This window comes from Enterococcus sp. AZ077 (assembly GCF_051714965.1).
In the GTDB taxonomy this organism is placed as follows: Bacteria; Bacillota; Bacilli; order Lactobacillales; family Enterococcaceae; genus Enterococcus_B; species Enterococcus_B hirae.
Window position 1 is genome coordinate 1 of the sequence record NZ_JBIOSX010000002.1, and the last position, 115,343, is coordinate 115,343.

Annotated in this window: 106 protein-coding genes and 15 pseudogenes (1 of these 121 running past the window's edge); 109 read left to right on the top strand and 12 right to left on the bottom strand. The window is 34.3% G+C overall.

Annotated elements, in window-relative coordinates; all coding sequences use genetic code 11:
* From IGL28_RS13290 to IGL28_RS13320, 7 genes are all read left to right on the top strand, one after another.
* Nucleotides 1-670, top strand: a 670-nt coding sequence (locus IGL28_RS13290; protein WP_438843976.1) for an EpaQ family protein, incomplete at its 5' end; no start/stop codon positions are given.
* Nucleotides 671-751: 81 nt separating this feature from the next.
* Nucleotides 752-1,423, top strand: a complete 672-nt coding sequence (locus IGL28_RS13295) for a class A sortase (RefSeq protein ID WP_368026682.1) — start codon at nt 752-754, stop codon at nt 1,421-1,423.
* 52 nt (nt 1,424-1,475) lie between these two features.
* Nucleotides 1,476-3,452 carry a pilin N-terminal domain-containing protein gene (locus IGL28_RS13300; protein ID WP_128427484.1) on the top strand — a complete coding sequence of 659 codons (1,977 nt, stop codon included), beginning with the start codon at nt 1,476-1,478 and terminating at the stop codon, nt 3,450-3,452.
* 14 nt (nt 3,453-3,466) lie between these two features.
* The gene (locus IGL28_RS13305; RefSeq protein ID WP_081129548.1) at nt 3,467-4,219 is read left to right on the top strand and encodes a class C sortase; all 753 of its coding nucleotides are present in this window, start codon (nt 3,467-3,469) and stop codon (nt 4,217-4,219) included.
* Nucleotides 4,220-4,234: 15 nt separating this feature from the next.
* Nucleotides 4,235-4,996: a pilin N-terminal domain-containing protein gene (locus IGL28_RS13310; protein ID WP_128427483.1), complete on the top strand. Its 762-nt coding sequence runs from the start codon at nt 4,235-4,237 to the stop codon at nt 4,994-4,996.
* A gap of 12 nt (nt 4,997-5,008) precedes the next feature.
* Complete coding sequence (locus tag IGL28_RS13315; RefSeq protein WP_002293489.1) at nt 5,009-5,269, top strand: hypothetical protein; 261 nt, start codon at nt 5,009-5,011, stop codon at nt 5,267-5,269.
* The gene (locus IGL28_RS13320) at nt 5,266-7,356 is read left to right on the top strand and encodes an isopeptide-forming domain-containing fimbrial protein (RefSeq protein WP_128427482.1); all 2,091 of its coding nucleotides are present in this window, start codon (nt 5,266-5,268) and stop codon (nt 7,354-7,356) included. Before IGL28_RS13315 ends, IGL28_RS13320 begins: the two co-directional genes overlap by 4 nt.
* Before the next feature lie 34 nt (nt 7,357-7,390).
* Here IGL28_RS13320 and IGL28_RS13325 read toward each other — a convergent pair whose 3' ends face one another.
* Together IGL28_RS13325 and IGL28_RS13330 are read right to left on the bottom strand one after the other, a co-directional pair.
* A complete protein-coding gene (locus tag IGL28_RS13325) occupies nt 7,391-9,448 on the bottom strand; it encodes a CAP domain-containing protein (protein WP_128427481.1) in 2,058 nt (685 codons plus the stop codon).
* A 114-nt stretch (nt 9,449-9,562) separates the two neighbouring features.
* The gene (locus IGL28_RS13330) at nt 9,563-9,775 is read right to left on the bottom strand and encodes a hypothetical protein (RefSeq protein WP_128427480.1); all 213 of its coding nucleotides are present in this window, start codon (nt 9,773-9,775) and stop codon (nt 9,563-9,565) included.
* A 187-nt stretch (nt 9,776-9,962) separates the two neighbouring features.
* Here IGL28_RS13330 and IGL28_RS13335 point away from each other — a divergent pair, with 187 nt between their 5' ends.
* From IGL28_RS13335 to IGL28_RS13500, 34 genes and pseudogenes are all read left to right on the top strand, one after another.
* Complete coding sequence (locus tag IGL28_RS13335; RefSeq protein ID WP_128427479.1) at nt 9,963-10,430, top strand: hypothetical protein; 468 nt, start codon at nt 9,963-9,965, stop codon at nt 10,428-10,430.
* A complete protein-coding gene (locus IGL28_RS13340) occupies nt 10,427-10,669 on the top strand; it encodes a DUF5415 family protein (protein ID WP_094940051.1) in 243 nt (80 codons plus the stop codon). The genes IGL28_RS13335 and IGL28_RS13340 overlap by 4 nt, the downstream gene beginning before the upstream one ends.
* A 17-nt stretch (nt 10,670-10,686) precedes the next feature.
* Nucleotides 10,687-10,989 carry a hypothetical protein gene (locus IGL28_RS13345; protein WP_002302862.1) on the top strand — a complete coding sequence of 101 codons (303 nt, stop codon included), beginning with the start codon at nt 10,687-10,689 and terminating at the stop codon, nt 10,987-10,989.
* Nucleotides 10,990-11,056: 67 nt separating this feature from the next.
* Nucleotides 11,057-13,108 carry a hypothetical protein gene (locus IGL28_RS13350; protein ID WP_128427478.1) on the top strand — a complete coding sequence of 684 codons (2,052 nt, stop codon included), beginning with the start codon at nt 11,057-11,059 and terminating at the stop codon, nt 13,106-13,108.
* Nucleotides 13,108-15,720, top strand: coding sequence for a VirD4-like conjugal transfer protein, CD1115 family (locus tag IGL28_RS13355; protein ID WP_081129544.1), 2,613 nt, complete (start codon nt 13,108-13,110; stop codon nt 15,718-15,720). Before IGL28_RS13350 ends, IGL28_RS13355 begins: the two co-directional genes overlap by 1 nt.
* Nucleotides 15,717-18,080: a pLS20_p028 family conjugation system transmembrane protein gene (locus tag IGL28_RS13360; RefSeq protein ID WP_368022541.1), complete on the top strand. Its 2,364-nt coding sequence runs from the start codon at nt 15,717-15,719 to the stop codon at nt 18,078-18,080. Before IGL28_RS13355 ends, IGL28_RS13360 begins: the two co-directional genes overlap by 4 nt.
* A gap of 80 nt (nt 18,081-18,160) precedes the next feature.
* Complete coding sequence (locus IGL28_RS13365; protein WP_220380993.1) at nt 18,161-18,682, top strand: hypothetical protein; 522 nt, start codon at nt 18,161-18,163, stop codon at nt 18,680-18,682.
* Between the two features lie 83 nt (nt 18,683-18,765).
* Nucleotides 18,766-19,098: a hypothetical protein gene (locus IGL28_RS13370; RefSeq protein ID WP_047927452.1), complete on the top strand. Its 333-nt coding sequence runs from the start codon at nt 18,766-18,768 to the stop codon at nt 19,096-19,098.
* Nucleotides 19,099-19,692: a hypothetical protein gene (locus IGL28_RS13375; protein WP_002319881.1), complete on the top strand. Its 594-nt coding sequence runs from the start codon at nt 19,099-19,101 to the stop codon at nt 19,690-19,692.
* Between the two features lie 24 nt (nt 19,693-19,716).
* A complete protein-coding gene (locus IGL28_RS13380) occupies nt 19,717-20,295 on the top strand; it encodes a hypothetical protein (protein ID WP_081125710.1) in 579 nt (192 codons plus the stop codon).
* Between the two features lie 169 nt (nt 20,296-20,464).
* Entirely contained in the window at nt 20,465-22,489 is a 2,025-nt protein-coding gene (locus tag IGL28_RS13385; RefSeq protein ID WP_081125709.1) for a VirB4 family type IV secretion system protein, read from the top strand.
* Nucleotides 22,489-23,694: a glucosaminidase domain-containing protein gene (locus tag IGL28_RS13390; protein ID WP_081125708.1), complete on the top strand. Its 1,206-nt coding sequence runs from the start codon at nt 22,489-22,491 to the stop codon at nt 23,692-23,694. Before IGL28_RS13385 ends, IGL28_RS13390 begins: the two co-directional genes overlap by 1 nt.
* A gap of 15 nt (nt 23,695-23,709) precedes the next feature.
* Complete coding sequence (locus IGL28_RS13395; RefSeq protein ID WP_128427474.1) at nt 23,710-24,354, top strand: hypothetical protein; 645 nt, start codon at nt 23,710-23,712, stop codon at nt 24,352-24,354.
* A gap of 10 nt (nt 24,355-24,364) precedes the next feature.
* The gene (locus IGL28_RS13400) at nt 24,365-25,171 is read left to right on the top strand and encodes a hypothetical protein (protein ID WP_128427473.1); all 807 of its coding nucleotides are present in this window, start codon (nt 24,365-24,367) and stop codon (nt 25,169-25,171) included.
* Nucleotides 25,172-25,193: 22 nt separating this feature from the next.
* Nucleotides 25,194-25,424 (top strand): hypothetical protein, encoded by a 231-nt coding sequence (locus IGL28_RS13405; RefSeq protein ID WP_128427472.1) that lies wholly within the window; start codon nt 25,194-25,196, stop codon nt 25,422-25,424.
* 19 nt (nt 25,425-25,443) lie between these two features.
* Nucleotides 25,444-26,562 carry a hypothetical protein gene (locus tag IGL28_RS13410; protein ID WP_241653607.1) on the top strand — a complete coding sequence of 373 codons (1,119 nt, stop codon included), beginning with the start codon at nt 25,444-25,446 and terminating at the stop codon, nt 26,560-26,562.
* Nucleotides 26,559-27,989, top strand: coding sequence for a PcfJ domain-containing protein (locus tag IGL28_RS13415; RefSeq protein ID WP_241547382.1), 1,431 nt, complete (start codon nt 26,559-26,561; stop codon nt 27,987-27,989). Before IGL28_RS13410 ends, IGL28_RS13415 begins: the two co-directional genes overlap by 4 nt.
* Nucleotides 27,990-28,607: 618 nt before the next feature.
* Nucleotides 28,608-28,895, top strand: coding sequence for a hypothetical protein (locus IGL28_RS13420; RefSeq protein WP_033657575.1), 288 nt, complete (start codon nt 28,608-28,610; stop codon nt 28,893-28,895).
* Between the two features lie 17 nt (nt 28,896-28,912).
* A complete protein-coding gene (locus IGL28_RS13425) occupies nt 28,913-29,335 on the top strand; it encodes a hypothetical protein (RefSeq protein ID WP_081125703.1) in 423 nt (140 codons plus the stop codon).
* 19 nt (nt 29,336-29,354) lie between these two features.
* Nucleotides 29,355-30,947: a MobP2 family relaxase gene (mobP2, locus tag IGL28_RS13430; protein WP_181934756.1), complete on the top strand. Its 1,593-nt coding sequence runs from the start codon at nt 29,355-29,357 to the stop codon at nt 30,945-30,947.
* An 11-nt stretch (nt 30,948-30,958) separates the two neighbouring features.
* On the top strand, nt 30,959-31,294 hold the full coding sequence (locus IGL28_RS13435) for a hypothetical protein (protein WP_081125701.1): 336 nt from the start codon (nt 30,959-30,961) through the stop codon (nt 31,292-31,294).
* A gap of 137 nt (nt 31,295-31,431) precedes the next feature.
* Nucleotides 31,432-31,626: a hypothetical protein gene (locus IGL28_RS13440; protein WP_010727920.1), complete on the top strand. Its 195-nt coding sequence runs from the start codon at nt 31,432-31,434 to the stop codon at nt 31,624-31,626.
* 11 nt (nt 31,627-31,637) lie between these two features.
* The gene (locus tag IGL28_RS13445; protein WP_128427619.1) at nt 31,638-34,010 is read left to right on the top strand and encodes an ArdC-like ssDNA-binding domain-containing protein; all 2,373 of its coding nucleotides are present in this window, start codon (nt 31,638-31,640) and stop codon (nt 34,008-34,010) included.
* 60 nt (nt 34,011-34,070) lie between these two features.
* Nucleotides 34,071-35,531 (top strand): annotated as a pseudogene (locus tag IGL28_RS13450) (toprim domain-containing protein).
* Between the two features lie 10 nt (nt 35,532-35,541).
* Nucleotides 35,542-37,746 (top strand): annotated as a pseudogene (gene topB, locus IGL28_RS13455) (DNA topoisomerase III).
* A 15-nt stretch (nt 37,747-37,761) separates the two neighbouring features.
* Nucleotides 37,762-37,911: a hypothetical protein gene (locus IGL28_RS13460; RefSeq protein ID WP_164885436.1), complete on the top strand. Its 150-nt coding sequence runs from the start codon at nt 37,762-37,764 to the stop codon at nt 37,909-37,911.
* A gap of 80 nt (nt 37,912-37,991) precedes the next feature.
* Nucleotides 37,992-38,588, top strand: a complete 597-nt coding sequence (locus tag IGL28_RS13465; RefSeq protein ID WP_002293530.1) for a type IV toxin-antitoxin system AbiEi family antitoxin domain-containing protein — start codon at nt 37,992-37,994, stop codon at nt 38,586-38,588.
* Between the two features lie 12 nt (nt 38,589-38,600).
* On the top strand, nt 38,601-39,500 hold the full coding sequence (locus IGL28_RS13470) for a nucleotidyl transferase AbiEii/AbiGii toxin family protein (protein WP_368026683.1): 900 nt from the start codon (nt 38,601-38,603) through the stop codon (nt 39,498-39,500).
* A gap of 2 nt (nt 39,501-39,502) precedes the next feature.
* Nucleotides 39,503-39,988: a single-stranded DNA-binding protein gene (gene ssb / locus IGL28_RS13475; RefSeq protein WP_128427624.1), complete on the top strand. Its 486-nt coding sequence runs from the start codon at nt 39,503-39,505 to the stop codon at nt 39,986-39,988.
* Between the two features lie 365 nt (nt 39,989-40,353).
* Nucleotides 40,354-40,614, top strand: a complete 261-nt coding sequence (locus IGL28_RS13480) for a hypothetical protein (protein WP_002296240.1) — start codon at nt 40,354-40,356, stop codon at nt 40,612-40,614.
* Nucleotides 40,615-41,056: 442 nt separating this feature from the next.
* A complete protein-coding gene (locus tag IGL28_RS13485) occupies nt 41,057-41,263 on the top strand; it encodes a DNA helicase UvrA (RefSeq protein ID WP_128427625.1) in 207 nt (68 codons plus the stop codon).
* On the top strand, nt 41,263-41,514 hold the full coding sequence (locus IGL28_RS13490; protein WP_002320549.1) for a hypothetical protein: 252 nt from the start codon (nt 41,263-41,265) through the stop codon (nt 41,512-41,514). The genes IGL28_RS13485 and IGL28_RS13490 overlap by 1 nt, the downstream gene beginning before the upstream one ends.
* A 14-nt stretch (nt 41,515-41,528) precedes the next feature.
* The gene (locus tag IGL28_RS13495) at nt 41,529-41,966 is read left to right on the top strand and encodes a hypothetical protein (RefSeq protein ID WP_128427627.1); all 438 of its coding nucleotides are present in this window, start codon (nt 41,529-41,531) and stop codon (nt 41,964-41,966) included.
* Nucleotides 41,959-42,666 (top strand): hypothetical protein, encoded by a 708-nt coding sequence (locus IGL28_RS13500; protein WP_128427628.1) that lies wholly within the window; start codon nt 41,959-41,961, stop codon nt 42,664-42,666. The genes IGL28_RS13495 and IGL28_RS13500 overlap by 8 nt, the downstream gene beginning before the upstream one ends.
* A gap of 47 nt (nt 42,667-42,713) precedes the next feature.
* Here the strand turns inward: IGL28_RS13500 and IGL28_RS13505 are convergent, their stop codons facing one another.
* Nucleotides 42,714-42,950 carry a hypothetical protein gene (locus IGL28_RS13505; protein WP_325810418.1) on the bottom strand — a complete coding sequence of 79 codons (237 nt, stop codon included), beginning with the start codon at nt 42,948-42,950 and terminating at the stop codon, nt 42,714-42,716.
* Between the two features lie 97 nt (nt 42,951-43,047).
* Here IGL28_RS13505 and IGL28_RS13510 point away from each other — a divergent pair, with 97 nt between their 5' ends.
* From IGL28_RS13510 to IGL28_RS13520, 3 genes are all read left to right on the top strand, one after another.
* Nucleotides 43,048-43,227, top strand: coding sequence for a hypothetical protein (locus IGL28_RS13510; protein WP_002300804.1), 180 nt, complete (start codon nt 43,048-43,050; stop codon nt 43,225-43,227).
* A 339-nt stretch (nt 43,228-43,566) separates the two neighbouring features.
* A complete protein-coding gene (locus IGL28_RS13515) occupies nt 43,567-43,830 on the top strand; it encodes an AbrB/MazE/SpoVT family DNA-binding domain-containing protein (RefSeq protein WP_002287514.1) in 264 nt (87 codons plus the stop codon).
* The gene (locus IGL28_RS13520; protein WP_002321032.1) at nt 43,824-44,174 is read left to right on the top strand and encodes a type II toxin-antitoxin system PemK/MazF family toxin; all 351 of its coding nucleotides are present in this window, start codon (nt 43,824-43,826) and stop codon (nt 44,172-44,174) included. The genes IGL28_RS13515 and IGL28_RS13520 overlap by 7 nt, the downstream gene beginning before the upstream one ends.
* Before the next feature lie 23 nt (nt 44,175-44,197).
* On the opposite strand, the gene IGL28_RS13525 is transcribed toward IGL28_RS13520, so the two are convergent.
* A complete protein-coding gene (locus tag IGL28_RS13525; protein WP_128427632.1) occupies nt 44,198-44,812 on the bottom strand; it encodes a recombinase family protein in 615 nt (204 codons plus the stop codon).
* A 241-nt stretch (nt 44,813-45,053) separates the two neighbouring features.
* Here IGL28_RS13525 and IGL28_RS13530 point away from each other — a divergent pair, with 241 nt between their 5' ends.
* The 9 genes from IGL28_RS13530 to IGL28_RS13570 all read left to right on the top strand — a co-directional run bounded on the left by IGL28_RS13530 (nt 45,054) and on the right by IGL28_RS13570 (nt 59,892).
* Nucleotides 45,054-46,130, top strand: coding sequence for a hypothetical protein (locus tag IGL28_RS13530; protein WP_368026684.1), 1,077 nt, complete (start codon nt 45,054-45,056; stop codon nt 46,128-46,130).
* Nucleotides 46,131-46,863: 733 nt separating this feature from the next.
* Nucleotides 46,864-47,625 (top strand): WxL domain-containing protein, encoded by a 762-nt coding sequence (locus IGL28_RS13535; protein WP_325810414.1) that lies wholly within the window; start codon nt 46,864-46,866, stop codon nt 47,623-47,625.
* Between the two features lie 211 nt (nt 47,626-47,836).
* On the top strand, nt 47,837-48,850 hold the full coding sequence (locus IGL28_RS13540) for a DUF916 and DUF3324 domain-containing protein (RefSeq protein ID WP_128427733.1): 1,014 nt from the start codon (nt 47,837-47,839) through the stop codon (nt 48,848-48,850).
* 1 nt (nt 48,851) lies between these two features.
* Nucleotides 48,852-49,187: an LPXTG cell wall anchor domain-containing protein gene (locus tag IGL28_RS13545; RefSeq protein ID WP_128427734.1), complete on the top strand. Its 336-nt coding sequence runs from the start codon at nt 48,852-48,854 to the stop codon at nt 49,185-49,187.
* A complete protein-coding gene (locus IGL28_RS13550) occupies nt 49,188-49,394 on the top strand; it encodes a hypothetical protein (RefSeq protein ID WP_081123767.1) in 207 nt (68 codons plus the stop codon).
* A gap of 19 nt (nt 49,395-49,413) precedes the next feature.
* Nucleotides 49,414-51,633: a BspA family leucine-rich repeat surface protein gene (locus tag IGL28_RS13555; RefSeq protein ID WP_438843977.1), complete on the top strand. Its 2,220-nt coding sequence runs from the start codon at nt 49,414-49,416 to the stop codon at nt 51,631-51,633.
* A gap of 117 nt (nt 51,634-51,750) precedes the next feature.
* Entirely contained in the window at nt 51,751-59,349 is a 7,599-nt protein-coding gene (locus tag IGL28_RS13560; RefSeq protein WP_438843978.1) for a G5 domain-containing protein, read from the top strand.
* A gap of 64 nt (nt 59,350-59,413) precedes the next feature.
* On the top strand, nt 59,414-59,599 hold the full coding sequence (locus tag IGL28_RS13565; RefSeq protein ID WP_081129220.1) for a TetR/AcrR family transcriptional regulator: 186 nt from the start codon (nt 59,414-59,416) through the stop codon (nt 59,597-59,599).
* Complete coding sequence (locus IGL28_RS13570) at nt 59,596-59,892, top strand: hypothetical protein (protein ID WP_081125806.1); 297 nt, start codon at nt 59,596-59,598, stop codon at nt 59,890-59,892. The genes IGL28_RS13565 and IGL28_RS13570 overlap by 4 nt, the downstream gene beginning before the upstream one ends.
* Here IGL28_RS13570 and IGL28_RS13575 read toward each other — a convergent pair.
* Nucleotides 59,882-60,376: pseudogene (locus IGL28_RS13575) on the bottom strand (transposase); the annotation flags it as partial. The gene IGL28_RS13570 and the pseudogene IGL28_RS13575 overlap by 11 nt on opposite strands.
* A 141-nt stretch (nt 60,377-60,517) precedes the next feature.
* Nucleotides 60,518-61,876 carry a hypothetical protein gene (locus IGL28_RS13580; RefSeq protein ID WP_181934729.1) on the bottom strand — a complete coding sequence of 453 codons (1,359 nt, stop codon included), beginning with the start codon at nt 61,874-61,876 and terminating at the stop codon, nt 60,518-60,520.
* Nucleotides 61,877-62,188: 312 nt separating this feature from the next.
* Here IGL28_RS13580 and IGL28_RS13585 point away from each other — a divergent pair, with 312 nt between their 5' ends.
* The 22 genes and pseudogenes from IGL28_RS13585 to IGL28_RS13690 all read left to right on the top strand — a co-directional run bounded on the left by IGL28_RS13585 (nt 62,189) and on the right by IGL28_RS13690 (nt 79,737).
* Complete coding sequence (locus IGL28_RS13585) at nt 62,189-62,563, top strand: DUF7006 family protein (RefSeq protein ID WP_081129217.1); 375 nt, start codon at nt 62,189-62,191, stop codon at nt 62,561-62,563.
* Between the two features lie 170 nt (nt 62,564-62,733).
* Nucleotides 62,734-63,019, top strand: a pseudogene (locus IGL28_RS13590) (IS3 family transposase); the annotation flags it as partial.
* A gap of 260 nt (nt 63,020-63,279) precedes the next feature.
* Nucleotides 63,280-63,474 (top strand): acyl-CoA dehydrogenase family protein, encoded by a 195-nt coding sequence (locus tag IGL28_RS13595; RefSeq protein WP_081129216.1) that lies wholly within the window; start codon nt 63,280-63,282, stop codon nt 63,472-63,474.
* A gap of 508 nt (nt 63,475-63,982) precedes the next feature.
* Nucleotides 63,983-64,341, top strand: a pseudogene (locus IGL28_RS13600) (RNA-guided endonuclease TnpB family protein); the annotation flags it as partial.
* Between the two features lie 469 nt (nt 64,342-64,810).
* A pseudogene (locus tag IGL28_RS13605) lies at nt 64,811-65,452 on the top strand (IS256-like element ISEfm2 family transposase); the annotation flags it as partial.
* A gap of 220 nt (nt 65,453-65,672) precedes the next feature.
* On the top strand, nt 65,673-67,085 hold the full coding sequence (locus IGL28_RS13610; protein ID WP_128427771.1) for an amino acid permease: 1,413 nt from the start codon (nt 65,673-65,675) through the stop codon (nt 67,083-67,085).
* Between the two features lie 30 nt (nt 67,086-67,115).
* Nucleotides 67,116-68,510 (top strand): glutamate decarboxylase, encoded by a 1,395-nt coding sequence (locus tag IGL28_RS13615; protein WP_438843979.1) that lies wholly within the window; start codon nt 67,116-67,118, stop codon nt 68,508-68,510.
* Between the two features lie 127 nt (nt 68,511-68,637).
* A pseudogene (locus IGL28_RS13620) lies at nt 68,638-69,218 on the top strand (transposase); the annotation flags it as partial.
* Nucleotides 69,219-69,531: 313 nt separating this feature from the next.
* Nucleotides 69,532-70,134: a DUF3862 domain-containing protein gene (locus tag IGL28_RS13625; protein WP_226062823.1), complete on the top strand. Its 603-nt coding sequence runs from the start codon at nt 69,532-69,534 to the stop codon at nt 70,132-70,134.
* 359 nt (nt 70,135-70,493) lie between these two features.
* On the top strand, nt 70,494-70,958 hold the full coding sequence (locus IGL28_RS13630; RefSeq protein WP_368026675.1) for a hypothetical protein: 465 nt from the start codon (nt 70,494-70,496) through the stop codon (nt 70,956-70,958).
* 296 nt (nt 70,959-71,254) lie between these two features.
* Nucleotides 71,255-71,620, top strand: a complete 366-nt coding sequence (locus tag IGL28_RS13635; protein ID WP_164885448.1) for a transposase — start codon at nt 71,255-71,257, stop codon at nt 71,618-71,620.
* 248 nt (nt 71,621-71,868) lie between these two features.
* Nucleotides 71,869-72,060 (top strand): transposase, encoded by a 192-nt coding sequence (locus tag IGL28_RS13640; protein WP_081129207.1) that lies wholly within the window; start codon nt 71,869-71,871, stop codon nt 72,058-72,060.
* Between the two features lie 732 nt (nt 72,061-72,792).
* Complete coding sequence (gene fic, locus IGL28_RS13645) at nt 72,793-73,398, top strand: protein adenylyltransferase Fic (RefSeq protein ID WP_128427684.1); 606 nt, start codon at nt 72,793-72,795, stop codon at nt 73,396-73,398.
* Between the two features lie 15 nt (nt 73,399-73,413).
* Nucleotides 73,414-73,989, top strand: coding sequence for a recombinase family protein (locus IGL28_RS13650; RefSeq protein ID WP_128427682.1), 576 nt, complete (start codon nt 73,414-73,416; stop codon nt 73,987-73,989).
* A gap of 159 nt (nt 73,990-74,148) precedes the next feature.
* A complete protein-coding gene (locus IGL28_RS13655; RefSeq protein ID WP_128427680.1) occupies nt 74,149-74,352 on the top strand; it encodes a DNA helicase UvrA in 204 nt (67 codons plus the stop codon).
* A gap of 872 nt (nt 74,353-75,224) precedes the next feature.
* Nucleotides 75,225-76,829, top strand: coding sequence for a group II intron reverse transcriptase/maturase (gene ltrA / locus IGL28_RS13660; RefSeq protein ID WP_241653632.1), 1,605 nt, complete (start codon nt 75,225-75,227; stop codon nt 76,827-76,829).
* A 213-nt stretch (nt 76,830-77,042) separates the two neighbouring features.
* Nucleotides 77,043-78,283, top strand: a pseudogene (locus tag IGL28_RS13665) (Y-family DNA polymerase); the annotation flags it as partial.
* Entirely contained in the window at nt 78,284-78,634 is a 351-nt protein-coding gene (locus tag IGL28_RS13670; RefSeq protein WP_081129245.1) for a hypothetical protein, read from the top strand.
* Nucleotides 78,631-78,831 (top strand): annotated as a pseudogene (locus IGL28_RS13675) (hypothetical protein). Before IGL28_RS13670 ends, IGL28_RS13675 begins: the two are co-directional and overlap by 4 nt.
* Before the next feature lie 68 nt (nt 78,832-78,899).
* Nucleotides 78,900-79,103, top strand: a complete 204-nt coding sequence (locus IGL28_RS13680) for a hypothetical protein (protein WP_272471493.1) — start codon at nt 78,900-78,902, stop codon at nt 79,101-79,103.
* A gap of 19 nt (nt 79,104-79,122) precedes the next feature.
* Entirely contained in the window at nt 79,123-79,371 is a 249-nt protein-coding gene (locus tag IGL28_RS13685) for a hypothetical protein (protein ID WP_081129200.1), read from the top strand.
* A 138-nt stretch (nt 79,372-79,509) separates the two neighbouring features.
* On the top strand, nt 79,510-79,737 hold the full coding sequence (locus IGL28_RS13690; RefSeq protein ID WP_226062820.1) for a hypothetical protein: 228 nt from the start codon (nt 79,510-79,512) through the stop codon (nt 79,735-79,737).
* A 24-nt stretch (nt 79,738-79,761) separates the two neighbouring features.
* Here IGL28_RS13690 and IGL28_RS13695 read toward each other — a convergent pair.
* Nucleotides 79,762-80,918, bottom strand: a protein-coding gene (locus IGL28_RS13695) for an IS3 family transposase (RefSeq protein ID WP_376116533.1) whose coding sequence is annotated in 2 segments (ribosomal slippage) — nt 79,762-80,660 and nt 80,660-80,918 — 1,158 coding nt in all. Because the reading frame shifts where the segments join, the coding sequence is not laid out codon by codon here.
* Between the two features lie 55 nt (nt 80,919-80,973).
* On the opposite strand from IGL28_RS13695, the gene IGL28_RS13700 reads away from it, so the two are divergent.
* Nucleotides 80,974-81,177, top strand: a complete 204-nt coding sequence (locus tag IGL28_RS13700; RefSeq protein ID WP_232088657.1) for a hypothetical protein — start codon at nt 80,974-80,976, stop codon at nt 81,175-81,177.
* A 186-nt stretch (nt 81,178-81,363) separates the two neighbouring features.
* On the opposite strand, the gene IGL28_RS13705 is transcribed toward IGL28_RS13700, so the two are convergent.
* The 3 genes from IGL28_RS13705 to IGL28_RS13715 all read right to left on the bottom strand — a co-directional run bounded on the left by IGL28_RS13705 (nt 81,364) and on the right by IGL28_RS13715 (nt 83,508).
* Nucleotides 81,364-81,969 carry a recombinase family protein gene (locus IGL28_RS13705; protein WP_081129199.1) on the bottom strand — a complete coding sequence of 202 codons (606 nt, stop codon included), beginning with the start codon at nt 81,967-81,969 and terminating at the stop codon, nt 81,364-81,366.
* Nucleotides 81,970-82,102: 133 nt separating this feature from the next.
* Nucleotides 82,103-82,672: an SLATT domain-containing protein gene (locus tag IGL28_RS13710; protein ID WP_368026676.1), complete on the bottom strand. Its 570-nt coding sequence runs from the start codon at nt 82,670-82,672 to the stop codon at nt 82,103-82,105.
* 26 nt (nt 82,673-82,698) lie between these two features.
* Nucleotides 82,699-83,508: an SMODS domain-containing nucleotidyltransferase gene (locus IGL28_RS13715; RefSeq protein WP_197725939.1), complete on the bottom strand. Its 810-nt coding sequence runs from the start codon at nt 83,506-83,508 to the stop codon at nt 82,699-82,701.
* Nucleotides 83,509-83,747: 239 nt separating this feature from the next.
* Between IGL28_RS13715 and IGL28_RS13720 the strand changes: the two genes are divergently transcribed.
* From IGL28_RS13720 to IGL28_RS13755, 8 genes and pseudogenes are all read left to right on the top strand, one after another.
* Nucleotides 83,748-84,311, top strand: a complete 564-nt coding sequence (locus IGL28_RS13720) for a recombinase family protein (RefSeq protein WP_128427803.1) — start codon at nt 83,748-83,750, stop codon at nt 84,309-84,311.
* 3 nt (nt 84,312-84,314) lie between these two features.
* Complete coding sequence (locus tag IGL28_RS13725; RefSeq protein ID WP_264082654.1) at nt 84,315-84,446, top strand: hypothetical protein; 132 nt, start codon at nt 84,315-84,317, stop codon at nt 84,444-84,446.
* A 231-nt stretch (nt 84,447-84,677) separates the two neighbouring features.
* Nucleotides 84,678-84,854 (top strand): leucocin A/sakacin P family class II bacteriocin, encoded by a 177-nt coding sequence (locus tag IGL28_RS13730; protein ID WP_081125813.1) that lies wholly within the window; start codon nt 84,678-84,680, stop codon nt 84,852-84,854.
* Nucleotides 84,855-85,196, top strand: coding sequence for a bacteriocin immunity protein (locus IGL28_RS13735; protein ID WP_181934730.1), 342 nt, complete (start codon nt 84,855-84,857; stop codon nt 85,194-85,196).
* A gap of 72 nt (nt 85,197-85,268) precedes the next feature.
* Nucleotides 85,269-85,468: pseudogene (locus tag IGL28_RS13740) on the top strand (type II toxin-antitoxin system RelE/ParE family toxin); the annotation flags it as partial.
* 384 nt (nt 85,469-85,852) lie between these two features.
* Nucleotides 85,853-86,026 (top strand): hypothetical protein, encoded by a 174-nt coding sequence (locus IGL28_RS13745; protein WP_241547006.1) that lies wholly within the window; start codon nt 85,853-85,855, stop codon nt 86,024-86,026.
* Complete coding sequence (locus IGL28_RS13750) at nt 86,027-87,544, top strand: peptidoglycan DD-metalloendopeptidase family protein (RefSeq protein ID WP_128427798.1); 1,518 nt, start codon at nt 86,027-86,029, stop codon at nt 87,542-87,544.
* A gap of 381 nt (nt 87,545-87,925) precedes the next feature.
* Nucleotides 87,926-88,165: a hypothetical protein gene (locus IGL28_RS13755; protein ID WP_081125810.1), complete on the top strand. Its 240-nt coding sequence runs from the start codon at nt 87,926-87,928 to the stop codon at nt 88,163-88,165.
* A gap of 577 nt (nt 88,166-88,742) precedes the next feature.
* On the opposite strand, the pseudogene tnpB reads toward IGL28_RS13755, so the two are convergent.
* A pseudogene (tnpB, locus tag IGL28_RS13760) lies at nt 88,743-89,890 on the bottom strand (IS200/IS605 family element RNA-guided endonuclease TnpB).
* 16 nt (nt 89,891-89,906) lie between these two features.
* Nucleotides 89,907-90,311 (bottom strand): IS200/IS605 family transposase, encoded by a 405-nt coding sequence (tnpA, locus tag IGL28_RS13765; RefSeq protein WP_128427768.1) that lies wholly within the window; start codon nt 90,309-90,311, stop codon nt 89,907-89,909.
* A 535-nt stretch (nt 90,312-90,846) separates the two neighbouring features.
* Between tnpA and IGL28_RS13770 the strand changes: the two genes are divergently transcribed.
* The 25 genes and pseudogenes from IGL28_RS13770 to IGL28_RS13890 form a co-directional block, all read left to right on the top strand.
* The gene (locus IGL28_RS13770) at nt 90,847-91,044 is read left to right on the top strand and encodes a hypothetical protein (protein WP_081125757.1); all 198 of its coding nucleotides are present in this window, start codon (nt 90,847-90,849) and stop codon (nt 91,042-91,044) included.
* A gap of 36 nt (nt 91,045-91,080) precedes the next feature.
* Nucleotides 91,081-91,617, top strand: a pseudogene (locus IGL28_RS13775) (WxL domain-containing protein); the annotation flags it as partial.
* Nucleotides 91,618-92,017: 400 nt separating this feature from the next.
* Entirely contained in the window at nt 92,018-92,746 is a 729-nt protein-coding gene (locus IGL28_RS13780) for a WxL domain-containing protein (RefSeq protein ID WP_128427720.1), read from the top strand.
* A gap of 187 nt (nt 92,747-92,933) precedes the next feature.
* Nucleotides 92,934-93,947: a DUF916 and DUF3324 domain-containing protein gene (locus IGL28_RS13785; protein WP_081123664.1), complete on the top strand. Its 1,014-nt coding sequence runs from the start codon at nt 92,934-92,936 to the stop codon at nt 93,945-93,947.
* A 1-nt stretch (nt 93,948) separates the two neighbouring features.
* Nucleotides 93,949-94,272, top strand: coding sequence for an LPXTG cell wall anchor domain-containing protein (locus IGL28_RS13790; RefSeq protein WP_081123665.1), 324 nt, complete (start codon nt 93,949-93,951; stop codon nt 94,270-94,272).
* On the top strand, nt 94,273-94,479 hold the full coding sequence (locus IGL28_RS13795; RefSeq protein WP_081123666.1) for a hypothetical protein: 207 nt from the start codon (nt 94,273-94,275) through the stop codon (nt 94,477-94,479).
* 28 nt (nt 94,480-94,507) lie between these two features.
* On the top strand, nt 94,508-96,433 hold the full coding sequence (locus IGL28_RS13800) for a BspA family leucine-rich repeat surface protein (protein ID WP_081125760.1): 1,926 nt from the start codon (nt 94,508-94,510) through the stop codon (nt 96,431-96,433).
* Nucleotides 96,434-96,528: 95 nt separating this feature from the next.
* Nucleotides 96,529-96,666 (top strand): annotated as a pseudogene (locus IGL28_RS13805) (transposase); the annotation flags it as partial.
* A 258-nt stretch (nt 96,667-96,924) separates the two neighbouring features.
* Complete coding sequence (locus IGL28_RS13810) at nt 96,925-98,226, top strand: ISL3 family transposase (RefSeq protein WP_128427723.1); 1,302 nt, start codon at nt 96,925-96,927, stop codon at nt 98,224-98,226.
* A gap of 395 nt (nt 98,227-98,621) precedes the next feature.
* Nucleotides 98,622-98,987: pseudogene (locus IGL28_RS13815) on the top strand (ZmpA/ZmpB/ZmpC family metallo-endopeptidase); the annotation flags it as partial.
* Between the two features lie 220 nt (nt 98,988-99,207).
* On the top strand, nt 99,208-101,238 hold the full coding sequence (locus tag IGL28_RS13820) for a YSIRK-type signal peptide-containing protein (protein WP_368026677.1): 2,031 nt from the start codon (nt 99,208-99,210) through the stop codon (nt 101,236-101,238).
* A gap of 240 nt (nt 101,239-101,478) precedes the next feature.
* The gene (locus IGL28_RS13825; protein WP_081123670.1) at nt 101,479-101,928 is read left to right on the top strand and encodes a hypothetical protein; all 450 of its coding nucleotides are present in this window, start codon (nt 101,479-101,481) and stop codon (nt 101,926-101,928) included.
* Between the two features lie 360 nt (nt 101,929-102,288).
* Nucleotides 102,289-103,196: pseudogene (locus IGL28_RS13830) on the top strand (IS982-like element ISEfm1 family transposase).
* Between the two features lie 171 nt (nt 103,197-103,367).
* Nucleotides 103,368-104,663, top strand: a complete 1,296-nt coding sequence (locus IGL28_RS13835) for an ISL3 family transposase (protein WP_081129186.1) — start codon at nt 103,368-103,370, stop codon at nt 104,661-104,663.
* Nucleotides 104,664-105,060: 397 nt separating this feature from the next.
* A complete protein-coding gene (locus IGL28_RS13840; RefSeq protein ID WP_128427678.1) occupies nt 105,061-105,840 on the top strand; it encodes a hypothetical protein in 780 nt (259 codons plus the stop codon).
* 45 nt (nt 105,841-105,885) lie between these two features.
* Nucleotides 105,886-106,830 (top strand): LCP family glycopolymer transferase, encoded by a 945-nt coding sequence (locus tag IGL28_RS13845; protein WP_128427676.1) that lies wholly within the window; start codon nt 105,886-105,888, stop codon nt 106,828-106,830.
* Nucleotides 106,831-106,845: 15 nt separating this feature from the next.
* Nucleotides 106,846-107,625 (top strand): YveK family protein, encoded by a 780-nt coding sequence (locus tag IGL28_RS13850; RefSeq protein ID WP_081123674.1) that lies wholly within the window; start codon nt 106,846-106,848, stop codon nt 107,623-107,625.
* Between the two features lie 11 nt (nt 107,626-107,636).
* Complete coding sequence (locus tag IGL28_RS13855; protein ID WP_081125790.1) at nt 107,637-108,335, top strand: CpsD/CapB family tyrosine-protein kinase; 699 nt, start codon at nt 107,637-107,639, stop codon at nt 108,333-108,335.
* A gap of 27 nt (nt 108,336-108,362) precedes the next feature.
* Nucleotides 108,363-109,127: a tyrosine-protein phosphatase gene (locus IGL28_RS13860; protein ID WP_128427674.1), complete on the top strand. Its 765-nt coding sequence runs from the start codon at nt 108,363-108,365 to the stop codon at nt 109,125-109,127.
* Nucleotides 109,128-109,139: 12 nt separating this feature from the next.
* Nucleotides 109,140-110,957 (top strand): polysaccharide biosynthesis protein, encoded by a 1,818-nt coding sequence (locus IGL28_RS13865; protein WP_438843980.1) that lies wholly within the window; start codon nt 109,140-109,142, stop codon nt 110,955-110,957.
* A 10-nt stretch (nt 110,958-110,967) separates the two neighbouring features.
* Complete coding sequence (locus tag IGL28_RS13870) at nt 110,968-111,600, top strand: acetyltransferase (RefSeq protein WP_128427671.1); 633 nt, start codon at nt 110,968-110,970, stop codon at nt 111,598-111,600.
* A 1-nt stretch (nt 111,601) separates the two neighbouring features.
* Nucleotides 111,602-112,720, top strand: coding sequence for a DegT/DnrJ/EryC1/StrS family aminotransferase (locus IGL28_RS13875; protein WP_128427670.1), 1,119 nt, complete (start codon nt 111,602-111,604; stop codon nt 112,718-112,720).
* Complete coding sequence (locus tag IGL28_RS13880) at nt 112,710-113,330, top strand: sugar transferase (protein ID WP_002334149.1); 621 nt, start codon at nt 112,710-112,712, stop codon at nt 113,328-113,330. The genes IGL28_RS13875 and IGL28_RS13880 overlap by 11 nt, the downstream gene beginning before the upstream one ends.
* Nucleotides 113,331-113,337: 7 nt before the next feature.
* Nucleotides 113,338-114,552: a glycosyltransferase family 4 protein gene (locus IGL28_RS13885; protein ID WP_104325265.1), complete on the top strand. Its 1,215-nt coding sequence runs from the start codon at nt 113,338-113,340 to the stop codon at nt 114,550-114,552.
* Between the two features lie 15 nt (nt 114,553-114,567).
* Nucleotides 114,568-115,343, top strand: the 5' portion of a protein-coding gene (locus IGL28_RS13890) for a polysaccharide biosynthesis protein (protein ID WP_002340155.1). 247 nt of this gene lie beyond the right edge of the window; 776 of the gene's 1,023 nt are visible here — the first part of the coding sequence; its start codon is at nt 114,568-114,570; its stop codon lies off the right edge, out of view.

The following is a 115,343-nucleotide window of genomic DNA, read 5'->3' on the forward strand; positions in this document are numbered from 1 at the left end:
TACGATAGGTAGTTCTTTAATGACATTAGCCCTTCTTATCACAGGATTTGCTAGTTCATTTGGAAAATGGTACATGCGATTGCTATCATTACCAGCGTTGATCCTTGCTGGGGCAACGATTTGGGTTTGCCAATCGAAAGCAGCATTATACGCGCTGGTTATCTTCATTATCTTAGAAATTTTACCTAAGAAGATTTTTCGAAACACACACTTGTCCTTTTGGATGTATGCAGCAGTTTCAGTTTTAGCTTTACCGATTTCCTATTTTGCTGCAATGTCAGACAAAGTTCACTTATTTACAGGACGAGAAGAAATTTGGCGCAAATTCTATGAAATATTAGGCGAAAAAACAGGACAAATATTTGTAGGGATGAAACCTTTCTTTTTCCATAGAGGAAATCAGATTCTAGGTAATCATAATACGTATCACGCACTCGTCAATCACTATGGATTGATTGGTTTTGTTCTATCGATTATTCTTTTGCTTAGTTTCTTATGGTTGCTCGTAAGAAAATGTGAGCTGACAAATGGACAACTAACATTCTTGTGGGCTTTTTTAGCGATCATGTGTCAATCATTCATGGAAGAAACATTAACTACAATCAGTTGGGTACCAATTGTGTTCTTAATGTTAGCAATGGCTACACACCAATATAAAACCACCAGATAAATGAAATAGAATAGTAATAAGAGAAAACACTTTTTCGTTGTGAAAAAGTGTTTTTTGTTTTGTCTGAAAGGAGGCAGATGGATGAAAAAATGGTTATTTGGTTTTTTAGGAGTCGATTTAATCGTCTTTTGCAGTGTGTTTGGCTATGTTAGCTACCAAAAACATGAAGGAGAGGTGTTTAAGCAAAATATAGAAAAAAAGATGCACGTAGATCAAATCAATGCACATGCAAAGAGTTATAAGGAGGATGCAACGAACGTCAATAATGATATGTCTTTGGGGCAAATGTTGTCCATACAAAAAGAAGCAATCGAAATGGGCGTCAATAAACAAGTATTTGCACAAATTCAGATTCCTGAACTTGGTTTAGCATTGCTGATTTTTAAAGGGGCAAATCAATACACTTTGAGTCTTGGAGCGGCTACTTATTTTTATGAAGATGCCGAAATGGGCAAAGGAAACTATGTCCTAGCAGGTCATAACATGGAAATGCCAGGTGTTTTATTTTCTGATATTCAAAAGTTGTCATTAGGGGAGGTGATGGACTTAGTTAGTAACGATGGCGTCTATCGTTACAAGGTAACGCGTAAATTTATCGTACCTGAGTACTTTAAATTAATCGATGGCGTTCCTGAAGAGAACTCTTTCTTGTCTTTGCCAAAGAAAGGAGAGAAACCCTTATTAACGTTGTTTACTTGTGTTTATACGTCACAAGGAAAAGAAAGATACGTGGTACAGGGAGAGCTACAATAACAAGGTTTTAATCAACGCAAGTCGTTGAAATATGAAATGAGGAGATAAAAAAATGGCAATAAATCGGTATGTAAAAAAAGCTGGAATGCTTGTTGGAATGTTAGGAATCATTGCAAGCTGCTTTCAGGGGTATCAAGCACATGCAGAAGATGTCACGCAAAAAACGCCACCAGAGAAGGTCAATATCACGGTTCATAAATTAATGTACGATCAAGGAACGCAATTGAATGTTGATATTGACGGGATCAAAAACGATGGTTATACGCACGATCAATATCCTACAGGTGTAACGAAATACAACAAGGCAGATTATGGTGATGTTGAGTTTACGTTAGGAAATATTACGGATCAAGTATTACCGACTGAAGATTCTGATCTAACCAACGCGAAAGTGGATGAAATCGTTAAAGATGTAGAAGACAAGGGATCTAACAGTGAATACGTCAAGAATGCAACCAACAAAATTACTTCAGCTGTAGATGAAAATGGTGAGATCACTTTTGCTGATCAACCAGCCTATGTTAATTCCAAAGGGAATGTATATGTGGTTTATGAAAGTAAATCCGCTGCTGGATTAGTCACACAAAAAGCAAAACCAATGGTTGTGATTGCGCCAATGACTGATAATACAGGTTCAGGTTTTTTAAAAGACATTCACTTATATCCTAAAAATATTGTTTCTAAGTTGAGTTTTGAATTAACGAAATTTGGTGACGATGGCACAGCTCAAAGCAAACAAACACCTTTAAAAGGGGCAAAATTTGAGTTATACAAGGGCGAACCTGGAAAAGGAACAAAATTAGGAGATCTTGTATCGGATGATCAAGGAAAGCTGACTACTACTGATTTGACGTTAGGAAAATACTATTTTGTGGAAGTTCCTTCAGAAGTTGTAGTGGGATCAGATAAAGAACCAACAGCAGATCAATATTTATTAGGCGCAGACGCTCGCAACGATGCGCACAATAAATTAACCTTTGAAATTACGAATGATGGCGTGACAAGTGACTTAAAAGCTTCATACGTAAACTATAAAGCACCAGTGATCGATAAAACAGTAACAAATGGAACAGGACAAGAACATTCTTTCCAAATTGGTGACGCAGTAAATTATCAAGGAACGATTCATATCCCAACAGACATTGCAGGCGGAGCAGACGGTATCACAGTAAACGGCGTGAAAAGCGAAACTTCTCCTTACAGTGTATTTAAATGGGGGGATGTAGCAGGACAAGGACTTTCTTATGTCGCTGCTAAAGCAAATATCAAAGTAACAAATAAAGATGGATCTGTGGTATTAAAAGAAAATACAGATTATAAAATCCAAAATTCAGAAAATGGCTTTGTGATCGATTTTATCGTGAATAATGGCCAAGTAAGTGATACTGTCGCAAGTTTACACGGACAAGATCTTCAAATGACTTATAACATGTATGTAAATGACAGCGCAGCTGTTGCCAATCCATTAACAAATAGCGTGGATTTCGTTTATAACAACAATCCATTTAATCAGGAAGAACACCACGAAAAAACGAAAGCTGACGTTGTGACTTATGGCGCAAAATTCTTAAAAGTCGATAGCGGACTATTTGGAACAGGAATCAAAGCAACACCGCTTGAAGGCGCAGAATTTGCTGCTAAAAACGCAGAAGGAAAATATTATGGTGGATTAGTTGATACGGATAAAGACGGTGTCAAAGAAGCAGTATGGGTGGACGATGTAGCAAATGCAGCGATCCTAAAATCAGATAAAGAAGGTCACTTTGAAATCACTGGTTTAACTGAAGGTGAATATTCACTGGAAGAAACAAAAGCGCCTGAAAACTATCAAAAATTAACGAAAGAGATCTCTTTCAAAGTAGACAAAGATTCATACAAAGAAGAAAACCGAATCACGATCAAAAACAATCAAAAAGCTTCCGTACCAATGACCGGTAGCAACGGTTTTCAAACGTATGTATTAATCTCTTGCTTGTTGCTAGGAGCAGGGGCACTTTCTGCAGTTGTTTACTTTAAGAAGAAAGCCTAGAAGGATCAAAACCAATGATTATCAGGAAGCCTAAGAAAAAGCGAATCATGGGTAAATGGATCATTGCTTTCTGGTTACTTTCAGCTGTAGGTGTCTTACTTTTGATGCCTGCTGAAGCGAGCGTGGCGAAATACCAACAAAATCAGCAGATTGCCGCAATCGATCGAACAGGAACGGCAGCAGAAACGGATTCTTCTTTGGATGTTGCTAAGATTGAGTTAGGCGATCCCGTTGGTATTCTTAAAATTCCAAGTATTTCTTTAAAACTACCAATTTATGACGGAACGTCCGACAAAATTTTAGAAAATGGTGTAGGTATTACGGAAGGAACTGGTGATATTACAGGAGGAAACGGTAAAAATCCTTTAATCGCAGGTCATAGTGGACTTTACAAAGATAATCTTTTTGATGATTTACCTTCAGTAAAAAAAGGAGAAAAGTTTTATATCAAAGTTGATGGTGAGCAGCACGCTTATCAAATCGATCGGATTGAGGAAGTGCAAAAAGACAAACTACAAAGAAACTTTGTCACTTACTTAGAACCAAATCCCAATGAAGATCGAGTAACGCTAATGACATGTACGCCTAAGGGAATCAACACACACCGTTTTCTAGTGTATGGGAAACGAGTAACCTTTACAAAATCAGAATTAAAAGATGAAGAAAATAAGAAACAAAAATTATCTTGGAAATGGCTTTTAGGAAGTACTGTTTTTCTTTCAGTCATGATTATTGGTTCGCTATTTGTTTATAAAAAGAAAAAATAAAGGAGGGTAACCAACATGAGAAATAGAAAATGGCTATTTGTTTGTGCAGCCGCTCTTTTTTCTTTCACTGCCTACACACAGTTGACGGTTGCAGACAGTCAAGAAAGCACGGATAGCACAGAACAAACGATGCAAACGTCAGATAGCAGCACGATTCAAAGCAGCGATGAAACCGTCGATTCGTCAACAGTTGATTCTTCAGAAGAACCTAAAATTGCTGAGGACGATCAAATAGTCAAACAGACCATTCACGTTCAAAAGATTATTTCTTCCGAACAATTAGACAACCAGGGGCAAAAGCTTGAAAAACAAGAAGGAGTAAATGGCGCGAAGTTTTCTGTTTATGATGTATCGGACATTTTACAAAAGATGGATGTTAAGGATCTCTCAACTGATCAAATTGAATCCCAATTAAAAGATCGAGTGAAAAAACTGTCCAGTGATCAATTGAAGCTAGTTTCTAATGGAGAAACAAAGACAATTGATCAACAAACAGGTGTCTTTGAATTCTCGGTAGAAGTACAGGCAAATCAGAAACAAGCTTATTATATTGTCAATGAATCAAGTCCTGAAAACATTTCTAATAGCGAGGATATTTTGCTATTAACACCTGTTTCTGATAAAAACGGTGAATTCTTAAAGGATGTGTGGATTTATCCTAAATCAGAAGCTTCGCAACCTAAAGAAGAAGTTAAAAAAATCGTTTCTACTGGCGTAAAGAAAAACTTCTTTGAGAATTGTTGGGATTTTGTTACTCACTTGTTTTCTAGAGATTAAGGAAGAAATAAGATGAAACTGATCAAATTATTATTATTCAATCTTTCTTGTTTAACCGCAGTCTTTTTGTACTGCGGTTTATTATTTTCTCAACTATCTATTTTGCCAAGCTACCAACTATACCTAATGAGGATTTTAAACATACCAGCTGCTTCCATGCCGCTAGATATTATGGAAAAGCTCATTAGGAATCCATTATTTACTACGATCAATTTGATCGTTATTGTCGGAATTTCACTAGTCATTTATAAAAAAGAGGGGATGAAGGGATGAATTTTAAACACTCGTGGACAAGACGGTTAAAATATGTTTTTCCCATAATGATGATGTTAGGTACATTGTTTGGGTTAAAAACAGCCAATGTCTTTGCTGAAAAAGTTATTGTCGATCCGTCAAATCCAATCCAGAACGTAAAGAATAATTTTATTATTCCAAAAGATGTACCTAATACAAAAACAAATATTACTGTAAGCGGAGCGTCCAAAGTTTACAAATATCATGTTGATGCCAACAAAGGTGGTTTTACAGACGACTACGTAGGATTAGTGGAGGGAAACAAAAATATACGCTATCCTTCTTTCCAAAAAGAATACGGTGAAACAAACCTTGTTTTAGAAGGCGTAACAACCAACACCAAAGTCAATATTGACTATGGAAAAATCGGTACGTATAACGGGAAAAAAGTCAATATCAAGCTAGTTTTATCTAATATTCACTTATACTCGGATACGTTGCCGTGGAATCTACTAGATAATAACTATACAAAAACTCATTTTCGAGACGATAGCTATAAAAATACGAATGGTGCAATGAGTAAATCTAAAAAAAGAACAGTACTTTGGATCTCAGACAATCTTTTCTCAGGAATTGTTTACCATTCAACACAAATGAATGTGCAGTTAGTAGCCACATATGAGGACGGTAACCCCGTTCAATTTTCAGGAGACACGTTTATCAGTTTTAACTCTTTGAACCCTGCAGGAGGAAAAAGCACGGATCTTAAAGGAGAATATGCCCACTATGACAAAATGAATACGACAGATTGGTATGTCAGAAAAGATACGGTTCTTTCAGAATTTAAATCTTTCTACAACAATCTGAACGTGGTAGGTGGCCACCCAGGAGGAAGCTCTAAGCTGACACAAGCGGATAATGATTTCAATAATTTGCATGATAAATTAGGAGATCCGAAGTTTGGTCAAGGTACTGTGTCCTTTAAAATATCTGAAGCAAATCCGATGTTTGTGATTGGTTCTTCTAATGTTCAAACCTGGTTTACTTTATCTTCTGCGACAATCTTTAGTGTTGTTCCTGATCAACCTGAAAAAACAGGGGTTGATAAAAATGGAAATAACGTGAACGATAAAATGTTGCAAGTAGGAGACACGATTCAATATCGAATCAAACAGAAGGTGAATCGATTAGGAGTGGATTTACTAGCGGTTTACGATCGATTTGAGTTAATCGATAATTTACCAAAAGAAGTAGATTACGTCGATGCACACGTTGAAAGTGGTACAAATAAAAAGTTCGATATCTCTGGTGAAGTAATCTATGACAAAACAAAACACCAGGTAAAATATGCAGCGAAAGCTGATACATTAAAAAACCGAATGAAGTATAACGGCGAAACTTACGAATTAGTGATCAACGTAAAAGTTAATGAATTGGCCAATCAAAATAGTGTAGCCAAAAATCAGGGAACGTCGATCATTAATAAAGTAGAAAAGGATACAAATATCATTACCGTTTATTTCCCTAAAATTCCAGTGAAAGAAGTACAACAAAATGGAAAAGATGTAAACGGACGAAATGACGGTAAGAAGGGTACGCCGACAGCTCCTTTAAACGCAGGATCTGAAGTACAATATCTAGTCACACAAAAATGGCACACAAAAGGCGTAGACGCTGTGTCAGATCACTACAAGCAATTTAGTATTCAAGATCCAATTGAAGCTCGTTTGACATACAAAGAAGGTTCTGCGCAAGTGATCGATAAGAGTACAGAAAAAGATATTACTTCTGAAGGCACACTAACCTATGATAGCAATTCAAGAACGCTGAAGTGGGAAGCTTCCGCTGACTTCTTAAGTAACAATCTTTTAGACGGACGAGAAATTCAACTGATATTTACAGCTAGAACCCCACTACAATCAGAAAAAAATATTGATAACCAAGCCGTAGTAGCAGTAGATAATGTTTCTAATAAAACAAACGTTGTGACAATTGGTGTTGATCCTAACTTGCCACAAGTTATTGTTCCTAAAACAGGTTCTACACATTTAGTAACAACTTTAGTGGTCAGCTTACTATTACTTGTGTTAGCTACTTTTAGTTATGTGGTTCTTAAGTTTAATTAATAAAAAAACAAGGCTGAAAATCAGCCTTGTTTTTTTATTTGAAAATTGGATTGGCACTAATAAATACGTTGTCTGAAGAAAGTGATCCGTCTGCAGAAACTTCATAAGCATGGGATAAACCAACGATGCTTTGATTGTTGTAAAGCAAGTTTGCGTTATGAGCAGGGCTGTCTTTCCACATAATCATGGCATTCACTGCTCCCGTATCTGAAAGAATATCGTCAACGTAAAGGTAGAAACTATTGATATTTTCTCCTTTACCGCCATAGCAACCTAAACTTTCTAAGAGATCTTGGAAAGTACCGCCACCAGGTCGATAATGACTGAAGCTTACTTGTAATTCTTTTGCACGAATATCTGCAGCTTTTTGTACGACGTCGTTAAATTGCATTGGAGCAACACCGTTTTGTTGACGGTAGCTATTTAACCAAGCAAGTTCTTTTTGACGCACATAATTGTTTAAATCACTTAATGAGATATTTTTGTATTTGAAAGTGATTGTTCGATTTTGGTCAACATTATTAATTATACGTTGTCCATTTTTATCAACGGCAACAGATGAATCGTCATTTCTACACAAGAAGTAGTTTTGATCGGTCATATTTTTCCAAGGAGTTGAGAAATTGTCTCCCTCGTAAACCGTTTGTGTTTCAGTAGATAAAACAGCGTTGGTGTCAACGTTTATATGGTTCACAGTGACGTTATATTGATGAGTATAGGCAAAATTGATTCCTTGGTTGCTTGTAACGTTGTTTAAAGTCACAGTGTTGCTAGAGCTTTCTCTAGGGTCAAGAACAAAATTAGTGAACGTAGGTGCTTCAATTGTGATGCTTTGTCCATAAACGACGGGATAACTCTTACTGTAATTATAGAGTTCTTGGATATTTGGATCAGTATCAGTGACTTTATTTGGACGAGCTTTCACTTCAACTAGAAAGACTTCGTCATAGTAAAAAGTAAATGTGGTATTTGTGTTAATCGTTTGTGTTTGTGTTTCATTCCCATTTACTTTGTACTGTGGTGCTTCAAAGTTAGTCAAGTCGGTTCTAGCTTTTGCAGTGTAACTTGTACCAGCTTTTACTGAGACATGTTCTTCTTTTAGCAGTGTTCCAGTTTGTCGATTCATATGACGGACGGTTACCGCATATTCTGAAGGTTTAGGTTTGTGTTGCAACCCTTTAAACGCTGAATCAAGGCTATTTTTAGCGTTGTTAACTTGTGTTTGAGAAGATTTAGAATCGTCTAGTACTTTTTTAGCATTATTCAAGGCATTTTGGAAGTTATTCCAAGAAGCATCTGTAAAGTCATCTTTAGCTGTAGTCTTTACTTTATTGTATAAGGATTGAAGTTCTGATTTATTAACTGTTGGGGTCGGTTTTTTCTTCAATCCTTTAAATGCTACGTCTAAACTATTTTTTGCATTATCAACTTGTTTTTGTGTAGCATTTGAATCATTTAGAACTTTTTTAGCATTGTTTAGAGCACTTTGAAAAGTGTTCCAGGTACTATCTGTGTAATTGTCTTTCTTTGTACCTTTAACTGAAGTATATAGGGCTTCTAAAGTAGATTTGTTTACTGTAGGTTTTGAATCATCAGCACCGTACCAACCAACACCTTCATACTTCCAACCATAGTTCTTAGTTAGCCATTGGACTTCTTTCCAACTGGCAGTGTAATGGTGTGAACCGCTTGTAACACCTTTAAGGAATAAACGATAAATCGGGTGATTGTTTTTGGGAGCTGATCGCCAGGCAGGCCCTTCATAAGTCCAGCCGTAGTTCTTAGTTAGCCACTTTACTTCATCCCAGCTAGCAGTGTAGTGGTGATCATGTAACCCTTTGTTATAAAGGCGGTAAACTAGGTAACCACCACTTGTTGGAGCTTCCCATGCAGGCCCTTCATAATTACCCCACTTAATCTTTACCAGGTGATCGCGTTCTTTTTTGCTAGAGGTGTAGAAATGTTCATGATTATTAGGATTGTAAAGGCGATACATGACGTTAGTTGATGCAGCGTCAACAGATCCAGCAAGAGCAAGTGTGGCAGCAAATGTTCCAATAGCTATAATAGTTTTTGGGTTTAATAATTTCATGTTTTCAACTCCTAAATTTAATTAAAATTGTTTACATGATCATTGTATATCGGTAAACCGATATAGTCAACAAAAAAATAAGAAAAGCCTCGTTAAAATGTGGCTTTTCTTATTTTATTCCTTACTAGATCTAGTAGTATCAATGGTTTTTTCAGCTAATTTATTTAATTTCGCAGCATTTAAGAATCTCATATTATCTATACTAGAGCGCTTATTGGCGAGGTCACTGACGGTAGTTAAAGGTACGCCAGATTCTATGGATATAGAACGAACTGATTTACCACTATCAAACAGCAACCATTCGATTTTCTTTTTATCAGCGTACATTGCAATGCTCCCTCTTGATTTTTTCTCTATTATATCTCTTTTTTGTAATAAATCACAATATCAAGAGAAAAAGTTTCTATAGAAAGGTGGGAAATTATGAGTATCCGTTCCCCGTGTACCAGAATGTGGTTTGTTGCTACTTTCGTTATTTGATATACTAAAAATAAACGACGAAAGAAGGAATAAAATGAAGAAAAAGCAACTAGGGTTTGTTTCTATGTTTGCAATATTTTTTATTATTTTAAGTGGATGTTCAAGTAACAAGAAATCTGAAGCTAAAGAAGATAATAGTTTATTGCAGCCAGGGACTGTTTGGAAAGAAGAAGTAGGAGGTCTTGTTCATAATTTAAAAATTATAGACGATACTACTTGGGAATACTCTGAAAGTGTATGGCATCCAGATCCTGTACAAATAACAGTTAAGAGACAAAAAGACTATGAAGGTTTAGAAAGATATAAAATAGTAGATTCTGCAGGCGTAAAACAATTTATAAATAAACCTGATTCTTTATTTATTGTCGTTCCTTACGAGAAGGATGGCGTAAAAAAAATGGTTTTTCTTGGATCTAGTAAGGACGAAAAGCGAACGAAAGAGAAATTGATTCATGATGGATCACAATCAAATAAATACAAATTACAAAAGACTAGCGAATGATTGCTAGTCTTTTTATTTATCCTGAAGGAGGAATCACAGTGGCAAAAGCCAAAACGCCATTTGAAAAAGCCGCGTCTAAAATATTAGAACGTCGTGGTGTTTCTGAAGCACAGTGGAAACAAGAAGTCCTTGAAAAAGCACAATTTGACCTATTAAGAGGAAAAGATAAGGACTTGGAAGGATATATCTATCAACGTGAACGCGAAAAACTTGTTTTCGATGAAATTATTAAACATTAAAAGGAGCGAACAATCTTATGTTTGAATCAATCACAATGAATTTTTTAACACAACCGAAAGTAGTAGCTGCGGTTGATATTTTTAGAGCATTACAAGGTGCAGCTACAAGCTTAAAAAACAATCTGATGATTTTTGCGGCTGTTGCGGCCGTTGCCTCTATTGTTCTTGGAGGTATTTTCTTCTTCTTTGGGCGAAGAGGAGCTGAAAACGGGAAGATGCACGTCGGTTATGTATTGATGGGGGTAGGAGTTATATTGGCTGCCGCCTCTATTGTGGTTTCGTTATTCGGAATGTTTGGACAAACCCCACAGGGACTATAAAAACAAAATGAAGGAGTAAAAAGTACGTGGCTACTTTTTACTCCTTTTTTATGAAAGGAGAATACTCATGTACTTTATGATTGCAGGCAATATCAAAAAAGATAAAGAGTTAATAAAAAAAGCAACGAAAGAAGTAGGAAAGCGGACTTCTTTTTTACCAAAAACAATTAAATATTCGGTCATTGAGACAGAAGAACAACTACATGCACTAGGAAAAGTATTGGAACAAGAAAAGCAATCTTCTGTTAAGTTGACTCTCACGTTACATGACACAGAAGGAAAAATAGAGAAAGCTGGTACAGAATATGTTTTTGGCCCGCTGGATTATCAAATTTCAGAAGGGTTCTATCCTACATTGATGGATCTAATTCGTCTTGATATATTTAAAGAAACAGATGAAAACATGAGTGTGGAAGAATCTTATCGAAACGAAAAATTGCTTCAAGTTTTAGAAGAAGAATTAGAAAATGACCAACTGAAAGTTAGTCAAGTGAGTGAAGGAGAAGCAAACGAAGAAGTACCATGGGAACGACCAATCTTTCCAAAGAAGGAATCAAAAGAAAAAGAGCCAGTGAATGTTGACGAACAAGCTGATATTCCGACTCAGAAATCGATATTTGAGGAAGAGAACGAGGTAATGGATCAATTGGATGGAGATCCCTTTGAAGAAACAATGGAAGAGACGACCAAAGTAGAGATTGATCCAGTCGAAGCGAATGAAGAGCCAACATGGACTGAAGGGGATTCTCAGGAATATATTGAACCACTTATCAGTGAAGAAGTAGAGAAAAACGAAACAGAGATACAAAAGGCAACTGTATTTGATTATATTTTGGATCAATATCCGCCAGAGTATGAATGGATGAAAGAAAAAAATAAATTATTTTTAAATGAGCTTTATTCGAAATATCAATTACCCCAAACCTATCAAGCATTTTTAGAGAGTAAAGAAGAATTAATCTCACAAGGGAAAGGTACACTTTTAGAACAGTTAGAGTCTGTTCAATCAACCAATTGGCATGAGCTTGCACAAGAAGATTTATTAGCTACTTTTGAAGAACGCCAACAGGAAACAGACCAAGAAATAAATGAGTATGCGACGGAACAGTCGTCGAATTGGGAGAGAGCAAAAGAGGAACTAAATAAAGAAGAACAGCGAGTGATTGAAGAAGAAGTACAAAGAATCAAAGAGCGGTACGAAAAGAAACGCGACAATGCGTATTCCTTATGTGTAGAAAAGATCAACAATTTTACTCAGACGAATCAAGAAGCGCTATCAAAAGAAAAAGAAAACTTGTTAAAAGAACGCATAAGAGAACGAAAAGAAGAATTTTATCGAGGTTTGCGTACAGACAAGCTAAAGATTAGTAAAGAATTAAATGAGCAACTGAATAAGCTCTATCAAACAACGACTGAAGTTCTTACGGAAAAACATGAGCAGATCCAGCAAGAATTGCAAGTACAAATTCCAAAATGGAAAAAAGAGTATGAAATTCAACAACAAGAATTGAAAGAACAAGAAGAAAAACAACGGCAAAAAGAAAAAGAGCGCGAACAATTAGAATTAAAAAAACGGGAACAGGATCTTGCGGAACAACAAATGGCGATAGAAAAACAACGGTTAAAGCAAGAAAAGGAAAAAGAAGTAGCTGCTCGTAAGGAACGTCAAGAACAAATGGATACATTGCGACAAGCCCAATTAAATTATCTAGCACACCCTCAACCAGTATCTACTGTTCAAACGCCAGTGGACAACAACCAAGCAAATTTAACTCCTTCACCACAGCGTTCCTTTAACGGATGGATGGTGGGATGTATTGCAAGTTTAAGCTTGCTTCTAGGTGGAGGAACAGTATTTGCTTTTAATCATATCAATCAATCTTCACAGGCTGATTCTGTAGCCACAACAGCATCAATCAAGGAAGAAGCCCAGGAACAAGCAAGAAAAGAGTATGAACAACAATTAGAAGAATTATTGAATCGTACCAATCAGTCAACAACAGATTCAAGTGTGGAAAACAGCAAAGAGAGTGATTCTAGTAAGACCAAAGATGGATCAAGCGATTCAACTGTACACTCAAACTCTTCCGAAAATTCAGAATCAAATGAGGTGAAATAATGCGTGTTAGAGAAACAACGAGACGAAAAGACAAACGATTCAATTTAGAAAAGAATAGGTATCTTTCTCATTTCTATCGCTATACTCCTTCAGGAGAAGAGCTACCAGAAAAACATGACAAACGTCTTTCTCAAAAGATTTTTTATAGTGGCTTAGCTTATCTTCCTTTAAACTATGTTGTTACAAGAATACCAGAAGCATTTCATCGATTTGAGATTATTCCAGGAAGTTTACAAGGAGTGAATCTTTTTCAGTTACAAGAAATGCCGCAGTTATTCCATTTTGATTCAGATGGTTTCTGGAATCCTTTGACTCCAGCCACAAGCTTGGGTACACGCTTAGTTGTTTCTACCGTTTGTTTGGTACCAGCTGTACTCATGGGCTTAAAAATAGACATGTGGTTTCGTCCTCTAGCAGATGGGCAAAAAGGAGATAACCGATTAAAAACGTTAAAGGAAATCCAACAAATTTATCCGCAAATACCAGAATCAAAGCGAGGTTTTCCTGGTTATGGCGGAATACCAATTACTCATTATAAAAAGTACTGGTATATTCAGACGGATACCGTCAATACCTGTATTGTCGGTACTTCTCGATCAGGGAAGGGGCAGATCGAAGTATTGGCGACGATTGACAACCTTTCTCGTGCAGAAAGACAAAGTTCAATGGTTGTTAATGATCCAAAAACTGAATTGTATGTGGCTAGCAAAGATGAGTTGGAAGCCAGAGGTTATGATGTGTATGCTTTTAATATCACTGACCCGTTACAGTCAATGAGTGATAATCCATTGGCGCTCATTGTAAAATACTGGAAACGAGGAGACATAGATACTGCAACACAGTTAACCAATACTTTCACGAATACGATTTATTATGATGCCAACGCTTCAGACAATAAATATTTTAACGAAAATGCGCAGAAAGCTGTCAATGCGCTTATTTTTGCGTTGTTAGAACAAGCGGATCAAACAGGGGATTATTCCAAATTAACCCCCAATAATCTCGTTGAGCTTCTTTCTGAGATTGGCGGTTTTAATTATTATCCAGATCCAGACAATGAATTCAAACAGCTCAATGCTTTAGATGAATTCATGAATCAGTTACCACCTGGAAATCTAGCGAAAAAGCAATACGGGGCAACAAAAATTGGTTCTGATAAGGCAAAAGGGAATATTTTATCGACGGCAATCACAGGATTGAATCCATTTACCCTAACGAAAATTGCGAAAATGACCTCTCAATCAACCATTGATTATAAATCGGTTGGATTTCCAAAATATTTAGATTTGAAATTACATGAAAGTCTTTTAAATCAACGAGTCGTAGTGGAATTTTATCATAAAGGAAGGAAATTTCATGAGGAACGTGTAAAAGTTGGTTATAGAGGTTTTTGTGAAATCAACTTTGATTGTCATTTAGAGCAAGGGGATCATGTTTGCTTAAAATATGACCATCAAGGAAAAGAATATGTGGCCTGGTATGAATTCTCTCAAAAAGTATTGAAAGACGAAGAGGGGAATATCGTTTATCGAAAAAAACGAGGAGAAACCCATTTGCCAGAATTAGAAAAAGAAGCCATTCTAACATTAGATGAGGATAAAAGTAACTTATTAGTAGAGTCTATTCGGATGCACTATACCGATAAACCAATGGCTATTTTTATGCTCACACCTGATTATGATCCATCTAACCATATCATTGTTAGTATTTTTCTTAGTCAGTTATACAAAGAATTATCTACGCAATGTGTTAAGACTAAAGGAGATAAATGTCACCGTAGGATTCATTTTATATTAGATGAATTTGGGAATATGCCACCAATGGATAACATGGAAGGAATCATGACAGTCACAGCTGGTCGAAACATGTTGTGGGATCTGTTTATTCAATCCTATCAGCAACTTTATGCGAAGTATGGGGAGCAAAACGCAGCGATTATCAAAGAAAATTGTCAGACACATATTTATATTATGTCGACAGATGATAATACCATCGAAGAATTTTCTAAAAAAGTGGGGAATAAAACTGTTGAACAGGAAAATAGTACGATCAATGCGTTAGGTATGAATACTCATATCAATCGTAATGTTGATTCAGATCGTATCTTAACTCCTGAAAGAATCTCTACTTTTTTAGAAGGAGAAACGATTGTACTTGCTCCTTTAAAACGGCAAGATTTGAAAGGGCATAAAATACGGCCGTATCCTATTTTTAATCATGGGGAAACGAATCTTCCTTATGCTTATCAATACATTGAAGATTTTAATCCATCGTGGGATATCAATGATATAGATATACATTGCACACATGCGGACCTCGATTTGAAGGCTTTGCAGATTGATTATGATTACTTCCTACCAGATGAAGATGCTAGAAATCTCTATCATGGACTGCATGATCAATTAGAAGAAAAAAACGAAGAAAATATGTTTTATAAAATCGTTCAATCTCTTGAGAATGAGACGGCTAAAAAATTATTAATTCAATTTTACGAAGAACAAGCAACGGATCGTCTTCAAGAATATGTTGAAAAGTTGATCAAAAATGAAGAAATTTCTGAAATGATTGGGAAACGGTTGTTATTGGAATCTGAAAAGGTGGTGAAAGAATGATCATTGGAGGAATTTTTTCTGGCATTACCGACTGGTGGTCTGGTTTATTTGGAGAAGGTGATGCAAATCCTAAAGTCGTGACGAAAGTATTACAAGAGTATAGTAATTATCTGCAATATCAAGATGTGTTCAGTTGGATTTGTAATACTTTTTTGTGGGGGCTGATTAAAGGATTATATAATCTCAACACATTGCTAGAAAAAACAATTTATCAAAGTTTTGATTTAAAAGACTTATTGAACGCTGCTGGTGTGAATGAACTGTTTCAAAGTTTGATTAGTAAGGTATTAGCTCTTTTTTGTGTCGTCACATTAATTTATTTAGGCTTGAAATTTTTTATGAGTAAACACCCACCAAAAATCAAAAATATCTTGGTGAATTTAGTCATGGCCATGATTTTGATTTTTGGTGGTAGTTCTTTAATCGATGAAGGGCTAAATATCAGTAAAAGTTTTTACGGAGACGTCACTGCAGCAAACAAATCAGATAAAACTGGTTCACCTGCTTTTCAAATTATTCAAAATAATGTGATCGATGTAAGTACATTACTAGCGACTGACCCGAATAAAGTAGAATCCCTACCAACAGACAAAAGAAATGCCTTGACTGCTAAAAATTTTAAAACAGCGAATATCAATGGAATTATTACTCCTGACCAAGCTAAAGACATGGCGAATAAAGATAAGAGTGGGCTATCAGACATACAAAAGAATCGATTAAGAGCGTTGCAATATCGATTGGAACTGGATGATAATGGGAAAGAAATTCCTGTGGAGATTAGTGATGAAGGGTTAGCAAAATATGTCTATACTTCAGGGTATCGTCGATACATTAGTAGTCCAGGGATTATTTTAGCTGGTGAATCTTCTTTGTCGGTTGCCTATTTATTTATCTTGTTTACGATTATTACTTGTATTATTGAGCTGGTATTTAAAAAATTCTATTTAGTAATTGCCGCGTCAACGGACTTTGAGACAGGCCAACGGATGAAAAGTGCGATAGAAGATATTTCTCAATCCTTCTTGTTATTGGCGTTTACGATTTTAGAATTACGAATCTATACATTAATGCTTTCAGGTATCGGTGATTTGCATGCGGCAGGAAAAATCAATGGATTTTTGTATGTCGTTGCTTTAATTGTATTGACCATTGCGCTATTCAAAGGCTCTCAATCAGTTACGAAAATTTTCGGTGTTGATACAAGTCTGAAAAACGGCAGCAATTCTCTTCTTAGCATGTTTGCCTTAGGAAATATTGCGAAAAATGTGGGTAGTGGTGCTAAAAACCTTGCAAGTGCTGGTAAGAGTGGTTTAAGCAATTTAAATGATATTCGTAAAAATGGATTTGGCAATCGAAAAGATGTTACCCCTGATAACGGGGAAGAACAATCAGACGATAAAGCTACAACTGTACCTAATAGTAAGAAAACAGTTTCCGAAATGTTCGGGAAAGCGAAAAATGGTGTTTCTAAAGCCGCAGAAGGTCTTGGTTACGTCAATGAACGTGGGTTAAAAGGAACAGCTGAAGATCTTACAGAAAAAGCCAAAGACACCTTAGAAGAGAAATTAGACGGCACGAGAGCTAAAGAATTGGCTGAAGCTGTGAAGAATCCATCCGAAGCACTAGAAAAACAAAAAGAAAAAGCTTCAGAAGTCAAAGAAGGACTAAAAGATGCGTATGGTGAAGGACAAGTCAATGCAGCAGTAAAAGCTAATACAACAACCGAAAAAGAAAATCAAGAAGGTGCAGCGATTCCTTCAGCCAAAGATCACCAAGATGAGTTACATTCTAACGAAAATTCAGAAGAACAAAATGGTCAATTACCAAAAACAGATCCAGAACAATATCGTTATAAATCTAACATTAATTCTGAAAATGAAAAGCGTATTTCAGATTTACCAAAACGAAATCAAGAAGTACAAACGGATGAGGATTCCATCGATCTGCCAAATGATAATGGAATCGAAGTTGGAACTGAAAAATCAACGAAAATTGGTTTGCCTAAGACACAAAATTTACCAATGAAAGATAGTCGTTTGAATCAATTCAAGGAGAATGACCAAAGCTTTGTTCACCAATCAACTGCAGGTACTGTTCAAATGAAACCAAGTCGTTTGCCTGAAAATGGAAATCTGACAACTGTTTCTTACAATTTATCTGATAGCACTGAGGCAGCAAATCTTTCCGTTCAAAATATCGTTTCAGGGGAAGCTGCACCACAGCCTATTCAAAAAGTTCACACGGGTTACAAGCCAGCAAATGTGGCATTTACTGCACCAACAAAAATAAATGTGACAAGAGAAACTAAAAACAGGAACAATGAATTGAAAGAACAACTATTGAAGAATATCAAGCAATAAAAGGCCTCTTTAAGGGCTTTTTTTCTTCATAAAACAAGTTATGTTAAAATGGAAAGGAGAAAATTGTGGAGGATATTTTTATGGCTACGTTTATAACTGCATTAGGAGCAATCCTAACGATTTTTGCGGCGACTATAAAAGGATTTAAAGATACGGGGAGTTTACAAAAAGATCATCAGTCTATTTTAAAAAAACAAGAAGAACATGCTCAAAGTATTATTGGACATCTTTCGGAAGGATTCACTTATTTGAAAGATGCTATGCCCACATTCACAGTAAAATTAACGGAGTTATTTCATTCTGTTGAGCAAATATCGTCAGAATTGAAAGAGCAAAGACAACAAAAAGATCGTCAACTTGGCTCACTTAATTTTAGGCAAGAAACGATACAAGAATCATTGGAGAATTTAAATCGATTAAACGATGAAATGCAACGAGTTCATTTGGAAAATGAAGAATTACGTGCACAAAATTATGATTTAATTCAAAAGAAAAGAAATCTGGAACAGAAAATTGTTGAATTAAAAGAAGAAAATCGTCAATTGAATTATCAATTACGACGAGGAAAAAATCGTTCTCGTGATTTAGGAAATGAATTATAGTTGTAATATTTAGAAAAACGCTGTGAGAAATCACAGTGTTTTTTGTTTCTAAAAATAAAGAATATAAGGGGTATGGTTATATTATGGATAAATATATTCATATGAAAAATCCACCAAGATTTAGTGGAGAATGGAAGTTTTTCGCATTTTTCTTTATCGATCTATTAACACTTGGTGGTTGCTTTTTTTGGGCAAAAATGGTCAATAATCTTGTCCATTTACCACTATTTTTTGCCCTTCTGAATTATGGATTATGGCTTGCGATAGGCTTAGTGATTGTTTGGCGTTCCTATAATAATCCAGGTCAAAGGCAGATTTTTGCGATTATCGAGTCTATTTTTTTTACGGATAAAAATCATTATCATGCCTTAGATCCCAACAGAAATTATCATGGTACGTATAAGGAGGATGAATAAATGCGAGTCAAAGGACAAAATTCAGTTGATAAGAAATCCATTTTGCAGTTTGGAAAACCAGAAGAACGATCGATCTTGGATTTATTTCCTTATAAATCCTGTACAGAAGAGGGAGTCTTAGTTACTAAAGAAGATCATTTTCAACGCTATTATCGTGTAGTTTCTACAGACGTGGAAGGATTAAACGAACAAGAGAAACTAGAACGAATGAATCAGTTGACCACCGTCATGCGTACGTATGTGCCAACAATTAAGTTAGTTAGTTTGACCACAGAGACGGATCTAACGGAACAAATCGTGCAAAAGCGGCAGTTATTAGATAAGAATCGTATGGAACAATCCTTAGGAAGAAATCTACAGCGATTAAGAAAATATGAAAAGAAATTAGTAGAGGAAATCCAGGAATTGAAACGAGCAGAACAAGAACGTCCTGACTTAAGCTTCTTTTTCGTCATTGAAGGAAAGACAATCAAGGATTTACAAACCAGAAACCGTCAGTTAATGCGATCTAGTGGCATTTTAGGGTTAAAACCACTCTACAAAAAAGAATTGATCAAGATTCTTTATCGAATGAATAACATGAATGACGAATAGAATATTTAAAGAGGGATTAAATCTATGATTCAAGATTATAAACGAATACAAAAAGTATTATCTGACATTGGTGTAAATGTTACAGTACAACAAGCTAAAGATATTTGCGAATACTATTCTAAATGTTATATGTCAACCGAACTCCCTACGGAAGATAGGACTCTTTATTTAAAAGTCGTTCACATTATTAAAAATCTGAAACCAATCGGTTACGTAGACAAACGTCCAGCTTATTTTAATAGGATTGCAGATCAAATAGATATTAACACCTCTAAAATAGCGCTGGAAAAAATGCTATTTTTGCAAAATCTAATCTACTATGAAATTCCTAATAATGAACCATCGTACAAAAGAAAGGTCTATTTTGAATACGCAAATACCTATATTTTAGGACTGAATATTCAACCAGAAGAGCGGAGAATTATTTTTTACCCTTGGTATAAAGGAAAAGAAATGTTGTCTGAGGGAATGATTGAAAATATCTTGATTTTACTAGAATGTCTTTGGTTAGGACTGAAGGCATATGTAGATATATATTATGGAGAATTCCAAGAATATAAAATTGAAAGATACTATCCTTTATCTAATGAACAATATGAATGATGAGTAGGAATGGAGAAGAGAGAATGAAATATCCGTTGATATGGTTAGAAAAAGATGTTCCGAAAGAAGAGACCACTAGAAAATTTCCTCACACGTTAAGCCTGGGTAAGTTGGGAAAAGGGCACTCTTTTAACCAAGTAGAGAATCAAAAAAGAAGAGGTGATTGTACATGTTAGAAGCGATTAAAACAGCTTTTTCACCACAAAATGATCAAAAAGTACTTGATCCATTAAAGCAACTAGGAAATCGGGAAATAGAAATTTTAAAATCCAAAGGGTATGATTTAGATTTTTTAAAACAAGTGATGCCACAAGGTGGATTAAATTTCGATGAAGAGTATGTGACCTATGGAAATGGTTATTCACGATGTGTGACAGTTTATCACTACACAAAAAATCCAACGCTTTTTTGGTTGGCCAATCTCATGAACAATCCTCATACAGTGGCCACACTAGATGTTAGCACAGATGAAAAGCAAAAAGTGATTGATCAAATCAATCGCGCATTAGATGAATTAAATGATCGATCAGATAACGAACGAAAAGCGACTGACCGAAATAAAAGCGCAGAAGAATACCTGGAACTAGCGGAATATGCCCGTAAATTGACTTCTAATGGGGAAATTTCTAAGCAAGTCAAAGTGAGAGTACATGTTTATGGAAACACGATTCAAGAAGTAGATGAAAGAGCGCAGGAACTGATTGAAAATTTAAAAGGGATGGATTATCGTGCAGTGACCTATCTGCATAAAACCAAACGAGATTGGCAATCGATGTTTACCATGTTCGATGAACAAGCTGAATGGTTCGGAAATATCAAAGGGCAATCATTACCATCGTTAAACATTGGCGGAGGTTTCCCGTTCCACCACCAAACGCTAAAAGATCCAGGAGGTACACAATATGGGGAAACCATGACAGGCGGCCCATTTGTCTGGAATGCGACGTATAAAAATAGTGTACGGTTGTCTACTAATACCTTGCTTCTAGGAATGATGGGAGCTGGTAAATCAACCGTTCTTAAAATGATCGCGGAAGCCCATTTAGCTGCAGGAGACTTTATTTGGGGCTTTGAAAAGGGAAAAGACTTTATTCCTTTCTTAAAGGAATATAACGGTATTATGGTGCGTTTAGACGGATCTGACGGAATGATCAATCCTTTAGAGATATTTGCCACACGAACGTATGATGAAGCATCCAGTTTATATGACGATGGATCAGTCAAAGATTTGAAGATCAATGAAGCAGCGTCCTATCAAACGCACTTAGACAAAGTGGTTTATCAGGTACAGCTAGTGAGTCCTCAGCTAAAAGGAACGATGAAAGCAGAATTTAAGACCTATTTAAATCGTTTTTATGAAGAGTATGGAACAGTACCACGCGGATTTACTTCCTCAAATTCGCGTTCAAATACTGAGACGCAAGTCACAGGGAAAGATCCAGAAGCTTATCCGACGTTCAAAGAATTTTTAGACTTTTTAGGACAACTGGAATTACCAGGTGCTTCCCAAGAGAAAAAGAATCGAAAAGAAGAAATGGAATCCATCGTAGAATCCTTATGTGAGACGTATGGCATGATTTTTGATGGTCATAGTACGATTCGACACCTTGACCAACAACAGTTGGTCTTTTTTGACATTGACTCTATTACAGGCTTAGATCGAGGGGTACAACAATGTCAAATGTACATGGCGATGACGTTGATTTGGAATCAGGCATTGATTCAAGGGCGAAGACAACGACGCTTAATTAAAGAAAAACAAATGGAAGAACAAGACTTCAAACGCTTCTTGGCGATGATTGATGAGTGTCATAATGCGATTAATCCAGATTTTATTGAAACGGTAAATTATGTCACAAACTTTCAACGAGAAATGCGTAAAGTAGAAGCAATGACTGTTTTAGCTACACAATCCCCACAAGAAATGGTGCCAGAAAATATGTCTTCTGATAACTTCTCGAAACTGAAGAAAGTCTTTGAATTTTCTTCTACGAAGATCTTTATGCGTATGGATGAATCTATTTTACGTCATATAGAAGGATTAGTTGGTAAATCAATGACGAACTCAGAATTAGAATCCATTCCTCAACAAAATCAAGGAGACGCTGTGATCAATTTTGGCTCAAAAGAAACCATTCGTGTTCATTTTAGTCCGAACAAACGTCAATTAAATTTGTTTGATGGAGGAAAATAATGGAAAACCAAAATGAAAGTTTAATCAAGCAGTATGTTAAGCGTCGTGCAAAGCGACGCTTATTTTTGTGGTTGTTTGGTACTTCTGCAGGTTTGATTACTATTTTGATTACTGTGTTCGTGACCCTTTTTCTAATACTTGCGGCGGGTTCGATTGATAATTCGGATTCAGATTCAAGCAGTGGCGGCGAAGCTTTTACAGGAGAATATTCGGAAGGCTTACCGATTTATAAAGAAATCAAAGGGAGAGGCCCATTTTCATATGAAATTGCGCAATATGCGGTAGGAGCAGCAGTGAAATATAAATTATTACCAAGTGTGATCCTTTCGCAATACGGTTACGAATCAGCATTTGGTACATCGGCGTCCGCAAGAAATGATCTCAATTATTTTGGGCTTACGTGGTTCGATGGTTGTCTATTTCCTAAAGGAACTCCAAGAGGAATTGGTGGCAGTGAAGGGGGCTGGTATATGAAGTTTCCTAATTCTAAAGCCACGTTCTCCTTTTATGGCTTTATGGTTGCCACACAGTCTAATTTCAATGCTTGTGTAGGAAATAAAAGCCCTGGCGCAAGCTTATTGATTTTAGGACGAGGTGGTTATGCCGCTGCAGGAATTACTGAAGATAGTGCGTATTATAAAAATTGTATGTCTATTATTAATAAAAATAAATTAACAGAATATGATGAATTTGCGATCAAACATTGGGGTGAAGGTTGTAATAATAACGGAATAATAACTGGTGAGTGGACGAACCCATTCCCTGGCAGCAGTTTAGATAAAAATTCCTTTAGCGGTGGGCAATTGTTTGGAACGAATCCAGGAGGAGAGTTCCGACCAAATGGTTTCCATGATGGATTAGATTTTGGTTCAGTCGATCATCCAGAAAGTGAAATTCACGCGGTGCATGGAGGAAAAGTCGTGTACGTTGGCAATCCTGGTATTTCAGGGTTAGGGGCATGTGTGATTGTGATTAATTACGACGGGTTGAATATGGTGTATCAAGAATTTGCGAATAGTACAGGAAATTCTCGTGTGAAGGTTGGTGATCAAGTGAAAGTTGGTCAAGTAATCGGGATACGAGATACCGCACACTTGCATTTAGGATTTACGCGAATGGATTGGCGTCAAGCACAAGGTCACGCATTCATTGATGATGGTACATGGATCGATCCATTACCATTTTTAAACAGCAGTAAAAAATAATTTAGGAGAAAAAATATGGAAAATAAAACGTTAAAAATCGTCTTAACAGCTGCAATTAGCATTAGTTTAATCGGCAATATCGCGTTGTTTTGGCAGCTGAAAGAGGAACAAGAGATAAATACCTATAAAATTGAAGAAGTGGCTAAAAACGCGTCTGAGAAGCTCAAAAAAAATTCCTCTGAGGCACAGGTGAAGATCGACAAGTTAAATCAAACCATCAATGAGAAAAACCAAGAAATCGATCAGCTGAAGCAACAAGATGGCACAAAAGCAAAAGAGGAAGTCACTGAAGCACAAAGAAAGACGGCAGAAGAGTTCGGTCAATTGGCCATTGATAAATCATTAAGCAGAAATGAATTAACGGAAAAACTAAAAAATGTCGCAACCCAAGAAGTGATCGACAAATTAAGTCCTGCAGCCGATGATCACCAACATGATGATTACGGAAGTTACCCCTTTACATTAGGTGACGTGCAAACTTACGCTCAAACAAGCAGTGTAAAAGAGGAACAAAACTTTGTGGTATTTGTTGATTATACAATCGGAAATCCCCAATTCAAAGATGTCAAGCCACAAAAAATAAAAGGTGGGCTGACTGTCACTGAAAAACAAGTCGATGGGCAATGGAAAGTCACAGACTTTAGTTATTTCACTCGATAGGAGGAGAAAAATGAGTAAGAAGAAAAAGCCAAGAGAACGTTTTAGAAGACGAAAAAGTTATCTTCAATGGCTGGGAATCTTTATGATTCTCGGCTTTTTAATCCTTGCTAGTCCGATTTATACGCATCAAAAGGTAGATATACCAGATGAAGTAAGCAAGAACGCATTTTTAAACACGAAGGAACTGACGATGGTTTCAAAAGAAAAAGGAGCGAACCAGCAATTAGTTTTTGAATTTGCGATCGACGATGAAGATCAGAGCTTATTAAAAGAACTCGCTAATCTTAATTATCGTGTAGAAGTAAAGACAGCTAAAGGGGATTATCAAGCAATAAAGGCCAAAGTGATCAAAGTTTCTGATGATTATTTTGCAGTGAAGCTATCGCATGTACCAGAAGAATATATCGCTATGCGTTTAACCATTATTCCTGAAAAAATTGATCCAAAGGTGGATATGCAAGAACCTCAAGATCTGATTTTTTATGTTCACGAAGATAAGATCAAAGATCACGTGAAAGATGAAGATTATGAACAACATGCGATCAATTACAAAGTGAAAGGATACAAGAAAGAACAAAAAGCGGCACAAAAACAAATTGAATCCTTCCAAGCAACCATTGATTTGAATGAAGAATTAGTGAAGAAACTAAAAGATCAATTGCCATATCAAGTCGCAGACGATCAGGAAAATACTGAAAATAAGATTAATGGTTACCAGCAAGAAATTGAAACATCGAAAACGCAAATGAAAGATCAAGAAGAGATCATTCAAAAACTTCAAGAAAAAATTGATCGTATGACAAAAGAAAATATTTAGAAGAATAGGTGGAGTAAAAGAAATGAAGCGAGCGAACTTGGTCGGCAAAGATACTTTCGCTGAGCAGAAAGTATTGATTAAAGCCTATCTCAAAGTTGTAAAAGCTAAAGAAATATGTCAAGAAGTGAATTTATCTAACACAACAATATCTGAGTTGAAGAATGGTAGAAAGAGTTTAGATACCTTAAAATTCAGATCATTTGAAGCTTTGTATTTAGCTGCAAAAAAATACTTTACAGCTGATAGCAAATAAAAACACAGGAGGATTTTATGTGAAAAAAGTATATGAAAAATGTTTATGGATCAGCTATATCACCTTAGGTATAGCTGCTTTTTTATTTGGTTTAGCTGTTATCGTCGGTACAATTTTTCTTTGGTTTACCAATGAAGATTTATCATTTAATTGGTTCATGAGTCTACTGTCGTTTATTATGTTGATCTTTTTATGTTTAGAAATCCGCGAATTCATGTCTTCTCATTGTCAAGATAAGAGGAAAGAGTTTAGGGAAGAAATCGAAATGAAATCGGACGACTGGGTTGAACACACCTGGCTTCCTCTGAAAAGAAATAGCAAGCGAAAAGAATTTTGGATTCTACAATTATGGCCATTAGGTAAACTTTGTAGCTATTTGGCTCGTTTTATACTTGATTTAATCATTTACTCGATTGTAGTATTTGGAACGGCTTATTACTTATTAAATGATCCCAATAGGATTGCAGCATCAGACATTTTTACAGTGCTAATGACGTTGATTTTTGTCATGCTATTTACTATTTTCACTCAAATAGCCATGCAATTTACCAGGCAAAAATTAACAGCAGGACGACTTTTCAAAAGTCTACTCGATTTGATTATTGTAAATGCAATTCTAGCGACTTTAATAAAACAAATTGAACAAGCTGGAAGAACAACAAAAGGAGTGAAGAATTTTTTAATGACATTTGTTCACTTTGTAAATGGACATATGTATTTGTTTGTAGTGGGTATTGTTCTCTTTTTGGTAGGGTATGTATCCACGAAACTTATTAAACGTTCAATTGAAAAAGAAATTGAGATTGACCTGATTCCGACACTTCTTGGTTATGAGTACTATGTTGATTTTGGAAGATATGACGAATTGATCAATACAGATATTGTTCACACGAGTATCCATGAAGCTACCGTTAAGGGCATCAGAACTACGTTAAAAGATAGCCAAGAGAGGAAAGTAATTGACCGAAGAAAAGAGGTCTTCAATTTTTATGAAGTCGAAGCAAGTCTAAGATATGGCTTTGGAAAATTGTCGTTAGATGGAAAAAATATTCCACAAAACAAACCATACATTGGCTGGAAAAGTGATGCTTTAGAAGTATCTAAAAAGCTTTCTATGGAAGAAGATGAGCTTCAATGAATCCGATCAATTTGAACCATTTATTTGAAGATATCAGTCATCATTTTCAACAATTTTCAATTGAAGATAATGATGAATTGATGGGATTATTCCAAATAGAACAAGAATACGACTATTTGACATTTATTTGTCGTGAAGGAAGAATCATTGATCCCAAAGAATCAAAAATCATTTCCCATTTAAGACGATTCAAAAATTATATCAGTAAAAATAAAGAAACTATTTCAGAAATAAAATTTGACGGAACAACAAATTTAGAATATTTAGTAAGAGTCACCTATCAAAGAAACCGCCGACTGATTGAAGATGATCAGGGAGTTTTAATATGTGCTGGTGAAGAATACGATAGTCTCAAATTTACTCAGTTAAAATTTGAAAGTATTGGTCGTTCTATTTATTTTGAGTTACGACCATTTTATATCCGATATAATGATTTTCAACATTTGTTTTTACAAGATGAACCAAATGGATTAACCATTCTAGAACGAAGAGGGAAGAAACAAATTACATTATCCTACGAGAGACCCCTCACATTCATGGATGGTTCATGTGAATCTATTTTTCAAAAAATCAATCCGTTTATTAAAGAAATGATGAAAGAAAAAGATTCCTTACCTTTCACTTGGGCCGAGATTATAGAAGCAAAAAATAAATATGAATTATTGTGTAAGAAGTATCCGTCAAAAAAATTTACTAAGAAGGTAAATAAATATCCTCTACGTCATACTTATGCGCTGATTAAGTTAAAACCAAGAGTAACCAGAAAACAGTTTAGAAGAATAGAAGCTGCAATCGAACAGGAAGACATTGATGTTTTTCCTTCAGAAAGATTTGATTTTATAAGGAAGAACAGCCGTGAATTCGTAAAATCTTTATTAATTAGTTATGTTCAAAACTGTATTTTACCAAGTTTTGCAACGATTATTCTATCTGATTTAATGGACATGAGTTTTTATTTAAATCAGAAATTAGAATTTAATTTTAAAACAGAACGAGGATTATTAAGACAGCATAATCAAATTGTTGAAGAATATAATTTGAAACAAGCTAAAAGATTAAAGACATTCAAATTGAAACAACATGGTAAATACAGATTGCTCGTCAAACATTTACAAAATCATCCTCACTTTAATTTGATTAAAACAAATAAAGAACTCTTTATGGAAGGATCAACTATGCACCATTGTGTATATAATTACTTAGAAAAAATACAAAGAGGTGGTTCAACTATTTGGAAATATGAACGGCAGAAGCATCGTTATACAGTTGAAATAGAGAAAAGAAAGTATGGCAATTATGAAGTGTACAGTGCTATGGAAAATACGATTCATTGCCAGATAAACAAGAACTTGATGAGATCAAAAAGGTTGTTAGGGCTATTCCGTACAAATAAAAGTTTATATAAGACATCAGTTTATTTTGATTGAAAAAAGAAAAAATGTAGAAAGTTGTCTGTGAAAAAAGTGTATGCTATACTGATGATGCAAACACATAAAACATTTAACACTCAAAAAGAGCCCTAGCAGTTGCAGCTGCGTAAGGCTCTTTTCTTTATTCACTATTAACCGAATAATGAACAGGCTAGCTGTCTTTATCATGTTTAGAATCTAACCATTTGTTAATGAGATGGGAGAAAACATTAACCACGATTCTAACACAAACATCAAGCACATAAAACATTTAACACTCCTCCTTTCTGGCTGAAGATTTCAACCAAACAGGAAGACAGCGTATCAATTATAGCATACACTTTTTCTTAAATTCATTTTTCATATGACAAAATATTTCCTTCTAATCGACAAAGTTAGAAGGATTTTTTATTGTCTAAATACACAAATAACCTTAATTTTTAAAGAGCATAAGGAAACGTGGGAACACTTTTTAAAAAAAGTGTTCCAATAGGCTGTGCCTATTACGTTTCTCTAAAACAAAAGTGGGTACAAAATATTCGATTTATGGATAGTGTATGGATAGTAAAACAGCTATACATGGATAGCATATGGATAGACTCCATAGACTATCCATACTTTTTTCGGAGGGTGAAAATGGAAATTAAAGAGATTAAAGTAAGAGGTATTAATAAAAAATATGTTCAAGAAATTGATCGTAGATGCGTAGAATTAACAGAACAAACTGGTCAAAAATGGAGTCGAAATGATTATCTAAAACTATTGATTGAAAACGACTTTGAACGTCCTTTAATGGACTACAAGAAAGATCAATTTGATCGTTTATTGGAAAAATTTACAGATGTTCAGCTGCATAATACAAAAGTTTTGGAAGCATACACGAACGAGGTCAAGAACTTAATTGAAATATTAATCGCACATTAGGAAGGAGATAATGTTCTATGGTTAAAGCGATAGAAAAGCATATTACATTTTATGAAGCGCACGATGAAGTTTTAAAAAATATTATGGAAACTCAGCCTACGGTAAAAAACTATTCTGAAGCCATTCGATTTTTATGTATGAATTACGATCCAGAAATTGAAAAAAATAATAATATGACGAACGCAAAGTTGAACGCAATGGGAAAGGAAATTTCTATTTTAACAGAAATGGTTTCAGAGTTTGCGGATCTTCATTTGAAAGATACAGGAATACTAATTGGTACAAATTCAACTGTCTATCAAGAAGCAAAAGAGCGTGTGGAAGGGAAAATAAAAGCGAATCAAACGAAGAAGTATTCTCCTAAAATCAAGAAATCAATAAATGAATCTGTTCATGCCAGAGTAGACCCGTTTGATCCAACAAAGTTTTTAAAAAGATAAAAAGTAGAAGGGGAACATGATGAATAAATCGCCTGCAGTCATTCTCACTTGTCAATTTACCTTGCCCAATAAAAAATCTTTTTCAACATACATTGATTATATGACAAGAGAAAAAGCGCTGGAAGAAAAGGAACGACGCACGCCCGACGAAGAACAGGAACTGCAACGAATCAAGAATGCTTTAGAGGATTTTTATATTCCTGAAGGAGAAACTTTTTCGGAGAATAAGACGGGTAAAGAATTCAGTGAAACGTCGAATGAAGCTCAATCTTTGATGGGAAATGGAATCAACTTTGACAAGTTAGAGGAACAAGATTTTACCAAATATCTTTCTTATATGACCCGTCACTATGCGTTAGAACAAAAGAAAGAACTGACGCAAAGTGAACAAAAAGAATACCAACGCTTGAACCAAGCAATAAAAAAATATCAAACAGAGCCACACAAAAAAGCTTCAGGAAACCTTCCTGGAGTTTTTTCTATGGCTTCAGACGAAGTGAAAGGAAGTGATCTGAAGGAGATTAAGCAAATCTTCCAAAGAGGACAACAAAAAGGCTCAATCATTTATCAAGATGTTGTCTCTCATGATAATTCGTACCTTGAAAAAATAGGATTGTACGATCCCAAAACAGATACTTTAGATGAAGAAGGATTAAAAGTAGCTGGAAGAAAAATGATGGAGACATTATTCGAGAAAGAGCAACTGAACGAAACAGGCTACTGGATGGCAACGATTCACCGCAATACCAAACATATCCATATTCATTTTGCAGTTGTTGAAAAAGAAAATACGCGTAAACCTTACACGGAGGTTGAAAATGGTGTGAGTTATATCGTACCGAAAGGTAAGAGAAGACAAGCAACATTAGACGCAATGAAGACCAATTATGTACATGAGTTAGAACGTTTTTCTTATGAAAAGGATCGAATGATTGGTATGGAGAAACGAAATTTATTGACGCGGAAAAGTGATTTGCGTAACACCTTAACAAAAGTGGTAAAAGAGCCAGCGCGTTACGATCGACACGCAATGAACTTATTAAATGAAGTATATAAAACCCTACCTGACAAACGTTCGGAATGGAATTACGGGGATGAAAAACGAACCAAACTTTCACCATACACAAGAGAGAAACTCGATGAGTTAACCAAATATGTTTTAACAAAAGAACCTGAATACCAAGAATATATACAGATTTCAAAAGCATTGAAAGAAGAAGCAAAAAGTCTTTATGGGGAAAGCAAGAGAGAATCAAAGGATGCAGAAAAAAACGCCCTCTTTGATTTAAAAAAGCGCACAGGAAATGCCATCCTAACAGAACTGAAGAGACAAGATAGTCAAATAAAACCATTAATAGAAGGTGTCGATCAGATGCAATCTATTTACAATGAACGATCCTTTCGAACACTTAAACAGTTGCCAACAAATGAATACAAGTATAGTTACGAAGAATTCATGAAGCGAAGGAAACAATTCCAACAAAGAGTTGTCACGCAACGGAGTTTGCGTCAATTAAATCGAACGATTAATGCCCATGAAGAAAAATACCACGCAAGTAAAGCATACGAAGAGCAACAACGAAGAATTCAAATGGAACAAGAAAGACAGTAGGAGGAATAGCAATGAAACGATATTTAAATCAGTGGAAAGTCATAGAAGGATCACTAAAAGAAGAACGAATCGAACAACTTCCCGACTGCTTAGAAAAAGAGCATTTGTTTCAGATAAGAGAAATGTTGAGCATCGAACGGTTTGACCCAGATCAATTTTTAGTCGTTGAGTATCCAGCTACTGGCGTATACTGTTGTAATCATGTGAACGGTGAAAAATATTTTATTATTCAAGAATATGAAGGCAAGTTAGCGCCTTATTATACTACTTGGGAAATGAATGAAGAGGGGATCAATAACTTTCCATGTAAAAGCATAAAAGAGTCTATTTCACTCACAGAGTGTTAGTTATTAAGTGAAAAAAAAGAGTCCTGAACGTAATTGTCCAGGACTCTTTTTTGCAATGAATTGTTTTCCGCCAATTCATTGAATGGTGCGATTTGCGACTACATTATATCAAAAGAAAGAGAAGGGAGGAAGCAGAAATGGTTCATTCAACGATTGGAGTTGTTGTTGAAAAAAGCAGAGATAATCTCGTTTTTGTGACAGAAATTCAAACGGGCAGAGCTTTTGTCGTCACAGACAAAGCGGCAAAAGCTTATCAAAGTGGCAATATTTTAACGTTAAATCTGACTACGAAGACGTTCGTTGATGCAGCAGAAGATTATCCATTTGTTTAGGAGGAAAGAACATGGCAGAAGAAAAAGAACCACTAGACAATAGTTGTTTGGGAAAATCCAAAAGAAAATTAGTACGATTGCAAAATGAATTAAATGAACAAATCGAAAAGATGTTTGAACACCAAAAAATGACGAACGGTCAACCAATGAACGACAAGAGGAATGGCCGTTCATGGTTTAACCAGCAAGAACGAATCGAAAATAAAGTCCAAAGTCTGAGAGAAGAGATCAAGCAACAAGAAAAACAGGTAGAAAAACTTGAAAGACAAGAAGAGCTAAAGGAAATGGGCTATAACAAGTACGGCGGCCTGGATATGACAATCGAAAATATTCCAAGAATCAAAGAAGAAATCGAACGCTTTGAAAAAGGTGAATCGACTTTTTCAGCCGCTACGATCCGAAAATACCAACGGAAATTGGAAACATTAGAACAGCTGAAAGAAAGATCAGAAAAAGGAAAAGAAAATCTTCTTCCTGAAGTACAAGCAATTATTGACAGCGGACGAGTGACGCAATGGAAAAAAAATCCAACCATTTATTTTTTGAAAGGCTATCGAAAAGTTGCTTTAGAACTGAATGAAAACGGGGGATTTGAGGAATCAAAAAAATACCAAGCCACGTCGGAAGAGGAAAAAGCAGCTGTTCGTGAATTACTTGAAGAGGCTGCGCCAACTGATTCTTTGAAGGAGAAAGAAAACGATCATTTCTATCGAGTAGAATTCAACGAAAATGATCCAGAAAAAGGATTGAAAAGTTATGGTGGGGAGATCGTAACATTAGAATTGATCGATCAACTCAAAACGTTGGATAACCAATACGCCGCAGAAGCAGGTTATTATAAATTCTATTTTGAAGAAGTGAAGAACGGAGAAGTAGTCGATCAGATCCGAATGGATCTAGGGGATGGCGTCAACAGTAATCAACCCATCTATTTAGAGTTAGCAAAATTGTGCGAACAAGTACCTGAGAAGGAACAAAAACAATCGGTCAAAAATGAACCTGTTTCAAAAGAACAAATGCAGTCGAAAGAAACAAAAACAAAACAAAAGGGCTATCAAAAACGAACGGCAGAAGAGATTAAACAAGAAGTTAAATCCCTTTCGCAACAGGCACTGGATGCGGTGAAAAAGCATACCCATTCTCCTGAAGACGTCAAAGAACTTTTGAACTTTATGTCTCGTTTTCCAGAACGATCCTTTAGAAATCAATTATTGATTGAGGAACAATTTCCAGGTGCAACGACTTGTTTAGGTCGTGCCACGTTGAAAAAAGAAGGAATCTATATCAAAAAAGGGGAACAAGGGAACAAGATCTTTGTCAGAAAAACGGTCAAAGGATTTTATGAGAAAGGACGTGGCTTTGTTCGAGAAACAGAAGCTACACCAGAAGATAAAAAACGAATTGAAAGTGGTCAAATCGAAGTGATCAAAAAACCTTACTACACGATTGAAAAAGTGTTTGATATCACACAAACACAGTTAAAACCTGAAGACTATCCGAAAATCTTTCCGAACCGTGTCTTTGATTTTCAATTGGATAAAAAAGGACAGTCAGAACTTCAAGCTGGGATTCAAGCGGTAGCCAACAATATTGGAATACAAATTCGAGATATGACAGAAAGTGAAGTCTATCAAAGAGAATTAGGACAAGCACGTGGGGCGTATGTTCGTAACGAATTTACTGGTGAAGAAGAAATCGTCATGAATACTCGAAATACTCCTACGCAACATTTAGCTACAAGTATTCATGAATTAGTCCATGCAAGAATGCACAAATTTTCAGAATTAGATACCGCAACTAAAGAATTGCAGGCAGAAATGACTTCTTATATTGTGTGCAAACATTTTGGAATGGACACGTCGGAGAAAGCTATTCCTTATATTGCAGCATGGACGAAGAATGGTCAGACGTTGGATGATAAGGAAGCTGCGGAACGTGGGAAAATCATGAATGATGTCAGCCGTGTCGCAAATGAATTCATTCAAACCATTTCTAATGAAATCAATCAATACAGAGAAAGAGAACCAGAGATCCAACCAGCAGAAGTGAAGCAGGAGCATAAAAATACTGTAGAAACGGCAGAACAAAAGAATATTGTGCCTGTTGGTTCACTTTGGATCGACAAGAAAGACGGGAAAGTCCTGGAAGAAGATACAGGCCGAACGTTACATTTGAAGGATGCGGCGTTTATTGAAGATCCGCAGCATAATCAAGTGATTCTAAAAGGGAAAAGTTATGGGAAAGAGATCCAAACGGCTTTACCTTCAGAAGAATTTGCGCTAGGAAATCAATTCCGATTTTCACTAGAAACTGTATCAGAAGTGGCCAAACGAAAAAATGAAATCTATTATGAACAACAAATGTCACAAAAAGAACGAGTATAAAACAAGCAAGAAAGACTATCTGAAAAATGGATAGTCTTTTTTCTTTTGGGAGGTTTGAAAATGACAGAGAAAAAAATGAGTCTTATTGATCGATGTAAACAGATCGATATAGTGGATTTTGCTCGAAACAATGGAATGGCTGTAGTCAATAAAGGACGAGACTATCGCTTAGAAGACCATGATTCTTTTGTTTTTGATCGAAGAAAACAGCGATTTTATTGGAACAGTCAAGGTATTGGTGGGGATATTATTGAATTGACTCAATTGTTTTTTATTGACGATTCTATTCAAAACCCAAAGCAACGTTTTAAAGCAGCGCTAGATTATATTATAAAGGACGAAAATAAGGTGGAACGGGTGGAAAATCTTCACTTTGAAACACAAGAATATAAGCACCACCCAATTGATTATCGACCATTGACAGAAAAAGGACGAAGTTACTTAAAAGAACAACGAAAATTCCCTGAATGGTTGATTGATTACGGAGAACAATAAGGGTTGATCCTGGAAATGAAGCCACGCAATGAACGAAAAAATTATATTGTGCAAGATGATCGCTTAGACTATGCGATCGTTTTTCCCTGGAAAGACCGTCATACAGACCAAATATTAGGGGCAACTTATCAAGGGACTATCGTAGACTATGAACGTTTTGGAAAACGGGGTGTTGACAAACGAATAGATATAAATCCTACGCCTAATCACGGGTTTAATGTTCTTCTTGGATCTCCTAAGAATCTGAAATTTTTTGAGAGTCCCATTGATTTACTTAGTTACGCTGCTTTAAATCGCGAGACGATCAAAGACACGTGGCTTGTTTCTATGGATGGACTGAAGGATGCAGTAGTGGGGCACTATGTTCGAGAAGCGGTGACAGAATTGGCGCCGAAAGAAGAATTTCCAGAATCGATTGAGATTTGTGTGGATAATGATCGAGCTGGACACGTATTCTGGGATAAGGTACACCGACTTGGTGTGTCGAATCCATTTACAGGAAAAGCGGTGTATTTTGAACCGAATCTTCCCAACGATTGGCAAGTACCGAGAGAATATCAAACAATCTATGAAGAAGTAGGGAAAGAAATGAGAGTTGCGCCTGAAGCAATCATGGCTATTCATAAAATCGAAAACAACCTAACGGATACTAACCAAATCGTATCGTTCGGTGAAATCCAGGGAGTATTTGCCAAAAAACTTGCGCCAAAAGAGAAAGCCCAATCTATTGTTGTAAAGGAAAAATATATAGAAGCAGCTCAGCAGCTAAAATCGTGTGAAAAATCTGATGGAACATACGATTTTGATCGTTTTTATCGTGGAAAAGGGAAAATTAATGAACAAATTCAATTTTCATTGAAGGCCAAACACTATTTTGAAGGTTATAAAAATCATGAACACGAATTTGTTTCTGAAGTGAAAAAAGATTGGAATGATCAATTGAAGCATGAGATCCAGCAACAAGCAATCAGAAAGCAAAAACGTGCGATGTTGTTTCAACAAGGCAGACAACAAGAAAGGGAGTGAAATCGTCACGATGAAAACCGTTATTTTAGCAGAAAAACCGTCACAAGCGAAGGCTTATGCCGATAGCTTTTCTAAAGCTACCCGAAAAGACGGGTATTTTGAAATCCAAGATCGGTTGTTTCCAGGAGAAACTGTGATCACGTATGGTTTTGGTCATTTAGTCGAGTTAGATTCGCCCGATATGTACGATGAAAAATGGAAACAATGGTCATTAGCGCATTTGCCTATTTTCCCAAATCAATACCACTATCACGTTCCTAAAGATAAGAAAAAGCAGTTTAATGTCGTCAAACGCCAGCTGCAGTCAGCTGATACAGTTGTGATCGCGACTGATAGCGATCGTGAAGGGGAGCTGATTGCCTGGTCAATCATTCAACAAGCAGGCGCCGATCAAGGAAAAACCTTTAAAAGACTTTGGATCAACTCCTTAGAAAAAGAAGCCATTTATCAGGGATTCCAACAGTTACGAGACGCAGAAGAGACCTATCCAAAATTTGAAGAAGCACAAGCACGTCAGATCGCCGATTGATTAATTGGGATGAATGGTAGCCCACTGTATAGTTTACTCTTGCAGCAAAAAGGCATACCAGGATGTTTTTCCTTAGGCAGAGTCCAAACCCCAACGCTTTACATGATTTATCAATTGCAGGAAAAGATTAGAAACTTCAAGAAAGAACCATATTTTGAGGGAAAAGCCCAAGTAATCACTCAAAGTGGCACATTTGATGCAAAGCTTGATCCGAATGAAACCCAAGCGACGCAAGAAGCATTTGAAGCTTATTTAAAAGACAAAGGTGTTCAATTGGGAAAACAGCCAGGCATGATTCGCCAAGTTGAAACCGAGAAAAAAAGCGCGGCAAGTCCACGTCTTTTTTCTTTATCCAGCCTTCAGTCTAAAATGAATCAGCTTATGAAAGCTAGTGCCAAAGACACTTTGGAAGCCATGCAAGGGTTGTATGAAGGGAAATATCTAAGCTATCCGCGAACAGACACCCCTTATATTACGGAAGGGGAATATGCGTATCTGTTGGATCATTTAGATGAATACAAGCATTTTTTAAAGGCCGAATCAATCCCAACCCCTATTCATACGCCGAATAGTCGGTATGTGAATAACAAGAAAGTCCAGGAACATTACGCGATCATTCCTACAAAAACGGTTATGACAGCAGCGGATTTTGAACAACTAAGTCCACTGTAGCAGGCTATTTATGAACAAGTGTTAAAAACAACGGTGGCCATGTTTGCGGAAAAGTATACCTATGAAGAAACAACGATCTTGACGCAAGTTCAGCAGCTTCAGTTAAAGGCAATCGGAAAAGTGCCGGTAGATCTAGGTTGGAAGAAGTTATTTGGCAAAGAGAGCGACGGAAAAGAGAAGGAAGAAGAACCGCTACTTCCTAAAGTGATAAAAGGAGAAATGGTGACGGTAGATCTACAAGTCCTTGAGAAAGAAACCAAGCCACCACAACCTTATACCGAAGGTACGTTGATCACTGCGATGAAAACAGCTGGGAAAACCGTGGATAGTGAAGAAGCGCAATCCATATTGAAAGAAGTGGAAGGAATCGGTACAGAAGCGACACGGGCGAATATTATTGAAACCTTGAAACAAAAGGAATATATCAAGGTAGAGAAAAATAAGCTCGTGGTGACGAATAAAGGGATTTTGCTTTGCCAAGCCGTGGAAAAAGAGCCGCTGCTTACGAGCGCCGAAATGACCGCCAAATGGGAAAGCTACTTGTTAAAGATCGGTGAACGAAAAGGAACACAAACCACTTTTCTAGCCAATATCCAAAAATTTGTCTCTCACTTATTGGAAGTCGTCCCAGGGCAAATCCAAACCACTGATTTTGGATCGACGTTACAAGAAGTGAAAGCAGCCAGTGAAAAGCAAGAAGCCGCGCGTCATTTAGGAACTTGTCCAAAATGCCAGGAACAAGAAGTCTTACTCTATCAAAAGGTGGCAGCTTGTACGTCTGAAGCCTGTGATTTTAAATTATGGACAACGATTGCCAAGAAGAAACTCACAGCGACACAGCTGAAGGAGATCATTCAAAAAGGCCGAACAAGCCAACCAGTGAAAGGATTAAAAGGACAAAAGGGTTCGTTTGAAGCAACGATCGTTTTAAAAGAAGATTTCACCACAGGGTTTGAGTTTTCTGAAAAGAAAAAAACGAACTATAAGAAAAGAACACGACGCACTACAAAATAATGGAGGGGTTATCTTATGCGAAATACCACACACAAACAACAAGAAATCGAAAATCAAAAAGCCAAAATTCGTTCAGAACAAGAGAAATTACGTGCCAACAAACGAAGACTGCAGCAATTAAAGAACCAGCAACGGATTCAAAAAGAAATCGAATTAGATCGATAAAATCTTCCTGATTGTTGTATACGTATAAACTTATGTTATACTATATTTATAAGTTTATACGTATACAAAGGAGGGAGAAAATGACAAAAGCAATGGTATATAAGCTACTAGAAGAATTTAATGGAACTTTGGCTTTGAAGGATGCTAAAAAAGCGGGCATTTCTCCTGTTACGATCAAACGTATGGTAGATCGAGGGGAGCTGGATCGAGAGTATCCAGGCTTTTTCACCTTACCTGGTCAATTTCCTGATGAATTGTTTATGGCGCAAAAAAAATATGAACGCGGCATTATTTCGCATATCACCGCGTTGGATTTATATGATTTAACGGATATGATCCCTAGACAGATCGATCTAACCGTACCTTACGGTTATCACGTTTCTGAAAAGGGGTTGAAGGAATTCGCGGTTGAGTTACACTATTCAAAAGCGGAATGGTATGAATTAGGCAAGATCGAAATAAAGAGTCGCTATGGGAATCCTGTTATAGCTTATGATCCAGAAAGAACCTTGTGTGACATTTGGAATCCCTGGTATAACGTTGAGGATGAAATCAAAGTAAAAGCAATCAAAAACTACATGGAGTCGGACAGAAAAAATCTTAGAAAATTGAATGAGTATCGACGAATTTTGCCTACAGATAAAACGATGCGCTCTTATATTATGGCTTTAAATTAAAGGAGAATACACATGACACCTACGCAATTAAAAGCAAAAGTGAAGAATATTTCTAGAGAAAAAGAAGTTGATCCGCAGCTTGTTTTAAGACATTTTATGATGGAAAAATTCTTGGAAAAAATCTCAGAGTCTCCTTATCGTGAAAATTTTGTGTTAAAAGGCGGCTTCTTAATTGGCTCAAAGTATGGCATTGAAAATCGTACAACCAAAGACATTGATACGACTTTACGGGAAATGAAAGTAACCAAAGAAACATTAACAACGGTTCTAAACGATATTTTTTCAACGCCGACGAAAGAAGGCATTCAATTTGAGATTCAAGGAATGAAAGAAACGAGAGAAGCCGATTACTATCCAGGATTTAGCTTACGTGTGCTGGCACATTTGGAAAATATGCGGCCAGATTTTAAGGTAGATGTGACTACAGGTGACTCGATCTATCCTGCAACGATCACTCATAGTCATAAATTGATGTTTGAAGATCGAACGATTCCTTTGGAATCTTATCCTACAGAACAAATTATTGCCGAAAAATTAAGTGCAACCTTTGATTTTTTTACAGATAATTCGAGAGGAAAAGATTTTTATGATCTCTATACTATTCCTAAAATGGAAAAGATCGATGAGAAGACCTTGAAAGATAGTGTGAGAAATACATTTACACGTCGAGGAAAAACTGATCCGTTAAAGATTTATTACGAAAAGGATATGGATGTACTGAAAAATAGTCATGAGCTAAAAGATACCTGGAAGAAATATCAAAAAAGCAATCCTTATGCTGCGTCGATCACGTACGAAGAGACAATGGATTCGATTAGTAATTTGATGGAAAAAGTGATTCACGTCGAAGAAAAAGAGCGAAAAATAGCTTATCAAAGACACCAACAGATGAACAGAGAAATGGAGAGATAAAAATGATCAATAATGTAACTTTAGTAGGACGGTTAACCAAAGATCCAGATTTACGTTATACCGCAAGTGGCACAGCAGTGGCTACTTTTACCCTAGCCGTTAATCGTAATTTCACGAATCAAAACGGCAATCGAGAAGCTGATTTTATCAATTGCGTGATTTGGCGCAAACCAGCAGAAACGATGGCGACATTAGCTAAAAAAGGCAGCTTGATCGGCGTTGTCGGACGGATTCAAACACGGACTTATGACAACCAGCAAGGACAACGTGTGTATGTGACAGAAGTTGTGGCCGATAATTTCCAACTATTAGAAAGCAAAGCAGCGACAGAAAGCCGTGCGCACGCTGATCAATCGTCCACCAGTCCAAGCACCACCACTTTTGAACAACGGGATATAGCGACGCCTAACAACAATGGATTGAACGCTTCACAGAATCCATTTGGTGGACAATCAATCGATATTAGCGATGATGATCTACCGTTTTAAGTAGCATTTTCTATTGGTTGCATTTGCTACGGTTTATGTTATAATTTAGTCAACAAAAAGAATTTTCAATCTATAACCAAAAACCACTAGCTGGCGGGCTAGTGGTTTTCTTTTACGTTTCTATTATAAGAATTAACGGGTAGGCTTACTGTCTTTCTTGGTAAATTTACAATCAAGCCATTTGCAGATATAGTGCGCGGCTACTTCTGCCATGATTGCAAAAACAAAATCAAAAAGAATTTTCAAACCTATAACCTCCTCCCCTTGCCAGATTAGGCCGGGGTAGCAGACAGCAAGACTATTATAGCATAATTGAAATATCCAAATGATTGGATTTTTGCTATAATTTTAGCGAGGTGATTGTGATGAACAAATATGTTGGTTTGCTTGATAAAATCCGAGTAATAAAAACGCAACCGTTATTGGTTCGCTTTACTTTACAAACGATTCATGAATCGATTAATTGTGTAGTTGCAGATATTGAAATTATCGATAAATTGCTAATTATGGATGATGGAAAATACAATATTGCCGTCACAGGTCACTTCAATAAACGAAATCAGCTGGTTATTGCTAGCATGTATGTTAGAAATCCCGATCATTTTACGCGATCGATGGGCATATAAAAAAAGAAGAGTTGCAATCCTAATGTAGGACTGCAACTCTTTTTGTTTTACATAGAAACAAGAAAAATGAAAAGGCCTTTTTAGGAAGTCGCAAGCGCCTTCTCAATTGAAAAACCTCTCTTTCACTCCAACCGCCACCGCCGTTCGAGAAGAAAGTGAACGCTGCACGTTCACTAAGATATGGTGTCTTGCAAAGCAAGACAAAATAGAAAAAACTTCCTCTCACCAAAAGGTTCGTTCCTGTTCGTTATCTCTTTATTGATTTGCCAGACCGGCAACAAGTTGCCTTTTATCACCAAAAAGCGACAAGGACAAGGGTAAATGGCACGCTGCGCGCCCTTGTCCTTGTCGCTTTTAGTTGATTCATTCTGGCCAACAAATCAATAAAGAAAGAACTAACGAAAGGAAGTAAACCCTTTCCTAAGAGGAGGCAGAATCAATCATGCGAAAGAAATTTGATTATTGGGGTGTTCCCTTCAGCGAATTATTCCCAAACTATCATGCACCACATACTGTCAAATGCGATTGTGGACAAAGAGCGAAATGTATCAAAAGCTATCGTTTGTATCAATGTCCAACATGCGGAAAAAAATACACCTTGTCTTATGGCGATTATATTTTGATTGATGAGAAAGGAAAGAAACGCTGATGAAAACACAACATAAATTATTGACTGTAAAAGAAGTCGTTCAAATTTTGGTGGACAAAGAAGTCATTTCTGAAAAAGTAGCAGAAGCTTTACTTATTCCGCGGTACTGGACGATAGAAACCCCTTTAGTAGAGGATGCACCGACTATGCTATTTGAAGACCTAGTGAAGATTGCAGGATATGAACTGCATTATCAAGAAAACTTGGAAACTTATGAAAACGAATATTGGTTAACCAAATTAGAGAACTAAAAAGGAGAAAAAATATGGCTCAAAATTACTATGACGAATTTGTCAAATTACCTTTGGATAAAATGGCACAAAAAATGGAGGATATGACATTCCTATACAAAGAAACACGTGTCCCTAAAAAACATTATAAAGAAAAATTGTCAGTCGCAGTGGAAGAAATGATTGAATCAGGTGTCGAAATGAATCTCATTGCGACGTACTATCGAACACTGGAAGAACTGAAAAAACAAAATGCAAAATGGTTTTTCCAAGCCTTACTATGCTTGGAAGTAGGTGTCAAACCAAGCACTATTAAACCTTCTGAATATCAAGCTTTAGAACTAACGTATGCGAAATTTGTCGAAACGAAAAAAGCCAAGACTGTTTCAAGTGAATGGTTAGATTATTTTGAAAATATCAATAAGTATGGCGCCTATTACACCATGAAAAAGGAGGACAACGAAAATGAATAAGGTGATTTATCAACTAACAACGGAAGATGTGTCACACTTTTTAACAAACAAAGAACATTTGAATGAAGTAATCAGACGGATTCAAAAAGACTTTAGTTGTATGGAAGAAATGAAGTACTTTATTCAAAGAGTCGAAGAACAATTGTATTTGGAAAGTGAAACGAGTCAAACGAAGGTCACAGTCAGCAATAATTATTTAGACGTGTATAAACGTCGTCCTGAAACGGTAAAAAAAGGAACGGAGCTTCTACGACTAGAAACAGAAAAATACATCATGAATGTTTACCTAGAAAGGAGTGAGCTGGTCGAAAACTTTGTCAGCTACACGATTTGCAGGAAACACTATTACTCAGAATCAGAATATTATTCAATTTTTGAGAGCATGGAATTAATGGAAGAAGAAATGGAAGAGCTAAACAGCAAAAATGCGACGATAGACGATTATTACCTTGTATTTACTAGATTTTTGACGTGTGGAACGGAATCTATCGTGTTAATTGGAATGGATTATGAACTCGCTGTACCCGAAGCATTTTTGAGGGAATATGTAGAAGAAGTAGATAACCTAGGCGACGACTGGTACACGACTTTAACTGATTTTTTAGATACCTACACTTACGACGATACAGAAGAAATCCAAAATGAACTTGACCGTAAACGAATGCCATATCAACGATTTGAAAGGAAAAAAAGGCAATAATCATTTATACCGAAAAGTGAGAATGTGTGAAATAAGGACAAAAAAACCTAGTAACTAAGGGAATGGTTCTTATTTCGCACCAATCGCTCCAACCGCCCCCGCCGCTTAGGTGGTGCGAAATAAGCGGGCAACACCCGATAACCTAAGAGAAAGAAGGAGATCCATATGAATAAAATCATTCCTCTATTGTTAGTCCTATTTGTTGGCGAAATACTTATGCGCCATGCTGCAGCTGTGCATTTAAACTTCGTAGTATTCTTAGGAATACTGATATTTTGTTTGATCTTTTGGCGCTTTGTGTTAGCCCTTGTGAGTCTAATATTCAAGTTGATTGCAGCCATATTTTTCATAGGATTATTTCGATGAAAGGAGAGAGTACTAATGCCAATTGCAATAGGAAATAAACGGTTACCCGTGACATTAGATGAAAAGAGACAAAAAGAATTGCAGCAACTAAAGCAGAAGTACGGAAAAAGTGAATCTAAGATTATGTGTATTGCGTTAGATCTATTGATCGCGCAAGAAAAAGCAGGATTTGATGTACCAGCACTCAAAAAGTGACGTCACTTTTCATTTGAAGAAACAAAAGTGATAGCACTTAATTGTTCCTACTATTTAGAATATTTTCTATGTCCTTTTTATTCCATTTTGTATCAATAACTATGAAATCTTTAAAGTATCCAGTAGAGATTATTTTTAGATCAATTTTTTTCTTACCTGATTCTAAAGATTTTGTTTTCTTAAACATATTATGATTTCCTTTCGACTATTTTCATATAAATGTTAACATAGTTTATGGATTCATGGAATGTTAATCTAATTTAATAGAAAAGGATAATTAAGTATATACGTTTTTCTTATGTATGTTATACTATGTATATACAGAAAGAGGTGTCTACTATGGAAATGTTACCTATAAAAAAATGGGGAAATAGTAATGGCCTTAGATTGCCAAAGTATATTATGGAATATCTTGGAATTCATACAGAAGACAAAGTGAAGATAATACAAGAAGAAGTAAACGGTCAGAAGCGGCTAATTATCGAAGCGGCTAATATAGAAAATGAATTAACAATTGAACAGTTATTTGAAAATTACACTGATGAAAGAAATCATGTGACGATTCAAAATTTAGGTGAAGCAGTAGGTAATGAAAAATGGTGAGAAAACCTAGACAAGGCGATATTCTATTATTGAATACAGCACCTCGATCTGGACACGAACAGACAGGTAAAAGACCTTATATTGTTTTAAGTCATGATATTATTGCGGATTATAGTAACGTTGTTACAGTTGCTCCAATTTCTAGTACAACTAGAAACTATCCGCTATATGTAAATATAAACTCAGAATATGAAATGAAGACAACAGGAAAAGTATTATTAGATCAACTAACGACAATTGATTATGAAGCCAGAGAGTGTATTTTTTTGGAAAAAGCGCATGATAGTTTAGTTGAGGAGTTATTGATGAAAGTTAGAACAGTTTTTCAAAAAGTAAGCAAATAAAATAGAAACAGCAGCATGATCAACTATTCGTGATTGACCATGCTGTCTTTTTTTATTCTATATACGGTTTGTCTCGTAACATTGTAGTCTTTTGCAATCTTAGCGATCGCAACACCTTTTTTTAGATCCTCAACGATGTTTTTATAAACAAGACGACGTTGGGGATCTTTTGTATCTGCACTATAGAGTTTAGGACGTCCTTTGTAAACACCATTCGCTTTTGCAATCTTAATTCCTTGTGCCTGACGTCGTTTAGATTCTGTACGTTCCTGTTCGGCAATCATGGCCAATATCTGAATGATCAAATCTTTGATGAATTTATCCAGGAGAGGATTTCCAATTGCTTCAGCCATGATTGGTAAACTAGTGATGATTAGTTGCACATTTTTCTTTTTGAGGTAATTGACTGAGTCAATGATTTCGTCATAATTTCTGCCTAATCGATCGATGGCTTCGATAATAAAAATATCTTGTTCACGGACAAAATCTAAAGCTTCCTGGAAAATCGGTCGATGAGTAATCGTTGCGCCAGATTGTTTCTCAATGAAAATTTTTTCAGCACCAAATTTTTTCATTTCTTCAATTTGACGTTGTTCATTTTGATCAATCGATGACACTCGAATATACGCAATTTTCAAATTTTTCCCTACTTTTCTAAACTATTTAAAATACACCCTAATCACACACTAGGAAACCAGTATTTTCAATGTTATATCAGTGTCTATTTAGGGTACACTCAAAACAGACATAATTTTTTCTTATAAAATTAATCTGTCATTTTTATATTTAAATGGCACAAATTTTTGAATTTTAATTATATCTATCTCTAATACTAGCGAAAAAATAAAAGGTAAACAATTTTTTATTCAAGGATTGTTTATGGGGTGTGTATTTTGGATAAAGTATACGTTAATTAGTCCGTGGATAGGTTTTTTTGTTTTTTTCGGAATATATTATCTATTAAAGAAAGACTATCAACAAGCAATTAAAGCAGTGATTTGTAGTCTATTAGGATTTTTATTAGTGAGTATTCCAATTATTTTGTATTTTATAATTAACAATGCTTTACATGAAATGTATTTTGTTTATTTTAAGTTTAACATGATGCTATATCCTCAATTAGTTGATCAAGGGAATAATATAAATATATTTAGTCGTTTTTTTAATACATTGAAGATATTTGCTACATTAATGTGGCAAAACAAAATTATTATATCTATCTTAATTATAGGATCTGCCTATCTTTTATTTACCAAGGCAGTCTTTAAGCAAATTATTTTTAAAGTATTATGGATATTTATATTTGTATGTACTAATTATTTTATTTTCTATGGTGGTATACCACTGAACTACTATATTCTGTTAGATTTAGTCGTATTACTGGTTGGATTTTTAGGATTTTGTGTTTTATTAAGAGACTTAATAATTCGATATAAATTTCAAAGGCCTGTTGTAACTAATTTTCTATTATCAAGTGTTATTATTTTGGGAATTGTATTAATGATTAATTCAAATGATACTTTTAGAGATATGAGATTTTTTACTGATCGGCCAAGTATACAAATAAAAAATGCTGAAAATACAAATCCAAATGCTAAAGTTCCTGCCCAGCTCGAGTTTGCTAAGTATTTAACAGGAAAGAAAAATGTAACTCTGTTAAATTATCAATTTGTTGATTATGGATTTTCAGTAATCCCAAATATTGTTCCAAATGTTAAGTATTTTATGAATATAAATATCCCATACAACGTTTATCAAGAAAGTATGGATCAACAAAATAAATATGTAGAAGAAAAGAAAACGGATTATATAGTTGCTGGTCTCAAGCTGAACGAAGATGTAAACAAATTTGGAACCCCGTGGTTACACTGGAACTATCACCCGATCGCTGTTCATGTCCAAGATCGTGAAGGGAATATTTTAAAATATGTGCTTTATGAAAAAAACAAAAAATAAATTACTAACTCAGGTGTCACTTTTCTTTTTAAATGGCAAAAATTTCAATCTTTAAATGGCGAAAAACAAAGAGCGTGAGACCCTATCTGTCATTTTTATATTTAATTGGCACAGTTTTTTCTAATTATTTGTCATATTCATAGTCAACTATAGCTACAAAAGCAACTAATTTTGGAGATAGATTGAGATATTTAAAAATCTATCATGAAAAATTAGTTGCTTTTGTCACTTAGCGCTGAAAATTTATGCCATTTATCTAGAAAAATGACAGTTAGGATATGTGATAATGGTTCATTTTATAATTTGAGTTTTGACAAAGCTATTCGTACAAGTAAAATGATAATAGCTTTAACATGTGTTAGGACAGAAAACCAATATGTGCCACAGTCATTATTAGCGTTAAATGGGACAACCAATAAAAACTTATCTAAATCTTTATTAGAATCTCACGAAGTTGTAAAAATCGAGAAAGTAAAAATAGGCACAAATGATATTAGCAAAACTATTTTCGAGAAGACAGTATAAAAAGGTCAAAAAATTTGACCTTTATTTTTTACGTATTTTCTTACTTTTCGTTTTTTTTCTTTTAATTACAATAAAAAGAAAAATTAGCTATCTTGATAATTTTAACTTTTGGATATATTTTTTACATGTAAAGTGCAATTCGGAATTGTCTTTATTATTTTATTTGTTTTTTGTTTTTGTAAAAAATTAGAAAAGGAGAGGTTCAAAAATGAAAAAAACAAATATCTTATTGGGTAGTGTTTTAATAGCTTCATTGGTAAATGGTGGAAGTGTATTTGCAGATACAACGGGTACGGGATCTCAGGCTGATCCAAACAGTGCAAGTACTACAGTTACGACAACATTAACTGTCCCTCATACAAATACCCCTAAAGCTCCTACGGATCCTGCTGATCCTACCAATGGTCTAAATGAACAAGGAACTGTTAATGGAGAAGATGGAAATCTTGGAATCGCTTATTATCCAAAAGCTTTTAATTTTTCTGGTCAATTAGGAGCAAGTGAATTAAATTTATCAGATGTTGGAGAAAATAATAGCTCACATAATGCAACATATAATATTGGTGTAAAAGATAACACTCATACAAATAATCAATGGATTTTGACTGCACAATTAACATGGACAAAAGGCAACTTACCAGGGGCAGAAATCAAACTAGCTAATATGAATGGTACAGTAATGCAAAATAATAATAATGGTACAGATAATTTTGATACAAATAATTTAGTATCTCAAGCTCCGCAAGTTGTTACTGGTGAAAGTAATGTATCTATTGGTCAAGTGGCAACACCAATTATGTCTAAATCAAATACAACTGTAGGTATTGGAACTTATGATTATAAACTAGGTGATTTAGGTGCGTTAAAACTTAATATTCCTAATGCAACTAGTTTACAGGCTGGTGATTATTCTGGAACAGTAACATGGAATTTAGCAGTCACTCCTGGAACCGCTGTTGCTACTGATTAATATTGGTAATGTTGGGGTAATTATTAATAGGTAAATTAATTCATTAGAATGTTAGTTTACCTATTAATATACATGTAAATTCGTTGATCGTGATGAATATCAAATGAGTGGCTATTAATTCTGATAAGAAATTTTTTCAAGTATTTATATGAATGAAGGCAATGTAATATTGATGTAACAAGGCTGATAAATATAAGAAGGATGGAATAAAATGAAACGAGCGATTGGTATTACAATATTAATCTTATCTATCTTTTTCTGTGGTGGAACCATTGCTTATGGGGAAGAAGGGATTGGTGGATTTACCATCGAAGGTGTGCCAAATGCTCATCAATTGGATTCCTCTGTTGGCTATTTTTATTTGAAAGAAAACCCGGAAGAAAAAGATGAAATCAAAGTGAAGTTGATCAATGAATCTTCAAAGGAAAAAACATTAGAAATTAAAGTAACCGATGCAAATACGAATCCTAATGGGATCATTGATTATACGGGCATGATTAAAAATCACAAGTTGTTGAAGACACCATTAACACAAATTGTTAAGGCCAATCAGTCAGAAGTGAAAGTTCCTGCAAATAGTACGAAAGAAACAACATTAACTGTAACGATGCCTAAAGATCGATTTGAAGGAATCGTGTTGGGAGGAATTGTTGTTTCTGAAAAAAAAGATGAAGAAAAAAGTAAACAAACGGTCTCTGTTGAAAATACGTATAGTTACACTTTAGGTGTAGTATTGACGAATGAAACAGAAAATCAAATGAAGAAATATATTTCAGTCGAACTAGAAGATGTTGGGCCGATTCTTTATGATGGTCGTCGAATTATTCAAGCAGATATTTTAAATCCGAACCCTTATATATTTCCAGATTCGAAAGTAGAAGGACAGATCATCGATCAGAAAACAAAAGAAGTGGTACGAATGAAAGAACAAAAAAATGTCAGTATAGCCCCTTTCTCTGTTTTCCCGTTTCAATTTGACTGGGTAAAAGAAGACTTAAAACCTGGCAAATATCTATTTAAGGGAGTAGTGACCGGTGATAAAAAAGAATGGAAGTTTGAAAAAGAATTTGAGATTACGGAAGAACAGGCCGATAAAATTAATCAAGAATCTGTCTTTCAAATCCAAATTCCGAAATGGGTAAGTATTGGCTCACTTGTGTTTGCTTTATTGGCCTTCATGATGATAGTTTTCTTACTTCTAAGAAGTAGAAAGAGAGGAAAATAAAATGAAACATAAGAAATTTAAGATGATACTTCTTCTGTTTTTAGGCGTTTTCTTTCTACAATCCTCTACGATGGTTTTTGCAGATATGGCAGACTCAAAAGAAACGGATGTAGCTGTGGAGTTATGGGAAACGATTGCACCTGATAAAGCTTTACCGGGAGAAGATTCCCCTATAAAGAATCAACCGGATAGTTCTAACATCGTTAAAGAAAAAAGCGGTATTTTTCCACAAACAGGAGAAATCATGAGTAATGGGTATTCCTGGATAGGAGTTGTGATCGTTTTATTTGCTGGTACTCTCTATTATTTAAAAAAGATAGCGAAGGGGAGAAACTAAATGTATATCTATCCGATGGTTTACATGACTTTAGGAATCATTTTTCTAATAGTGAGTCTATATCTTTTTTTAAAAGACTATAAAAAAGTAGTTCAGCAACAGTTGGAAAAACGATTGCTTTTTTTGAATATATTTAGTTTACTGTGTGCATTGGGAACAATGGGCATGAGTATTATCTATTTTTTCGTTATCAATAATCAATTATAGGAATATTGAAGGGAAGAAGGTGAGAGGATTGAAACGATTAATAAATGGACTTTTTTGTTCTGTGCTTGTATTGGGATTAGCTAGTAATAGCGGTGTATCAAGTAGTCATGCAGAAGAAAATGTGGTTACTTCTGATCCTACTAATTTATCTGAATCTTTAGAGTCTGATAATCAAAGTGAACAATCATCTGAGCCTTCAGGCAGTACAGAAAATGAAGAGAACATAGTTTCAGATGAAAAATCTTCTGAAATGATAGATCAGATATCGGATCAAAATAACGAAAACAATGATATTTCAGAAAAAAAATCGAGTGATTCAACTGAGCAATCTTCTGTTTCTTCTAAAAAGCAATTGGCTAAATCTAATTTAGCAGTAGCTCAAACAGGAAGTGGAGAATCATTTCCAATAAATGATTGTACGTATGTTAATAATAAAGATGGATCAATCACATTAACCGGTTATCATGGAACGAAAACAGATTTAGTTATTCCGTCTAAAATTAGTTTTAATGGTCAAGAGGTTAATGTGAAAGTTAAATTTTTAAACACCAATATTAATGCTTTGTTTCCTACTAATGTACACAGTGTTACCTTTAGATCGGTGAATGGGACCAAAGTACAGTTAGAAAATAATACTCCTGGAGGGGTGAATCTAAATCATTTATTTGCGATATCTAATGTAGTGTATCCTAATTTAACCAGTCTAGATTTTTCTGGATTAGATATGAGTAACGTTATTTCTATGTATTCAACTTTTAATGGTAGTTTTATTCCTAGTTTAAAAACGATTAATTTTGGAGATAATACACTATCTAATGTAACAACTATGGAGCTAGCATTTTCTAATTTAAATAGCTTAGAAACGATTCAACAACATTGGACTTTTGGAAAATTAACAACTATGTATCAGATGATTTGGATGTCTGAAAATAATACCAGTCAGTTGACCTCTATAGGAGATACCAGTCAATGGAACACATCGACTGTCACAAATATGCAAGAAGTATTTTTAAATTGTGTCAAATTGAAAAGGTTGAATCTAAGTACTTGGAATGTTTCTAATGTAACGACTATGAACTCGATGTTTTTTAATTGTCGAGGATTAGAATCTATCGAAAATACAGGAAATTGGAATATTTCTAATGTAAAGGATTTTAAAGGAATGTTTTTTAATTGTGTTTCTCTCGATACAATACACATGGATAATTGGCAGATAGCTGAAGATGCGCAATTAGGTAGTATATCTCCTGATTTTGATAATCCTATGTTTTACTTATATAGTCGTGGGTATGATCCTTTACCCGCACTAATTATTGCTTCAGATAAAAAATTATTGAATTATTCTTATGCAGAAGCAGGGTATAAACCAAAGTGTGAAATTCGAATTAACGCAAATACTGGTAATGTAGCTAAGAATCCATATTGGGATAGACAAAATGATAAAAATACAGATTTAAGTTACTACTTTTATCAAATAGCAATCCCTACATCAACATATACAGAACTAGAACAGTTATCAGGATCAGAGCTACAATCTAAAATAAGAGAATGGCTAGAGGATAATGTCCCAACAAAAGCAGATTTTGCCTTAAAAGGATGGGCTCCAACTGATCCATCATTTAATCAAAAAATTGAACAAGTTACAGATTTTTCAACATTCATGTCTAGTCAAGCAGAATTTAAAGCAGAATGGGTCAGCGATAAATTTGATACTTCTTCAGATAATACAAAACTTGATCCCGCTGGAAGTTTAGGTCTTGCCTACTATCCTACAACCTTTACGCTTGATTCAGCGGAACTTCAATCATCTGGGCAACAAGAAATACCAATCCCAAAAACAACTAGTTTTAATGTTGGTGTAAAGGATCGTACACGAACTCAAGATGAGTGGTATGTGACGGCACAATTAATTTGGGATAAGATTCAAATTCCTAATGCTTATATTCAAGCGACTAATAGTAATGGGACAGTTATGCAAAATATAAGCACCGGATCAGGGAATTATGATCCAATAACAGATTTGCAGTCTCTTCAAGGAAGCGGCATTACAGGAATGGCAAATTATAAAATTACTACTATGCCAAATACTATTATGGAAAGTAGTGGAAGTACTGTGAATAATGGTGTCTATGATTATGATCTTGGGGATTTAAAATTAGTGATACCAGATGTTTCTCAAGTACGAGCAGGAACTTATTCTGGTCAAGTAGAATGGAATTTGATCAATGGGCCTGCGTAACATTTTTTATAAAAGAATGAAACACGCAGTAATTCGGCTTTTTAGTCAGTATTATTGCGTGTTTTTCTAACTTAATTTCTTGTGAAAAAATTAAACTAAAAATAGGAGAAAGGCAAAATGAATGTTTACAAAAAAAGATCAGAAGAAAGAGTTGTAAAATATACTTTGAGAAAATTATCTCAAGGATTATTTTCTGTTGCGATTGGCTCATTTATTTTTATCAGTCAGCCGAATACACTGGTTTCAGCGGATGCAATTAGTGAAACTTCCTCTATTTTTCATCCATTAAAGAATGAAGTAAAAATAGAGCTGATACCTATATTGTCAAAGGATCTTTCCAATGTACAAAAAGAAACTATGACAAAAGAATTACCCAAAGTCAATATTTATGAGAATCAAAAATATTACATGGTTTATTCAGAAAAAGAAGAGCGTAAAGCAAGTGTTCTTCCACAAACGAATGAGCTAGAAACATTAAAATATGTTTATTTAGGAACAGGAATATTTTTATTTAGCTGGGCGCTTTTAGCGAAAAAAGCGAAAAAAAATAAATTCTTACTTAGTTTATTAATCAGTAGTTCATTAAGCAGCATTCCTATTGTCGCTAAAGCAGAAGAGGTTACTCTCAATTTAGACCATTATAATCAGACGATCTATCTAGAAAAAGGCCAAAAGTTACCAATTATTTCTACGGAGATTCCTGGATATAAATTTTTAGGTTATGTATTGATTGACGAGAAGTCAGCATCTTCTGATAAAAAACAACCTGTAGAACAAATAATTGAAAAAGGAACGAAAGTTCCAGTACCCGTAACAGAAGAAAAAGAAGAGACGCTAACTGAAGTTATGCCATATACAACAAAAACTATAGATAATCCAGAACTGGAAGAAGGAATTACAAAAGTCAAAACAGCAGGAGAAAATGGAATAAGAAGTATCGTATACAAAGTAACTTATGATGCGACAGGAAAAGAAATTAACCGAGTAGAAGTAAGTGAAACAGTCACAAAAGCACCTGTAGAAGAAGTAATCGAACGGGGAACAAAACCGAAGGTTACAACAACAGAAAAAGATGAAACGGTGACAGAAGTAATTCCATATACAACAAAAACTGTAGATAATCCAGAACTAGAAGAAGGAATTACAAAAGTCAAAACAGCAGGAGAAAATGGAATAAGAAGTATCGTATACAAAGTAACTTATGATGCGACAGGAAAAGAAATTAACCGAGTAGAAGTAAGTGAAACAGTCACAAAAGCACCTGTAGAAGAAGTAATCGAACGGGGAACAAAACCGAAGGTTACAACAACAGAAAAAGATGAAACGGTGACAGAAGTAATTCCATATACAACAAAAACTGTAGATAATCCAGAACTAGAAGAAGGAATTACAAAAGTCAAAACAGCAGGAGAAAATGGAATAAGAAGTATCGTATACAAAGTAACTTATGATGCGACAGGAAAAGAAATTAACCGAGTAGAAGTAAGTGAAACAGTCACAAAAGCACCTGTAGAAGAAGTAATCGAACGGGGAACAAAACCGAAGGTTACAACAACAGAAAAAGATGAAACGGTGACAGAAGTAATCCCATATACAACAAAAACTGTAGATAATCCAGAACTAGAAGAAGGAATTACAAAAGTCAAAACAGCAGGAGAAAATGGAATAAGAAGTATCGTATACAAAGTAACTTATGATGCGACAGGAAAAGAAATTAACCGAGTAGAAGTAAGTGAAACAGTCACAAAAGCACCTGTAGAAGAAGTAATCGAACGGGGAACAAAACCGAAGGTTACAACAACAGAAAAAGATGAAACGGTGACAGAAGTAATTCCATATACAACAAAAACTATAGATAATCCAGAACTGGAAGAAGGAATTACAAAAGTCAAAACAGCAGGAGAAAATGGAATAAGAAGTATCGTATACAAAGTAACTTATGATGCGACAGGAAAAGAAATTAACCGAGTAGAAGTAAGTGAAACAGTCACAAAAGCACCTGTAGAAGAAGTAATCGAACGGGGAACAAAACCGAAGGTTACAACAACAGAAAAAGATGAAACGGTGACAGAAGTAATTCCATATACAACAAAAACTATAGATAATCCAGAACTGGAAGAAGGAATTACAAAAGTCAAAACAGCAGGAGAAAATGGAATAAGAAGTATCGTATACAAAGTAACTTATGATGCGACAGGAAAAGAAATTAACCGAGTAGAAGTAAGTGAAACAGTCACAAAAGCACCTGTAGAAGAAGTAATCGAACGGGGAACAAAACCGAAGGTTACAACAACAGAAAAAGATGAAACGGTGACAGAAGTAATTCCATATACAACAAAAACTGTAGATAATCCAGAACTAGAAGAAGGAATTACAAAAGTCAAAACAGCAGGAGAAAATGGAATAAGAAGTATCGTATACAAAGTAACTTATGATGCGACAGGAAAAGAAATTAACCGAGTAGAAGTAAGTGAAACAGTCACAAAAGCACCTGTAGAAGAAGTAATCGAACGGGGAACAAAACCGAAGGTTACAACAACAGAAAAAGATGAAACGGTGACAGAAGTAATTCCATATACAACAAAAACTGTAGATAATCCAGAACTAGAAGAAGGAATTACAAAAGTCAAAACAGCAGGAGAAAATGGAATAAGAAGTATCGTATACAAAGTAACTTATGATGCGACAGGAAAAGAAATTAACCGAGTAGAAGTAAGTGAAACAGTCACAAAAGCACCTGTAGAAGAAGTAATCGAACGGGGAACAAAACCGAAGGTTACAACAACAGAAAAAGATGAAACGGTGACAGAAGTAATTCCATATACAACAAAAACTGTAGATAATCCAGAACTAGAAGAAGGAATTACAAAAGTCAAAACAGCAGGAGAAAATGGAATAAGAAGTATCGTATACAAAGTAACTTATGATGCGACAGGAAAAGAAATTAACCGAGTAGAAGTAAGTGAAACAGTCACAAAAGCACCTGTAGAAGAAGTAATCGAACGGGGAACGAAAAAAGTAAAAATAGATAAAAATAAACTAGAAACAGTTATTGATCAGGCAAAGACGTATCAAGAAAACCAATACACAACAGCTAGTTGGGATGTACTAAGAAAAGCATTATCATCCGCAGAACAAACATTTAATGATACAAATTCAACTCAAGAACAAGTAGACCAAGCTGTAAGCACTCTACAAGCAAGTATTAAACAGTTGGAGAAAAAACCTGTAAACAAAGAACAATTGAAACAGTTGATTGACCAGGCAAAAACGTATCAAGAAAATCAACATACAACAGCTAGTTGGACTGCATTCAAGAAAGTATTATCATCTGTGGAACAAACATTTAATGATACAAATTCAACTCAAGAACAAGTAGATCAAGCTGTTACCGAGTTACAACAAAGTATTCAAAAGTTAGAAATAAAGACAGTAGATAAAAATGCATTACAAAAGCTTATAGATCAAGTAAATAAGTTAGAAGCAGATTCTTATACTACAGATAGTTGGTCACAATTGGATGCGAACTTACAGAATGCTACACAAATTATGGAAAACCTGCAAGCAACACAAGAAGAAGTAGACAAAGCAGTGACTGAGTTGCAACAAGCTATTAATCAATTGAAGAAAAAAGAAGAAGTTCCTGTTGTTAAATTGGCTTCTATTGATGAAAATGTTGATCAAAAAACAGCAACCATTCATTATGAGATAACAGATACAGATAATACGCTACAATCAATTCAAGTAAAAGTATATCAAAATCAAGCTTTAAAAGAAGAACAAACTGTTGATTTAAGAACACATTTAGTAGTACTAAATAACCTTGCTTATAATACTCCATATACTTTAGAGACAATTTATACGTATAAGATCAATCAAGAATCAATCAATAATGTTCAAAAGGAAAAAGAAACAATTGAATTAGTGCCTAAAAAATTAGAGATCACTAACTTCAATTCATTAAAACTCTTCAAAGTTAATGATAATGGCTCTCTGACAAATATTATTGGCTTAAAAGAAGTACCACAAGATTTAGCTAATTATATTGTTCAAATCAACTCAGTAAACAATAAAGATATTCTATTACCGGTTCATGAGATTCAAGAAGTCACTGAAAATGGGGAAGCAAAATACAAAGTGACCCTTTCATATCCGGAATTGGTTACCTATGACTCAACCACGAATGATTTTATTGAAAACTATGCGTTTTATATTAATAAAATTATACCAAAAGAAAATGTTTATACGACGTTTAGTGAGTTAGTAAATGCAATAAACAATAATCCAAGTGGTACATTTACAATTGGTGCAGATCTTTCTGCTTCAGAAGTAGTAGCAAACGGAGATAGTTATATTACAGAAGCCTTTACTGGAACACTAGAAAGTGAAACTGGAAAAGTTTATACGATATATAATCTGAATAAACCACTATTCAATGCTATTAATAACGGTACAGTTAAAAATATTCATTTAGTTGACGTATCTATAACTGGAAATCAAAGTGATGTTGGTTCTTTGGCAAAAACTGCAGACCATACGACAATTGAAAATGTTCATGCGATTGGTAAAATTTCTTCTATTGTTAATGCAGGAGGATTATTATATAAAGCTGATAATACTACTATGAATGATTCATCATTTACGGGTGAAATCAAAGTAACAGGTACAAATAATTATGCCTTAGGTGGTTTAGTTGGATTATTTTTAAATTCAATTATGAGAACTAGTTACGCTGATGTAAATATTTATTCAACAACTAACCATACTGAACATATAGTTGGTGGTTTAGTAGCACGAGCTGGAGATAATAGTCAAATTTATAAATCTTATGCTGCAGGAGAAATTTATAATTCTGGCAAGGGTGGATCAGTAGGTGGTATTTTAGGAAGTGCATGGTGGAATGGAAGATTAACTGATGTCATATCTTTTGTTAAAGTTAATAATGGAAGTATTATTCATGGAAATAATAACTATACGTATGCTCCATTTAATAATGTATATTTTGTTCAAGGAGTAGCTAAAGGAAATAGTTATACTAATTCTAGTTCGATTACAGAGGAACGCGCGAAAGAGCTGATTAATCAATGGGGAATAAAGACAGTTGAGTTAACTCAAGCTGCTACTATGACAGATTATAGCTATTTATATGGTTATCAAAAAGAGCGAGAAACTGCTTATCGAAATATGGAAAAACTCATTCCTTTATATGATCGATATACGATATTACGTTACGGTAACTTAGTAGATCCAAGTAGTAAACTCTATACTACGCCAGTGTTATCTGTGACACCAGCAAAAGATCATCAAGTAATTACAGATATTTTTGAACAATTGTCAGAAATCAATCAGTTGTTGGTTCATTATTCTGATAGTACGGCGGAGTGGCTAGCTTTATCTAATGAATCTAGCTTTAAGAATACGAAATTAGTAGAATTTCAACTAGGAAATAATCTCATTTATACGCCAATGCAATTCCAAAATAATTTTGAATCTCTATTGAATCAACTAAAAACAAATTTTGATGGAATTGAATTCCTATCTACAGATATGCTTCAAAAATTTGGGTTCATGTGGACAGAGGAAGAAGTACAAAAAGCACAAGAACAGGCAATCACTAATTATGAAAAAGATAGTAAAAATCCTCCGTTGACTGATGAGAAGAAACAAGAATTACGTATGCAAGCAGAAAAAGATCTTCAAGAGTCTAAATACAATAAACTAAGAGATATGTATCTATGGGAATCCTTTGATGCAATCAAAAAGAACCTGAATCAAGAATTACGTTCGATCTTGGTGAATAGTACAGTTATTGATATGGAATCAACTGGTATTTCTAACTACTTATTTAACAAATTAAAAGACCAAGCTCAAAATTTACTTTTAGGATTAACATATGTCAATCGTCTCTATAATATTAATTATGGTGATGTGAATACGAAAGAGTTGGCGATGTATCGGACCGATTTTTATGGTTCTATGGTTGATAACTTAGATTGGTTGATTTCTTTCGGAAATATGAGTTATGAAAGCCTGCAAGTTAAAAATAACTACAGTACCTTTGGGACACAATTCTCAACGGTAACTGGAAAAACGAATTTGATCGATTACTTGGATTATAATCGTCAGTTATTTACACCTAACATGGATGAAAATGACTGGTTTAAAGCGGCTACAAAAGCCTTTGTGTATGAAGCACCGTCGAAAGAAGTACCGGGTGCGGAAGTGAAGATTTATCCTCGATTAAAAGGAAAATATCGAGCAGAATACCGTAACTTTATCTTACCATTATTGAATTTGACTTCGAATAATGTATTTGTAGTAACAAATATGTCAACGATTACTTTTGGGTTATATGAACGTTATATCGATGAAGCGTTGAAGAAAACACCAGATGAGTATGCGAAAAAGGTAAAAGAATTCGAAAAAACATTGGTTCATTATGGTGATTTGTGGGCAGGTTACTATGATACTTGGTATCGGATTGTGGATGATAAAGTAAAAAGTCAGCTATACACACGAGATATTCCAGTCTGGGATGGGTACTGGATCATTGATAATACTCAAGATGGTTATTGGAAGAATCGTTGGGTTGGAAGATATGATATCAGTGTTCCTGCAATGGTTGAATTCTTTGGAGCTATTGGAAAATGGTATAATCCTAATGGAACTGGTGCATATGCAAATGGTAATTTAGTACATTTTGTTGTAGATGCAGTCGTATCTGATTATGGGACTTCCACATTGACACACGAAATGACGCATAACTTTGATGGGGGAATTTACTTTAATGGGTATGGTCGTCGTGATGGAGAATATGCGGAAAACTTTGCGATGGGCTTATTACAATCGCCATATACAAAAGATTCTTCTGTTTATGGATTGAATCTGGTTTATGAATGGCCTGAAAATAGTCTACGTTCTCAAAATTATAATCCATTGATTTTCCAAAATGATCAAGATTTATATGATTATATGCATGGTGTATTTGATGTTACGTATTTGTTGGATTATGTAGAAGCTGAGGTTACGCTAAGTCAATCTAAGGAGGATCAAAAGCTACTCTATCGTAAACTTATTTTTGATAATGGTTCTGATAAAGTTGTAGATTTTACCGAAGAAGAATGGAAACAAATGAATCTAAAAACTGTCAATGATTTGATTGATAATAGCGTAGTATCTAAACGTTATTATGGTGGTGCTAATGTTGGAAACAATGCATATTATCAAATTTCAATGTATGCGCCAATCTACTCTGCATTACAAAATAGTAACGGTGCTTCTGGAGGAATCATCTTTAGAAAAACAGCCTATGAACTGTTAGCCGCAAAAGGTTGGACAGAAGGTTTTGTGGCATATGTATCTAATCAGTACAAAGAACAAGCTAAAGCAGAAGGAAAAACTTTCTCTGATGTATTTATCATTGAGAAAATTTTTGGAGATAAATACGAAAACTATGCAGCATTCAAGAAAGCTATGTTTAAGGAACGGAGTGATAAGAAAAATCAAATTAAATCGATTACCGTGCAATGGAATAACTCAACGCATGTAATTAATAACTATATTGATTTGCAAGCGTTATTTATGGAAGCTTTGCAGTATGATTTGTTATTAATCAAAAATAATCAAAATCCAAGATATATGGATAATTTGAAAGCTAAGATCATGCAGAGCTATCATTTATTAACGAATGATTTTAAAGAATCTATTTTCAAATAAAAGAATGTACCATTTCCTTTTTAGGGAATGGTACATTTAACTATTTTTTATAGGGGAAATACGTATGAAGCAGATTACTAAAAGACTAGAAACATCTTTAACTACTTTGTTGACTAGAAAATCTTTTGAATCTATTACGATTAGTGAGTTAGCTTATAACGCTAAAGTTTCGAGAAGAACGTTTTATCTTTATTTTAAGGATAAACATGAATTTATTTTATTTATCGTTGATAGACACCTGCAAAAATGAAAGAAGCATCTATTAAAGATCGTCAAACTCTATTGAAATCTACTCAATTTTCCAAAAACTTAGAAACTATTTTATACTCTAATGAAGCTTTCTTTTATGTTGCTACTTACGTAGGTGAACATCGATTGATTTTATCTGGCTTAACGTCTAAGAACAGTACACATGCGTTTTATGATCAATTGTATCGGATAATGATTGAAGAATTTCATGAACGAATAAAAATATTTAATGGAAGTTATATCTATAGTATTCCGATTAAATATATTGATCAGTATTATAAAAGATTGTTTTAACCTTGATTTCTTCTTGCTCTAATCTTGTTCTTGAATCAAGGTTTCTAACTTTTTTAATATGCGTTCTCTGCTCTTAAACAAATAACTTCTTCTTCAAGAGACTCGTCTTTAAGTTTTTTTAGGAATATTTAGCTTGGAATTCATACTAATTTTTCTGCTTCTTTTTTGGCTCTCAAGTGAAGAAGCACCGCCTTCTTCATATTGCTCTATCCATTTACTTAGAGTTCTATTTAAACCGATATTAAATTTTTTTGCGGTTTCTTGGATAGAAAGACCATTTGTTTCCATATATTCTATAACATCAATTTTAAATTTTGTAGTGTAGCTTTTGCCACCTCCAACCATGATAGTTATAAATCCTTATCCAATGTCTAACCAGTGTACGATTTATTTGATATTTATGTGCAAGATATTTGTATCCGTTTTCGTTATTTAAATAATCTGAAACTACTTTTTTCTTAAAATCAAATGTATATATCTGCAAAAAAAAACCCCCTTTTAATTAGATTTCTAGTCTAATTAAAAGGGGGGCACATCATTTAAGGGGCTAGCGAATTGCGAGCCATTCTAGGGGTTTTTACTTTTCTATTTTAGATTAATAAAAATAATTTTAAAGAAGTTTATTTTATCTATTTAAATCAATCAAGATTTCTTTAAAATTATTATCTATATTTGTATAAGATATATAGTATATATTTGGAAAAATCGTATTATTATTTTTCAATCTCTCATCACAAATTATAATGTTATTCTTAAATTGTAAAGGAATATCCTCCAATGAATAATATATATTATCTAGTAAAATTCTATTAGAAGATAGTAGGTACTCTTGGATTTTTTTTCTATAGATTAAATATATATTTATATTTTTAGAGACTACTATAATCATTTGTTTCTTCTGATTGATTATGGATATAAGTTCTATGCTAATTCTATTTAGTTCTTCTTTAGAAAATTTAAATTCTTTGTCACTAAAACTCTTTATCCAGTTATTAGTAATATTTAGAAATTTATTTAGAAATATTTCATGAGTATTTTTCTGATAGATAGGGCTGGATAGAAGGAATTCCTGCTCTGAGAAAAATAGTGGAGTTATAAATCTTAAAATAGAGCTTTGTATTATTGTATCATTGATATTGTTAACTTTAAGATTTATATCTAAAGCAATTAATAAATCAGGTATTTGAGGATTGGTTTCAATCATTTTATTCATCAATAAAAGATGGTCTTTTTCAAATAAAACATAATTGTTTACATTAAATGAGATCATTCTAAATACAATGGATAAAAAAGCGATTTCATGATCATCTAACTCAATACCTATAGTTGATATAATACGTTTTATTTCCAAAAACATTAAACTGGATTTAAGAAACTTTAAGTATTTATCGCTAATAAAAATAGGATTATTTTCATGTCGTTCTATAGCTAAATAGATACCTCCCAGAAATAAGCGCTTTTCTAATTTATTCATTTTTATATTAAATGGTATTTCAATATTATCATATATAGATATATTAAAAGGTACTTCAATCCTTAATAAAATTTCAAGAAAAGAATAGCGGTAGTATAGTTCACTTTTAATAGCTTTTCTATTTTCAAAATAAGCATTAACTCTTTTTTTTAGATGATAAGCCTTTGTTAATGAAATATATTCTAAGTCAGCTATATCATAGTAACTGTATTCAATGTTTTTTAATTTTAAAGTACAGAGCTTCAAAAAAATTGAATCCCTATAGATTAGTTCTGCCACATCAAAATATTCTGTATCTTTTTTAAAATATATTCTATATATTGGACCTTTGTGATAGATTTGATTGATATACTTGCTACACGTATTGCAAATAAAACTAAAATCTCTTTTAAATGTATCTATAGTGAAAGGTATTTCAAGTATATTCAGATTTATTTCAGTAAAATAGAAAAAATATTTTAAAGTTTCTGTCTTTCTGATTATGTCTTTTTCAATATACTCTTTTATCATAAATATTCTCCTCCAATGTCGTATATGCTCATATTTTTAGTTAAATTATATTAATATATTACAATAAAAAGATTTATTTTTTATTATTTTATCTTTTGAAATTAAATTTTTAAAAAAAGTGTGCATATTGAATTTTTATTGATCATATGATATTTTTTCTGTGACTTATATTAAGTAAATAATCTTCAATAGGAAAAGTGAAGTGATTAATATCGTGTAGCGAATGTAAGATTAGTCAATGAGTATTTTAAGTTTTATTGATTATATGATAAAGAAATAATACAGAAATATTGAAATTGTGAGGAGAGAATTATGAAGAATTATTCTGTTTTTTTGAAAGAAAATGAATATTTTCGATATTTTGAAGAAAAGTATAATAATAAATTATTTTCTCAAAAATATCCTTTAATCTCTAAGAGAATGAAGATTCTATGTGAATCAATTAAAGAAAAAATTTACAATGTTGAACCAAGTAATTTTTTTCGTATACATGCAGAAGTATTAGGACTAGATGCACAATTACAAATTCTGTTATCATTTGTAGATACTGTTCAGCACGATGAAGATTTTTCTGAAGCAATGATTTTGAAATACTCAAAGGAAGACTATACTGTTTTTATGAAGGAATTTTGTGAAATGGATGTAAATGATATTGTCAATCATTCACTATATTTTTCGGTAATTTAGTTTTATCCTTTTGTATACTTAATTTAGCTTATCTAAATATCAATGTATTTTTTGGTAATTAAACATTAAGGTAATTTGAATTTAGTACTGCATGGAATCTGACTTTAATAAAAAAGACTTGCATTTGTACCCCCAAAAAAAAATTAGATTTTTTTGAGGAGGTATTTTTTATGGATAAATATCCTTTTGAGCTTAGATTAAAGATGATTTGTGATTATTTGGATGGTAAAGGCGGAAGTGATTATATGCCAAAGAAGTATTCCGTTAAGGCTTTGTCACAAGTTAAGCACTTGATCAATATCTATCAAGAATTTGGTGAAGAGAGCCTAGTAAGAAAGTGTCAAAATAAAAAATATTCTGTTCAATTTAAGCTGAATAAGATTAGAGTTATATCAAACAAGTGAGCTATCCTATCGTGAAGTTGCCAACACACTTAACATGAACAATCTTAATTTATTTATGGAAGTTTGTCTACTTTTGTCTACTTCTGCTCAAAGAAACGGTAATACATGATTATTAACGAAGAAAAACGATGGATTGGAGGAGCTACTACTGCAGATATTAACCTTGTATTTGTGAAAGATACATCAGATAATAAATTAAATGTTTTATTATTCCAGGAAATACTGAAGGAAAGATTGCTCTCAGAGTAGTTCAAAATGGTCATATCTATTTAAATAATGTAGAAGTAAGTGATGAAGCAAGATTAGAAGCATATTAATGGCTTTAAATATGTTTCTAGAATTCTAAGAGATACACGAGCTGATATTGCGCATGTAGCAATAGGAATGCTAGCAGGTTTATTAGAAGTAGCTTTGGCTTATGTTAAAGAGCGCAATCAATTTGGAAAAAAGTTTGCTGCATTTCAATTAGTTCGAGAAAAATTAGCTATTATACAAGATAATTTATAAGATTGGCAGAATTACAAGAAAAAGATAAATTTTAAAATTATAGAAGAAAGCTCTACTTTAGATAAAATGCATTAAGATTAAAAAAAGTTTCATTGGTAAGAGAAATGGTTGGTGGAAATGGAATATATTTAACAAGGCTTTGTTTTTTTCTTCTCTTTTCTTCTTTTAAATAAGGAAAGATTTTTTTATAAAGGATCTGATAGAATTCGTTTGATTGCTTATCCACAGTAGATTCATAACTATTTGTCACTTTACGCCAGATGAAACTGAACGTTTTGGCATCTACTTTGGTTTTTGTAACTTAAAATCATATTTTGATGGTTAATTTCAAAATCGGACTTTTTTTTCTTAATGACTGTAATTAGTTTCGTGCACAAAGCGTGCGAAACAAGAAACCCGCGTGTTTCTATGCGTGGAAGAAGTAGCTTTAGCGATAAAAAACTCCTTTCGATATACTAGTGAGTGGCTACCAACCGCTCATCAGATCGAAAAGAGTTTTTTCATGTCATATGAGAAAGTAATGAGTCAGCGTACTGATTTTCTAAATAAGTTATTAAAAACCACGATATTATTTGTATGGAAGACTTAAATACACAAGGTATGTTTCGTAATCATAAATTAGCGAAAAGTATTTCTGATGTTTCTTGGTTAAGTTTTGTGACTAATTTACAATGAAAGACTAATTGGTATGGAGCGGAAATTATCAAAGTTGATAAATATTTTCTGGTTAGTCAAATTTGCTCAAAATACGGACATAAAGACGGCAAGAAATCTCTCGAAATTCGAGAATGGATTTGTCCTATTTGTTATGCTCATCATGACCGAGATATCAATGCAAGTATCAATATTCTGAACGAAGGTCTATGACTAAAACAATTAGCACAGATCCAATAAAGAACTGTAGGAACTATGGGGTATGGTAAATACAAGACATCGCTATTAGTGACAAAAATAATCTATCAAGTATGCTCTTTTTCCAAGAAGATTCCACTTCAAGCATTAAAAATCGCTAGCTTTAGCTAAGTGGTCAGTAATTCATAAATGATATTTCCTACCCTTACATAAATAAATTCCATTTTTGAAAGAAAATATTTTCGTGGTTAATATCTAACTAATTTTAGATAAGGCATATAACAATTTCTTTTGTAATAAATCTATTGGATTTCCTCATTTCAAAAATTAGTTAAAATATACAATTAATAATAAAAAAAATAAATTAGATAATCTATTCTTTATTTGACTGATAGTGTAAAATATTTTGTGTAAATAGAAAAAAGGAAGTCCCTTCTGTAGAATAGAGTTACCACAACACATTCACAGAAAAGAGGACTTCCATATGCACGATTTTACTACAGAAATTCTAAAGACTCTAGCGAACAAAGGCGATTTGAATGAATTATTCCGTGTCCATTTGGAAAAAGCTGTCAATACGCTTCTCAAAACGGAGTTAACGGCTTTCCTCGATTACGAAAAGTACGATCGCATTGGTTTTAACACGGGTAATTCTCATAACGGCTCCTATGACCGTACGGTCAAGACCGAGTATGGGGAACTTCATATCCAGATTCCGCGCGACCGCAACGGCGAGTTCAAGCAACAGACTGTTCCTGCTTATAGACGGACGAATGATACCTTAGAGGAGACCGTCATTCACCTCTTCCGAAAAGGTATTACCATGTCGGAAATCGCAGACTTGATTGAGAAAATGTATGGGCATCACTACACGCCCCAAACCATGTCCAACATGACTAAAGTGCTGACTGAAGAAGTAAATGCATTTAAAGTTAGAACTCTAAATGATAAGTATGTCGCTATTTTCATGGATGCTACTTATATTCCTTTAAAACGGCAAACCGTCTCCAAAGAAGCAATCTATATTGCCATTGGTATACGAGAAGACGGCACTAAAGAAGTACTAAGTTATGCAATTGCCCCGACTGAATCGACCTACGTTTGGAATGAGTTGTTACAGGACATTTTTTTTCGTATTTGATATATAAATTTCTTTTTTTAATAATTTATTATTTAATCGTTAAGACAACTATACTGTTCTTTTTGTTTTTTTACAAACACAACAATATTTAAGAGAGAGAAATAAAGAACGTGAGTAATTTTAACATTGTTTGGAGATTTCATAATAGTGAAAAAAATTGAAATTTCACAGTTATGAGTTTATTAAATAATAAGGAGGAAAAACAATGGATAGAAGTACAAAAAAACTATCTTTGATGAGCTTTTTTGCTATAACTGCCTCAATGGTCATGACAGTTTATGAGTATCCGACATTTGCAACATCAAAGATGAATCTAGTTTTTTATTTACTAGTTGGGGGCTTTCTTTGGTTTATTCCTGTGGCACTTTGTTCTGCGGAAATGGCTACTGTGAAAGGATGGGAAAAAGGTGGACTTTATACGTGGGTCTCAAAAACTTTAGGAAGAAAATGGGGATTTGCTGCTATTTTCTTCCAATGGTTCCAAATTACAGTAGGTTTTATCACAATGATTTACTTTATTATAGGAGCACTATCTTATGCACTTAATTGGCCAGCTTTAAATACGAATGTTTGGTTAAAATTGATTGGAACATTAGTAATTTTTTGGTTAATAACAATTTCACAATTTGCTGGGACAAAAAATACTGCTAAAATTGCAAAATTAGGTTTTTTTGTCGGAATATTAGCGACTGGAATGCTTCTCTTTGTTTTAAGTATTCTTTATATTATGCAGGGAAATCCAGTAAAAGTTTCTTTTGGGGCAGATGCTTGGCTTCCAGATTTTACTAAAGTAAATACGTTAGTGGTTTTTGTTTCATTTATTTTAGCATATGCAGGGGTTGAGTCGTCTGCTAGTCATGTGAAAGATATGGAGAATCCTGGGAAAAATTATCCTAAGGCTATTTTGATATTAGTAATTTCGACAATTATTTTAGATACATTGGGTGGTGCTACAGTTGCTGCAACAATCCCACAAGACCAGTTATCACTAGATACAGGAGTAATCCAAGCGTATTCTTATTTAATTCACCATTTTGGTGGAGGAGCAGTACTTATTCGTATCATTGCAGTCATTATTTGTTTAGGTGTTGTTGCTGAAATTGCCACATGGGTAGTTGGCCCGTCGACTGCTATGCTTGAAGCAGCTGAAAATGGACTGCTACCAAAACAAATGGCAAAAGTTAATAAATATAATGTACCTACCAATATCGTATTAATTCAAGGAATAATCGTTTCTATCTGGGCAGTTGTACTAACATTAGGAGGAGGGGGAGCTAATCTTTCGTTCTTTGTTGCAATGGCTTTGACAGTATGTATTTATCTTGTATCTTATGTTCTTTTATTTATTTCTTACATCAAATTAGTGAAAGAAAAGGAAGATTTAGCAAGATCATACCAAATTCCTGGTGGAAAGAAAGTAAAAATTGGTGTAGCAATTATAGGATTACTTGTTTCAGTTTTTGCATTCTTTATATCGTTTTTTCCACCTAACGATATCGGTTATGGTAAAGGAGGAACGTATTTAGCTATCTTAATTATTAGCTGGTTAATTATTTTAGTTATCCCTTTTGGGATTTATAAAACATTTGATGAAAAAGGAAATAACAGAAAAATCTAAGAAATCAGTGCTTTTTAGGAGGAGAGAAAAATGTTATTCAGTAAAAAAAATAGATATGAAGCACAATATTTGGAACCTATTTTCGGAAATGAAGCGATGGACGAAGCGATTCCTATGTATAAACTGCCAAAAGGCTCGCTGATTCCTCGAGATGCTTATCAATTGGTAAAAGATCAATTAATTGATGAAGGTGTGTCAAGACAAAATCTCGCTACATTTTGTCAAACATACATGGAACCAGAAGCTGCAAAAATCATGTGTGAAACATTGGACAAAAATGCAATAGATAAAACTGAATATCCACGTACAGCAGAGATCGAAAATCGGTGTGTTAACATCATTGCTGACTTATGGAATGTTCCAGATGAATCTGATTTTATAGGTACCTCGACTGTAGGTTCGAGTGAAGCTTGTATGTTGGGGGGATTAGCATTAAAATTTGCATGGCGTAATCGTGTAAAAAAACTTGGTTTAGATATCAATAAACAAAAACCTAACTTAGTAATTTCTTCTGCATATCAAGTCGTTTGGGAAAAATTCTGTGTTTATTGGGATATTGAAATGCGCACAATCCCGATTGATGAAGAACATGGGAGTATCAATATAGACACTGTAACCGATTATTTTGATGAATATACGATTGGCGTAGTAGGTATCTTAGGAATCACTTATACAGGAAAATATGACGATATAAAGGCATTAGATAAAAAAATAGAGGAATATAACAAACAGACTGACTACAAGGTATATATTCATGTAGATGCTGCCAGTGGTGGATTATTTGTACCATTTATGGAACCAGAACTTGAATGGGATTTCCGTTTGAAAAATGTACGTTCAATTAGCACTTCTGGACATAAATATGGATTGGTATATCCTGGTGTTGGTTGGGTTATCTGGAAAGAAAAAGATTTTTTACCAGAGGAATTAGTCTTCAAAGTTAGTTATCTTGGAGGAGAAATGCCAACAATGGCAATCAATTTCTCAAGAAGTGCAAGTCAGATAATAGGACAATATTACACATTTATCCGTAATGGGTTTGAAGGTTATCGATCAATTCATAAAAAAACCAGTGATGTAGCAAAATATTTAGCAAAAGAAATTGATAAAATGGGTTATTTTGATATTTATAATGACGGTTCACAATTACCAATTATTTGCTATAAATTGAAGAAAGATGTTTCTATCTCTTGGAATTTATATGATCTAACCGATCAATTTGCAATGAAGGGGTGGCAAGTCCCTACTTATCCGTTACCTGATAATCTATCAAATATTAATATCCAACGTTTTGTTTGTCGAGCAGACTTAAGTATGCAAATGGCCATAGATTTAATTCAAGATATGAAGACTGGTATTGATTACTTAAATCAAAGATCTATACGGAAAGAATCCCCTGATATTACTTATGGATTTTCCCACTAAATTTCAACAGATAAGTTATTATTTACCTCCTTTAAATTGTTTAAGTGAAGTGCACCTCAAAAGTTAGACTAAAAATCTAATTTAGAGGGGTGCTTTTTTTGAGGAAATACACACTGGAATTTAAGGAAAAGTGGATAGTCTTGTTTTAGCGAATACAAAAATTAATCTAGACAAGGCGTTCAATAATTTTTTCCGTGATGAATATGTCGTCGTTCAAAAGAAAAAAATGGTTCAAAGTTGCACAATCAACAATCAGAATGGAACAATTGTTTTGATTGATAATAAATACGTCAAAGTTTCTAAATTGAAGTTTTTAGTTAAAATTAAGCTTTATAGATAATCTAAAGGTTTGATCACAATCTCACGTCATTCAAGTGGCAAATACTTTGTTTCGTTGCTGCGTGAAGAAGAAGTTGTTGAGTTAAAAAAACAATTATGCAATTAATATTTACTTATGTATTATTGACGTTGCCATTCTTTCAAATGATCAAAAGATTGATAACAATAAATTCACATCAAAAATGGAAAAGAAACTAAAACATGAACAACATAAATTGCTAGACGTACGTTATTGGCTAAAAATAAAGGTGTCAATCTTTTTGAAGCTAAAAATAGAAATGCATAGTAGTTCGATTATACGAAAAAGTAATGAAGCAACGTACCGATTTTCTGAATAAGTTGAATACAGAAATCATCAAAAATCAGGATAGATAAAATGAAGAACCGTAGGAGTAGAGATTGGTAAATAAGAGACACCATTGCTAGTGAAAAAATAAGCTATCAAGTATGCTGTTTTCCCAAGAATCTCTCATTTCAAGTTTTAAAAACCGATAGGTTTAGCTGAGTGATGAGATGAGTAGTTCACTGTAGTCACCAATCCCCTGTAGTCTAATAGTATAAGCCTAGAAAAAATTTTAAATTTTTTTAGAAATTAAATTAATTTTTAAAAATCTAGGAACTGAGCTTTTAATTATTTATAATTTTTTAGTCATTTAAAATAGGAGGAAGTATTTTGAAAAAAATGATCTATATTATTATAGGAGTCATTACGGTAATCTTTATTTGTATTGGGTCAATGACTATCGCTAAAAATGATGAAAAGAAAGAAACAACAGAAATTATAACAACAGAAAAGAAATCTGCTCAAGAAGTAAAATCAGTATATGATAAATTAACAATAGGAACAGGTTTGGAGAATGTAAATAAAATATTAGGTTCTCCGTTATATACGGAATCTTCTACAGATCATTCGGGAAATTCTGAAACCATTTATACTTGGGGAAGTAGTAAGAACGGAGAATTAGGTGCTAAGTTAACTGTTGGTACAGAAAACAACAATGTTGTCGAAAAATCAGTATCTGGATTATATGTTTCTTATGATAAAGAAAAAGTAGTTTCTTCTAAAGTATTTGGAGAAATTCAAATGAATAAGGATTTATCAAAGGAAAAAGCTATTAAAAAATTTGGCAAACCGAATGCTATTGCGGAATATAAAAATTCAAATGGTGAAAATATTCAAACATTGACGTGGGAAACAAATACTACTGGACCATTAGGATCTTATTTTGTCATCACATTTACGAATGATATTGCTACTTCTAAAAATGAAGTTGGATTAGTGTAAGCCAATTTTAAATAGCCAAGTTTAATAGAAAGTTTAATTAAAACACTGAAAGCTATCTATGATGAATTGCCCAAACAGTTTAAAAAGAGATATTTCAGATATTCATTGATGAGAACTGACATTAGATACAATAAAAAAGAGCACCTCAAATTTAGTAAAATAAATTTGGAGGTGTTTTTGTCATGGAAAAAATGGTTATCACTAAAGAAGTGAACTACTCAGCACTTAGCTAAACCTAACGGTTTCGGGGACATTGGACATAGCGATCAAGCTAAGAGGCAATTGGTACCCCCAGACAGAAGAAAAGATTGCGCTTTCTTGTAGAATTGATACAATTATCTAAAAGGACGTGTGCTTTTATGAATCCACCTATTGAACTTGTTAGCGCTGAATATGAATTTCCCAAAGGGGTACATGACGCTCTAGCGCATTGTCTTCTCTATTTGGAATTCTTTGCTTCTAAATCAGTTTGTGCGTATGATATTCAGACATGTGAAGTAAAATTAATTCGGAAAATCCGGAAGAAACTTGATCAAGTCGTTCACCAGGAACTATTGTCGATGGAAATAGAAATCCTTCAACAGAATAGTCGAATTTTACCTGCAGTCGATCATTGTTCGCAACAGCTTGAGACGCTCCTCCAAAAGACAAATCCACTTGGTGAGAACGTCCGATTTGGCAGTATAGGCATTGACGGGATTGCCCAAACTAACGCAGATGATGCACTGTACTTACAAGAGGAACAATCCATAGTAGAGCGCTACCGACAGTTGTTCTTGAAAAGGAATGATCCGTCAGTCGAACTGGATCCTTATAAATGGTAAGTAAAAAAAGCAGGAGCCAAGATAGCTCTTTTCAGGCACTCGCTGAAATATTTTATCGAATAATTGATCGAAACAGGATCAACTAGTTAGCTTATGAAACAGGGTTCTGCCAACGATGGAGTATGGTCCAAGGGGACGATTTTTTCTCAACGTGTGTTTTCTTTGTCAATTCAATCGCTAAAGAAACACTGGTTGATTTGTCGGTCTACTTAGAAAAACAAGGATAGATCAGTATCAGCCCGCAGGGCTTACATGAACGCTTTAATGAACGGATCGTTTCTTTTCTTGAGCAGTTTTTGAAGCAGTTGATCCAAACAGATGCCTCGAAAGAAACCACATTATTGAATGAGGATTCTGTTTTTAAACGCATACGGATTATCGATTCTACCGCATTTATTTTAGATTCGTCGTTTGTCGATGAATTCCCAGGTTCTGGTGGAACCAGACATACTGTGGGAGCTAAAATTCAATTGGAGTATGACTTGATCAGCGGTCGAATTTTGGAAAACTACCTAGGCGCAGAACGAGAAGGTGACAAACAGTTTAGTGATACACATCTAGCAAAAATAATTCCTGGAGATTTGTGTATTCGAGACTTAGGTTACTTTGATTTGAGTGAATACCAATCAATTCAAGCTGCTGGAGGTTTTTATATCACCTGAGTAAAGACAACCACTCGTTTATTTGTAAAAAATCCTAATCCAGAGTCTTTTAAAAAAGCAAGTAAACAGAAAAAGCACAGTCAATATTTACCGCTTTCTTTAGAAGGATTCGTTGATACTTTACAACCAGGAGAAACAATTGAATTTCCAGAAGTCTATTGCGGCAAAGGACACTACCTTGGGGCTCGAGCAATCATTCGTTGTTTAACAAATAAAGAACTAAAACATCGACAACAACAGATAGAAAAATTGGTAAAAAGCGCAAACCACTAAGTGATCGCAGCAAGAAAATCAAGCGGTTAAATATTTATATCACGAATTGTCCGGTAGTCCATGTCCCAATGGACATGGTACATGAGGTATATTCCTTACGCTGGCAGATAGAACTTCTTTTTAAAGTTTGGAAATCGGTCTTCAAAATTAATAAAATAAAAAAATAAATAGTCACCGATTAAAATGCCATATCTATAGCAAATTGATTGCCCTATGGCTGACGATGACAACGATGTACAAGATGAGAAAACTATTGTACGAAAAGCAAAAGAAAGAGTTAAGTGAATCAAAAACCATGCATGTGTTAATACACTATCTACCAGATTTCTGTCAGGTTTTCAGGGGTGACCTTATAGCGATTGAAAACTTATTAGACCGTATTTTTAATCTGTTAAAAAGAAACGCTTTGAAGTCTCGAAGAGGGACAAAAAAGACAAGTATGGATATCCTTAGTCCCTTTATCAGGTAAAAAAATTTAAAAGTCATGAAGCTTATTTAGTGTATGCTTTTTTTAGAAAATGTGACAAAGTCCGAGAAATTCTTTAAATAAAACTATAATGTATCCTTATATTTTGCCTTAGCTTGATGGCTATGTCCAGTGACCCCTTTACTTAAAAATTGTATATATTGTGAATTGAAGCCTACTTTGTATATTTATTTCCAGAAAGTCATTGGAGTAAATATTCTAGATAATTATACTCGGCCCAACAGGGTATAACCTGTTGGGCTTTCTGTTTAGCTGTTAGAAACTTAAATTAGCAAATGAGATTGAAGTTTAGCAATAAAAATAAAAGGGATGTGTTAGAAACTTAATAGTTTTTGATATATGATTAAATTCGCGGTATAATAGGATTTGTAGTGTTTCATAAACTTATGTCAAAAAGTTAAGGGGATTTTCCATGATTTTAGAGAATAAATTGGGTTTGACCAATCAAGTTGAGTTGGCCAAAGCTGAAGAGAAAATCAGTAAGCAAAAAGCAAAAGAATTATACGATTCTGGAAAAATAAATGAAATCGAAGTCGGTACGTTTAAAGGCTTATCTGAAATTCATGATTTTCTCTTTTCAGAGATTTATGATTTTGCAGGAAAAATTCGGACGGCCAATGTCGCAAAAGGAAATTTTCGTTTCGCACCGGTCATGTACCTGGAACATTCGTTAAAGCATATTGATCAAATGCCACAAACTTCTTTTGAAGAGATTATTAATAAATACGTGGAGATGAATATCGCTCACCCTTTTCGTGAAGGGAATGGACGAAGTACTAGAATTTGGCTAGATCTCATTTTAAAGGAAGAATTGCAAAAAGTTGTTGACTGGAACTTGATCGATAAAACAGACTATCTTTCTGCAATGGAGCGAAGTCCCATAAACGATTTGGAGATACGGTATCTAATTTCCAATGCCCTGACTGATCAAATCGACGATCGCGAGTTATATATGAAAGGAATCGATGTCAGCTATTTTTATGAAGGATACTCTGAGTATACGATAGATGATTTGTAAGAGCAGGTGGGTTAAATGACAAAATATGGCTATGCACGTGTCTCAACTGCTTCTCAAAGTAAAAAGGAGCAGATCCAACAGCTGCTTGAGAACGGTGTTGAGAAGAAGAATATTTTTTCTGAAAAATTTACAGGTACGAAACGAGATCGACCGAAGTTTAATCAGCTGTTAGCTGGTCTGAAGCCTGGAGACGAAATCGTTGTTACGAAACTTGATCGATTCGCCCGTAATACAAGAGAAGCACTAGAGATCATTGAACCTTTACTCGATGATAACGTCACGATTAAGGTATTGAATCTAGGAACGATCGAAAATACGTCAATGGGTCGAATGGTTACACGCACGTTGTTGAGTGTAGCTGAAATGGAACGTGATATGATTGTAGAACGTACTCAGGAAGGAAAATTGTTTGCGAAAAAGAATAATCCTAATTTTAAAGAGGGACGTCCGAAAGCAACAATCACACCAAAGAAGAGGCACGCATATGAATTGATTACTTCCGGTAAATCGTACAAAGAAGTGGAAGCCATAACGGGGTTCAGTCGTAGTACACTTTTTAGAATTAAGAAACAAATAGAAGGCAGTGATTAGAAGATTGATAAAATGAATATAAAAATCTCTTTCAATTTAAATGAATCGTTGTTTATACGAACATTCTAAGGTCAAGTTCGCTCATTAAGAAATATCATTGGTCGAACAAAGCGTCATATTAGCTACGAATAGAGATATTTTTAGGAAGAATCGAAGAAAATGAAAGAACAACAATTAGGCTATACTTTTTGGGGACGTCCATTATACGGATTAGAACGAAGAACAGCTGTATCGATCGATTGTGCTCGTGGTGAGTTGATTCAGCAAAATACTCAAACGAAACAATATCATTGTAAAAATTGTGGGAATTGTTACCAATTCATTGACCAAGACTTCCAATTGCTAAACGAAAAAAATAAGTAGGTCTATGAAAGTCAGACAAATAGTCTGACTTTTTTGCTATTTTAGAATGTTCCCTTTTACAAATGCAAACGTATGTTTGTACAATCGAATTGAAATGGGGTAGAACAAAATGTTTGATTACTCAAATGGGCCAGTCAATGATTACTTTTTGATCGATATAAAAAATTTTTATGGTGTGAAACGTTTCTAACTGAAAAGGTTAGGCACACAAGTAGTTCTTGTGGAGAACTGATGATTTGAGGAGTGAAATGATGGTGTAACGACCTGAAGCGCTCCCTCTGATACTCCGATTGGCAAATCTGTTGATTAGAATAAGAATTTGTCAAAAGCTAGGTAAAGCCGGCTGAGAGTTACCGTAGTTGCATTGTTGCAATCAAAAGCTGTCCAGCGGTGGATAGTGTAACCTATAAGTCGGGAGTCCAAAAATTACTCATGGTGAGAATGTGCAATTGTACTGACAAATTCGCGAATATACGAATCTATAGGCTTGGGGTGCAGAAATGTATCTTGCCCGCACAAAAGATATTGTGACATAGGGTGCGACTTGCGGTTTAGTAAGAATCGTAGATATGAATAACCGTGCAGTGTTAAGGGCACTGGAAAGTCGCAGGTTTAGAGTGAGCACCTAAAAGTAAATGTACGGATAAAATCATTGGAACGTTGAAAGCTAGTGACGTGGAGGACTAATCTCCTTTGAAGCGGTTGAGACGAAGAATAATAAGCTCATTCACACTAGTGAGAGTAGTGGCACAGTACCTATGAATCAGTAATAATAAGCTGTGGAGGGATAGCCACAAGTCAATTGGTTTTACTAACAGTTATGATACAATCTATACAAAGAAAGTTGCGATAATCACATTTTCAATAACCTTATGGAAATTGTAACTTCGCCGAATAATATCTTACTAGCGTATAGAAATATTAAAGGAAACTCTGGGAGTGTATCTCCGGGCGTTGATAATAGAAATATTGATGATTTAAAAGAAATACCTAATACGGATTTTATCAGAATCGTGCAAGACAAATTTTCAGAATATAAACCACAACCAGTTAAAAGGGTAGAAATCCCAAAACCAAATGGAAAAACTCGCCCACTTGGTATCCCAACTATTTGGGACAGAATCGTACAACAATGTCTATTACAAGTTCTAGAACCTATTATGGAAGCAAAATTTCATGATAAGAATTATGGGTTCCGTCCTAATCGGTCGGCACACCATGCATTCGCTCAAGCAGTACGCTTAGCACAAGTGTCTAAACTTACTTTTGTAGTAGATATAGATATTGAGGGATTCTTTGACAACGTAAACCATTCAAAGCTTATCAAACAGCTCTGGACATTAGGAGTCCAAGATAAGTGGCTTTTAGGTGTTATTAGGGCAATGCTTAAAGCGCCCATCATTCATAAGGATGGGCGAATTGATCACCCTAAGAAAGGAACTCCGCAAAGCGGAATCCTTTCCCCTCTTCTCGCAAATGTTGTGTTAAATGAATTAGACTGGTGGATATCATCACAGTGGGAAACCCACCCTACAAGGCATAATTATGATTGGTATAATGCCGAGAAAGGTTACTGGAATAAAGGAAATAAATATCGAGCGTGGCGTGGTTCAAAACTAAAAGAAATTTATCTCGTAAGATATGCCGACGACTTCAAAATCTTCTGCAGAAAACGTAACGATGCGGACAATATATTTATAGCCACCAAATTGTGGCTAAAAGAGCGTCTGAAACTCGACATTAGCCCAGAAAAATCAAAAGTGGTTAATCTAAAGAAAAAGAAATCCGAGTTCCTCGGTTTCACTATGAAATTGGTTCGCAAAAGAAAGACCTTTGTCATAGAAACGCACATGTGTCCTAAAGCCATGAAAAAAGTATTTGATAATCTAGCAAAACAAATAAAGGTAATTCAGCACACCCTTACCAAAGAGGACTTACAAAAACAACTAGTGAAATACAACTCGATGGTGATAGGGATTCATCAATATTACAAAAAGGCTACCCACATTAGTGTGGATTGCCCGAAAATTAACCAACGTATAATGGTTATCATTAAAAATCGACTGGACGTTAAGAAAAATGGATCTCCGCCTAGTGATTTCGTTAAGAAAAACTATGCACGTTCAAAACAGCTAAGATGGATCAATGGCTATCCTATGATTCCTTTAGGATTCGTTAAACACAGCCATACATCACTACCCAAAATGGGAATTTGCAAGTACACGCCCGAAGGACGTGTGCTAATACACAAGTATCTTACCTTTCCAATCGATATTATCAACCAACTCATGAATATGAATAATCCGAATGAAAGCACTGAATTTAGGGATAATCGTGTCTCTAAGTACTCCGTACAACGAGGCAGGTGCCGAGTAACAAAAGAAGTTTTGGAGCTAGCAGATATTTATTGTCACCGTATCATACCTAAAAATCTTGGTGGAAAAGATAACTTCCAAAATCTAGTTATCATTCACTAAAATATTCATCAACTTATTCATGAGAATGATAAAACGAGAGCTTCATTTCTCATGACAAAGATGAGGATTACAGGCGCTCAGCTTGAGATAATTAACCAGTTCCGGAAAAAAGTGAAAAATTGTGAATTGTTGCTGAATTTATAACTGTATGATATCTGTTAGTAGACATTGATGGAACGCCGTATGCGGTGAAAGTCGCATGTACGGTGTGGAGTGGGGGAAAATCCGGAGACTATATCAAAGGATTACCTATCGCTATCAAGTGTCGAATGTATAGAAAGGGATTTAGATCCATTAACGACTGAATTAGTCGTGATGAGTCGAGCGGACAATACAGGATCAAGGCTTATTTTAGCTTCTTCACCAGCTGCAAAGGAAAAATATGGAATCTCTAATGTCAGCCGGCCGCGAGATCTACCGCAGCCTTATCCTAAAACGTTACATGTCGTTCCGCCACGTATGAACCTGTACATTAAACGAAACATGCAGGTAAACAATATTTTCAGAAGGTATGTAGCAGACGAAGATCTATTGATCTATTTACGACTGAAGGAACATGAAGTCAAAGAAGAAAGAAGTTGGCTCAAATGATCCAGGAGAGCATTAAAGAAGAGCTAGGATTGATTGCTACGATGGGAATTGGTGATAATCCTTTATTGGCAAAACTAGCTTTAGACAACGAAGCAAAGCAAAATGAAGATTTTATTGCTGAATGGACGTATCAAAATGTTCCTGAGAAAGTATGGAATATTCCTGAAATGACGGACTTTTGGGGCATTGGCTCTCGAATGAAAAAAAGGCTCAACAAAATGGGTATCATGAGTATTAAAGATTTAGCTAATTGGAATCCATACAATATTAAGAGCCGTTTAGGTGTGATTGGTTTACAGCTGTACTTTCATGCTAATGGGATCGATCGAACAGATATAGCGATCCCGCCAGAACCAACCAAAGAGAAATCCTATGGTAATTCACAAGTGTTACCACGAGATTATACCAAGAAGGAAGAAATCAAGCTTATCGTAAAAGAAATGGCGGAACAAGTAGCAATCCGTATTAGACAACACCACTGTAAAACAGGTTGTGTTCATTTACACATTGGAACTTCGATCTTAGAAACGAGACCAGGGTTTTCACACTAAATGAAAATTCCTAACACAGACAATACAAGAGAGCTGCAGAATTACTGTCTTTTCTTATTTGATAAGTATTACGAAGGACAAGAAGTCCGACATGTTGGTATTACCTATAGTAAGCTAGTTTATACTGATTCGCTTCAATTGGATTTGTTTAGTGATCCACAAAAGCAGATTGATGAAGAAAAACTAGATAAAATTAGGCAGAAGTATGGTTTTACGTCGATTGTACATGCTTCTTCGATGGTAGAAGGCGCTCGAAGTATTACTAGAAGTACATTGGTTGGTGGATATGCAGGAGGCAATGGGGGCTTAAAAATGATTGATTATAGCGATCGAGGACGGTTGAAATGGGCTGGATTTTACTTATCAGATCATACCGAGGAAATTGACGCCGAAAATGAACAACGAGCTAATAGAAACTTAGCAAAAGAACAAATGAAAACTGAAGAGATTTCAAAAATACTGAAGACAGCAATAATGAAAAATAGAACTATCTGTATCCAAAAAGAAGAGCGTGACATGGATGATTATTATCCGGAGGTCATTGTAGGTAAGATCTTAGGTGGGGATGGACTTGGTATCTATGTAGGTGAGGATAAAGTTCACTACGATGAAATACGCCATATTGAATTTTACCAGGAACAAAAATGGAGTCATTTAAAATGAATATAATCCAGCAATATGAGCTAAAATATATAATATTTGAACAGCTATTAGAAGATAGTTGGGGCTAAGGTCAATGTTTGATAAATGAAGTTGGTATTGAATGCTTCTGCTTCTATGTTGAAGCTGCGGCAGGATATCATGATTTTCGGTTTTATATTTTTCCTTTTACTTCTCTTAAGTATAATAAAATAAGGTGAAAGTTACAAATATAGTAAATTTTTTATTGAAGAGAATTTTTTTATTTGATAAAATGATTCAGGAAGGGATGGAACTTTCAACAATTGACGTAAATGGTGAACCTTGTACAGGAAAAGTAGTTTGTTTTCGAAAGAATACGTTTATTATTGAGCATGAAACCGATTATGGTATTGAACGATATTTAATCTCAAAAAGAAAATTTCGGAAAGAAGGTCATACTTTTCCTCGATATGATGGGAAAGGTGATTTTAATAATCATACTATCTTGTAAGTAGAGGTGAGAAAAGATAATGATTCAACTGTATATTAATTACTGGAAAAATAGTTTTAAGTACAAAGAAACCGTTAGCATAAATGAGTTTTTGACAGCATTTATTTTCAATTTGATTATTCTTGCGGTCATTTTGTTAATGGGGATATTTGTTCCGGTCACATGGGAAAATGTATTAGTGGATTTTTGGTATATAGTCATGTACTTGATGATTATTCCAACTATCTCTTTAATTATTCGTATGGTAAGAAAACTTGTAAAAAAATAGTTTAACGAATTTTTCTTTTGGTGTTCTTCTGTCTTGTTAGAAACAGAAGAATTTTTTTATTTTTTCAAACGGAAATATTGAATGCGTTTTTTATTCGATATAATTTTCTTATGAGAAGAATTTATTTAGGAGGAAAAAATGAAACGATATCTTTATCTATTGACAAGTTTTAGTGTACTAATGAGTGTTAGTATGGGAGCAAATGTATCTAAAGCAGAGGAAATAAACACAGAAAATTCGACAATTGTGACTGAATCAACGACGAGTTCTACTGAAGATACACAAGTGACTAGTGAGACACAATCTGTCATAGAAACAACTACTACTGACGAGACAAGTAATGTAGAACTGGATAGATATCAATAAAGTAGACATAAAAAGAGAAGATACTTAAAGATTTTCAAAGTAAAGAGCCTCCTTTTCAGTTGGTGTAAGCATATCTAATGTTCCATGAGGACGTTTGGTGTTATAGAATCCTTCAATATAAGCGAAACAAGCCAACCGTACTTCTTCGATTGAATGAAATGAACAGCGGTTTAATTCTTCTTTTTTCATATATTTAAAAAAAGCTTCGATGACGGCGTTATCCCACGGATAACCTGGTTTAGAAAGAGAATGGACAATCGGATGATTCTCTATAAACTTTCTAAATTCTAAAGAGGTATATTGAGACCCTTGATCTGTATGAAAAAGAACAGGACTCATTAAATTTCGAGAATGAAGTGCTTTATCCACTGTTTGAATGGCTAGGTTTGTATTAATCGTTGGTCCTACAGTCCAAGCAATTACTTTTCTAGAAAATAAATCTAAAACGACACACAAATACGCAAATGTTTTCTTACCGATGGGGATATAAGAAAAATCACTCGTCCAAACTTGATTGGGTGCTGGTAGATTGAACGCTTGGTTTAGATGATTTGGACGTGTCAAAGAAACCTTGTTTTTTCTTTTTTTGAAAACAGGTTTTACTGTAGACATTTTTGGTAGGTTCATTGATTTCATCAAGCGATAAACGCGACCAATACTAATCGAAATGCCATAATCACGCAAAAGGATCCGTTGGATCTTTGCAGCGCCAAGACGTTTTTGAGAAGAAGTATAAATTTCTAAAATCATTTTTCTTAGGTGTTGATTTTCTTTTGTTCTTGGGACTACTTTTCCAGAAAAGCGTTTGTAATAAGTGGAACGATTGACTTTGAGTACACGACAGAGTGTAACAATACTGTGTTCATATCGAAGAATGTGTATGGCTTTTAATCGTTCGTCGAGCGAGGCGTGAATATGGCAATCGCTTTTTTTAGGATTAAATTTTCCTCCTCGAGCTGCGCATTTCGTTTTTGTAGCTGTTTGATCTGACGAGCCGTAAGGATCGTGTCATCATCAATTTTTACTTCAGAATATTGTTTGACCCAACGAGCAATTGAAGAAAGAGCAATGCCGTACTCTTTAGATAAAGCATGTTGAGTTTTACCACTTTCGTGAAGTTTCACAATGGATTTTTTAAACTCTTCATCAAATTTACGTGGTGATTTTCTGTTGTTTCCCATATTAAAAAGTCCTTTCAAAATTTGTGTCTATTTATTTAAGAGTATACAAAAAAATGTGTCCACTTTATTAGGATACATGCAAATAAGACCAGATCTTATGAAGAGTAATACCCAATATATAAAAGAAAAACCTAAAGATTGTGACTACATCATCATAAGTGAAGCAAATAAAACAGTATTTCTGATAGAACTTAAAAGCTCAGCTCAGACTTCTCCTGCAAAAGAAATTATTGAACAAATTGATGGTGGATATAAGTAGTTAGAACATCTTAGTTTTCTAACAAAATATGATTTTATTGAATTCAGTTATAAAATTATTAAGGTATGTTGTAAATTTGAGGCAAGACAAGATCGTAAAAATCTTTTTAAACCTAATGAATATGGTATTTATAATATGAATGGTCCAAAATTAGACTTAAGAGAGTTGTATAGAAGGTGTAACGATCTATAAATTCAAATCTTTTTTAATTCTATATATTGTTTGTCTAGTAACGTTATAATTCTTTGTAATCTTTGAAATAGAGATGCCTTCATTCAAGTCCTTAACGATGTTTTCATAAACTAAACGTCGTTGAGGATTTTTTGTATCTGCACTATAAAGTTTTGGACGACCTTTATAAACTCCATTTGCTTTCACAATTTTAATGCCTTGCGCCTGGCGTCGTTTAGATTCGGTACGCTCTTGTTCAGCGATCATGGCCAAAATTTGTATGATCAGATCCTTAATGAATTTATCCAGGAGAGGGTTACCAATTGCTTCAGCCATGATCGGTAGACTGGTGATGATTAGCTGTACGTTTTTCTTCTTTAGGTAATTGACTGAAGCGATGATCTCGTCGTAATTTCTTCCAAGTCGATCAATAGCTTCCACAATAAAAATGTCTTGATCTCGGACGAAATCCAATGTTTCTTGGAAAACAGGTCGATGAGTAATCGTTGCGCCCGATTGTTTCTCGATGAAAATTCTCTCTGCACCGAATTTTTTCATTTCTTCAATCTGGCGTTGTTCATTTTGATCGATGGATGAGACACGTATGTATGCAACTCTCAAAATTTTTACCTACTTTCTGCAACTATTTAAAATACATCCTAATCATACACGATAAAACCAGATGTCATTTTTCTTTTTAAATGACGAATATTTTATTTAATAAATGGCAAAAAATCACCTTAGAAAAAAGAGTTCAGTAGTTAGAAACCTTTTTTCTAAGGTGATCTGGTAACATTTTATCTAATTCTTCTTCTGAAAAAAATTGCTCTTCTTCAGATTTTAGTGCTTTTAGTGCTTTTAGTGCTAATTTATAACTTTTACTATCTGTTTTTGGAGTATTTATATAGATTTCATGGGTTGCGTTCATTAATTTATCTCTTTCATTTGTGATATTATTAATGCTCAAACGATTTAAATCTGTTAGTAAACTTATATATTTTTCTCTAATTAACCATAATTTATCAGCAATAATTTGATGATTTTTAGCTTCTTCAGCAAGATTAAAATTTTTAAAGTATAAATTCAATCCAAGAGAAATTGTAGAACATAGACCAGCAATAATTGTTGAAATATGATTAGTAGTAATGATAGTCCCCAAAAATCCTCCAGTAGTAACAGCTGATAATCCTATCTGAACACATTTTAAACGTTTATTTTTAGAAATGATTCTATCTGCTTGTTTTAAATGAGTCGTATAAGTATAAGTTACTCGACCATAAGCTTCACGTAGTTGAATTTCTAAACACTTTTTTTCTTCTTCCATATTATCCCCCACAACTCTTTATAAAGCTATTTTTTTAAAACTTTTTCAAGGCATACAATGCTATTTTCTGTATCAACAAATTGATTACTTCCAGGAGAATATAAATTTAAAAAGCCAAATATATTATGTGAATTAAAGTAATTTAATAAAGTTTTTTCGTATTCTCCTGAATTTACAACTTGCCCATTATTATTGTCTACATATTTCCAGCTCCCTATAGCTTCATAAACAAAACTATCAATGACTATTCCTGAAAGGTGATAGCTTTTAAATTCTGTATCTCTTACATGACGAAAATGCTTACAAGTATCGTATAACAAATTATTACTTTGGATATTTTTTAGTTTCATAGCTTCCTGCTCTTTTTTAGGATTAGTAGCCTTCCAGTTTCCACCCATATTTGAATCTGGATAGATAAATCCTTTTGAATTTCCAAAATAATCTTTGTCATTAAATGCTGGTACTATTTCAAACTTAATTCCATCATGAAAATTTATTTTAACAATTTGTCCATCAGCTCTAATATCACTACTTGGTAATATCTCTAGAATTGTTTTTCGTATAACTTGTAATAATCTAGATGGTCCATTTGACGAATAACTCTTAAATCTATCCAATTCTGACATTGGTAATTCAACTAATATATCTATATCACTAGTGCTTATTGCAGTTCCTCTTCCATAAGATCCTACATATAAGCTGTGAGCAGAATCGCTTTCAGAATTCCAAAATGCTCTATTTATTGCTTTAGTAATTCTATGATATCTTGTGGCTATTCGTTGACGTTTATATAGTGGGATAGAATAAAAATTAGATTTTTGAATTAATAATCCCATGTTTATCATCTTCCCTTTAAATGTATTCTTCTATTCTATAATATCGTAAAATTAGTATTTCAATCAATCATTATAAGTAGTGTACAGAAAATCCGCCGTTTCTGGACACTTTATTTTTTAGCTTTATTTTATAAAAAATCAATTCATTTTATGTTCATAAACCCATAACAAAATCTATGTTCAGTTAAACTATGTAGATAAAGTTATGTTACGATGAAATTAATGAAGGAGTGATTTTTTTGAAAATAGGGTACGCACGAGTATCTACCGGTTTACAAAATTTAGATTTACAAGAGGATAGTTTAAACAAATTTGGTTGTGAAAAAATTTTTACTGATCATATGAGTGGGGCAAAAAGTAATCGACCAGGATTAGAAATGGCGCTCGATTTTATTCGTTCTGGAGATACACTTGTCATTTGGCGTTTAGATCGTCTGGGAAGAAATATGGAAGATTTGATTTCAATCGTCAATCGATTGAATGAACGTGGTGTGAGTTTTCATAGTCTTCAAGAAAATATCACGATGGATAAATCCAGTTCGACTGGTCAAGTTATGTTTCATCTATTCGCGGCGTTCACAGAATTTGAACGTAATCTGATTTTAGAGCGTTCAGCTGCTGGACGTGCTGCTGCACGAGAAAGAGAACGATTTGGTGGTCGTCCTGAAAAGTTAACTGAACAAGACTTGGAATTACTGAAGACTTTAGTAGATAGTGGAACACCGATTAAGAAAATTGCGGAACGATGGAATGTTTCTAGAACAACAATTTATCGTTACTTAGATAAACTGGAGGGAAAATAAAGAATGATGAAAACAAAAACTGTGAAAGTGGATGAAAAAACGTCTTTAGAAATAGTCACTTCTAAAGATTTCAGGGATTTTATAATTATTGATGTAAGCTGGAACAAAAAAGATATAGAAAAAGTTTTAACATAATTAAGCAGAAGTTAATAATAATCATGCTCTTTTATAAAAAGAAGGTATTGATGGCAATATTTGTTTTGAATGAAATGGTACAATGATTAGGATAAAAATAATTGGAATTGATGGATACCAACTTACAAAAGTGTTAGGGAAATTCTTTTGTTTTAACGTTTACAAAGCTATACCAATAGCTATATAGTTTCTACATAAAAGAAGTTCGTTAAAGTTTTAGTCTGTTGTAGTATGATTAGTATTGGGTTTACAGCATTAGGAACAAATATAGACGCTGCTACGTATTACGGAAATGGTGTGTATTGTAATAAGCAAAAATGTTGGGTAAATTGGGGACAAGCTTGGTCAGAAGGGGTTAAACGTTGGGGAGATAATTTGTTTGGTAGTTTTAGTGGAGGAAGGATTTAAATGATTGATATTGATGAAACAAAAAAAATAATTCATGAATTATATAATAGTTTAAAGAAGCGTGATGAGACCAAAGCTATATTAGATATTACAGATGTTTTGTTGCAAGTCTATAAAAAAATAGATAGCGAAAAATATCCAGAAATATTAATAAACAAATTGGTGAATTATATCTATATTGTTGGCTTTGACAATAAAATTCATTTTTTAGGAAATGATGAAAAGTTATTAATAGAATTGGGAGATATATCTAAAAAGGCTGGAATTAACAGTAAATATAAAGCTAATTTTACAGATAAATCTCAATTCTATAGTTATTCTGAAAAAGTACCTATTAGATAATTATATTTCTCCATTCAATTGAATAGTTGAAAAATTCAATTGAATGGAGAAATATAATATGATTTAAAGAAGCTAATATATGATGAAATTGCGGTTGATCCATATAAAGGTGAACAAAAAACTGGAGATTTATCAGGTATTTGGTCTAATGGTTTTAGATATGCAGTACAATTTATAGAGTGGCTTATGAAATCAGGGAAAATAAGGTGATTCCAGTATTGTTACGTGGAACACATGAAAATTTTTATGAACCGTTGAAGAAAATTATTTAGGTCGTTCTTCTTTAGAACGACTCAGACTGTAGCCAAAAGAGTATATATATCTTTTGGCTATTTTCTTATCTATGCTGTAAAAATAAAGAAAATATCACTTGAGCAACAAAAAATCCTACAATAAAAAAATTACTACTAAAATAGATTTTCCTAGTTTTAACCAAATGTTATTTTTTTCATATTATTTCCCCGTAAATTATAAAAATTTTTTGAAAAAAATGTGAAGTTACTTTATTGTTGAGAGATTTTTGTTAGAATGAAGGAGGATAATGATAAGTGAATAACAATTGTGATAATCAGGTGTCTCCTGACTTAAAAGAAAGCGTTTGGTAAGTAGAAGATCATACGCTGTGTGAAGAATGTTCAGAAGAACTATTTTTCAAAATGAAGGATAACTATCATGAATTTTCTTTAAGTATATCTGTTGTTTTAAATTGTTTGTTTATTGCAGAAAAAGAAGGATATGTTCCTAGGTTACCAGATTATTGGTGGGTTCAAATTCGACAAAAGATTCCTGCAGAAACTATATTGAATAAAGGAAAGGAAGAAAATTTGTAGATGAAGAAAACGAGTAAATTATTGTCTGCTTTATTGTTATTAGGTCAAGTTGTTGGTTATACTCCATCTGTTTTAGCAGATGAAAAACCATCAAATGTAGCGACAGAACAATCAACGACAGTGAATACTGACAATTCTACAACTGATAGTACAGATACGACTAAGGAAGAAACCACAACTGATTCTTCCATTGAACGATCTGAGCAAAAACCAAGTGAATCAACCGATCAAACGACAGACTCTACGACAGATAGTTCACAAACAACAGAATCTAAACCAGAAACAACTACTCCTGGTACGACAGACTCTAGTCAACCAGAAAATAATACGCAAGAACCTACTAAGCCTTCAGAAACGAAGCCTGTGGAACAGCAAACCACAAAACCAAGTGAATCAGTGAATCAAGAAGTGACACAGCCAACAAAACCTGCGGAAGTCACTCCTTCACAATCAGTTTCGAAACAGCCTTCAACCACTGGACAAAATGCACAACCAAAAGCAGAAACAAAGGCACAAGCTCAACCAACTGTGCAAGAAGAGTCAAAAGCTTATCGTCAAGCACCAACTGCGCCCATTCAAGAATTAGTCCCTTCTAGCAAAAAGGATAACGAAGGAAACATTTATTTTGAAAAAGACGAATCAGGCGAAACATTTATTCGAAAAATTGGCGAATCTGCTCGTAAAATCGGACAAGAAAATGATTTGTATGCTTCCGTCATGATTGCCCAAGCGATTTTAGAATCGGCTAGTGGTCAAAGTCAGTTAGCACAAGCACCAAATTACAACTTGTTTGGAATCAAAGGCACACATAACGGAAAAGGCGTCTCTTTTGCGACACAAGAAGATTTAGGTAATGGGACACTTTATACTACTCAGGCAACTTTCAGACAGTATGAGAACTATGAGGATAGCTTAAATGACTATGCTCAACTATTAAAAGAGGGTTTAACAGGAAATAGCCATTTCTACGATGGAGTTTGGAAGACCAATGCAAAAACATATCAAGAAGCAACGAAGTTTCTAACAGGTCGTTATGCGACAGACACTAGCTACGATAAAAAATTAAATGGGTTAATCGAAACCTATGACTTAACCAAGTATGATAAAGAAGTAGCGGGCCCACAACTAAACAAAAAAGGGTATGTCGTTCCATTAAAGAATTACACGATTTCTAGTCCGTTTGGTACTCGTGGGGGAGAATTTCATCGAGGATTAGATTTAGCAGCGCCACAAGGTGAGCCAATCTATGCCAGCAAGGCAGGAACGGTCGTTAAAGCAGAGTTTCACCCATCATGGGGCAATGTTGTAGCTATCGAGCACGAAGACGGTACAACGGCTTTATATGCGCACCAACAAGAATATCAAGTCAAAGTGGGTGACAAAGTAAAACAAGGGCAGATTATTGGTTATGTTGGTTCAACAGGAAACAGTACAGGCAGTCACTTACATTTTGAATTGTGCCTAAATCATAGTTTAAACCAATCACAATTGGTTGATCCAGAAACAGTCTTATTCTGATGAATAAGGCTGTTTTTTAAGCTCTATATCATTTAATTGATATTTAAGAAAATAAATAAATTGTAGTGAGAGAGCAGTTATACCTATAGCCACACATTCAAGTAACCATGATTTTCTTTCTTCCAATTGTGTTAGAAGGCTTGTATCATCAAAAGATAACATATCAGTAAATTGTAGAAGTAATGTGAAAAAAAGCAATACATGAGTAAAAAAGTCTTTTGAAATATCTAGTATCTTATAGACTGAAATAATATTTATTTTACTTAAATGTACTAAAGTGAGTCCGATAGCGTGAGTAATTATAGATAAAACAAAACTAATAATAATTATTGTGCTAATTGTTAGTGATTCAGATTTTATAGGAAGTATAAGAGTAATGAAATGGCACGTCAAGAGGCTGAAGAATCAGAAGAAACGACCAATTCAGATGATTTAAATTCTTATTCATCTGGAAATGAAGAGGCTCATTTATCAGCTAATAATGAAAAAGAGACTGGTTTTAATCAAGATTCTGACGATCCAAAATCTCCTAAAACTGAAGAAAAGCCAAAACGAACGATTTCTGCGAAGTCTGACCGATTAAATCAAGAATTGTCTCAACATAAGAAAAATAATCCATAAAAACAAGCAACTAAAAATAAAGTATTTGGCTATGGAAAAGAAGATCCTAGACGTTATCATTCTTCGTCCTTGATGAGTAAACGTCGAGATGCTTATGATCTCGGAAAAGATTATGGGCAGTATCGCCAACAAAAACGAAGAATAAAAAGTGAACTTAAAGAATCTAAAAAAGACGCAAAGAAAGAAGAATAAGTGATTATATTGGTATTTGATGAAGAACTCTATTTCTCAATAGGGTTCTTCAATTTTTACTGATAAATGAAAGGAAGGAACAAACATGTTTACTCGACCTAACCGAATTACGGATACGATGCGTGTCGGAGGTGTTTATACTTTAATGGATACCGCTGTATTTTATGGATGTTGCGGTTACCAATGAAACCAAGTCAAAAGAATATTACAACGCTTATTGACCTTGTGAACTACTCACCACTTAGCTAAACCTGACGGTTCTTAACGCTTGAAGTGGGAGCTTCTTGGGAATAGAGCATACTTGATAGCTTATTTTTTTACTAACAGCGGTGTCTCTTATTGACCAAGCTATCCCCGTAGTTCCTACGGTTCTTGTTTATTTGATCTAAGCCAGTCCTATAGAATGTAGCCTTAGACCTTCGGCCAGGATATTGATGCTAGCGTTGATATCTCGGTCATGATGAGCATGACAAATAGGACAAGTCCATTCTCGAATTTTAAGAGATTTCTTGCCGTCTTCATGTCCACAATTCGAACAGATTTGACTAGATGGGAACCACTTATCCACTTTGATAATTTTCCGACCGTACCAGTCAGCTTTGTATTGTAATTTAGTCACAAAACTAGACCAAGAAACATCCGAAATACTTTTTGCTAGTTTATGATTACGCAACATACCTTTTGTGTTTAAGTCTTCAATACAGATAATATCGTGATTTTTGATTATTTCTGTACTCAACTTATTCAGAAAATCAGTACGTTGATTCATTACTTTTTCATGCAATCGTGCTACTTTACGTTTTTGTTTTTGATAATTGCTAGCTTCAAACAGATTGATACCTTTTTGTTTAGCTAATAAGGCACGTCTTGACAACTTACGTTGTTCACGTTTAAGTTTCTTTGCCATCTTTGACGTGAATTTATTGTTATCAATCTTTTGACTATCAGAAAGAATTGCAAAATCAGTTATACCAAGGTCAATTCCAATAGCGGAATTAGTTTTAGGAAGCTCAGCTATTTCTTCTTTACACAATAAGGAAATATAATATTTACCGCTAGAATGACGTGATATTGTAGCGGATTTAATCAGACCTTTAGGTTGTCTATGGAGTGTAATTTTAACTAATGACTTCAACTTAGGAAGTTTGACGAATTTATTATCAATCAAAGCGATTGTTCCATTTTGATTGTTAGTCGTATAGCTTTGAACTGGATTTTCTTGCTTTTGAAACGAGGAAATCCGACGGATTTATCGCGAAAGAAGTTCTTGTACGCCTTATCTAGGTTGAGTTGTGCATTCGCTAAAGCAAGACTATCCACTTCTTTCAAGAACGGAAAATCTTGCTTATATTTTGCAGGCGTTGGAAAACTCATTTTTTTAGAGGAATCTTTCCTAGTTTCTTTATAAGCTTTCATTCGGTCATCAAGCATTAGATTGTAGACCTTACGGACACAGCCAAAAGACTTAGCAAAGAAAGTCTCTTGTTCTTCTGTTGGATAGATTCTAAATTTATATGCTTTTAGTCGCTCCATAAAGCTCACCTGTTTTCTATTTATGATTGTTTCCTTGATTTTGAATATACTTCTTAATCACATCAATTGGTGCTCCACCAGTTGTCAAAAGACAAAAACTTTTTGACCAGAACATTTCTTTCCAAAGAAATTGTTTGATTCTTGGATAATTGCGCTTTATCAAACGTGAACTAGCACTTTTATAGACATTGACAAATTTTGTCAATTCTGTTTTTGGTTGAGCTTTGAACATAATATGAACCTGGTCTTTATCATGATTCCACTCAACTAAAGTGATGTGATACGATTCTGAGATTCTTTCAAAAGTCGCTTTAGCGTAGTTAGATATTTCATTATCAATTACTTGTCTACGATATTTCGTTACTAAAACAAGGTGGTAATAAAGAAGAAATACTGAATGGTTATTTGTATCTAATTCCATGTTATATCAACTCATTTCTTGTATAGACTGATTGTAACATGGGACAAAATAAAGAGGCAATACGCCTTAGTTGTCGGTCTTCGAGTTACCAACGGTAACCCTCATACCGAACGGCATTCATCACCCACCTATAGAGGATGGGCGACTTCTGCCTAATTCTGTTAAACATAGGATTCTCCTTTCAAAATAGTAGTAGCTTATAGCTAAGAAAATTTTAGAAAGGGATAGGTAATTTTACAATAGATTAGGGAAAAATTATAAGTTGGAATTTAATGACAGGTACGACAGAACACCAATTATTCAATGGGAGAAAACGAATGAACATTTCTATGTAGATGTATTTTTTAAGTTAAAAAGAAGGAGATTTTAAATTTAAAATTTCCATACAACAAAATGACTTTTTAGCTTAGATAAATCCTATAAAATAGGTATTTAGGATAAGTAATAATTATTGATCAGTTTTCAGAGCATTGCGTCTATATTTTGTGTTTCTTATAATTTCGTTGAAAATAATTAATTTGAAAGGAAGTTTTCAATGAAACGAACAAGTATGATAGCAAGTATTGCAATTATTTTGACTTCGTTACTTAGTTCAGGAGGTGTCTATGCGGCAGAACCAACACAAACAGCTGATCCAGCAAGTGCATCAACACCAGTCACGGCCGATTTAACGACACCGCAACAAATGACGCCTAAGCCACCTTCTGATCCTAATAATCCTGATATCACATAGAATGAACCAGTTGGTGGTGGAGTTACAGGTGAAGAAGGAAATTTAGGGATTGCGTACTTTCCTAAAGGATTTTCTTTCACAGGGAATCTAGGACCTACTGAGTTAACACTTAATGATTCGAGAAGTAATACTAGTAGTGATAAAACTACTTACAATATCGGTGTAAAAGATAATACGCGCCAAAATAATTCTTGGACATTAACTGCACAATTGCAGTGGAGTAACAGTGAATTGCCAGGTTCTGAAATTACAGTAACGAATCCAGATCAAGGAAAAGTAAAACTAAATCAAAATGATGGCATATCTAATTTCCAAAATGAAGATTTAGTATCACAAAATGATGTTCAAGGCACTGATTCAAACACAGTTGTTATTAGTAATAGTCCAACTACTATTATGAAAAAAGGTAAAGTTACAGTAGGTAAAGGAACTTATGATTATAGTTTAGGTAATGTAGGTACTTTGAAGTTGATGATTCTTAATGCGACTGATTTGGTTGCGAAACAATATAGCGGAAATGTAAATTGGAATTTACAAATTTCGCCAGACACTTCAAGCTCTAGTGTCGATTAATTCAATGATAAGATGACAGTATCTATTTTTCACTTCTTGAAACATAGATACGCATTCATAAAAGGAAAATGTTATCGCATATTGTTTATGTGATCTACCCACACGTATTTTTATATGCGATAACATCTTTCCTTTTCGCAGACTGTTCTTGGAGCAGTCTGTTTTTGTATTAAAATTAACTGATGGTTATATATTGTAAGAATAAATTATTTTATGTAAATATAAATTTACTGAATTTTGCAAATAAAAGAGATGGGGATTAAATTTTAATTTTATAAAGGCGAAATAATTGATTAATTATAATATACGTTGTATCTTTTATACGTAATGCGCATTATATTTTTTTGTATTCATGTTTTATTTTTATCGAAATGAAAAACAAAAAGGGAGTGTATAGAAAATGAAAAAGCAAAGTATCTTATTTAGTAGTATTGTAATGGTAGGTGTTTTAGCTAATAATGAAACGGTATTTTCGGATCAAATAGCTGATCCAAACAGTGCGGAAACTCCTGTAAGCGCTACCTTAAATGCGAATGATCCTGGAACTCCTAATCCACCTACTGATCCTACTGATCCTGATAACGGAGGGAATGAACCGACTCATGGAGGTGTAATAGGAGAAGAAGGAAAATTAGGAATTGCTTATTATCCTAAAGCGTTTGCCTTTTCTGGAAATTTAGGACAAGCCACTTTATCATTAAATGATCGTAGTGATTCAATGTCTTCTAATGCAACCTATAATATTGGTATAAAAGATGCAACCCGTCAAAATAATCAATGGACATTGTCTGCCCAATTAAACTGGACGAATGATGAACTTCCTGGATCAACGATCACTTTAAACAATTCAACGGGAACAGTGATGCAAAATACAAATAATGGGACAGATCCTTTCCAAACCAATCAGTTAGTTGCCCAAACAGATGTTATTGGAAATTCAAATGTAACTATTTCTACAGGTGGAACGACTGAAATTATGAAAAAAGAACAAGGAACAGTCGGAAAAGGAACCTATGATTATCGTTTGGGAACATTAGGGAGTCTTCAATTGACTATTCCTAATGCCACAAATTTAGAGGCAAAAACATATAATGGAACAGTCGATTGGAATTTATTAGTTACACCTTAGAAAGTTATATTTTTGAATTTTAATTTATAAATTACAGTTATCTCTTTCTCTTGAAAAGACGGATAATAGTGTGTTTATTGATTAGTGACGATATAGGAAGAGAATTTTTTCTAGTTTTTAGTTACTAAAAAGGATAGATTAATAGTGTTCACGTGAATACCTTAATAATGAAAAGGATGGTATGGAAATGAAACGAGCGATTGGCATGACAATACTTATCTTATCTATCTTTTTCTGTGGGGGAGTCATTGCGTATGGGGAAGAAGGGATTGGTGGATTTACCATTGAAGGCGTGCCAAATGCTCATCAATTAGATTCTTCTGTTGGCTATTTTTACTTGAAAGAAGATCCTGGAGAAAAAGATGAAATCAAAGTGAAGTTGATCAATGAATCGTCAAAAGAAAAAACATTAGAAATTAAAGTAACTGATGCCAATACAAATCCTAACGGCATCATTGATTATACTGGAATGATTGAAAATCATGCGTTGTTGAAGACACCCTTAACACAACTTGTTAAGGCGAATCAATCAGAAGTGAAAGTGCCTGCAAATAGTACCAAAGAAACAACATTGAGTGTAATGATGCCTAAAGACAGATTTGAAGGAATCGTCTTGGGAGGAATTGTTGTTTCTGAAAAAAAAGATGAAGAAGAAAGTAAACAAACGGTTTCTGTTGAAAATACGTATAGTTATACTTTGGGCGTAGTATTGACGAATGAAACAGAAAATCAAATGAAACAGTATATTTCAGTCGAATTAGAAGATGTTGGCCCTATTCTTTATGATGGTCGTCGAATTATTCAAGCAGACATTTTAAACCCTAATCCTTACATATTCCCAGATTCGAAAGTAGAAGGACAGATCATCGATCAGAAAACAAAAGAAGTAGTGCGAACAAAAGAACAAGAAAATGTGAGCATAGCACCGCTCTCTGTTTTTCCATTTCAATTTGATTGGGTAAAAGAAGATTTAAAACCTGGGAAATATCTATTTAAGGGTGTAGTGACTGGTGAGGAAAAAGAGTGGAAGTTTGAAAAAGAATTTGAGATCACGGAAGAACAGGCCAAAAAAATCAATCAAGAATCCGTCTTTCAAATCCAAATTCCGAAATGGGTAAGTATTGGTTCACTTGTATTTGCATTATTGGCTTTCATGACGATACTTTTCTTGCTTATAAGAAGTAGAAGGGGAGGGAACTAAAATGAAACATAAGAAATTTACGATGATACTTCTTTTGTTTTTAGGTGTTTTCCTTCTACAATCCTCTACGATGGTTTTTGCGGCAATGACAGACTCAAAAGAAACAGATGTAGCAGTGGAATTACGGGAAACGATTGCCCCCGATAAAGATTTACCAGGAGTAGAAAATATATCGGCTGAATCGGAAATTGTTCCAAAAAGGCGTGGTGTTTTACCAAAGACAGGAGAAATCATGAATCATGGATATTCTTGGCTAGGAGTTGGTTTGGTTATACTTGGTAGTACTCTTTATTATTCAAAAAAGATAGTAAAGGGGAGAGATTAGATGTATACCTATCCGATAATTTATTTGACGTTGGGAAGTATTTTCTTAATAGTAAGCATATATCTGTTTTTAAAAGACTATAAAAAAGTAGTCCAGCAACAGATAGAAAAACGATTCCTTTTTTTGAATATCTTTAGTATACTGTGTGCATTAGGAACAATGATCATGAGCGTAATCTACTTTTTTGTCATCAATAATCAATTATAGGAATATTGAATGGAAGAAGGTGAAAGACTTGAAACGATTAGTAAGTGGACTACTTTGTTCTGTGCTTGTATTTGGATTAGTTAATAACCATGGTGTTTTAAATAGTCATGCAGAAGAAAATGTAGTTACTTCTGAATCTTTGGAATCTGATAATCAAGTAGAACAATCATCTACAATGATAGATTCAGAAACAGAAGAAGACGTTTCTGAATTTGTTCCTAATACATCAAAGGAAGAAACAGTATCGGATAATCAGACAAATTCTTCAAATAGTACAGATAATTCTAAAGAAGAATCAACTACTAATGATACTGAGCAATTGCCTAACTCAAGTATTATGGCTATACAAGAGGGATTTGATTTAGAGGAATGGGAATATCAAGAGAACGAGAATGAGATAATTTTAATAAGTCATAAAGGTACTGCAGAGGAAATTGTAATTCCAGGAGAAATTAATGTGAACAATATAGGAAAACATGTTGTTTTGCAAAATTTATCTGTAGATACAGTTGGAAATCCGATTTCTTTAACAATACAAGAAATTAATGGGAAAAAAGTGGGGTTACAAAGTACAAATTTAATGGCAGCTTTTTATTTAGCTAGGCTTCGTACGTTAGATTTCAGTGGATTGGATACCTCAAATGTAACGAATATGGCACAGATGTTTTATCAAAGCGATTTACAAAGCGCAAATTTTTTAGGTATGGATACATCTAATGTGACAGATATGTCTCAGATGTTTACCTATACTGATCTGACTAATTTCCAGCAGGATTTTAATACTTCGAACGTAACAGATATGCACAATATGTTTGCGGGACTTTCTTCTTCCCCTAAACAATTAGAGGTAAATAATTTTGATATGTCAAATGTTACTAATGTTAGGCGAATGTTTGCAGCTATTCCTAGTATTTTATACTATGATTTATCGAATTGGCATTTTGGAAAAACTGATGTAAATTTTGACCAAATGTTTGCCACATTTGGTGCTAGTGCTTACAAACCATTATTAGTCGTGACAACTGATAGTCAATTACTAGCACAAAATTTTAATTACGATTCAGGAAGTACTTCTACGCCTGCAACAAGATATCGTTCGCCAGCGGGACCATATTTTGATGGTGGATCAGCTTATAATGAGTCTGATTCTATCGGACTATTTTCGAATGGTTATCGATTTCAACGTTTCTTTACAGATTTTTTTGTTCAGCCAGATGATCCTAAATTAGATTTGAATAGGTTAAAAGAATTTATTATAAATCAGGAACAAACTATTCCTATATTAACACCAGCTGCAGCCTATGATTTTACTGGTTATACTTTAAATAGTGGAGGAATAGATACACAAGATGCTACTCAGATAACAGATTTATTTAATAATATTTATACCGCACAATGGTTAAATCAAAAGATAAATAGTAGTGGAGACAATCAAAATTTTACTCCTAATAGTAGTTTATTAGGTTTTGCCTATCTGCCTAAAGCATTTGATATGGGAACTGTTACGTTACAATCTGGTGGCCGTCAAGAAATTCCTTTAAAGAAAACAGAAAGTTTAAATATTGGGGTTAAGGACCGTACAAATTCATATAATGAATGGACAGTTACAGCAACATTTAATTGGACTAGTGGAATGGAAATTTCAGATGCTTACATTCAGGCGAATAATCAGTCAGGAACAATTATGGATAATTGGAATACTGGGGATTACGCTTATAACCCAAGTACAGATTTACATCCTCTAAGCAGTAATGATGTTACTGGGATACCTGACTTTGAGTTGCAAGTGAATCAAACAGTGGTAGTCATGTCAACGAATACAACAACGAGAAAAAATGGTGTTTATGACTATGATTTAGGAAATGCAGTTTTAGTTATTCCTGATGTTTCTCAAGTAGTTACGGGTACGTATTTGGGAGAAATACATTGGAATCTAATAAATGGGCCATCTTAGTAATAGTCTAATAAAAATGAAACGTACTATAATTCTAAAATTGCTGTGTTCTAGTATGGTTTCCCTATTTTAGAAAGAAAAATAATATAGATGTAGAAGATATTACCAACGTGATGATCTATCCTTGCACCAATGGAAAAATAGAAGCGAAAAATACTAGCATAAAGACAATGAAACGAGTATTCCACGAATTCAAATCATTTGAGAACAGTAAAATTTTTTTGATTAATTAAGATGATATAATAAAAAAGCTGAGCTAGATTTGATTTTTCTCAATTTATTAGTCCTTATTGAAAAACGGCTTAAACAAAAAGATACCGCTAATGAAAATTAATTAGCGGTATCTTTTGGTTCTACAATATTTAGTGTTGGTGGAAAATCTACGGATTTTCTACTGACACTTTTTTTGTAAAAAAAGATAGAAAAAGAGATAGCCTAACTGGTAGAATTTAGTCGTCTAAAACAAAACCAAACCAAGAAAGGATATCTCCATGGATCATTGTACTAGAAAATTGTTAGGTTTAACAGATGAAAATTTATTCTTCGAAGAAGAATGGTTAGAGACAGTAGAAGAAGAGGGGTTTCGCATCAATCTTATCCATGACAAACTTAGCTATATACCAAGCCATTGCCGTAAATGTGGCATCAAAAATGAAGGACAAATCATCAAGAATGGCTCACACAAAACAAAAGTTCAACTTTTGCCTTATCGAGACACCAAAACAGAATTACGCTTGGTACGTACGCGCTTTTACTGTAAAGAATGTCAGTCGACATTCAATGCTCAGACAAACTTGGTGGATGAAAACTGCTATCTTTCAAAAGAATTAAAGGTTCAAATTGCCTTGGAGCTGGCCAAGAATACAACAAGAAAAGAAATTGCCGATCGCTATTTTGTCTCTGACGTAACCGTTCTGCGTGTCCTACACACCTGTTTAAAAACGTATCATCCTCGTTTTGATACGTTACCTTCGGTCCTTTGTTTTGATGAGTTCAAATCAATGAAGTCCTGCAGCGGAAAAATGAGTTTTGTCTTTATGAATGGGCAGACCCAACAATTGATCGGCGTATTGGAGAATCGTCGCCTTGCATTCTTAAAACCATATTTCCTTAAATTCACCCGAAAAGCACGAGCGAACGTGAAATACGTCGTGATGGATATGAATGCCCCTTATTTTGAACTTGTAAAGGCGGTCTTCCCAAACGCAAAAATCGTGACCGATCGCTTTCACATTGTCCAACAAATCACTCGTGCGTTAAACCAGTTGCGAATTAAAACAATGAACAGCTTTCAAAAAACGGAACCGACAAAGTATCGACGATTGAAGCGATTCTGGAAATTGCTCCTTAAGCATGCCTATGATCTGGATAGTTCCAATTATCAATATGATCGATCCTTTCGTAGACCAATGACGCAAAAAGCGATCGTCGATGAACTTTTGAGTTATGACGAACAATTAACAAGGGCTTACGAGACTTGTCAGCTCCTCCTCTATCACTTTAAACACAAGGACAGCCAAAGCTTTTTCGATACGATCAATAGCTTAGATCAACGCCTCCCACAATGGTTTTGTAAGAAGCTGACGTTTTTAAATAAATACAAATTAGGGATTCAATATGCTTTAAAAACCAGGTATAGTAATGGGGCATTAGAAGGAACAAACAACAAGATAAAAGTGATAAAACGAGTAGCCTACGGCTATCGAAATTTCCAGAACTTTCGAGCAAGAATTTATCTCATTCAAGGCTTAATCTTCCAAGTAAAACAAAAACCAGTTAAGCAATCTGCCTAACTGGTTATGACTAAATTTTCAGTTGTATCTTTCTCTACCAACACTAAATGTCGAAGAGCCTATCTTTTTGTTAGCTATTTACAGATGTAAAGTACTAAGTAGGATTGAATAAATGAATTGGATTTATATATTAAATATAACATGATACTATTACTAAATACAGCTATACTTGTTTTAATTATTCGTATTATTTCTATTTTTTTCCTAAAAATAGTGAATAAAATAGCCGTGACAAAAATTTAGGAGAATGTTAAAGTAACTATACATCAAAAATTGAGTATCACTATTTAATTAAGACTGTCCTCATTATTTCAAATGGTGCTTCTGGAGGAATCGTCTTTGGAAAAATAGCTTTTGAGTTGTTAGCCGTAAAAGGTTAGACAGAAGGTTTTGTACCATATGTATCTAACAAATACAAAGAACAAGCTAAAACAGAAAATGAAATATTCTCCGATGAATTTATCATTGAGAAAATATTTGATGGTGAGTATAAAGATTATGCAGCATTCAAAAAAATTATGTTTAAAGAACGGAGTGATAAGAAAAATCAAATTAAATCAATAACCGTGCAATGGAATGGTCAAAATAATGTAATAAATAATTACAATGATTTACGATCATTATTTGATATAGCTATAATAAATGACTTGATGTTAGCACAATCAAATAAAAATATGCATTATATGGATGATTTGAAAGCTAAGATCATGCAGGCTTATCATTTGTTAACGAATGATTTTAACGAATCTATTTTCAAATAAAATAATGTACCATTTCCTTTTGGGGGAATGGTACATTTAACTATTTTATATTCAAGTACAGCTTATATAGCTACACACATAGATGAATATCGATAAATTTTATTCAGTTTAATACATTTCAAATAAATATGTCATAAGAATTTGAGCATTTTGATATGTAGAATAAAATATAGTCTCTTATATTAACTTTTTAAAAATTTTTATTATAAGGAGATGTAGTATGTTTTTTGCGAGTAAATTAAATAAAAGTGGAAATAATAAAGAATTTAGCATAAAAAAATTGTCTATCGGAATAGTGTCAGTCTGTATGATAATTTGTTGTAATTTACTAATAGTTAATCCCATCCAAGTACAAGCGAATGAACCAACTACTATTTTAGAATCTCTAGAGAAAAGTAGTGTTAATGGAAAGCAAGAGAATCAAACATTTTCTATTTTTGATAGTAACAGTTTTAGAACAGCGTTGACTAACTCTAAAGACGGAGATATTCTGTATTTTACGCAAAGCTTTCAGGAAATAAACGAAGATCCAATTATAATTAATAAACAAGTTATTCTTGAAGGAAATAATCAAACGATTACAACACGTGCTCCCCGTATCTTATTAAATAATGATGTTATAATTAAAAACCTTACCATTGGATTACAACAAAATATGCATAGTGGAATTTTTGTAAATGGATACTCTTTAACATTAGAGAATGTATCCTCAGCTAATGAAATTGCAACTCCATTAAATATTTATGGTGGGGCATATAGCTCTACGATTACAGATAATCGAGAAGCAACGATTTTACTAAAAGGTTCAAAAGTAATTAATGGCTCGATTTATTCAGGAGGATATGGTCAACAATCTTCTCCAGGAAAAACGACTATTGTTCTTGGAGAAGATATTACTAGCAAAATGGATACTATTTATGCTTCGGGTGTTGATTTTTCAAATTATGATCCCAATGATTGGTTTAGTCATTTAGGCATTAGTAGTGGATCAAATATATATGTTCCGCTTCAAGATAGTAATAATGTAAGAACTATTGTACAGCTCCATAATACGAAAAATATTTATAATGCTATAGAGGGAAATGGAGTAACCGAACTCCAATTATTGGATAATAAATATGGTTTTTTTGATTTACGTAGTTCGAATCTTGATAAAATTTCTATTTTAAAGGGAAAATACTCTCCATTAAATCCAGAAGTTATCAAAAATGTTTCATTTTATCTTGCTAAAGATACCTTATTAGATTTAACAAGATCATCAGCATTTGAGGATACTATTATTCGTGAATTAGAATCTGACAATGGGAAAATTTCTATGTTAAATTATGGAACACTTATTTTAGATTCTATAGAAAATAAATCCAAAGTGCTGGTCTCTACTAATAATTCAATAAATGAGGATTATTTTAAAATAGTTATTAAATCAGGTGGACAAAAGAACCAATTCATTTTAGAAGATAAAGATTATCAATTAAAATATAATAAAGATAATAATACTTTTACAGCAGTTGATATTTTTTCAATTGAAGTAGAAAATACTGAAGCAGAAGCTACAGAAGAAATCTCACAAACAGCTGATTTAGCAAGTGCATCAACACCAGTCACGGTAGATTTGACTACACCGAATACACCAACGCCTAAACCACCTTCAGATCCTACTGATCCTGATATCACAGGGAATAACCCAAGCGATGGTGGAGTTACAGGTGAAAGTGGAAACTTAGGAATTGCATATTATCCAAAATCCTTTGCATTTACTGGTAAATTAGGAACAGATACCTTAAATTTAACTGATTCAGGAAGCAATTTTTCAGGTGGTAATGTTACCTACAATATTGGAGCAAAAGATAATACGCGCCAAAATAATTCCTGGACATTAACTGCACAATTGCAGTGGAGTAACAGTGAATTGCCAGGTTCTGAAATTACAGTAACGAATCCAGATCAAGGAAAAGTAAAACTAAATCAAAATGATGGCATATCTAATTTCCAAAATGAAGATTTAGTATCACAAAATGATGTTCAAGGCACTGATTCAAACACAGTTGTTATTAGTAATAGTCCAACTACTATTATGAAAAAAGGTAAAGTTACAGTAGGTAAAGGAACTTATGATTATAGTTTAGGTAATGTAGGTACTTTGAAGTTGATGATTCTTAATGCGACTGATTTGGTTGCGAAACAATATAGCGGAAATGTAAATTGGAATTTACAAATTTCGCCAGACACTTCAAGCTCTAGTGTCGATTAATTCAATGATAAGATGACAGTATCTATTTTTCACTTCTTGAAACATAGATACGCATTCATAAAAGGAAAATGTTATCGCATATTGTTTATGTGATCTACCCATACATATTTTTATATGCGATAACATCTTTTCTTTTCGCAGCCTGTTTATTGAACAGATTGTTTTTTATTATAAAATAGTAATAAATTGAAAAATAATTATTTGTATTGGATAGAGACAATCTGCAAAGGAGGATAAGTAATGATTATTGATACGGATAAAATACAAGCGTTACTAGATGATGAGAGTATTTCTGATACCTATATCGAAAAAGAAACAACTCTAATACAAATTAGACAATATCGAACTGGGAAGAAAAAGATAGGAAACATGACCTTAAATATGGCTATGGAGATGCAATCCTTATATGAGTATATACAAAAAGAGAAAAGATCAGGCAATATAAAAGGTCTTGAAAAAGCAGTTAGTGATTTTAACAAATGTCAAAGTGCTGCAGTCGTATATTTTAATAAAAAAGAATGGAAGATATGGACAACCATCTATGACGATCTCGGACTACATGATGATTATATGGATGAAAACATTGTGATACTTTTACAAAAAGGTACATGTGATATTTTAACTCGTTATGACAAGACAACGATAAATGATTTAGAATTATTATGTAAAATAGAGTTGGCACTTAGTTAAGTGTACCATATATGGATAAGAAAAAGGGTTTTTGGAAAAAGTGAAACTAAGCAAAAATAATTGCACGGATGGACTTTTGTCACAGGCTATTTCTCAGCAGTAGGTGACGGTCACTACTTTTTTATTGTACTTTTATTGTTTTGATAAATGAGATAAGATGGCTTGTTGGTAGAAGAACTTTTTAAAATGAAATCAGGAAGTATCTCTTATTTACACGATTAAACTTAAGTAAATATAACATTAAGATATACCCGTGGTGCTAGTTAATTTTTTCCTAGAGGAAAATGTCTAAATATGTTGGTAAATCAACAAAAAAACGCATATAGTAGTCTCAAAACTCCCAAGAAATGAGGACTACATATGCGTTCATCAAAATATACTGAACATTATACAGATACTTTTATAACATTCAAGGAAATTATGAGAACTGTTTCTAACATATACCACAATTGTGTACCAGATAAGATTAAAAACCGAAGAAATACTGATCAACTGAAGCAACGCGATACAGTGATTATTGCTTGTGTTATATGGGGCATAATTAATGGCTATACTAGCCAAAGAGCCACGTATAGAGCGGTTTGTTCCGTCTTATTTCCTAATGGTGACTTTCCTAGTAGGAGTCGATTCACTCGCTTAAGTTCAAACTTAGCTTACACTATCAAGATTATTCGATACTTTTTCATCAAGAAGCTCACCAAAGGTGAACTAGTCGGAATTATAGATAGTTTTCCTAGTCCATTATGTAAACCAGTTAGAAATAGACAAGCAAAACTATTGAATCAAATAGCCAAAGTTGGCTATAACTCAACAAAAAAATCTTATTTTTATGGTCTTAAAATTCATATGATCGTTACTAAGACTGGCTTTCCGATTACTTACTCAATCACGAATCCAGGTGTCCATGACGTGAAAGTGTTAGAGATTTTATCGGAAGAAGCGAATCTTCCCAATATCCTAGGGGACAAAGGATATATTAGCCATAAAATCCATGAAAAGCTTGCCGTTAAGGGCATTACTATATCCGTTCCGCCACGTAAAAACATGGATAAATCAGAAAAACTAGACCACAGCTTACTTGGAAAACAAAGAAAAACAGTTGAGACTGTTTTTTCTTCCTTAGAAAAATTAGGTTGTCAAAATTTCAACTCACATTCTGTTAAAGGGCTAGAGAGTAGATTTGAAAGCATATTACTGGCTTACAGTGTTCTATTAAGTCGAGCACAACGACGTTTTGAAGGAACTTTGAGAATTCTTTAGGATATTAAAATTAACTAGCACCACGGGTTTAAGATATATATGATTATAGAGGAGGATAAAAAAGAAACCATCAATGAATCATAATTGAGGCTCTATACTTTTTGATGTAAAAACATAGAAAAGACACCCTGAAATCCTTTAGAATTAATTTGGCTAACCAATTCATAAGAGGATTCAAGATGTCTTATACTCAGCTTATCAAAGATACCCTAAATATTCTAGACCTAACTATCTATTTCGAGGAAAATTGTTTAACCAAAGAAAGATATAAAGGGCAAATTTGCTTGATTTACAAAGGTACTCTTCAATACACGCCCGAAGAGTGTCCTCATTGTCTTTGTGTCGTCCCCTCTAAGATTATTCGTTGGGGGACGATAACCGTCCGGTTGTTATTAAATGAAGTGTCTGAATATCGGACTTATCTGGAATTGAAGAAACAACGATTTAAATGTAAGACTTGCCAACGCACCTTCGTAGCGGATAGCTCTGTCGCTGAGAAACACTGTTTTATTAGTCAAAAAGTTTGTTGGTCTGTCGTTACTCGCTTAAAAGAGAATACTTCGATGACGGAAATTGCTCGTCAGAAAAATATTTCCACTTCTTCGGTTTATCGTGTCATGAAGAGATTTTACCGCCCATTGAACCCTTTCAAACAGACTTTACCAAAGATCTTATGCTTTGATGAATTCAAATCAGTTCGAAGTGTCGCAAGTGCCATGAGTTTTATTATGATGGATGGACAAAGGCACGAACTACTAGACATTGTTGAAAATCGACGATTGCCTTATTTAGAACGCTATTTTTCTCGGTTTTCTTTAGCGACTCGAAAAGTCGTTGAATTCATTGTTATTGATATGTATGCGCCTTATGTTTCATTGGTTAAAAAGCTTTTCCCAAATGCTCAGTTGATTATTGATCGTTTCCATATTGTCCAACATATAGGCAGAACTTTTTTAAACCATCGAGCGAAGGAAACCAATGCACGACTCAAAAGTACTTCTCAATATCAACGTGGGCTTGGTAGAAAAATGAAACGTTATTGGAAACTCCTGCAAAAAGAAGAAGCAAAGTTGAACGATGAAAAACGGGTTTGGCGTGCCAGTTTCAGAGATTACTTAACTGAAAGTGAGATTCTCGACCGATTGTTAGCTACTTGTCCCAATCTACGACAAGGCTATCAGTTATACCAAGATGTTCTTTATGCAGTAAAGAAAAGAGATCATTCTCTATTTGAGGACTGTTTATCCAGAGAAGTCAGCCAGTTACCTGAAACTTATGCAACAACTTTGCGAACATTTAAAAAGTTTCTGCCACAGATCCCAAATGCCGTCCGCTACAGTTATTCAAATGGACCACTAGAATGTTTAAACAACCCTATTAAAGTATTAAAACGCAATGCTTATGGGTTTCGAAATTTTTATAATTTCAAACGACGGATCATGATTCGACACGGTAAAACCATTTTAACCAAATAAAAAGAACAGAAGAATACTTTTTTCTTTCTGTCTCAATTATTCTAAGATTTCTCTTTACCAACATCATTTGACAAAGAGCCGGCTTCGACTTAGATTTATTACAAATATTATTAAATTAATACTATTTTACGTTATTTTGTTTTTTGTGTAACTTTTAAAAATACCTATGAAAATAAAAACGATTAATTATTATCTTAATTTATGTTTTATTTACTTTTGAATTGTGAATTACCCTAGTCAAGAAAATAAGTTATGATATGATTATGTAGGGGAAACTTGTTTACAAATATTTCTGTGAATATATTAGTCTAATTATGTTTTTTTGTAAAGAGCTGTCATTTTTATGTAAGTGAATTATATCTTAATTTATCTATCATCCATACTTAGGAGTGAATCTATGGAAAAGCCATTCATCAAGTCATTGACTACTGTGGTGGTAGGTGCAGGTGCTATTGCGATCTGTTTGTTTGGATACCATATCAATAATCAGCGGCAACATCAGCAACGGATCAATTATGCAGAATCTGCCATCACCAATCAAAAAGACACCTTGACTTCTTTATCAAAAGAAGTAGACAAGCTGTATAGTACAAAAGAAAAAATTTTTCTAAACCCTGAAATAACAGAAGAAACAATCAAAAGTTTGTCAAATAAGCTATCCTCTGTCAAACTTTCAGCAGATGATTACGACATCAAAGAATCAGAATTGCCTAAAGAAGCTGTTGCAATCCAAGATGAGAAGAAAGCAATCGTGACACAGTTAGATAGTGCAGAATCAAAACTGAAGATCCAGACAGCTGTCAACGATTTATTTACTAAAAATGTATCAAACTGGCAGCAAGCTGTAGACGATGTCGTCATCAAAGAAAAGGTGACAAGTTCAGATGTCGCTCGTGTACGTGAAAATATGAGCTTTTTTAAAGATAGTCCTTGGAAAACGGTTGTTATGCAATATCTAGGATTCGCTGATACTCAGATCGCGCAAGTCACGCAACTAGATCAGTTATTCGATACGATGTTGAAGGATGGTCAAGTGAGTGCCACCGCTACTTACGATCAATATTTGACGGTGCTTAGTCAAATAGAGCAGATCCGGAATGAAAAAATACGCGCAGCATACGCAACAAAAGCACAAACTGTTGCTCAGCAAATAGGCTATAGCAATATAAGCTATTGACAGTTAAAACGTTGATTCAAGCAAGGTTAGCAAACGGAGGACACTATGGCAAGACGAAGAAGAAAATCAAGAGGGAAAAAAATATTTCTGATTATTTTAGCAGTTCTTATCGTATTAGTATTAGCAATTGTAGGAGTAGGAGCAAAATTATATCTGGATCTCTCACATTCTATTGAGAAAACTTACGAATCAGTGGAACGAACCCAAGGAGAACGAACGAAACCAGTTGATCTGGACAAACAAGAATCTTTCTCTGTTCTATTGATGGGGATTGATACTGGAGATTTAGGTCGGGTCGATCAAGGAAGATCAGATACGATGATGGTTGCCACAGTCAGTCCTGAAGATAAACAGACAACGATCGTCAGCATTCCTCGAGATACGTATGTCGACATCGTAGGTCGTGACACAAAAGACAAGATCAACCACGCTTACGCATTCGGCGGAGCTGCCATGGCGATGGATACCGTACAAAAATATGTAGACATCCCAATCGATCACTATGTCTCTATCGATATGAAAGGGCTAAAAGAACTTGTTGATGCAGTTGGTGGTATCGAAGTCAATAATGACCTCACTTTCTCACAAGATGGCTATGACTTTACAATCGGTAAAATCACATTGAACGGGGATCAGGCATTATCTTATTCTCGTATGCGTTATGAAGATCCAAATGGTGACTATGGTAGACAAGAGCGCCAAAGAAAGATCGTAGAAGGCGTAGCGAAAAAAGTATTGAGTTTAAACGGTGTCAGCAACTATCAATCCGTTTTGAATGCTCTAGAGTCGAATATGAAAACAGACATGAGCTTTGATGAAATGAAAAAAATCGCTTTAGATTATCGGGAGGCATTTGGTACGATCAAGCAAGATCAGCTGCAAGGAGAAGGCTTCATGCAAGATAATATCTCCTATCAAAAAGTCAGCGATCAAGAACTTGATCGTATGAAAAAAGAATTAAAAGATCAAATGAATCTAGAGAATAAATAGGAAAGTGGAGAAAAAATGGAAGAGACAATCAGCTTGAAAGAAATTTTTGAAACATTACGCAAACACTTGGTAACAATCATCATCTCAATGTTTGCTGGCTTGGCCATCTCAGGAATCGTAACATTTTTCATCTTGACACCAAAATACAGTTCACAAGCACAATTGATCGTGACACTGCCACAATCAGACACTGCAAATGTCAATGATGTCAATACGAACCTGCAAATGATCAATACGTATAAAGATATGATCATTAGTGATCTAGTGCTAAATGAAGTCAAAGATCGTTTAGAAACAGAAGACAATGTGAAAATGACCGCTGGACAAATCAAAGATGCGATCTCCGTCAATCAGTCACAAAATTCACAAATGTTCTCGATCCAGGCAATAAGCACGAATGCAGTGACTGCTCAACAGATCGCTAATACAACTTCACAAGTTTTCCAAGAGAACGCAAAAGACGTGATGAATGTCGATAAAATCTCGATTATTTCAGGTGCAGTTGCCAATACGACACCTGTTTCGCCAAATAATAAATTGAATCTAGTGATTGGCTTAGTGTTAGGAATGATGGTAGGCGTAGGTCTGGCATTCTTATTCGAATTACTTGATCGGACAGTGAAAGATGAAAAATATGTGACGGATACATTAGGATTCCCAATCTTAGGAACAGTTCCAGAAATGTCAGCGAAAGAATTGAACTCTGGTATCCGTAAAAAAGGAACAGCTCCTGCACGACCAAAAGCTACAAACGATAAAACAGCCCCATCACGCAGAAGCCGCTCAAGAGTCTAGGAGGAAGAAAAATGGCACGAACACAGAAACAAAAAGCAGCACAAACTCATGCAGTCAGTTTGATCACATTAACAAACCCATCTTCACCAATCGCCGAACAATATCGTACGATCCGGACGAATATCCAGTTTGCCTCCGCAGCTGGTCAGCAAATCAAAACGATTGTCGTGACTTCATCAGGTCCTGGAGAAGGGAAATCCACCACTGCAGCAAACATTGCAGTCGTTTTTGCTAAATCAGGTCAACGAGTTCTACTAGTCGATGCAGATTTACGTAAACCCGTCGTCTATAAGACATTCCAGCTGAACAATGCCAGTGGATTAAGTACAGCACTTAGTTCATCAGGAAGTGTAGCAGATGTGATCCAACGAACGCCAGTCGAGAACTTGTCGATTTTGCCTAGTGGACCTAAGCCACCCAACCCATCAGAATTGTTAAGCTCGCCAAGAATGGATCAGATCCTATCCGAAGCAAGACAGTTATTTGACGTGGTGATATTCGATATGCCACCAGTAGTAGCCGTAACAGATGCACAGATCATGTCTTCAAAAACGGATGGCACTTTATTGGTCGTACGTGAAAATATGTCACGTAAAGAATCCTTGACTAAAGCAAAAGAACTGCTGGAGATGGTACAAGCACGAGTTTTAGGTGTTGTATACAACGGAGCAGAACATAGCAAAGATGCTGGTTATTACTACGGAAATTAAGGACTAAGAAGAGAGGAGACAAGAGAAATGATCGATCTACATTGCCATATCCTACCAGGAATCGATGACGGGGCAGAAAACTTAGAAGCAAGTATTGCAATGGCTGAAAAAGCGATTCAGCAAGGCATTACGCATATTTTATGCACACCACACCACAATAATGGAAAATACAGCAATGAAAAATCACAAGTCATTTCTCTAGTCGCTTCGTTACAAGCCGAATTAGAGAAAAGACAGTTGCCTTTGACGTTATTGGAAGGACAAGAAGTACGTATTACCGGAACGCTCATCGAAGACATCCACCGAGATGAAATTTTATTTACAGATTTAGATGATACATATCTTCTGATCGAATTTCCGACACTGGAAGTGCCGTTATATGCAGAACGGCTTTTTTTCGAGTTGTTAGAACTAGGAAAGACACCAGTGATCGTCCATCCAGAACGTAACGCGCATTTTCGTAAAGACCCGAATCATTTGCTTCCATTCCTAGATATGGGATGTTTGGCCCAACTTACTGCGCCAAGTTATGTTGGTGTATTTGGCAAAGATATCCAGAAAACAGCCAAAACGATGGTCAAACATAATCTTGTGCAGATGGCTGCTTCTGATGCCCATGGGGTCTCTAAGCGCACCTTTTACTTAAAAGAGTGCTATGAGCAGATTGCCAAGGACTTTAGTAAGGAAAAAGTAGTACATATGAAACAAGTCGCAAAGGATCTGATCAACGGGGATGAAATCAGTTATCCAATCTATGAAGAGGTAAAAAAGAAGAAGTTTGGTTTATTTTAGGGGGAGTGTAAGGTGTTTGTATTAACAAGAAGAAGAAAAATTGCCACATTGGTTTTTGTGGACAGTTTGTTATTGATCGCTGCAAATATTGCAGCAGCTAAATTCATGAAGCCGTTTGTAGCTATACCAATGGACCTTATTTTAATCTCTATCGGTTTGTCGATTGGTTTTTATTTATTTTATGGTAGTTTATTCAAAGTTTTCATTCGGATCAATCGCTATACAAATTTAAGAGAGATCATTGCAATTTTTAGTTCACTATCTGCAAGTGCTGCCTCAAGTATCCTCATACTGCTGTTCATTAATCGGCGATACAGTTTACGGTTAGTTATCTTTGCTTATCTGCTTTCGCTCTTATTGATCATCGGTAGCCGATTGATCTGGCGTATCTACATCGAAACAAAAAATATGAGATACGTATCAGCAGATTCTGCTAAAAATACATTGATTGTTGGTGCTGGCGAAGGCGGGCGTATTTTATACAACAGCTTTCTTGGATCCAAAACGGCTCAAGATATCCACGTTGTCGGGTTCGTAGATGATGATCCAAATAAAAGAAATACGTATCTTTCAGGAAAAAAAGTATTAGGTGCATTAAAAGATATTCCGGAATTGATTGAAAAATATGACATTCAAATGGTAACGATCGCTATCCCTTCCTTATCAAGAAAAAAATTACGAAGAATCTTCGAGTTAGTCGAATCCGCTTGTGTGAAAGTCAACACGATGCCTTCTATAGAAGAACTTGCTTCAGGAAAAATTAGCGTATCAAAATTAAAAACAATTGACGTAGTGGATTTACTGGGAAGAGATGAGGTAAAGCTGGATATTGAATCCATCAAAGATCAGATCACAGACAAAGTCATTCTTGTAACCGGCGCAGGAGGATCGATCGGTTCAGAAATCTGTCGGCAAATCATTCAATTCAATCCTGCAAAGCTATTGCTTTTAGGACATGGGGAGAACTCGATCTACTTGATTGACCGTGAGTTACGCACGCATCATCAAAATTGTCCTACAGAAATCGTACCGATCATCGCAGATATCCAAGATCGCGAGAAAATCAATGAAATCATGGAACAATATCATCCAGATATCGTCTACCATGCAGCTGCTCATAAACATGTACCACTGATGGAATATAATCCAAAAGAAGCAGTCAAAAACAATATTTTCGGTACAAAAAATGTAGCAGAAGCAGCTAAAGCAGCAAAAGTGAAAAACTTCGTCATGGTATCGACAGATAAAGCTAACAATCCTCCAAATGTCATGGGTTCAACAAAACGAATCGCTGAAATGATCGTGACTGGATTGAATGAAGAAGGCTGTACGAAATTCTCAGCTGTCAGATTTGGGAATGTCCTTGGTTCTCGCGGTAGTGTGATTCCAGTATTCAGAGAACAAATTGCTCAAGGTGGTCCAATCACTGTAACAGACTTTCGTATGACCCGATACTTCATGACGATTCCTGAAGCGAGTCGTTTAGTTATTCAATCTGGCGCATTAGCAAAAGGTGGCGAAATTTTTATTCTAGATATGAGTGAACCAGTGAAGATTGTAGACCTAGCGAAAAACATGATCCGATTGATCGGGTATAGCGAAGACGAAATCGAAATCATTGAAACAGGTATCCGTCCAGGGGAAAAACTATATGAAGAACTATTGTTGGATAAGGAAAGAAATGATGAAGCAGTTTATGAGAAAATCTTTGTAGGAAACATCAAAGGCTACTCAATACAAAAAGTGATGGATTTTGTTAAGAGCCTGCCGCAAGACGATGAACAATTGGCTAAAGACATTGTCACTTTTGCAAATGCTTCAAATAAGTAGGGGGAGTAAAGTGAAAGCAATTATTGTAGGAGCAGGTGGATTTGGCAAAGAGATTGCTTTTCTATTACAAAGTATCTCTAGATATGAATTGATTGGTTTTGTCGATGATTCGTTAAAAATGCAAAATCAAGAATTATTGGGAAAACCTGTATTAGGAACAATAGACTCATTAATAGAATTAGAAGAAGAGACTGTTATTTTTATGGGAATTGCTTCGCCAGATATCAAGGAGAAAATATATCAAAAGATAAATAAAAATAATAAACTGATTTTCCCTAATTTAGTTGCACCAAGTGCACTAGTGGGCATAAATGTTCAGTTAGGGATTGGCAATATTTTGATGCCCTATACGACTTACACTGCTGACGTAGTTTTAGGAAATTTCAATATGATCAATATCGGCTCTACTATCGGACATGATGCTCAAATCGGTAATTATAATTCAATTTTTCCAAGTGTAAATATTTCAGGACATGTTATATTAGGAGATAAAAATGAAATTGGAGTAGGTACTAAAATAATACAAAATCTAAGAATTGGAAATATGAATATTATAGGTGCAGGAAGTGTAGTAATAAAAAATATTAATAATAATACTAAAAATGTTGGTGTGCCTACCAAAGTAATAGAAAGATGGGATTAAGTTGGAAAATAAACGAATATTATTAGCATCTCCTCATATGAGTGAGGAAGGATATGAACAAGAGTATGTAAAAGAAGCATTTGATACAAATTGGGTTGCTCCTTTAGGTGCGAACGTGAATGGTTTTGAGAAAGAATTAGCAAAATACGTGGGAGCTAGTCATGCTGCCGCATTGTCTTCTGGAACATCAGCTATACATTTAGCTTTGAAAGCGGCTGGGGTCGGTAAAGATGACATAGTGATTTGTCAGTCCTTGACGTTCTCAGCTACTGCTAATCCAATTCTCTATCAAGGAGCTATACCTGTATTTGTTGATAGTGATTACGAAACTTGGAATATGAAACCTGAACATTTGCGAACAGCACTAGAAAAATATCCCAACACAAAGGCTGTATTAGTAGTACATTTGTACGGTTTATCAGCTAATTTAGACGAAATTACTAAAATATGCAAAGAATATGATGTTACTCTAATTGAAGATGCTGCAGAATCATTAGGAACAACATATAAAGGAAAATATACTGGTACATTTGGCGACTATGGAATTTATTCTTTTAATGGAAATAAAATAATCACAACTTCAGGTGGCGGAATGCTTGTATCCAATGACAAAGAAAAGGTGGAAAAAGTGAGATTTTGGGCTACGCAATCTCGTGAGAAGGCACGCCATTATCAACACAATGAAATTGGCTATAATTATCGAATGAGCAATATCGTTGCAGGTATCGGTCGAGGACAATTGAAAGTTTTAAATGAAAGAATTGAGAAAAAACGATATATTCATAGTTTTTATAAAGAAGAATTGTCTAAATTGTCAAATATACAATTCATGCCAGAAAATAATTGGAATGAACCGAACTATTGGTTAAGCGTCATAACAATAAAGGGGATAAATACGAATCATCTTATTGATGAGTTAGATAAAAATAACATAGAAGCCCGCCCAGTATGGAAACCTATGCATTTACAACCTGTTTTCAAAAATTATGATTATATTGGCGATGATGTAGCAGAAACTTTATTTGACTTAGGAGTATGTTTACCATCAAATACAAAGATGACAGATGAAGATTTAAAATATGTAGTATCTACGATTAAAAGAGTGATCAATGATGCGTAAAAAAACTTTCTATCAGCTTTTTGGGAAAAGAATTTTAGATATCCTATTGTCAGGCATTGCTCTCATCGTTTTATCGCCGATAATCTTAATTGTAGGTTTTTTAGTAAGAATTAAACTTGGTTCTCCAATTATCTTCAAACAAGAACGACCAGGAAAAAGTGAAAAAATTTTTTCCATGTATAAATTTCGTACAATGACTGACGAAAGAGACCACAATGGAGAATATTTACCTGATGAAATTCGACTAACTAAATTTGGGAAAATACTTAGAGCAACAAGTCTAGATGAGCTACCAGAACTTTGGAATATTTTGAAGGGTGATATGTCGATCGTAGGACCTCGTCCATTATTAGTGGAATATTTGCCACTATATAGTGAGAAGCAACGGAAAAGACACAACGTAAGACCAGGATTAACTGGACTAGCTCAGGTCAATGGAAGAAATGCGATTAGTTGGGAAGAAAAGTTTGATTTAGATGTTTATTATGTTGATAAAATTAGTTTCTTTAATGATCTTATTATTATAATTCAGACATGTAAAAAAGTAATTAAGAAAGAGAATATTAATACAATTAATAACAATATACCAGAAAAATTTAAAGGGAGTTAAATATAGTATGCCATTAAATATTTTATTTCTTACGCTTTTAGATTTTCAAAGTTTAGAAGAAAGCAATATCTATACTGATTTGATGTCTGAATTTGTAAAAAATAATCACAATGTGTCCATTGTGTCTCCAACAGAAAGAAAAAAAAGAATAAAAACTCATTTGATCGAGATAAATGATAAATGTGAAATCTTAAAATTAAGAATAGGAAATATTCAAAAGACTAATTTAATTGAAAAAGGTTTTTCTACTATACAAATAGAGAGAAAATTTATATCAGGCATTAATCAATATTTTTCAAACAAAAAATTTGATCTGGTTATTTATTCTACTCCGCCAGTAACTTTTGCTAAAGTGGTGAAGTTTATAAAAAAAAGGGATAATTGTAAAAGTTATCTTTTACTAAAAGACATATTTCCACAAAATGCAGTTGATTTAAATCAACTCTCTAAAAATACTTATATATATAAGTATTTTAGAAAAAAAGAAGTTTCTCTATATGAAGTATCTGATTATATAGGAACAATGTCAGAACAAAATTCTCAATATATAAGAAAACATAATAAAATTGATGAGCAAATTTTAGAAGTCAATCCTAATTCAATTAGAATAAACGAAAATAAAATTGGATCCCCTCTAGACAAAGAGGAAATAAGAAATTTATATAAAATTCCTAAAGAAAAAACTATAATGTTATATGGAGGAAACCTAGGGAAACCTCAAGGTATCGACTTTCTTTTAAATATTATAAGTAGCCTAGAAAAAGATAACAAAATTTTTTTGTTGATTATTGGGTCAGGAACAGAATATGGGCGTATAAGAAAACATATAAATACTAATAATATAAAAAATACAATTCTAATTGATAGTTTATCTAAAAACGAATATAAAAAAGTTGAATCCATTGCGGACATAGGATTGGTATTTCTAGATAAAAAATTTACTATCCCCAATATACCTTCTAGAATATTAGGATATATGGAGTCAAAAAAACCTATTTTAGCTGCTGTAGACAAGCATACTGATTTAAATGAAATGATAAAGACTGGAAAATTTGGATATTGTTCTGAACATGGAGATTTAAACGCATTTCTAAATAATATGGAGCGATTAAAGGATGAAAAAATAAGAAACGAATTAGGTAAAAATGCTTTTATTTATTTGAAAAATAATTTTGATGTAAAAAGAAGTTATTCTATAATTATGAATCATTTTGAATTATAAAAAGGAGAAATTTAAATGTTCAAAGATAAAATTTTATTAATCACAGGTGGCACTGGTTCTTTTGGGAACGCAGTGATGAAACGTTTTTTAGATTCAGATATCAAAGAAATACGTATTTTTTCTCGTGACGAGAAAAAACAAGACGATATGCGGAAAAAATACAATAATGACAAATTGAAGTTTTACATTGGAGATGTTCGGGACATCAACAGTGTCAAAAATGCGATGTATGGCGTTGATTATGTTTTCCATGCAGCAGCGCTTAAACAAGTACCTTCTTGCGAATTTTTCCCAATGGAAGCTGTAAAAACAAATATCATGGGAACGGATAATGTCGTAACTGCAGCAATCGAAATGGGGATTCAAAAAGTTATTTGCTTGTCTACTGATAAAGCTGCGTATCCAATCAATGCTATGGGGATTTCCAAGGCTATGATGGAAAAAGTGTTTGTTGCTAAAGCAAGAACCGTTACTGACGAACGCACGATGATTTGTGGCACACGCTATGGAAATGTAATGGCTTCTAGAGGATCAGTTATTCCATTATTCATTGACCAAATAAAAAGTGGTAAACCATTAACAGTGACAGATCCTGGCATGACAAGATTTTTGATGAGTTTGGAAGAAGCTGTAGAATTGGTTGTTTTTGCTTTCCAAAACGCAAAAGCAGGGGATATCATGGTTCAAAAATCACCAGCTTCTACTGTTGGCGACCTAGCACAAGCAGTCAAAGAATTATTCCATGTAGACAATGAGATTCATATTATCGGAACACGACATGGCGAAAAGCG

Coding starts and splice junctions, on each gene's coding strand:
- IGL28_RS13820 (WP_368026677.1), top strand. CDS start 99,208: ATGTTTTTTGCGAGTAAATTAAATAAAAGTGGAAATAATAAAGAATTT.
- IGL28_RS13460 (WP_164885436.1), top strand. CDS start 37,762: ATGCGAAATACCACACACAAACAACAAGAAATCGAAAATCAAAAAGCC.
- IGL28_RS13850 (WP_081123674.1), top strand. CDS start 106,846: ATGGAAGAGACAATCAGCTTGAAAGAAATTTTTGAAACATTACGCAAA.
- IGL28_RS13365 (WP_220380993.1), top strand. CDS start 18,161: ATGGCTACGTTTATAACTGCATTAGGAGCAATCCTAACGATTTTTGCG.
- IGL28_RS13445 (WP_128427619.1), top strand. CDS start 31,638: ATGGCAGAAGAAAAAGAACCACTAGACAATAGTTGTTTGGGAAAATCC.
- IGL28_RS13580 (WP_181934729.1), bottom strand. CDS start 61,876: ATGATAAAAGAGTATATTGAAAAAGACATAATCAGAAAGACAGAAACT.
- IGL28_RS13780 (WP_128427720.1), top strand. CDS start 92,018: ATGAAAAAGCAAAGTATCTTATTTAGTAGTATTGTAATGGTAGGTGTT.
- IGL28_RS13680 (WP_272471493.1), top strand. CDS start 78,900: ATGGAACTTTCAACAATTGACGTAAATGGTGAACCTTGTACAGGAAAA.
- IGL28_RS13880 (WP_002334149.1), top strand. CDS start 112,710: ATGATGCGTAAAAAAACTTTCTATCAGCTTTTTGGGAAAAGAATTTTA.
- IGL28_RS13345 (WP_002302862.1), top strand. CDS start 10,687: ATGTTTGAATCAATCACAATGAATTTTTTAACACAACCGAAAGTAGTA.
- IGL28_RS13535 (WP_325810414.1), top strand. CDS start 46,864: ATGAAAAAAACAAATATCTTATTGGGTAGTGTTTTAATAGCTTCATTG.
- IGL28_RS13540 (WP_128427733.1), top strand. CDS start 47,837: ATGAAACGAGCGATTGGTATTACAATATTAATCTTATCTATCTTTTTC.
- IGL28_RS13610 (WP_128427771.1), top strand. CDS start 65,673: ATGGATAGAAGTACAAAAAAACTATCTTTGATGAGCTTTTTTGCTATA.
- IGL28_RS13545 (WP_128427734.1), top strand. CDS start 48,852: ATGAAACATAAGAAATTTAAGATGATACTTCTTCTGTTTTTAGGCGTT.
- tnpA (WP_128427768.1), bottom strand. CDS start 90,311: ATGGAATTAGATACAAATAACCATTCAGTATTTCTTCTTTATTACCAC.
- IGL28_RS13550 (WP_081123767.1), top strand. CDS start 49,188: ATGTATATCTATCCGATGGTTTACATGACTTTAGGAATCATTTTTCTA.
- IGL28_RS13385 (WP_081125709.1), top strand. CDS start 20,465: ATGTTAGAAGCGATTAAAACAGCTTTTTCACCACAAAATGATCAAAAA.
- IGL28_RS13685 (WP_081129200.1), top strand. CDS start 79,123: ATGATTCAACTGTATATTAATTACTGGAAAAATAGTTTTAAGTACAAA.
- IGL28_RS13570 (WP_081125806.1), top strand. CDS start 59,596: ATGAAAGAAGCATCTATTAAAGATCGTCAAACTCTATTGAAATCTACT.
- IGL28_RS13375 (WP_002319881.1), top strand. CDS start 19,099: ATGCGAGTCAAAGGACAAAATTCAGTTGATAAGAAATCCATTTTGCAG.
- IGL28_RS13400 (WP_128427473.1), top strand. CDS start 24,365: ATGAGTAAGAAGAAAAAGCCAAGAGAACGTTTTAGAAGACGAAAAAGT.
- IGL28_RS13655 (WP_128427680.1), top strand. CDS start 74,149: ATGAAAGAACAACAATTAGGCTATACTTTTTGGGGACGTCCATTATAC.
- IGL28_RS13485 (WP_128427625.1), top strand. CDS start 41,057: ATGCGAAAGAAATTTGATTATTGGGGTGTTCCCTTCAGCGAATTATTC.
- IGL28_RS13495 (WP_128427627.1), top strand. CDS start 41,529: ATGGCTCAAAATTACTATGACGAATTTGTCAAATTACCTTTGGATAAA.
- IGL28_RS13465 (WP_002293530.1), top strand. CDS start 37,992: ATGACAAAAGCAATGGTATATAAGCTACTAGAAGAATTTAATGGAACT.
- IGL28_RS13500 (WP_128427628.1), top strand. CDS start 41,959: ATGAATAAGGTGATTTATCAACTAACAACGGAAGATGTGTCACACTTT.
- IGL28_RS13790 (WP_081123665.1), top strand. CDS start 93,949: ATGAAACATAAGAAATTTACGATGATACTTCTTTTGTTTTTAGGTGTT.
- IGL28_RS13355 (WP_081129544.1), top strand. CDS start 13,108: ATGCGTGTTAGAGAAACAACGAGACGAAAAGACAAACGATTCAATTTA.
- IGL28_RS13335 (WP_128427479.1), top strand. CDS start 9,963: ATGAAGAAAAAGCAACTAGGGTTTGTTTCTATGTTTGCAATATTTTTT.
- IGL28_RS13835 (WP_081129186.1), top strand. CDS start 103,368: ATGTCTTATACTCAGCTTATCAAAGATACCCTAAATATTCTAGACCTA.
- IGL28_RS13295 (WP_368026682.1), top strand. CDS start 752: ATGAAAAAATGGTTATTTGGTTTTTTAGGAGTCGATTTAATCGTCTTT.
- IGL28_RS13840 (WP_128427678.1), top strand. CDS start 105,061: ATGGAAAAGCCATTCATCAAGTCATTGACTACTGTGGTGGTAGGTGCA.
- IGL28_RS13735 (WP_181934730.1), top strand. CDS start 84,855: ATGATTGATATTGATGAAACAAAAAAAATAATTCATGAATTATATAAT.
- IGL28_RS13415 (WP_241547382.1), top strand. CDS start 26,559: ATGAATCCGATCAATTTGAACCATTTATTTGAAGATATCAGTCATCAT.
- IGL28_RS13325 (WP_128427481.1), bottom strand. CDS start 9,448: ATGAAATTATTAAACCCAAAAACTATTATAGCTATTGGAACATTTGCT.
- IGL28_RS13750 (WP_128427798.1), top strand. CDS start 86,027: ATGAAGAAAACGAGTAAATTATTGTCTGCTTTATTGTTATTAGGTCAA.
- IGL28_RS13330 (WP_128427480.1), bottom strand. CDS start 9,775: ATGTACGCTGATAAAAAGAAAATCGAATGGTTGCTGTTTGATAGTGGT.
- IGL28_RS13855 (WP_081125790.1), top strand. CDS start 107,637: ATGGCACGAACACAGAAACAAAAAGCAGCACAAACTCATGCAGTCAGT.
- IGL28_RS13585 (WP_081129217.1), top strand. CDS start 62,189: ATGAAGAATTATTCTGTTTTTTTGAAAGAAAATGAATATTTTCGATAT.
- IGL28_RS13360 (WP_368022541.1), top strand. CDS start 15,717: ATGATCATTGGAGGAATTTTTTCTGGCATTACCGACTGGTGGTCTGGT.
- IGL28_RS13770 (WP_081125757.1), top strand. CDS start 90,847: ATGAAACGAACAAGTATGATAGCAAGTATTGCAATTATTTTGACTTCG.
- IGL28_RS13305 (WP_081129548.1), top strand. CDS start 3,467: ATGATTATCAGGAAGCCTAAGAAAAAGCGAATCATGGGTAAATGGATC.
- IGL28_RS13845 (WP_128427676.1), top strand. CDS start 105,886: ATGGCAAGACGAAGAAGAAAATCAAGAGGGAAAAAAATATTTCTGATT.
- IGL28_RS13785 (WP_081123664.1), top strand. CDS start 92,934: ATGAAACGAGCGATTGGCATGACAATACTTATCTTATCTATCTTTTTC.
- IGL28_RS13300 (WP_128427484.1), top strand. CDS start 1,476: ATGGCAATAAATCGGTATGTAAAAAAAGCTGGAATGCTTGTTGGAATG.
- IGL28_RS13510 (WP_002300804.1), top strand. CDS start 43,048: ATGCCAATTGCAATAGGAAATAAACGGTTACCCGTGACATTAGATGAA.
- IGL28_RS13810 (WP_128427723.1), top strand. CDS start 96,925: ATGGATCATTGTACTAGAAAATTGTTAGGTTTAACAGATGAAAATTTA.
- IGL28_RS13530 (WP_368026684.1), top strand. CDS start 45,054: ATGGGGTGTGTATTTTGGATAAAGTATACGTTAATTAGTCCGTGGATA.
- IGL28_RS13615 (WP_438843979.1), top strand. CDS start 67,116: ATGTTATTCAGTAAAAAAAATAGATATGAAGCACAATATTTGGAACCT.
- IGL28_RS13470 (WP_368026683.1), top strand. CDS start 38,601: ATGACACCTACGCAATTAAAAGCAAAAGTGAAGAATATTTCTAGAGAA.
- IGL28_RS13630 (WP_368026675.1), top strand. CDS start 70,494: ATGAATCCACCTATTGAACTTGTTAGCGCTGAATATGAATTTCCCAAA.
- IGL28_RS13425 (WP_081125703.1), top strand. CDS start 28,913: ATGGTTAAAGCGATAGAAAAGCATATTACATTTTATGAAGCGCACGAT.
- IGL28_RS13340 (WP_094940051.1), top strand. CDS start 10,427: ATGATTGCTAGTCTTTTTATTTATCCTGAAGGAGGAATCACAGTGGCA.
- IGL28_RS13625 (WP_226062823.1), top strand. CDS start 69,532: ATGATCTATATTATTATAGGAGTCATTACGGTAATCTTTATTTGTATT.
- IGL28_RS13560 (WP_438843978.1), top strand. CDS start 51,751: ATGAATGTTTACAAAAAAAGATCAGAAGAAAGAGTTGTAAAATATACT.
- IGL28_RS13390 (WP_081125708.1), top strand. CDS start 22,489: ATGGAAAACCAAAATGAAAGTTTAATCAAGCAGTATGTTAAGCGTCGT.
- mobP2 (WP_181934756.1), top strand. CDS start 29,355: ATGAATAAATCGCCTGCAGTCATTCTCACTTGTCAATTTACCTTGCCC.
- IGL28_RS13885 (WP_104325265.1), top strand. CDS start 113,338: ATGCCATTAAATATTTTATTTCTTACGCTTTTAGATTTTCAAAGTTTA.
- IGL28_RS13715 (WP_197725939.1), bottom strand. CDS start 83,508: ATGGGATTATTAATTCAAAAATCTAATTTTTATTCTATCCCACTATAT.
- fic (WP_128427684.1), top strand. CDS start 72,793: ATGATTTTAGAGAATAAATTGGGTTTGACCAATCAAGTTGAGTTGGCC.
- IGL28_RS13650 (WP_128427682.1), top strand. CDS start 73,414: ATGACAAAATATGGCTATGCACGTGTCTCAACTGCTTCTCAAAGTAAA.
- IGL28_RS13490 (WP_002320549.1), top strand. CDS start 41,263: ATGAAAACACAACATAAATTATTGACTGTAAAAGAAGTCGTTCAAATT.
- IGL28_RS13515 (WP_002287514.1), top strand. CDS start 43,567: ATGGAAATGTTACCTATAAAAAAATGGGGAAATAGTAATGGCCTTAGA.
- IGL28_RS13565 (WP_081129220.1), top strand. CDS start 59,414: ATGAAGCAGATTACTAAAAGACTAGAAACATCTTTAACTACTTTGTTG.
- IGL28_RS13860 (WP_128427674.1), top strand. CDS start 108,363: ATGATCGATCTACATTGCCATATCCTACCAGGAATCGATGACGGGGCA.
- IGL28_RS13730 (WP_081125813.1), top strand. CDS start 84,678: ATGATTAGTATTGGGTTTACAGCATTAGGAACAAATATAGACGCTGCT.
- IGL28_RS13370 (WP_047927452.1), top strand. CDS start 18,766: ATGGATAAATATATTCATATGAAAAATCCACCAAGATTTAGTGGAGAA.
- ltrA (WP_241653632.1), top strand. CDS start 75,225: ATGGAAATTGTAACTTCGCCGAATAATATCTTACTAGCGTATAGAAAT.
- IGL28_RS13405 (WP_128427472.1), top strand. CDS start 25,194: ATGAAGCGAGCGAACTTGGTCGGCAAAGATACTTTCGCTGAGCAGAAA.
- IGL28_RS13795 (WP_081123666.1), top strand. CDS start 94,273: ATGTATACCTATCCGATAATTTATTTGACGTTGGGAAGTATTTTCTTA.
- IGL28_RS13440 (WP_010727920.1), top strand. CDS start 31,432: ATGGTTCATTCAACGATTGGAGTTGTTGTTGAAAAAAGCAGAGATAAT.
- IGL28_RS13420 (WP_033657575.1), top strand. CDS start 28,608: ATGGAAATTAAAGAGATTAAAGTAAGAGGTATTAATAAAAAATATGTT.
- IGL28_RS13380 (WP_081125710.1), top strand. CDS start 19,717: ATGATTCAAGATTATAAACGAATACAAAAAGTATTATCTGACATTGGT.
- IGL28_RS13350 (WP_128427478.1), top strand. CDS start 11,057: ATGTACTTTATGATTGCAGGCAATATCAAAAAAGATAAAGAGTTAATA.
- IGL28_RS13690 (WP_226062820.1), top strand. CDS start 79,510: ATGAAACGATATCTTTATCTATTGACAAGTTTTAGTGTACTAATGAGT.
- IGL28_RS13825 (WP_081123670.1), top strand. CDS start 101,479: ATGATTATTGATACGGATAAAATACAAGCGTTACTAGATGATGAGAGT.
- IGL28_RS13395 (WP_128427474.1), top strand. CDS start 23,710: ATGGAAAATAAAACGTTAAAAATCGTCTTAACAGCTGCAATTAGCATT.
- ssb (WP_128427624.1), top strand. CDS start 39,503: ATGATCAATAATGTAACTTTAGTAGGACGGTTAACCAAAGATCCAGAT.
- IGL28_RS13755 (WP_081125810.1), top strand. CDS start 87,926: ATGGCACGTCAAGAGGCTGAAGAATCAGAAGAAACGACCAATTCAGAT.
- IGL28_RS13310 (WP_128427483.1), top strand. CDS start 4,235: ATGAGAAATAGAAAATGGCTATTTGTTTGTGCAGCCGCTCTTTTTTCT.
- IGL28_RS13320 (WP_128427482.1), top strand. CDS start 5,266: ATGAATTTTAAACACTCGTGGACAAGACGGTTAAAATATGTTTTTCCC.
- IGL28_RS13435 (WP_081125701.1), top strand. CDS start 30,959: ATGAAACGATATTTAAATCAGTGGAAAGTCATAGAAGGATCACTAAAA.
- IGL28_RS13670 (WP_081129245.1), top strand. CDS start 78,284: ATGATTGATTATAGCGATCGAGGACGGTTGAAATGGGCTGGATTTTAC.
- IGL28_RS13520 (WP_002321032.1), top strand. CDS start 43,824: ATGGTGAGAAAACCTAGACAAGGCGATATTCTATTATTGAATACAGCA.
- IGL28_RS13745 (WP_241547006.1), top strand. CDS start 85,853: ATGAAGGATAACTATCATGAATTTTCTTTAAGTATATCTGTTGTTTTA.
- IGL28_RS13315 (WP_002293489.1), top strand. CDS start 5,009: ATGAAACTGATCAAATTATTATTATTCAATCTTTCTTGTTTAACCGCA.
- IGL28_RS13725 (WP_264082654.1), top strand. CDS start 84,315: ATGATGAAAACAAAAACTGTGAAAGTGGATGAAAAAACGTCTTTAGAA.
- IGL28_RS13710 (WP_368026676.1), bottom strand. CDS start 82,672: ATGGAAGAAGAAAAAAAGTGTTTAGAAATTCAACTACGTGAAGCTTAT.
- IGL28_RS13480 (WP_002296240.1), top strand. CDS start 40,354: ATGAACAAATATGTTGGTTTGCTTGATAAAATCCGAGTAATAAAAACG.